This window comes from Helicobacter sp. NHP19-003 (assembly GCF_019703305.1).
Classification (GTDB): Bacteria; Campylobacterota; Campylobacteria; order Campylobacterales; family Helicobacteraceae; genus Helicobacter; species Helicobacter gastrocanis.
In genome coordinates this window covers 620971-736313 of sequence record NZ_AP024814.1, presented here as the reverse complement: position 1 = coordinate 736313, position 115343 = coordinate 620971, and the positions used below count along the sequence as shown (strand labels likewise).

Here is a 115343-nt window from a genome sequence, read left to right as displayed (position 1 = left end):
GTTGTAAAACTTCTCTAGCCTAAAGGCACTCTCTAAAAGCTTTTCATCGCTTTTAAATTCTTCTTTGACTTGCGTTAAATTCTCTTTAATTTCCATTAAACCCCACTGCTCCCAAAGCCCTTTGCCCCCCTTTTTGTGGCTTCTAACTCTGTGGTTAGGGCAAAATCCGCCTGAAAAATACGGCACAGCACCCCTTGTGCGATCCGATCGCCGGCTTTAACGCTAAAGGGCGCGTTGCCCAAATTCATCAAAATCACCTGCAATTCCCCCCGATAGTCGCTGTCAATCGTGCCCGGGGAGTTGAGCACCACAATTTGGTGCTTGAGCGCCAGCCCCGATCTCGAGCGCACCTGCACTTCATAGCCCTTCTCCAGCTCAAGGGCGATTCCTGTGCGCACCAAGCCCACGCTTTTGGGGGCGATCTCTAGGTTTTCAAGGGCACATAAATCAAACCCACTCGCCCCCTCGCTTTGGTAGACGGGGAGTTTGGCTTGTGGGTGGAGTTTTTGCAATTTAACTTTTAGCATAGTCAATGTCTTTGTAATAAATGTCTAAAATTTCAAATTCGTTTTCCCCAGAGGGCAACACCACCGTAACCTCATCGCCCTTGCTCTTGCCCATCAAGCTTTTGGCGATGGGCGAGCCAAAGGAGATGAGCCCCCTTGTAGGGTCGCTCTCCATGCTCCCCACAATGGTGTAACAAAACTCCTTGTCGTTGTCTAAATTCAGGATTTTCACCGTGCTGCCAAAGCTCACCTTTTGGTGGCTCAAAGTGGCGGGGTCGATCACCTGGGCATTGGCTAGAATGCGGCTTAAATCATTGATGCGCGCTTCTATGAACGCTTGTTTTTCTTTGGCGGCGTGGTATTCGGCGTTTTCTTTCAAGTCCCCATGCTCTCTAGCCCGATCGATCTCCTTAACGATCTGTGGCCTTTCCACTTCCTTGAGTTTTTTAAGCTCGGCACAAACCTTTTCATAACCATAGGTACTCATCGGCTCTTTCATTTTAACTCCTAAAATAAAGCCAAAATTATATAAAACACATGGTTAAAACCCCTAAATCTGCCAAATCACCCCCCTATTAATTGAGCCCTAAGTTAAATGTCCTAATAATACGGGTTTGAAGTTTGTTGTTTGGGTTTTACCCATTGGTTGTTGACACTCTCTAAAGGCAAAGCATTAGGATATTAGACAAGGACACAAAAGACACATTCCGTACTGCTTGTAAGTACATTTTATACGCCAAGCGGGGCTTTGACATTAAAGACCACAAAATAAACGCCTTGTTGCAAAAATGGGTGCGCCCCAAAGCGGGGCTGTCGGTGCTGGTCTATTGCCCCCTAGCCCACGAAGCGGACATACGCCCCTTCATCAGGTGGGCAAGAAGGCGTAAAATGCGCTTGTTTGCCCCTTTAATGCACCCGCCTTGTTGCAGCTATGCACCCTACCGCCTGCCTTTAAGCACCAAGCAACACATCAAGCAGCCTAGACCTAGCAACTTCAAAACAAGCTTGGATTTAGCCATTGTCCCCATTTTAGGAGTTGATCGCCACTTTAAGCGGGTGGGTTTTGGGTTAGGGGCTTATGACCGCCTTTTTGCTAGCCTCAAGCACAAACCATTGCTTGTTTTCACCGCCCGCCAAATTTTACAATCAACCCACGATCTAGGTGCATTCCACGACATTGTCGGGGACATTTGCGCCGATCACAGCGGATATTTTATACAAAGGAAAAACTATGGAAGAGGTACTAAGCATTTTGATCCCCTGCTTATTCACCGGTATCGGCGTGTTTTACTTCACCAAGCGCAACCGCCACGCCGCTAGCCAAAACCTCATCGCCCAAGCCAAGACCAAGGCGGACATGCTCATCTACCAAGCCCAAGTGCTTTACAAGAGCAAAGAAGAAGAATCCAAAACCCTAGCCTTGCAATTACAACAAGAACACAAAGAGCGCCAACAAACCCAAGATGCCGCCTACCAACATAAATTAGACGAACTGAAAAACAGAGAAAAACAACAACAACAACACTGGCACCACAAGCATAAACAATTAGAACAACACAAGAGCGAGCTAGAAGGTCTAAGGCGGGAGTTAGAGCAGAGCAAGCACACCCAAGACAAACTCTGCCAAGAGTACCAAGAGCTCAAAGAACAGGCCATGCAAACCTTAATGGAACGCTCGGGCTACACCAAAGAGGAAGCCCAAGAATTGCTCTTGTGTTTGTTAGAAGAAGAGTTGATTTTGCAAAAAGCCGCCCTTGTGCGCCGCTATGAAAGACAGGCCAAAAAAGAAGCCAAAGAGCGGGCGCACTTCATCCTAGCGGAGGCGACCTCCCGTTTTGCCAGCTCTTTTGCCATGGAAAATTTAACCAGCGTGGTCGCTCTGCCTAATTCTGAGTTTATTGGACGGATCATCGGTAAGGACGGCAAGAACATCGACACTTTTAAGCGCATCAGTGGGGTGGAGTTGATGATCGATGAAGAAACCAAAACCATCACCTTGAGCTGTTTTAACTTGTATCGGCGGCAAATCGCCACACAAACGCTAGAGCTCTTGATCCAAGATGGGCGCATACAACCTTCACGCATCGAAACCGTGTACCAGCGGGTGGAGGCGAACATGGAAGAGAGCATCTTAAAAGAAGCCGAAGAAGTCATTTTAGACCTGCAATTAGACTCTATGGACGAGGAATTAAAAAGGCTCTTGGGGCGCATGAAATACCGCACCAGCTATGGGCAAAACGCCCTCGCCCATTCTATAGAGGTGGCGATTTTAGCCGGCACCATTGCCGAGCAACTCGGTGGGGATTCTAAATTAGCTAGGCGAGCGGGGATTTTGCACGACATCGGCAAAGCCCTGACCCAAGAGCATGGGGGCGATCATGTGGAATTGGGGGCTGAGGTGTGCGTGCGTTGCCAAGAACACCCTGTGGTGATCAACGCCATTTATGCCCACCACGATCGCCAAGAGATCAAGAGCATAGAGTGTGCCGCTGTGTGCGCCGCCGATGCCCTGTCTGCCGCAAGACCCGGGGCACGCCGCAAGGAAAATGAAAACTTCTTGGCCCGCATGCACGATTTAGAGCGCATCGCCAGCCAACAAAGCGGGGTGGAAAAGGTCTTTGCTATGGACGCGGGACGGGAGGTACGCGTGATCGTTTGCCCCGATCAGATCAATGACGCAAAAGTCCCTCTACTTGCGCGCGACATCGCCAAAGAAATCCAAACGCACCTACAATACCCGGGCGAGGTCGTGGTGCATGTGATCCGCGAAAACCACGCCAAAGCCATTGCCCGCTAGGGCTTTTCGTGCAAGCGTTTCATGTGCGCGCCTAGGGCGTTCATTTTGTTTTCTAGGGATTCATAACCCCGATCCAAGTGGTAAATGCGGTGTACCCGACTTTTGCCCCTAGCCACAAGGGCGGCGAGCACCAATGCCGAAGAGGCGCGTAAATCTGTCGCCATCACATCTGTGCCGATGAGTTCACTCGCCCCCTGAATCTGCGCCATCGCCCCTTTTAAGCTGATTTGCGCCCCCATGCGCTGCAACTCGCCCACATGCATGAAGCGGTTTTCAAACAACCTTTCTTCAATGAGGCTAGAACCCTCGCACTGTGTCGCCAAAGCCATGAACTGCGCTTGCAAGTCGGTGGGAAAGCCCGGGTATTCTGTAGTGGTGAGGCTAAAGGCTTTTCTTTGGAGTGCGCTGTGGATTTTGAGTGTGTGGGCGGTGGGGGTTTCTTCTATGATGTCGGTATAAAAGCCGATTTCGCCTAGTTTTGTCAAAACGGCCTCTAAATGGTGGGCGTTGGTGTTTGTGAGCGTCAAGGGGGAATTGGTGATCGCCGCCGCGCATAAATAAGTCCCGCACTCAATGCGATCGGGGATGATCTCTATGTCTTGAAAGTCTAGAGCCTCTCGATTTGTGCCCTGCACCAAGAGCTCCCCGCTCCCCACCCCGCTAATTTCCACGCCCCCGCTTGCAAAAAGGCGCACAACTGCACCACTTCGGGCTCTTTGGCGGCGTTGATGATGCGCGTTTGCCCTTTAGCCATGCTCGCAGCCATTAAAATATTCTCCGTGCCTGTCACCGTGATTTTGTCAAAAATCAAGTCGCACCCCCTTAAGCCTTTTTTGGCTTTGGCCACGATATAGCCCTTGTCAATGGCAATTTCAGCCCCCATTTTTTCTAAGGCACTTAAATGCAAATCTACAGGCCTAGCCCCGATCGCACACCCCCCGGGCAAACTCACTTGACACTTGCCAAAACGCCCCAAGAGTGGCCCTAGCACCAAAATAGAGGCGCGCATTTTACGCACAATCTCATAGGGAGCGGTGCAACGCACCGCCGTGCAATGTGTGGGGCTTGTGCTGACCTCAAGGCTGTTTGGTGTGTGCCATGTGGCTTGTGTGCCCAAATGCTCTAAGAGCTCCACCAAGGCACGCACATCGGCGACATGGGGTAGGTTGTTTAGGCGCACGGGATTTTTGGCTAAAATGGTGCTGGCTAAAAGGGGCAGGGCGGCGTTTTTTGCCCCAGAGATCGCCACTTGCCCATTTAAGGTCTGCCCGCCTTTGATTTCTAAATAATCCACATCAATCCTTCTTTTTGTGTTTGAGCGCAAGCCCCACGGTGTTAGCAATCGCCTTGCTCATTTTGGGATTCATGTCCTCTAAATGCTGTCCGAAATTCACGGTCGAATCGATGTCTAAAAACTCGGACTGGGCAAAACTTTTAATGGCATTCAGCCAATCACCCTCTTTAATGTGCTTGGGCAAACTTGTGTAATGGGTGTTGAAAGCTTGTAACAAGCCGTTGTATTCTTCTTGATCTTTTGTCTTGTCTAGTTGCAACATTAAATCACTTAAGGGGGGACATCTGGGGGCGGGGGCGGGGTTTTAAGTAGGTGTAGGCAAAGCCCACCAAGAGCATGGGGAAGGTAAAGAGAAAACCCGCTACCCAATAAATGCCATAAAACCATAAATCATACATGGCTAGCGTTGGAGCTGATAAAAATCGTTTGTAGCTTGGATAAAGCCCTCTACACTCCCGCAGTCATAGCGTTTGCCCTCAAATTTATAGGCCAACACGAGCTTATCTTGCGCTTGTTGCAAGAGCGCGTCCGTGATTTGGATTTCGTTGTTCTTGCCCGGGGGGGTGTGCTTTAAAACTTCAAAAATATCAGGGGTTAAGATATAACGCCCGATGACGGCTAAGTTGCTTGGAGCTTCCTCGAGCTTGGGTTTTTCCACCATGTTTTGCACTTGATACACCCCCTTAGCCATCTCTTGGCCTAAAATCACGCCGTATTTATGCACCTCTTCTAGCGCCACTTCTTCAATCGCCACAATGCAACATTGGTACTTGGCGTAAAGCTCGACCATTTGGGCTAAAACCCCTCTGCCCCCCCGATTGATGCAAAGGTCATCGGCCAAAAGCACACAAAAAGGCTCGTTGCCAATCAAGGTCTGTGCTGTGTAAATGGCATGCCCCAAGCCCTTCATTTCGTGTTGCCTCGTGTAAGAGAAACTGCAATTTTGCATTAAAGCCCGAATGCCCTCTAATTGCTGCTCTTTATGCGTGCCGTTGATTTGGTGTTCTAGCTCGTAGCTGATGTCAAAATGGTCTTCAATGGCGCGCTTGCCCCGCCCTGTAACGATCGCCATCCCCGTGCAACCCGCCTCCATCGCCTCCTCCACGCCGTATTGGATGAGTGGCTTATTGACAATGGGGAGCATCTCCTTTGGCATCGCCTTTGTGGCGGGCAAAAAACGGGTGCCATAGCCCGCGGCCGGAAAAAGGCATTTGTTAATCATGTCTGTCCTTTAAAATTGTGTTGAAAAAACCCTGTAAGTCAAAGCTGACTTTCTTAGAGTGGTGTTTAAAAATGCTCTGGTAGATGATGTAGTTTGCTAAGACTTTTTGCCCATAAAGGCGGGTTTCTTCATAGGGGATGAGCTCCATACTCAGCCATGGCTCGAATTTGCCCCTTGTGAAAAAGTGGCGTTCCTTGAGCAACTTTCTAAAAAAATTTGGCCCCCCATTGTAGCAGTAAGCTACAAACAGGGGGTTTTTAAACTCCTCTTTAAGGGTGTTTAAATAGTAATTGCCAAAGATGAGGGATAAATGCGGATCGAACATGTCGGTCAGCTGGACTTTGTTGAAACCAAGAGCTTTAGCAAAGGGGGCGACATTAAAGGGCATGATTTGCATCAGCCCTAAAGCGTAAGAGGAAGACACCAAAGCGGGGAGCAGTAGACTCTCTTGCCTTGCAATGGCGTAAGCCATCGCCTTTTCTTCTAGGCTTTTAAAATGGGCTTTTTTGGCATAGGGGGTTAAAAAGTAATTCCGCCCATCGTTGTAATAGCGCTCTAAGAAATACGCCAAATGCGCCATGCTCTGCTCGGTTTTTAAGGGCTTTAGAGCTCTTAAAAAGGCGCGCTTGTTACCGATGGATAGGATTTTCTCTTTAAAGATTTGCCACGCAAAAGGGTCCTTAATGTCAAATTTTGGGGGTCTGTGGCTTAAGAAGCCTAGCGAAGTTACTATGTTGTATTTAGGCAAGCTCTTGCGCTTGAAATTGGCGTATAAGCTAAAGAGATTGGGGTTGGTGCTTTGGCTCAAGATGTCTAAATAAGAGTTGTTTTGGCTCAGTAGATACTTCCAAAACACCGCCTTATCATGCATGAAGGGTTTGTCCGCCTGCTTTTCTGTGCGATCAAAGTAGGTGAAAGCGCTGATTTCCTCTTGGTGCAACAAAGCATTGATGCCTAAAAGAAAAAAGGTTTTAGAGTCGGAGTTGGTGACGGAGGTGCGGCTTAGGGCTTTTTTAAACACGGCAAAGTGGCTGTCTAAAATGACTCGTCTTAAAATGTCGTTAAAGCTAGGGTCGTTTGCATTCGCTAATTTCGCCAAAACTTCGGGGTCAAAGGGGCGGTCTAAAAAGTCCTGCTTTTGCTCGTAGCTTAGGGAATTGTAAAGGGTGGCAACGGCGCTAGCCCCCGCGTGCAAAAAGATGGCTTGATCTGTGGGGTTGAGCACAATTTGCAGGGCTTTGTAGAGTTTGGGGTAGCCTTTGAGCTTTGGTTGCAAAGTGCGTAAAATCGCTGCACTCTTGGGATCTTGTGCTTTTGTGAAAATACTAGAAAGGCTTAGAGCTTTGGCGATGCACGCGCTGTCCTTATCGCTTAAAACTTCTAGGGGCAAGCCTTGACAAGGGTGGGGGATTAAATTTAAAGCTCCCCTTGCTTGGGCAAGTTCCTGCAATTTTGGGTTTTTGTGGGCAATGAGATTGTAGGCATCTTTGGCTTGCTCGGCTGTGATGTTGGGATTTTGCAAGTAAAGCCAAATGAAGAAATCTCTAGGGATGCCTTTGGGCTTGCTTTTCAAATAGGCTAGGCTGATGTGCTGGGCGTTTAAAGCAACACAAAAAACCAACAGCCAAAATGCCCGAAACAAAGTTACCCTTGTGCATAGTTAAACATGAGCTGCACGGCGGTCATGTCAAGGAATTTCAACACCAAAATCACCGCTAGAGGCGATAAATCAATGCCATTAAACACCAAAAAGGGGGCAAGTTGCTTGGCTTTGTTGAGGGCAGGTTCGCTCAAGCGGTAAAGGATTTGCACGATGGTGTTGTTTGGGTCTGGGCGCACAAAGCTTAAAAGCGCAGCGATGATGATCACCCAAATATAAGTGTTGATCAAGATGCGCAGGATGGTGGCAGTGGCGCTTAAAAGGGTGCTAGCGACCATGTTCTGTCTTTAACACCAAAATTTGCTCCAAAAAGGGGGCAAGGTGTGGGTAAAGCAGGGCGAGCTCCACGCCATGCGCTCGCCCTGTGAGTAAAATCCTTAAGGGCTTGAAAAAGTCCTTGCCCTTCAGCTGGCTTTTTTGCATGGCCTCTTGTTTAAAAGCGTTGAAATCTGCCACGGTGGGCATGGCTTTTAGGGCGTGATAAAGCGTGGTACATTTATCGTAGAAGTTTTGCCCTTCGTAGTCTTTATTAATGTCTTTAGGGCCAAACATGGCGCTTAGCTTGTCTTGCAACTCATTTAAAGTACTGCACTCCTCTAAGAAAAGTTGGGCTAAAGGGGCTTTAGCCGGCTCAATGCCCAACACCTTAGCAAGGCTTGCTAGGTCTAAAGCTTTGAGGTGTTCGTGGTTTAAATGGCGCAAATAAGGCAAGCTAAAATGTGCGCTAGATGCGCTGACCTTTTCTAGTGCAAACCACTGCAAAGCTTCACTTAGGCTAAAAACCTCTTTGGGGGCTTGGTAGCCCATTGCGGCTAAGTAATTGGCGATGCTGGCGGGTAAAAAGCCTTGTTTTAAGAGCCATTGCACGCTGGACGCTTCATAGCGTTTGCTCATCTTCTTGCCATCGTCTTCGTTTAAAATGATGGGCAAGTGGGCGTAAATCGTGGGCGTTTCGGGCACTCCTAACACACGGCTTAGGGCTTGTTTGATTAAAATTTGTTTGGGGGTGTTGCTGATATGGTCTTCGCCGCGGATGATGTGGGTGATTTTATAGTTAAAGTCGTCTGTGGCGCAAGCAAAATTATAAGTGGGGACCTGGTTTGAGCGCACAATGACAAAGCTGTCTAACTCCGCCGCCTTGAAGTGGATGCTGCCCTTGATGAGGTCGTGAAAGACCACATCCTGTGCGCTCCCCCTTAAGCGCACCACAGGGTTAGGGTTGCTTGTCTTTTCTAGCAATGCCCAAGAGTCGTTGTAGCGGAAAGGCCTTTTAGCTTGCACGGCTTCTTGTTTTTTCTTTTCTAAAAATTCGGGAGTGCAGTGGCAATAAAAAGCCTCACCCTTGTCTAGGAGTTTTTGGGTGTAGTCTAAATGCGTGGCAAAATTTGCGCTTTGGTAGACGAGCTGATCCCAAGTTACACCCATCTGCTCTAAAATCCCAAAAATCTCGGCATCTTTGCCTTCAATGTTGCGCTGGGTGTCGGTGTCTTCAATGCGTAACATGAGGGGGAGTTTGAGGAGCTTGGCCACGATGAAATTCAACAAAGCCACACGCAAATTCCCAATATGCATGCTTCCTGTAGGCGAGGGGGCAAAGCGCAACATAAAAAGCCTTTTTGCCAAATTATAGCACACGCGCTTTAAAATATGCCCTTTTTCTGGGGTGATTTGACACCCCCTACAAGCCAAATCTTGATACCCTCCCCATAACTAAAAGTTAGGGGATTTAACTTTAGCCGGGAATTGTGGCTTCAAACAGAAGCACTCCGCTGGAAGTCTTTTGTTTCTCATGGCCAAGATAGATGCCCAAAGTCCCAAGGGCATTACCCCTTGATCACAGAGCAGATATTTGTACAAGATTGCTAATGCTGGCCAACCATCTGTCTAGCTAAGGCTAGGGGCTTTGGGGCGCGCAAGTGGGGTAAAGTGTTGCGCAAGTGAAATATTCTGTCAACTCACTCAATAAAATTTATAGTGATACTATAAACTTGATTAATACATATCATATATGCTATGATGGCTATCAATTCATCTATAATTTAATATAGCATTAAGTTTTATGGTCTTATAATCAAGCGTTTTTGAAAAATCTAAAGAAGGAGTTTACATGGATAAACAACACGCTATGGATGTTTTGAATAGCAAACAACTACACAATGTGGTGGCGTTGTTTGAGAAGTACGCCCAAACGCCGGGGGCTGTGGATATTTGTGTCAAAGACCTTGATTTTTCAGGGTTACAGATCGGCTATAGCAAAGGGGGGAAGGAGGCAATCTTTAACCTTGCCTTCCCTAACCCCCTTGAGAATTTTGAGGGCATCCGCGATGCGCTCATCGCCCTTTTAGGCGAAGAAGCCCCTAACGGCGCACAGCCCAACCAAAATCTACAAGGAAACTCCAATCCACAACAAGGCTTTGGCCCGCAAGCGCAAGGTTTTAACCCGCACAATCCACAAGGGAGCTTTAATCCGCAAGGTTTTGCTCAACAGGGTGGTTTTAATCCCCAAGCACAACACCCCTTTGGTGGCTATGCCCCCTTTGGCGCGCAAGGTCCACAAGGTGCAAACCCCCAACAAAGCTTTAACCCCCAAGGTTTTCAAGGTTTTGCACAGCAGGGCATGCCTTTTGCCCACCATGGCATGTTCATGTTTGGTTTCGTGCCCTTGTGGGGCTTTGGCCCTATGGGTTTTCACGCCCATAATCCGCAATGGGGCTTTGATCCGCAAGGTTTCGGTCCACAAAATGTCTTTAATCCACAAGGACAGGGGTTTAACCCCCAGCACCAACATCCGCAAGACAGCGCACAGCCAGCGCAAGCACAGCCAGCACAGCCACAGGACTAGTTTTTAGTGGGGCTTTGCCCCACGCACCGCACCACCCCCCACAGCCCCACAAGCAGCAGTGCTTGTAAAAACAGCCCACCCCGAAAATCTAAAAGATTGACTTTCGCAAAGCTGACCCAAAGGGGGCGTAAAAATCCCAGCTAAGGGCCACCAGCCCAGCCCCCGCCACATTGCCCACTCCCACCAAAAAGCCCCCAAATCCCCCTGCATCGATCGATACATCCAGCCACACTCACACCCCCTGCCAGCACAATCCCCACCCCAAAGAGCAGCCCCCTAAAGCAATGCCCGGGCTTGCCCACATAATCTTAGCGGAGTGGCCTGACTGCAAATAGACAAACACCCCCACACTCCCCACCGCCATCGCCCACACAAGAGCAACTACCTGTGCGCTCTGCCTTTGCACAAACAAATGCCTAAAAGCGGTGGTGAAACAAACCTGCCCCTTAGCAATGACAAAGCCAAAGAACGCCCCAAAACATAGGGCGTAAAAAAGCTTGTGGTGCAAGTGCCATGCCAAACCCATAAAACCCGCAAAAGCACAAAGGGCCAAGGCGTGGTTTAAAATTTTGGGAGGCTTTTGTCGCACGACTTGAGAGCAACTAAGGGGCAAATGTTTAAAGGCAAGCCCCATGCCAAGCAAGGTCGCCAAAGTGAAAAACCACGCATGCAAGCTAAATTGTGGGATGCCCGTAAGAAAGCTTGCCAAATTGCACCCCAGTCCCAAGCGTGCCCCAAGCCCAGCTAAGAGCCCCCCAAAGAGTGCCCGCCCCATTTGCGCCTTTGTAGGCAGATTAAAACCGATGCGCCCCGCTAAACCTGCCGCTCCCAACATGCCTAAAAACATGCCCAGCACCATCACCCCATCGATGCGCTCTAAGATACTGCCCTTAAGACCGATGATTTTAAAATAGCCTAAGTGGGCTGTATCCACGCCCAGCCAGCCCAAGAGAGCCCCACTCCAGCGGGTGAATTCCCCCGTAACCGCCCAGTAAGTGCCGACCACTCCAAAGTAAAAGACAGAAGCCACAGACAAAACCCAAACACAGGGCGCGAACGCCCATTTTTGCATGAGAATACGCACGAAAAACCTTAAAATTTAAAAATACGCTAGAAGTCTTAAGCGTGTTAGCCAGACCGGCTAAGGTGAGAGAACATCATCTTATAAATCTTATTTGATTAAAGGGCGTTTAAAGGGCGCATTAAACAATGTTAAACTCTATCCTAAATCCGTCTTCTCTCACTTTGGGATCGATTTTAGAGCATAGAGTGTCTAAGACTTTTGAGCTGGGGTGTGTGAATCGCCCCTCCTTGAAGGAGGCTTCCTAACTAACAGAAACCAGCGTTTTTGAACGCGAAAGGCTTTTGCTCTTTAGAGTCTGCAAGAATAGTTTCCAACCCAAGAGATTTTAATCCCGCTCTTAAGATGTTCTTGGCAACATTGACATCTCTATGCTCTGTGTATCCACATTCACTCCAAGTACAGGGACATTTGCGCCTATGTTGGTGGAGTTTGGGCCACATCAGCGGGTTTGTGCTTTTATCCGATGGGAGCGTAGAGAGTTTTGCCACAAGCAGGACAAATGCTTGGCCAAAGGGCTAGAGGCCATGCGATTGGTGCAAGCTAAAGACCTCGTAATTTTCCAAAAGGGATTGCAAAAGAGCCTAGAGGCGTGCTTTGGCAAAAGACAATGGATGATTGCCGTTTGGCGATTTTGGCTAGAATATTTCTTTTGTTTAACCACCAGAGCAAACAACGCTTTAAAAGATTGGATTTGATGCTCTCTTTTTGCAGACTCCAAGAACACCAAATACTATGGCACGCCATCCTGACAGAAAGACCCATCAAAGGCTGAAAAAACACTTGCAAAGCGTGCTTAGTGCGTTAAAAACCTACACATCTTGTCCATACAAGAGGGGCCTTTATAAAATCTTTTAAACCCCCTAAACTTTAACCCTTTTATGTTAGGATCGCCCTTTATGCCATTTATGCCATTGCGATAAGGAGTCCCTATGCAAACCCTCATTTGCCCACATTGTTCTAAGCCCATTGATGCCAATGATGCCTTGCTAGCTCCCCTAAAGGAGCAGTTTAACAAAGAAGTGGAGGACAAACGCCACGAATATAAACAAGCCTTTAAAAAGCTTGAGGCACAACAAGAAGCCTTTGATCAGAAGTTACAAGAGGGCATAGAGCAAGCCTTGCAAGCACAAAAATCCCAGCTAGAAGCCAAGGCAAGTGCCCAAATGGCACAAGAGAGGGTGCAAATGCAAGCACAGCTTAAAGCCCAAATGCAAGCCGAACAGCAAAACGCCTTAAAAGCGATGGAGCAAGAGTTGCAAGAGAAGTCTAAGCAGTTGCAAGAATTGCACGCCTTGCAAGCCAAAAACGCCCGTTTAGAGCGGGAAAAAGAAGAGATTAAGGCACAAATCGAGGCAGAAAGTGCCTTGAGCCTAAATGCCAAACTAGAGGAAGCGAAGGCGAAAATGCAAGCCACTTTTGAGGTGAAATCTAAGCAACAAGAGGAGGAGATTAAAAAGCTCAAAGAGGGGATCAACCAAGCACAAAAGCGTGCTGAGCTCACCTCCCAGCAACTGCAAGGCGAGGCGCAAGAATTAGCCATTGAGGGGTATTTGAAAGCCCAATTTCCCCAAGACACCATCGCCGAAGTACCTAAGGGGCAAAAGGGGGCAGATTGCTTGCAGAGGGTGCATAATGAGCGGGGTGTGTGCTGTGGGGTGGTGTGCTACGAGAGCAAGCGGGCAAAGAAGTTTGATCGCAAGTGGATTGCTGATCTCAAGGCAAATGTACTGGAGGCGGGGGCTGAGGTGGGGGTTTTGGTGAGTGAGGCGATGCCTAAGGATTTAGAGCGTATGGGCTTGGTCGAGGGGGTGTGGGTGTGTAGTTTTCAAGAGTTTAAGGGGCTGAGTATGGCTTTACGCGAAATGGTGGTACGCTTACACGGGGCGTATAAGAGCCAAGAGAACAAGGCGGATAAAATGCACTACCTTTATGCCTATCTCACCAGCCAAGAGTTTAGCCAGCATGTGCAGGGCTTGGTGGAGAGCTTTGTCGCCTTGCAAAGGGATTTAGAGGATGAGAAGCGGGCGATGGAGCGGCTTTGGAGCAAGCGAGAAAAGCAGATTAAAAAAATCTTATCCCATGTCAATAAAAGCTACGGCTCTTTAGAGGGCATTGCTGGGCTGGACATGCCCGCACTGCCGGCGTTGCAACTACCGGCTGAGGGGTAGGGGTTTAAAGGTCGAGTTCGATGTAGGATAAAAGGACATTGCCGTAGGTGTTGTTGATTTTAACTGCACCGCTTAAGAAATGGTATTTTGGGGGTTTCTTATCCAAGCTGCCACGACCATAGCCTCTTTTATACGAACAGCTGTCTTTATCAACTTCCAATGTCGTTATATTTTCAGTGGTTGCAAGATACCAATAATGCCCGTGAGTTTCCGAGCAAAAGTTTATGCAAACCATTGTGTCAAATGTTAGGGTTTGGCAGTCTTTGTCAATGACAAGCACTTTTGGCTTGACAAAGTGTGCCATGTTTTCAAAGCTGAGTTCAATTACCCACATTTCATCTTGGTTTTCAGCGCAATAGTTGTTCCCATCATCGTAAAGGTCAAACCACACATACTGCCAACTTGTGTGGAGCACAAGGTGCAACCATAAAAGAGCCGGGAGCAAATAATCTTTATTTTCATCCCTATCGCTTTGCCTACTTTCACACTCCATACACTCCCAATAAAGCCCCCTTTGGATATTGTGTTTATCCATTTCCAGCAACTCTTTATAATCGTGGATGAGCTCCCTTAAAGCTGTCTTGCCCTCCTCTAAATTTTGGGCGTTAAAGAATTTGTTTTTAAGGGCGGTGTAGGATTTTAGATAATCTGTAAAGCTAGGGGCGTGCGGTGCAGGGGGGGGTAACTAGGGCATTTTGCGCTGTTAGAGGGACTAGGGCTTGCTCTTGTGTGGCAATGGGGATTAAGGTTTTTTGTTGTGCTTTAATTTCAGCTTGTAGCCTCTCTTGCTCCTTAGCGTACTCGTGGTCTTTTAAAATGGCATTGATCGTTTCTAAATCCGCCTCAATCCCAAAGACCCCACATAACGCATTTAAAATGTCTGCGTCCTCTGTGGCTTTAATCGCCTCCACGCCCTCTAACTCACTCGCATACCCTCTTGACTTGAGCCAGCGGTGCAGAGTACCGCTTTTATAGTGCTCCAAAATATCCAGCAAATTAAAATGCTCTTTAAGCTGGTCTAAACTCGTAACTTTTTCCCCATCGCAAGCTAGGGCAAATTTGGCTAATTTCATGGAACGCTCCTTATAAAAAAGATAAAAGCTCATTATAGTGGATTTTGGCTTGAGGTGGTCGGCTATGTTACAATTAGTGTGTATTTTTTTATGGCTAAATAATGCATAAATGGAGGTTGCCACTATGGATCAAGCTTATAGGATTGGTGGCACATGTTTATATGAGGATTTGCCCTATTTGATATGTGAAGAATTTGATGCAATATGTGAAGAATTTGACCAAGAGCGAGAAGATTTGGTTGCACAGATTATAAAAAAAGTGCGCGGTAAAAATGGCATTAGTGGAGACGGATTACAGAAATTGCTTTTTCCAAAGGTTAGGGGATCACAAATATTTCTTTCCCATGCCTTCAAGGATAAAGATAAAGCCCTCTACATCAGAGAATGCATTGAAACAGAACAACCACAATGTCGAGTCTTTATCGACTCTTTATATTGGCAATCCGTCTATGAGGCACAAGAAGAACTGAAAAAACTTGGGGCGAGCAATGCAGCAAAAAATCTATACCCCATGCTCTGTGTCGCTTTAGCCCAAATGATTCAAACATGCAGGTATTTTATTTTTATAGAAACCAAACACTCTCTTGGTGTGGTACAAGACCTGCAGGATGATTTAAACAATCTACACACGCAATCTTCGTGGATTTACTATGAGCTCCAAATCGCGCGCTTATTCTTAAAGCAAAAGCAACCCCAAATACAAGCAAGTCTAGAGCGGTTAAATGAGAGTGCAGAGATACCCTTTTACTACAATGTAACCAGCATTCTAAAAGCAATGAAACTTATCTCACTCGATTCTCTCGTGCGACAATTAAAATAAAGGGGCAACACATGGATCATCAACCCGAAAACTCTCAAATCGATCGCTCTAAAATCCTCGTAGAAGAGGTTAAAAATTTGGAAGAAATCATTAAAAGGATGGCTTCCAATTCCCTAGAAATTAAAAAATGGACGGTGGCGCTGGTGGCAGGGGTGCTTGCCTTGAAAGTGGGGCGGGGGGCTTCCTCTTTAATCGCCCTGATCCCTCTTTGTGCCTTTTGGTATTTGGACGCTTTTTATTTGAGATTAGAGCGCATTTTTAGAAAAAAATACGAATGGCTCATTCAATACCGCCCAAAGCACGATGACCGCCTCTTTGACATGGATATAGGGGAGTTTAACAACCAAGTGGATTCTTGTTTCCAAATCGCTAAAAGCAAAAGCGTTTTGCTCTTTTATGGGGGGATTGGTGTCCCTCTCATGCTAGTTGCCCTCTATGATTTACAACCCTACCTCGCTGCTTTTGGGGCGGGGGTGCTTGGCGCTTGGCTTGTGTGCTATTTGTGCAAATCTAACTAAACCACCCCGCTATAGTGCTGCAAACAGATTTAAAACCGCTAGCCACAGAGCTCGCCACAGATTTAATGGCACTGCCTACGGCACTGATTGCCGATTTTAGGCCATTTGCCACGCTGGTGGCAAAGGATTTAGACGCTTCAGCGATTTTCTGCCCCACACTTGAGCCAGCTATATAGCCTAAAGTCGCCCCCACAAATCCGCCCACAACTGCGCCCGGTGGTCCAAAGATTGACCCGATAGCCATAAACAGCCCCTCGCCTGCAACGGCACTAACAATACCCGCAAGGGTGGATAAAGAGTTTATGTGGAGTTGTTCGATCGCCTGCTCGCCCGTGATTTCCCCCTTGCCTAATTTGTAGAGCACTTTAACATGGTCTATAGCAAGCGTGCCTAGCGCCACAAAGACATTTTTAGCCCCACATGCTTTAGGCAAAATCCCCTTTTCAGCAGCGACTTTAATGGCGGCAGCGGCGGCGGTTTTAGCGGTTGTATCCGCACCTGTGGTGATCGCTCTTTTAGCCATCTCTTGTGCCTTGCTTTTGTCAAACTTTTCTTTAGACAACATATGCGAAGCGCCATCGATCGCTAAAGAAACCCCGGCACTAAATAGCCCCACCTTGCCCGCCTCTTTGCCGATACTCCAAGCTAAGTCCCTAATTTGGTAATCGTTGTAGGTGTGTTCGGGGATTTTGCCCTCTTTTTGGGCTTTGCTCTGTAAGTCCTTGACTTCTTGCTTGCTTAAGGGGGTGCTGGTCGTGCCATCGGGGGCTTCTAGCTTGTCGGTAACTTTGAGCCCCTGCTCTTGGAGTTGTGCCTTTTGATCGCTGGGGACTAATTTTTGTTGCCCCCGATAGTCGCCCTCTTTAAAAGCTTTTTGTGTGCTTTGTGCGTCTTGTCCGTATTTGGATTGGTAACGGCTCACCACCTTGCCCTCTGCGTCTTTAATCACAATATCCACGCCGTTTTTGCTATAGCCACCTTCAGGGGTCAGCACCTCTGCCCGATACTGCGAGCCCCTAGCCGCAGCGTTGAGATTAAAGCTATTGGCATGCTGTTGTTCGGAGATAAAGCCGTCTAAATTAGGGTTTTGGCTAATGACCTTCTCGTTAGTGAGTAAGACACTTTGCATTTCATGGTTAACTTGCTTGATCGTCTGATCTAGGTTATTAAGATAGGGCATAACCTCTTGCGTGGCTAGGTTTTGGCTGGCTTTATGAAACTCGCTAGCCAGCCATTGCTCCTTAGTGCGTCCATTGGCTAGGGCTTTTTCTAAAGATTCTTGCTTTTGCTCGTAAATCTTCACCTCCGCCTCTATCTCGGCTCTTAGGGCTTTGGTGTCGCATCCGGGTAATTCTTGCGCTAATTGTTTTTCAATGCCCTCTATGCCCTCCTTTTCTTGCGCCTCTAAGAAACGCCCTAGAATTGCGCTAAAAGCGTGGGCTTGCTCTGGGGTGGGCATGGGCATGGGGCTAGGTAGGGGTGAGGGGTTAAAAATTATGGGTTGCATGCTAGTCCTTTTGGTCGTAGCTTAGGTTATTGGGGCGTTTTGCCTCGTATCTCAAGCCTTTTGTTGGCGTGGATTCGTAATCTTTGTTACTTGCCGAAACCACAAGGCTCTCCACAGACTGGTAAAAGCTGTCAATGGATTGCACTAAATTAAGCATGGTGGAGATGTCGCTAAGCTCCCCAGCATCGTATTCACTGCCGGCGTTCTTATCCAAACGCACCAAAGCCCCCACTAATTTATTACGCACATTTAAGCGGATTTTCTCCCTTAATTTTGTGCTGTAATTGCAATCCCTGTCCTCACTGATTAGCTCCTCGCACGCCACAGACTCGCCGGCGTTTTTTAGGTGCAATTTTTGGGCTTGCACCCGAATGGCGTGGATTTTGGCGTGCATGGTCTTGGTGATGGGTATAGTAGATTTGAAAGCCTCTTGAAAATCATATTTATCTATGTTCCCCCCACTAATAAACGCCTCTTGCACCGCTAATTTGACGAGATTTTCTAAATCCGCCCCACTAAAGCCCTCGCACTCTTTGGCAAGGCTTTTTAAGTCTAGGTGCTCTGGGTTTTGCTGGCGTTTTTGTAGGTGGATTTTTAAAATTTGCTCCCTCTCTGCCACACCGGGCAAATCCACAAAAAACAGCTCGTCAAACCGCCCCTTGCGTAAAAACTCAGGGGGAAAGCGGGTGATGTCATTGGCTGTGGCTACGATGAAAACCATGCTGGTTTTCTCCTCCATCCAAGTCAAAAAATGCCCAAATAGCCGCCTGCTGACCTCGTGTGCCCCCTCGTTTGCCCCCATGCCGCTAAACGCCTTTTCGATCTCATCGATCCACAGCACACAGGGGCTGATGGCTTCGGCTAATTGCAAAGCCGCGCGCATGTTCTCCTCGCTCTGGCCTATGAATTTGCCAAACAACCGCCCCACATCTAGGCGGACTAAGGGGAGCTTAAACAACCCCGCACACGCCTTCGCGTTTAAAGACTTCCCACACCCAGGCACGCCCACGACCAAAACCCCCTTTGGCATATCCACGCCCCTTTGGCTGGCTAAGTCCAAATTGGCGATGATGTGCGCTTGCGCTTTTAGCCAGTGTTTGAGCCTTTCTAGCCCGCCCATGTGCGCTAAGTCCTCTCCCTCCTTAGGACGCACCATTTCTAAAAGATTGGTCTTTTTAATGCGTTGTTCTTTCTCTTGGATCACGAAGTCCCGGCTTTGGGCGTTGATACCCCCCCTTTGATAGTAGGCTAGGCGTAAAATCTGCTCGATTTGCACCTCCCTTAAGCCCTTGCAATCTAGGGCTAATTCCTTTGCCACTTGCTCCTCTAGCGGGATTTGGTTGGCTTTGGCAAACTTTGTAATGGTATCTAAGATTTGGGTTTTATCCGGCAGGGGGATGTCAAAAATGCGGGTGTAAATCTCTAGCTCTTTGGGGATGGTGGGCGTGCCTAAATGGGTGGAGAAAATAAAAATCGTGGCGTTGTAAGCGGCGTTGTTTAAAATCAAGCGCGCCATGCGTTGCAAGAGCGCCACCGCACTAGGGCTTTGCTCTAGCTCATTCTCAATGTCTTTAAGCACCAAAAACAGCTCGGTGTCAAAGGGGCGGTCGTAGTGGGCTTTTAAAAAGCTTGTCAAATCTTGGGGGTGCTCTAAATCTAGGGGGCGTTTGCTTTGAAAATCTAATGCCCCTAAGGCGTTGTCAAATTCTAAACACTCCCTACCCTCCCTCACTTGTGCGACAAGCACATCTAAAGCGTCCTTGTCTTGGCATTGCAGATACAAAATGGGGGCGTGGGTGTCTATGAGTTGCTGGAGTTGTTGGGCTAAATTTATGGGGGTCATGGGGGTCTCCTTTAAAGGTCGAGTTCTAGGTAGGATAGGCTGTGTGTGCCACTGGCTTGGCTGTCTTTAACCACTTTTAGAGTGCGGGTGATGTATAACCCTTTACCAATTTTCTTAAGCAGTTTATCGTTGTCATCGAGCACAAAACCAATTTCTCTTGCCACATAGTTTTCATTCGTTAATGCTACATTGAAGCCTCCCCTATCGAAACAAAAACAAACCAATTTGCCGAAGTCATGGGCTTTTGTTGCTAGGGTGTCAAACTTTAAGTTAAGGTGATAGGTGTTTTTGCCAATAAGGCGTGCCAAATCGTTTAGGTCATGGGGTAAGTGGTCGCTCCATTGTTTAGCCTCATGGGTTGCAAAAATGGGGCTAGCTAAGAGATAAAACAACAAGGCGGTAGAAACTTTGGGGTTGCCATGATTACCCATTGCTCCAAGCACACTTGCAAAAATCACATTAGGTAAATTTTCTTCTATGTCTCCTAACACATAGGGCATAGACAGCTCGCTTAAATGGTCTGCGATTTCGTTTTTATCTTTCTCCAAAAAGTCGGCGTAATCCTTTAGCAACTCTTTTAAAGCCGCCTTGCCTGTTACTAAACCTTTGGCGTTGAGAAGTTTTTGCTTGAGTGCCTCATAATTGCTCGACCTTTCCTCAAGCGTTTTGTAATGACTTGTTAATGTTTTGCTAGGCTGCGTTGGGTTTTGTGGGGGGGGGATTGCAGGGTTTTTAGCTGTGCCTTTAGGCTTGCAATCTCCGCTCTTAGGGCTTCTTTTTCTGTCTCTAGGGCTTCTTTTTCTTGCATGTCTTTATGGTTCTCTAGCATGTCTTGGATACTCTCCTTGCTCTCCTCAATCCCAAAGACCCCACATAACGCATTTAAAATGTCTGCGTCCTCTGTGGCTTTAATCGCTTCCACGCCCTCTAACTCACTCGCATACCCTCTTGACTTAAGCCAGCGGTGCAGAGTACCGCTTTTATAGTGCTCCAAAATATCCAGCAAATTAAAATGCTCTTTAAGTTGCTCTAAACTCGTAACTTTTTCCCCATCGCAATGTAGGGCAAACTTGGCTAATTTCATGGAACGCTCCTTATAAAAAAGATAAAAGCTCATTATAGTGGATTTTGGCTTGAGAGTGGAACTTATGCATGGGGGCAATCCTGCATTTCTTGCAACAATTTCTCCAGCCATGGGCAATATTTTTTGTGCGCTTTGGTTTGCGCATAGTCCTCTTTGTGATCTAGGATACACTGCAATTTGTCCTTTATGGCTTTTTTGACATCCTCATCGCCGGATTGGTGAAGGGCTTTGATGAGGGGGAGGAAGGTTTGGTTGTATTGGATGGCTTGGACATCTATCATGGCTTCCAAGCCTTCTGGGAAACTAGATTGTCCATTGTCGACAAAGCGGATATATTTTTGGTGAATCTTGTCTATAAACCCAGTGATTAATTTTTGGTATTTTTCGCCCGTTATTTTTATTTTTTCTACTATCTTTGAGAAGATTTGCTGTGCTTCCATTTCATACCCTCCAGCCTTATCTTCAACGAAAAGATTGAGATAAGACAGCACCAAAGCCAAGCACTTTTGCAAATCAAGGGCGTTATTTTTGGATTGTTCGTCTATAAAATGCCCTATTCTTTCATATTGGACAAGGCTTACCACCTTTTTGTGCTCTTGGATTTTATCATTGACTTTTTTTATCATGCTGTCAAAAGCGTTTTGGGTGAGCGAGCAATACGAGGCTAGGAATAAGAAATTGTCAAACCAACGACTACCCCTAGTGGTGAAAGCTCCATATGTTTTAAATTTGGAACAAATGCCTTTAAACATTTTTTCTAAAAAATCCTCATTGATTTTAATACAAAAAGTGACTCCCGTAAAATATTCTCGAAAAATCTCCTTTAATTCTCTGGTTTGAAAATATTTAACGCTATGGCTAAAAATCTCCTCGTTTACTGGCAATATGGGTATTTCTCTCTTCATATTGTTTGTACTTCGGAGATCAATGCTGGTTTGACACCAATAGCATTCAAGGGCTCTTGTATAAACCATTCTATGCCTTTCAAGCCTTGGAATGATCAAACAATTGCCAATCCTCGTACGATTAAACTCTTGAAGTTTTTCCAATATTTCTTGTTTAAAGTCGTTGGGATCAGAATACCCCCTATTTTCCCAACATGAGCGGATTCTTGCAACCTGTTGCTCAAAATAATTCTCAAGCCGTGAGATGCGCTTTAGCGTGCTTTTTTCATTTAAGGGCAATTCAAGCAAAAAGTCTTCCCACGCGCCACTGTCTAGATTGTTGCATTCACCAGGATAAAATCCCCAACACTTGTTAAATTGACTCGAAAACCATATTTTAGATTCTTTATTTCTGCGAGTTTTCGCGAACACTTCTTGGCATTGTTGATAAATTTCCAGCATGATCTCATCATCAATACGGTTTTCAAAAAGTAAAAAATACTTCAAAAGCTTGTCTTTAAGAGACAATTCTTTGGACATCTCTAAAGCATCTATCTTTTGTTGCAACACATTAAAGTCAAATGATAGGAGAATATCTCCGATATCTTGTACTTCGTGATTCTTTAAAACCAGCCTTTCGCCATGCTTTTCTTTAATTTCCTTAAAGAAATCTTTTAATTCCTCTACATGCTCTTGTGCATTGTCTAATCCCTTGCCAAAAACCTCACTAAGATACAAGACATGGATATTTTTGTTTTGATAAAACCCAAACTCGATCGGTTCAAATTTAGCATTTGTTTTAATAAAGTAAATCGGTTTTACATTCTTTGAGCAAGAATTCACCCAAGAAATGATTTGTTTGACATTGGGATCGCTCAAAGAATACCCCACCAACACAACAAGATCGGTTGAGAAAACCCCCTTGATGTAGTTTTCAATGAGAGGAAAGTTTTGGCTGTATTCTAAATAGTCCTTTTCTCTAAAAACAATATTCCTTCTATCCAAACTTCCGTGTATTTTGATGAGTTTTGAAAAGCCTGCAGAGTCTCCCATATCTGCATCGGCTTTGATGATGTCAAAAAACATGCCCTCTGCACTAATGGCCTTTTCAAATAAATTATCCCAATTTGTTGTGATGAGGTTTCCCAGGTTAAGTTTAACGATTTCTAGATGTAGTGTGTTGGGCTCGGCATCATTGCCATCCGGAGTTTTTAAGACCTCGCTTAATGTGCGGTAATAGACATTGTTTCCAAATTGATTGAAAAACTTCTCGGCCAAGACAAGATGGTCCCTGTCTCTTTTGATCTCATCATAAAGTTTTTCTTTGAGCTGTTCTTCAACTCTCTTTATCAGATCAACCAATTCGTTTTGTGAGAGTGCGCCATGCTGGCTAGAAAATTTCTTGGCAAGGTTAAGATGCGCTTCATCTCTTTTTGCATCACCATAAAGTTTGCTTCTAAGAGCCTCCATCAATCCGTCCCACGATGGCAATTTAGACCCTGCACTGATTCCAGCCCCGGCAAAGATGCTTAAATAGTTTTCATTGTGTGCCTTTTTGATGTTTTCTAGGGATGTCTCAATGAAAATTTGGTGATCACCACCAGCCATTCAGCCCCCCCAACACACCCTATTTTTGTCCCAAACCTTGTGCGTTGTTGGGGCAAGTTGGTGAGTTTCATGGAGGTTACTTAAGGTTTGTGCGGTTTTCATCGCCTCTGCACTCTCTGGAGCACCGACACACCCCCTTTGAGCGTAGCCAGTGGTGTAGAGTTGCGCTTTGACATGCTCTAAAATGTCTAAGAGATTCAAACGCTTTTTGAGCTGGTCTAGGCTAACGATTTTCTCTCCATCGCGATGTAACTTAAACTTGGCTAATTCCATAGACTGCTCCTTTAGAAATAAAAACCATTATAGGATATTTTGGCAACAGATGGGGCTTTTGGGGTGGTTTTAGGGGGGCTTGGAGGGGCGTTGAAAAAATTCACAAAATTTCACAAAGCAACCCCCTATTTTTAACAGGGTTAAAAGGTTTTTTGCAACATAATAGCCCCTCTATTTGACATAAGGACAGCGATGATCACCCCCAAGACCTTGAGTGGCTTTAAGGACAGACTCCCCAAAGAGGCGATGGCAAAGCAAACCGTGCTCGAAAAGCTCGCCCGTGTGTTTAAAAGCTTTGGATTTGTACCCATTGAAACCCCGCATTTAGAATACGCCCACATTTTGACCCAAGAGGAGGGCGACATCCAAAAAGAAATTTATCTTTTTAAAGACCATGGCAAAAGAGAGGTGGGGCTAAGGTTTGATCAAACCATCCCTTTAGCCCGCTTCATCGCCCAACATCACAACGCCCTAGGCTTGCCCTTTAAACGCTACGCCATCGGCAATGTCTTTAGGGGGGAAAGGGCACAAAGGGGGCGTTATCGAGAATTCACGCAATGCGATTTTGACTTCATCGGCAGCCATAGTTTGCTGTGCGACAGCGAGGTGATCCAAGTCATCATCTCCAGCTTAAAAGCCCTAGACTTGGAGGAGTTTTGCGTGTGGATCAACCACCGCAAAATCTTAAACGGGCTGTGCGCCCACTTTGGCTTAAACTCTAGCGAGGAGGTGGTAACTTTCTTACGCATTGTGGATAAACTGGGCAAAATCGGCGAGCAGGGCGTACTTTTAGAGCTTGGGGAGCACTTTAGCCAAGACTTCAAACCCCTTTTACAGATTTTAAACACCAAGCAAGAGGAGGAAAGCACAGAGTTTTTTAAAAGCGTGGCGCATTTAAAAGACTTGCACCCCTTGATCAAAGAGGGCTTGGAGGAGCTAGAGGAGTTGTTTAACTTGCTCTTAAGCCTAGAGATCGACCCCGACCACTTTAAAGTGGATTTTTCCATCGCTAGGGGGCTTGGCTACTACACAGGCATCATTTACGAAACCACGCTAAGCCAGCTCACCAGCTTGGGCAGTGTATGCTCTGGGGGGCGTTACGACAATTTAGCCAGAAGTTTTAGCACCCAGAATTTGCCCGGCGTGGGGGCTTCTATCGGGCTGGATCGCTTGCTAGTGGCTTTGGAGGAGTTAGAATTGGTGGAGAATAAATCCACGAGTGCGAGGGTTTTGGTGGTGTGTATGGAGGCCAAGCACTTTGCGTATGCGAGCCAAATCGCCCAAAAGTTCCGCCAAAGCGAGATCAACACCGAGCTCTACCCCGAGATTGAGAAATTAAAAAAGCCTTTTAGCTACGCCAACCACAAGGGACATGAGTTTGTGGTGGTCTTAGGAGAAGAGGAAGTCAAAAAGGAGAGTTTAACTTTGAAAAACATGACAACCGGCATGCAATTTAACCATTTGAGCTTTTTAAGAGCGTTGGCGATGGTGAGCGAATGAAAACTTATAATGTTGCTTTAGTGGGGGCGAGTGGGGCGGTGGGCGCGGAGCTCATCAGCATTTTAGAGGAGATCAGCTTCCCTGTGGGGCGGTTTTTACCCCTAGTGAGCGCAAGAAGTGCGGGGCAGAAAATCCACGCTTTTAGCCAAGAATACACCTTGCAAGAAACCACGCCTGAAAGCTTTAAGGATATAGACATTGCCTTTTTTAGTGCAGGCTCTAAGGTGAGCGAGCAACTTGCTCCCCTAGCGGCCAAGGCGGGGGCGGTGGTGATCGACAACACGAGCTTTTTCCGCCTTGAGGAGGGTGTACCCCTAGTGGTGCCCGAGGTCAATCCACAAGACTTAACGCATTGCCCTAAGAACATCCTCGCTAATCCTAATTGCTCCACGATCCAAATGGTGCAGGTGTTAAACCCCTTACACCAAGCCTTTGGCATTGTACGGGTAGATGTCAGCACCTACCAAGCCGCCAGCGGTGCGGGCAAAAGGGGCTTAGAGGAATTGAAGGCACAAATGGCGGGCAGTACCTACGCACAAGTGTTCCCCCACCCCCTAGCCTTAAATGTGATCCCACAAATTGATGTTTTTATGGATCATGGCTACACCAAAGAAGAATTAAAAATGGTGCGTGAAACCCATAAAATCATGCACGCCGACTTTGCCATCAGCGCCACTTGTGTCCGGGTACCCGTGCTAAGAAGCCATAGCGAGAGCATCAGCATCCGCTTTAAAACCCCCGTGAGTGCTAAAAAAGCGCACGGAGTGCTAAAAAATGCACCCAATATCGTTTTAGTGGATGACCCTGCAAACAAGCTTTACCCCATGCCCATCACCGCCACAAGCACAGACCAAACTTTTGTAGGCAGGGTAAGGGGCGATCTCTTTGACCCCCACACTTTGCACCTGTGGTGTGTCGCCGATCAGTTAAGGGTGGGTGCAGCCACAAATGCCGTGAGGATTGCTAATGAGTGGATCAAGACCCACTAGGGAGCTGTTTGAGGGTCTGCAAGACCCCAGAGAGGTCAGGCTTTTTAATGCCCTTTTCTTTTAAGTAGTCTTCGCTCACTCTTTTCCAAATAAAGGTCTTGCCAAAGAACCCTCGCCGATCCAAACTTGGCAAAAACCTTAAATCCCCGTTTTTATCTTGGTGGATTTGCACATAATAGGTACGCCCATCGTAGAAGTTGTACGCCTTGCCATTTTTATAGGTGTTGCCACACACACGGGTGAGCCCATACAAAAACACCACGCCCTTATCGCTTCTATCTCTTAGGGCGGGGTCTTTGTTGTAAATGTCCTTTCTAGCCGGCGAGCCGTCCACATTGGCGATCCCATAGGCATAGTAGCGATCCCCGTATTTAAAAAACTCCACATACGAGCTCTTCATGTATAAAAAGGCTTGGGTTTTGTAAATCCCATCTAAACTTTCCGCCAGCAAGGGCAAGCCCATGCTGACCGCTAAAAACACATGCTTCATCAAAACTCTATAACTTAAATTTAACGAGATTTATGGGGACTTTCACCACGACTTTATAGACGAGCCCGGGCTTATGCGCCTCTGTGGTGTGTGCATCATGGGGGAATAAGATCACAAGCATTCCAGCGTGCAAGGGCACAGAGTAGCACAGGCTGTTGTGCTGGTAGGTTTCTTGGTCTTTATCTAGGTTGTAAGGCGTTAGCACGCTTAAATCTGTTTTGTCGGCTAGGTGTAAAATCTCGCCCCCCATCACCACTAATAAGAAATCTATGCATTCTTTATGTGTTTCAAGCGTGCCTAGCTCAGGGCTGTAGACAATCTCAATGGCACACATCCCGGACCCCAATTCTTTGACCATTGAGCTTGCCTGCCTTTGCAACAAGGCTTGGCAGGCGGGGTGCTTGGGGTCACAAATTTGCTTTAAATAGGTGTAAAGGTTTTCCAACTCTTGGGTTTTAGAAAACAAACCCGCCAAAGAGTCTAATTTACCGATGACCGCCATTTTCTCTCCAAAATCTCATCTAAGCCCCCCATTTTAGCAAAAAAGCCTAAACAAAGGGCAAACTAAGCCAGCAAGGCTTCCTTCAACTCGGCGGTATTGGTGATGCTGTAAGTGGGCTTAGAGCTTAGGCGTTTGTTAAGATTCTTCAGCACGCTTGTGCCAAACTCCACATAAAAAGAGTCTTCCTCTCCGCACACGCTCAAGCAATCGCTGTAGCGCACAGGCTGTGTGAGCTGCACGCCCAAACACTCCAAAGCCCCCTCTTTGTCCTTATAGACTCGGGTTGTGGCGTTAGACACCACGCCAAAGTTGTAGCTGTCTTTTAAATGTTGCTCTAGCAAGGCTTTAAAGGGTTGTACCATCGGCTCTAAAAGGGGGCAATGGCTCACCACGCTCATGGGCAGCAACACCAACTTTTTTGCTCCAAAGCTCTTAGGCTCTAGGTTTTTTAAATACGCCTTAGCCCCCGCGAGCACGACTTGCGAGCCATTGAAATTTGCGGCATAGAGTGTGTTTCCTGCCTCTCTGGCCTGCAAGCAAAAGGACTCTAAGAGGGCAATGTCTGCTCCCAAAACCGCTAGCATGCCCATCTCTTGGCCTAATTTAGCGCACACTTCCTCCATTAAACGCCCCCGCTCAAAGACAAGTTTTAGGCCATGCTCTAAATCCAATGCCCCACTTGCCCCATTTGCGCTGATCTCGCCTAGCGAATGCCCTAGGGCCAGCTGTGGCAACTTGCCCCCCTCTTGCTGATAAACTGCGTAAGCCATGAGCGATACTAAAAAAATCGCGCTTTGGGTGTAAGCACTTTGGTTGATGAGGGGGTTTTCGCTCCAAAGTAACTTTGCCATGTCGGTGTGTAAGTGGTCGCTTGCCCTCTCACACATTTGTTTGGCTAGGCTAAAGTTAGCGCATAAATCCTGTCCCATGCCGATATGCTGCGAGCCTTGCCCGCCAAAAAGTGCCACCATCTTACTCTCCTTGTTGCTCTAAGCCCTGCGCCTGTGCGTGGGCGATCAGGGGCTCGATCACGGGGTCTAAATTGCCCGAAAGCATCAATTCCTCAAGGCTGTACAAAGTTAAATTAATGCGGTGATCGCTCAGGCGGTTTTGCGGATAGTTGTAGGTGCGGATCCGCTCACTGCGATCCCCGCTGCCCACTTGCATTTTACGGCTGGCGGAGTTCGCCTCTTGTTGTTCCTCAATTTGCTTTTCATACAAGCGGGCTTTTAAAATTTTTAACGCCTTGTCGCGGTTTTTGTGTTGCGACTTTTCATCCTGCATAGACACGCTGATGCCCGTAGGCACATGCGTGATTCGCACCGCCGAGTCGGTGGTGTTCACACACTGCCCACCATGCCCGCCCGCCCTAAAGACTTCAATGCGTAAATCGCTGGGGTTGATGTTCACCTCCACATCGTCCACTTCGGGCATGATCGCCACGGTTACGGCAGAAGTGTGGATTCTCCCCTGCGACTCGGTTTCGGGGACTCTTTGCACCCTGTGTGTGCCCGCCTCAAATTTCAGCCTTGAATACACCCCCTGCCCCTTGATTAAAGCGATCATCTCTTTATACCCGCCCACGCTGTTTTCACTAGAGCTCACGATCTCCACCTTCCAGCGCTTCAAGTCGGCGTAACGGCAATAGGCCTTAAACAAGTCGCCCACAAAAATCCCGGCCTCATCGCCCCCCGTGCCTGCCCTAAGCTCCAAATAAATGTTCTTATTGTCGTTGGGGTCTTTGGGGATTAAAAGGATTTTTATACGCTCCTCTAGGGTGTTTTTTTCTTCCTCTAGGGCTTTGAGCTCTTCTTTAGCTAACTCGCCCAGCTCTTTATCCTCTAATAGGGCTTTGTTCTCTTGTATGCCCTCTAAGAGCTGTAGGTAGGTTTTAGCGGCCTGGGCGAGCTCTTCGATCCCCGCTTGTTCCTTGCTTAGGGCGGTGAGTTGCTTGATGTCGGCTAAAACTTCGGGCTGGGTGAGGGCGTGGGCGAGCGCATCGTAGCGATCGACGATCGCCTGCAGTTTGTTAGACAGCACAGCTTAGGCAGTGGCTAGGGCGATCTTTTTCACGCTGGCATTTAGACGGGACACTTTTCTAGAAGCGGTGTTTTTCTTTAAAACCCCCTTGCTGACGAATTTATGCAACTCTTTATTGGCCACCTTTAAAGCGTCTTGAGCCTTATGTACATCGTGGCTGGCGACCGCCTCTCTCACGGCTTTGATGATGTTTTTAACGCGCGTCTTATAAAAGCGGTTGCGCTCAGTGCGCTTGATGGTTTGGCGAATCCTTTTTTCAGCGGACTTATGGTTAGCCACGACTTAATCCTTTTATCAAAAATAATATGGCAGGATTCTATCTAAAAAAGCATTAAAGACTGATTAAATAGGACATGGCATGGTTTTTGGCACAGATGGGGTGCGGGGCAAGGCGGGGGTAGAGATCACGCCTATGTTTGTGATGCGTCTTGGCATCGCCGCAGGGCTTTACTTCAAAGAGCAAGCCAGCAGCAATAAAATTTTAGTCGGCAAGGACACCCGCAAGAGCGGGTATATGATCGAAAACGCCCTTGTGAGTGCCTTAACGAGCGTGGGTTATGATGTCATGCAAATTGGGCCCATGCCCACGCCCGCTATTGCCTTTTTGACTGAAAACATGCGTTGCGATGCGGGGGTGATGATCAGCGCGAGCCACAACCCCTTTGAAGACAATGGCATTAAGTTTTTTGACCGCTTTGGGGATAAACTCCAAAGGCAGAGCGAAGAAGAGATCGAAAAAATCTTTAGCGACACCAAGCGTTTAGAGAGCAGTTGCCAATGTGGCGTGGCGATCGGCAGTTCTAAGCGCATTGACGATGTGATCGGGCGTTACATTGTGCATTTAAAAAACTCTTTCCCCAAACATTTAAGCCTACAGGGCATGCGCATTGTCATAGACACGGCAAATGGCGCGGGCTATAAAGTCGCCCCCATTGTCTTTAGCGAGCTGGGTGCAGATGTGATTGTCATCAATGATGAGCCCAGCGGGAGCAACATCAACGCCCAGTGTGGCGCGCTCTACCCCTTGGAACTCAGCCAAGAAGTCAAACGCTACCGCGCCGATTTAGGCATCGCTTTAGATGGGGACGCGGATCGGCTCGTGGTGGTGGATAATTTGGGCGAAGTGGTGCATGGCGACAAACTCATCGGGGTCTTAGCCACCTACCAACAGCAACAAGAAAAACTAGCCCACGACAAAATCGTGGTGACCACCATGAGCAATTTAGCTCTGCAAGCCTATTTAGAAAAACAAGGCATCGCCTTAGTGCGCTGTGGGGTGGGCGATAAGCTTGTGAGAAAAAGCATGCAAGAGCACCAAATCAATTTTGGGGGCGAGCAAAGCGGGCACATCATTTTTGGCGATTATGCCAAAACGGGCGATGGGATCATGAGCGCGTTGCAAGTGGCCGCCTGTGTGCTTGAAAACAACAAGCCCAGCAGCGTGGTGCTCAACCCCTTTGAATTGCACCCCCAAATTTTAGAAAATGTCCGCATCAAGCACAAAAAGCCCCTAGAGCAAATCCCCGGCTTTAGTGAGCTTGTCGCCAGCCTAGAGCAAGAAGGTTTGCGCCATTTGATCCGCTACTCAGGCACAGAAAATATTTTACGCATTTTGCTAGAGGGGGAGCAACAAGCCCATTTAGAAAAACGGGCGCAGGAGTTGCAGGCGTTTTTTAAAGAGCATTTGACTTGACCCCCGCCCTGAAATTTTGGCTTGCCTTTGGGCTTGCCATCGTTGCCGACCAAATCATCAAGCAATGCATCCTGCATGGCGTGCGCTATGAAGGCCCTGTGATCTCTATCGTGCTCGCCTACAATGAGGGTGTGGCGTTCTCTATGCTGCACTTTTTGGGGGTGTGGCTGAAGTATTTGCAAGTGGTGTTGCTGGTGGGGCTTGGGGTGTTTTTGTGGCGGCAAAAGGCGTTGTTTCAAGAAAACGCCTTGCCCTTTGGGTTGGTTTTAGGCGCGGGGGTTTCTAATGTACTTGATCGCTTTGTGCATGGGCATGTGATCGATTATGTCTATTGGCATTATAAATTTGACTTTGCGATCTTCAACCTTGCCGATGTGTTGATCGATGTGGGCGTGGGGCTTTTGATTTTAAAGAGCTTTAAGGCAAAAGACAAGCAAAGTAAGCTATAATGCCCGCTTTTATGAAACAATCCCTATTGCGGTCGCGTAGCTCAGTTGGTAGAGCACTACCTTGACATGGTAGTGGTCGTTGGTTCGAGTCCAATCGTGGCCACCATCAAAGCCCTAAAAATCCATATGTAAAAGATTTGAAACACCGAAACGCCAAAAGCTAAAATCCCAAACCTTGCCCCCACACAAGCACAATAAAACCAACAATGCGCTACAATTCAAGCCTATTTTATCATAAGGACATGCCGATGAAAGCCGCGAAGTTTGCCTTAAACTGCGATGGGCAAAAGATTAGGAATCTCAAGGATTTAAAAGAGCATTTTGACATTTTAGATGTGCTGGAGTTGTTTAAGAACCAAACCTTGCACCGCTGGCTGAAATTCAACAACCATGCCCAAGAATTGCAAGCGATCCAAGCCATCAATGCTCCCCAAGATTTAGAGATCGTCTGCCAGCTTTGCCAAATTTTTGGCGTGTCTGTAAATCGGGGCGTGCTTGAAGAGATGTTTGCCTTTTCTACCCCCACCCAGCAAACCCTTCCCCAAACCCAAATTTTACCCCCCCCACTTTTAGAAAAACCGATCTATTGACTTCCTTAGACAATTTAACCCTACCTGTGCGCTTAAGGGCGAATGAACCGGGCATTCTGTTGATTGAAAACTTTTTAAGCCCTGAGGATTGTGCCGAGCTGATGAACTTAAGCCTGCCCCACTTAAAACCCTCCATGATCTATAACTCCCAAACAGGCAGCTTAGAGCCCTCCACGACTCGCACCAGCCATGGGACTTTCTTTGATTGGGGGGCCAATGCTGTTGTGAGTCGCATTGAAGCAAAAATCACAAATCACTTTGGCTACCACCTAGAGCAGCAAGAGTGCATCCAAATCCAGCGCTATAGGGTGAATCAAGAGTATAAACCCCATTGGGACTACTACCAACCGCACTTAGGCAGCGACAATGCCGAGTCCCTGCGCAATAAAGGGCAACGCATCGCCACATTTTTATTCTATTTGCAACCAGCCAAACAGGGGGGCGGTACGGTGTTTCCTGAAATGGGGTTGCACTTCACCCCAAAAGCGGGCAGTTTGATCTACTTTGAAAACATCAAACAACTGCCCGAAGACTTTGAATTGCAACCCTTGAGTTTGCACGGGGGTGTGCCCGTGCTTGAGGGGGAAAAATGGATCGCCACCAAGTGGATCAGACAGCCCAAGTGTTGACCTTCCATCTTAAGCCCGTGCCTGCGTGTTTAAGACAAGATGGTGCTATTTTTTAAATAAGCGCATTTGGTAGGTCAAGACTCTTTGGCTCTCGGCATCTAGGCTGTAGCGTTTGTCATAAGCATTTTGCACGGCGATTTTTAAAATGTCTTTTTGGTCTTGATACATTTCATCGTCCCAAATGTCTAGCACAATTTGGTAGAGTTGGATGTTTTGCACCAAGAGCTCAAACACCCGCATGCGGTCTTTCAAATATAGGTGTTCGTCTAGAGCGTAATCGGCGACATTGACACAAATGCGATCAAAGACCCAAGAAGCTAGACGGGCGTTTAAAATGCCCTCCAGATAGTTCTTTGCCTTCTCTAGTTGCGCTTGCAAATTGCACCGATCTGAAAAAAGCAACACCGATAAAATCAAGATATAGATGTTGAGCCGTTTGCCCAAAGAGCGGGTTTTCCATTTAATGAGCCATTTTCTCACTTTAGACATTTCGCTTAAGGGGTTTTGCATGTGGTGCCTTTTTGTTTATCTTAACATTTTATCGCTATTCTTGGGGCTATGGTTAAAGTGTGGGTTTCTTGTGTTAGACTACACTTTTTGAGTTCATTTGATCGGGGACATTGTGTTTAGGTTTTTTTGGGTGCTGTGGGCTTGTGTTGGTTTGGCTTTGGCGCAAGAAGGCGCGCAAATCCAACGCCTGCAAGAACAAGCCACGCATTTAGAGCATAAGCTCCAAACGAGCGACAATATCTGGCTTAAAAAATTCAGTAATTTTGAGAGTTACGAGCAAATTTACGAGGAGATTCAAGCCATCCAGCACCAAATCAAAACCCTCAAGCACAAAAAGAACGGCGACACCTTGAAAATCAGTACCTTAAACCACACCTTGCAAGCCCTAAAATACCAAGAGGCGTTGTTAGAGCAATACAAAATGAACCCCTTTAAAGAGTTGGTGGAAAAACCCAACATCGCCAATATCCCAAGCATCACCAACCCGATCGCCATCGTTACAGGGATTTCTTTCATTAAGCAAATCAAAGCCAAGTACACCACCATGAAGCACCATAAAAAGAGCTTGCACGAAGTGCTGGACTTGATTAATCAAGAATTAGAGGTGCTGACACAGCTAGAAAAATTGCAGAAAGAAAGCGATCAAGAACAAGAGGGTTTGGCCAAGAAGATTTACCAAGAACAAGTGAAAAAAATCGAGTTACAGGGGGCGCAAAACCTTTTAAAAACGAGCATGGATGTCTATGCCAAAGACATTGAAGAGGCAGAATCCAACATTAAATCCCAAATCAAAGACCAAATTTTTAAACTCATTTATGTGGTTCTAATCGCCCTTGTCAGCATTGTTTTGGCGTGGGTGCTCAAGGTCATCAGCCATAAATACATCCACAGCAACGAGCGCGCCTACACGATCAACAAGGCGATCAACTTTGTCAACGCCAATGTGGTGGTGTTGATCTTTCTTTTTGCCTACTTAGAAAATGTGTCCTACCTTGTAACGGTGCTAGGCTTTGCCAGCGCCGGGATCGCCATTGCCATGCGCGATTTATTCATGAGTGTGCTGGGGTGGTTTATGATTTTGATTGAGGGCAACATCCATGTGGGCGATCGCATCAAGGTGATGAAAGACGGACACGCCTATGTGGGCGATGTGCTCGACATCTTCGCCCTTTACACCACGATCTTAGAGGATGTTACACTCACTAGTTACAAAAACAACGAATGCCGGGCGGGGCGAATCATTTTTGTTCCCAACAACTACATTTTTAGCAATTTGCTGTGTAATTACAGCCACTTTGGCATGAAGACCGTTTGGGATGGGATTGTCTTTTGCGTTACTTTTGATTCCAACTACAAAAAGGCCATGCAAATTGCCCTAGACATCGCCAACACCCAAGCCAAGCAATACACCGAAATGACCTATAAGCAAATGAACAACATGCGCACCAAATACTCCCTACGCAACACGAGCGCCAACCCAAGGGTGTTTATGGTTTTAGAGCAAGAGGGCATCCACATCAGCGTGTGGTACCAAACAAACTCTTACGCCACTCTTGCGCTCAAGTCTAAGATTTCTAGTGATATTATCGAGGCATTTTTGAAAGAACCCGACATTTTCATCGCCTACAGCACGACTAAGTTCGTGCAAAGCGAGGGCGATGGGTTTGGGAACAAAAACAGCGTTTTTGAGAACAAGGAATTACACCTATGAAACAGAAAGTCTATTTTAAAACCTTCGGTTGCCGCACAAACTTATTTGACACGCAAGTCATGCGCGCCCACCTAAAGGACTTTGAGCACACTGCTGACGAGGATTTGGCCGACATTGTGGTCTTAAACTCTTGCACCGTTACCAACGATGCGGATTATAGCGTGAGGGCTTACGCCAAAAAAATGCACGCTTTGGATAAAAAGGTCTATTTTACAGGCTGTGGGGCGAACAAAGAGGGGCGCAAACTCTTAGAAAACAGGCAAGTGAGCGGAGTTTTTGGGCATGATCATAAAACCCAAATCAACCACCTTTTGCACCAAGAAGGGTTTTTTCACGAAGATAAGCAAGCCAAGCTAGAAAGCACGCTTTTAACGAGCTTTGTGGGCAAAACTAGGGCTTTTGTCAAAATTCAAGAGGGGTGCGACTTTAGGTGCAGCTACTGCATCATCCCCCAAGTTCGGGGCAAATCGCGTAGTTTAGAGAGAACACACATTTTAAAGCAAATTAATTTGCTTGCTGAGAGTGGGGTTTTGGAGGTGGTTTTAACCGGCACGAATGTGGGCAGTTTCGGGCTAGATAAAGGCGATAGCCTAGCCAAGCTCATCAAAGAGATCGCCAAAACCCCCATCAAACGGGTGCGTATCGGCAGCCTAGAGCCCGCCCAAATGGATCGTGAGTTTTTAGAGCTCTTAGACCACCCCATTTTAGAAAAACATTTACACATCGCCCTGCAACACAGCCATGACACCATGTTGCGCTGGATGCGCCGGCGCAACCGCACACACACGGACATAACCCTTTTGCAAAAAGTGGCGAGCAAGGGCTTTGCCATCGGCACGGATTTTATCGTAGGCCACCCCCACGAGGATGAAAATATCTGGCAAGAGGCATTGGCAAACTTTAAGAAACTCCCCCTAACGCACATCCATCCCTTCATCTACAGCGTACGGGATGGCACGCCCTCAAGCAAAATGCCAAACAGAGTGAGGGGAGACATCGCCAAGGCCCGCTTAAAGCAAATCAAAGAGTGCGTGCAAGAAAACAACCTAGCCTTTAGGCAAAACTTAAAGGCGCGGGGCGTGGCGCTAGAGGTGTTGGTGGAGGGGCGTAAGGGGGGGGTTTATTTAGGACACGACCAATTCTTTAACCCTGTGCGTTTAAACGCGCAAGAGGATTTGAGCGGGCAGTGGGTGGTGTTGAATGATTACGAGGTGGAGCTTGATTCAAACTTTGCGGCGGTATAAAAAGGCGATCATCGGTGCTTTTGCGCTCTTGGTGGGTGTGGTCTTTGTGGTGTTTTTGTTTTTTAGAGAGCCAACACAGCTGGTGAGTATCCAAGATTTTAATGCGCTTTTACGCACCGAAAAAATCCAAAGCATTGAGATCGACAGCCGCTATATTTACCTAAAAACCCGCTTCAAAATCTACAAAACCGCCCGTTTAGGCTGGACCGATTCGATGCAATTTCCCACAAACATCCCTATTGAGGTGTTGCAAGAGGACAACACCACGCAACAACTCCTAAATTTAGTGATCATCTTTTTCTTTCTGGTGCTCTTGGCGGTGATCTTGCGCTTTGCGTGGAGCAAAAAGCCGTTGTTGCAACCCTCCCTAGACACTGCCCAACAACGCCAAAATACCCCCATGCCATCTTTGCACGCCACGCTGCCTAGTGTCCGTTTTAAAGATGTGGCGGGTACAAAAGAGGTCAAAGAAGAACTTTATGAGATTGTGGATTACTTAAAAAACCCCAAAAAATACCAAGATTTAAAAATCAAATTGCCTAAAGGAGTTTTGCTCGTGGGTCCCCCCGGGGTGGGTAAAACAATGATCGCCAAAGCCCTAGCCGCTGAGGCGAAAGTGCCTTTTTTCTACCATAGTGGGAGCGCGTTCGTGCAAATTTATGTGGGCGTGGGGGCTAAGAGGGTGCGCGAGCTCTTTGCCAAAGCCAAAGCCTTTAGTCCGTCCATCGTGTTTATCGATGAAATCGATGCGGTGGGCAAGGCCAGAGGGCATCAGCGCAATGATGAAAGAGAGGCCACGCTCAACCAGCTTTTAACCGAGATGGACGGCTTTGAGGAAAGTGCACAGGTGATCGTGATCGGGGCGACGAATAAAATCGATGTGATGGATGAAGCTTTGCTTAGAAGTGGTCGGTTTGATCGGCGCATTTTTATCTCTTTGCCCGACTTAGAGGAGAGGGTGCAGATTTTGGAGTCCTATTTGCAAGACAAGCAACACAATTTAGATTGTTTGGAGGTGGCAAAAATTTGCGTGGGTTTTAGCGGGGCGATGTTAGCGTCTTTGGTCAATGAGAGCGCCTTAAATACTCTAAGACGCAACGCGGCACAGATCAGCATGAAGGACATTTTAGAGGTGAAAGACAAGATTGCCTTTGGTAAAAAGAAAAATGTAACTTTGAGCGAACAAGAAAAGAATTTATACGCCCTTTATCAAAGCGCAAAGGCTTTGAGTGCCTACTGGCTAGAAGTGGAGTTTGACAAGGTACTCTTGGTCGGGGAGTTTTTGGCCGCAAGCGACAGGCGTATTTTAAGCAAGAGCGAGATGAACAACAGCATCAAGGTGCATTTAAGTGGGATGATTGTGTTGGATTTATTTTTTAAAGAAAGCTACACTTTGGCCAAGGACGACTTGAGACACGCCCTAGAAACCGCTAAAAAGATGTGTGAAGAGTATGGCATGGGGCATAAGTTCATCGGGGATCGGGCAGATGTGGAGGCACTTTTGAGCGCGCTTTACACCGAGCAAAGAGAGTTTTTGGGCAATTTCAAGGCGCAGGTGCAAGCGATGGCCCAGGCCCTGTTAGACAAAGAGAAGTTAAGCAAAACCCAAATCCAAGAGATTTTGCGCTCTTTTGTGTGATGCGCTACTTTAGTGGGTTTGGCTTTTGTGGGGAGAGTGTGTTGTTTTCGTGGATTTTAAAGGATTGTGGGGTTTATGACATGGCCGGCTTTAGTTATGGGGCACTCAAAGCCCTGGAGTGCGCTTATGGCGAGGTGCTGGCTGGGCGTAGGGTGCAAAAATTAATCTTAATTTCGCCCTGCATGCTCGCTTTTAAACCTATAGCCTTTAAACGCCTACAAATCTTGAGCTACAAAAAAGACCCCAAAGCTTACATGCAAGCTTTTTTAAAAAATATAGGCTGGGATGTATTATTGCAACAGGACCCGAGTTTAAAAAGGTGTGTGCATTTGGGCAGCTTAGAGGCTTTGGAGGACTTGCTTTTTTCGCCCCTAGCCCCTAAAAAGCTGGCATTTTTGCGATCTAAGGGCGTGGTTATCGAAGTGTTTTTGGGTTTAAAAGACCCGCTCTTAGAACCCCAAACCGCTTTAGAGTTTTTTAAACCCTATGCTTGTGTGTGGCAGTTTAAACACATGGGGCATTTGTTAGCCTAGGCACTCTAAAGAAGGGCTAATTTGCGTTATAATGGAGTTTTGGCTTTTGTAGCACAGCCGTGAGGTGTTTATGGATTTGAATGTGAAGCTAGGGTTTAAAACAAAGATTGTTTTGGCGTTGGCCGTGTTGCTCATTTTGGTGTTTGGCACGACCATCGTGATCATTGGGGTGAAAATCCGCAACAACTTAACCGAGCAAGCACAAATTTCGCTCAAAACCACGGTCAATGTTTTATCTTCCACAATTAAAGAGTGGGATCGCAGCACCCGCTTCGTTTTGAGGCAGACGGCTCTCTCCTTTGAAAAAATTCCCCTCAACGACTTGGAACGCGTGGAACAAATTTTAGAGTTTGTGCATAATAACATGAGCTCGGCCGATGTCTATGCCGCTTTTGAGAACGGGACTATCGTTAAACTACAAGGTAAGGAACCCGCTGGGTACGACCCAAGGGTGCGCAGTTGGTACAAAAATGCTAAAGCCACTCCGGGTATCCATATTTCTAAACCCTATGTAGATGCTTATACAAAAAAGACCGTTGTTACTTATTCTTTGGCTTTGAAACAAAAGGGGGTGTTTAAGGGAGTGTTGGCCCTAGATGTTGATTTGGATAGTCTTTTAGAGTCCGTCATTGCGAATTATTTTAAAAAACAAAGGGTACATCTCTTGGATGCAAATGGGGTTGTGTTGGGATCATCGGTTTACCAAGAGGGCAGCAGGTACCACGCCAACGACCACGAATTGCGCCGCCAAATTTTAACCACTTCTTCTGGTTTCATCGAAAGAGATGGCAAAGAAGGGGTGAAATTCTATGTTTATAGCACCATCGATGGTTTAGGTTGGAAAGTGGTTTCTGTTGTCTTTAAAAAGGATGCACTCAAGAACCTAAATGGTGTCCAAACCATGATGTTTACCATCTCTGTGATTGCGCTCATTGTGGTACCTTTTGTTCTCTTTGGGGTGATCGAGATCTTGTGCCGCCCCCTCATACAACTACGCGATTTAATCGTGCAGTTAGTGTCCGACAATGGAGACTTAACCAAGCGCTTACGGGTTAGGGGTACAGATGAAATTGCCACTATTTCATCTAATATTAACCTTTTGCTTGAAAAAATACAGGGCATGGTGTCTAAGATCAAAGAATTGGGTGCGCAAAATCACCAAATCGCCAACACCCTTCACACAAGTGTGAACACTGTAGAACAGCACACCCAAGAGGGTAAAAACCTCATCCACACCGCCCTAGAAAATGGGGACAACATCATCAATAATATTTTAAGGGGAGTGGAGGATGCAGACAAAAACAACCAAAACCTCTTACAAACCGACAGCACTTTAGAGGAAATCCGCACGCAGATCCAGTCCTTTAACGAGAATTTAGCCAACAAAGCCAAGTTGGGCATGGAATTTTCTAACCGCTTAGACGAAGCCTCCAAGAACACCGAGAACATTAAAGCCGTTTTGACTTTGATTTCAGACATTGCCGGGCAAACAAATTTGCTGGCTTTAAATGCCGCTATTGAGGCTGCACGGGCAGGCGAGCATGGACGGGGTTTTGCGGTGGTGGCCGATGAAGTGCGTAAGTTGGCTGAAAAAACCCAAAGTAGCCTCACGGAGATCGCCAGCGCCATCAACGAAGTGGTGCAAAGCGTGGGCACGATCAGCCACGATTTACACACCAACGCCCAAGAGATTTTAAAAACCTCCGAGCTCACCCACTCCTTGCAAAAAATGGTTGACTCCAATGTGGAGAACATCCAAAGCGTGATCGGCGTTACAAGCCAGGCAGTACAAGAGTTTAAAGGCGTGGCTAATACCGCAAAAATGATTATACAAAGCATCCAAAAAATCAACCGTCTAGCGGTGCTCAACCACCAAAGTGTGCAAGATGTCGGAAAAGCCAGCCAGTCCTTAAACGAAGTTGCCCAGGTGCTCGATCAAGAATTGGCGAAGTTCAAGGTCTAACATGCGTTTTTTGGCATGTGTGGTCGTGTTGTTGGTCTTGTTGGGGTGTTCTGATTCTAAGAGTCAAGAAAAACCTAAGGAGAGCACCCCCTCCATTTGGCACTTTTTGGACCAAAACCACCAAGAATTGCAATTAAAAAGCGTGAATGGGGTTTTAGAGGTTTTGGACAAAACCCCCATGCCCACTTTAATCATGGTCTTGGATTTAAGCCCCAAGAACGCCACATATGTTGCACTTTTTAACCATTTACAAGCTGAGTTTAAAAGCGTGCGCTTTTTAGCCTTGTTAGACAAGGCTTACTCTCAAGAACAACTAGACACCTACGCCAAAGCCCATAAGCCCCATTTCATGCTCTTTAACCCCATGGATAAAGCCCGCTTTGCTGTGGCGTTTAAAAGCACTTCATGGTCTTTGCCCTATTTTTTACTTTACAACCAACAAGGGCAGTTGGTCCAAAATTACCGGGGTGTGATTTTGGAGGAAATGCTCGCCAAAGATTTACAAGATTTAATCGATGCAGAGAAAAAATAATGTTTAACTTCTTTAAAAAAACGATCCAAAATGTAGCCTCGCTTTTAAAGTCCAAAGACGCCACCTTTAGCAAAGAGGCACTAGAGGAAATCTTGATCGGCTTTGATGTGCAATTTGACCTCGTGGAAAAACTTTTAGAACACCTGCCCGAGCAAATCAAACGCAACCATTTAGAAGTCGCCCTGATGCGTTTTTTACGCAAAGAAAGCTACTACGACCAAGTGCGTCTAAAACCCCTAGACACCAAACCCTTAGTTTCTTTAATCTTGGGGGTCAATGGGGCTGGCAAGACCACCACCATCGCCAAACTCGCCAAAAAGCATCTCTTAAACAAGCAAAAAGTCTTATTAGGAGCGGGCGACACTTTTAGAGCCGCAGCCGTGAAACAACTCCAACTTTGGGGGGAGAAGTTGCAATTAGAAGTCATCAGTGCAGGGCAAAACAGCGACCCGAGTGCTTTAGCTTACAACACCATTGAGGCGGGGATCGCCAGAGGGGCAGATCAAATCATCATCGACACCGCTGGCAGACTACATAACCAAACCAACCTCAAAAACGAGCTTTTAAAAATCTCTCGGGTGTGCAGCAAGGCATTAAACAACGCCCCCTACTATAAAATCCTAATACTCGATGGCACTCAGGGCAGCTCCGCCTTAGAGCAAGCCAAAATCTTCCACGAAAGCTTGGAGCTAGACGGGGTGATTGTCACGAAACTAGATGGCACGAGCAAGGGGGGGTGCATTTTGAGCATTCTCTACGAATTGCAACTGCCCATTTTGTATCTAGGCGTGGGGGAGAAGGAAAACGACTTGATCGCTTTTGATGAGATGGAGTATGTCAAAAGCCTTTTAGATGCGATCTTTAAAGATGGCGAAAAAGTCTAGAGTCTTTGAGTGCCAGCATTGCGGATTTGTCAGCCCCAAGTGGCTGGGCAAGTGCAATAATTGCAACCAGTGGGAAAGTTTTGTTGAGGTGAGCCAAAAAGAGCTAGAGAGCCTAAAGCCCCTCAAAAACACCTCCAAACTTTCAGCAATCTCTATCGCTAAGGTCGAGCAAGAGAGTGTCAGCACCTTTAGCTCCACCCAAAAGGAATTAGACATTGTGCTAGGGGGATTGTGCCCGGGGGTTGTATTTGATCGGGGGCTCCTGGCGTGGGTAAAAGCACACTTTTATTAAAAATGGCGGGGGGCTAGCTGGGGCTGGCTTAAGTGTGCTGTATGTGAGCGGGGAGGAGAGTGCAGGGCAAATCCGGCTAAGAGCAGACAGATTGCAATGCGTGCAAGAGAAGTTGTATTTACTCAATGAAATTGACCTAGACACGATCAAGGCGCATTTGCTCGGGCAAGATTACGCCGTGTGTGTGATCGACTCGATACAAACTCTATATTCAAGTGCGGTAAGCTCTGCCCCCGGCTCGATCTCTCAAGTAAGAGAGATCACCTTTGATCTGATGCGCCTAGCCAAGCAAGAGCAGATCGCCATTTTCATCATCGGGCACATCACCAAAGAGGGTTCGATCGCCGGCCCTAGGGTGCTCGAGCACATGGTCGATTCCGTGCTTTACTTTGAGGGCGATCCTAGTCGAGAATTACGCATTTTACGCAGTTTTAAAAACCGCTTTGGGGCAACCAGCGAGGTGGGGATTTTTGAAATGCACCAAGAGGGCTTAATCAGTGCTAAAGAGGCTTCTAAACTCTTTTTCTCCCAAAAGCAAAGCCTAGCCGGCAGTGCCTTAAGTGTGGTGCTGGAGGGCTCAAGGGCACTGATTTTAGAAATCCAAGCCCTAGTGTGTGAAAGCTCTTTAGCCAATCCTAAGAGATTAGCCACGAGTTTTGACACAAACCGCTTGCACATGCTCTTAGCCTTGCTAGAAAAAAAGCTAGAAATCCCCCTAAACCGCTACGATGTGTTCATCAATGTATCTGGGGGGATTAAAATCAGCGAAACGAGTGCAGATTTAGCCGTGATCGCCAGCATCCTCTCGAGTTTTAGAAACCGCCCGATCAGCAATAAAACCGCCTTCATCGGGGAGGTGGGGCTGACTGGCTCAGTGCAAGAAGTGCCGAATTTAAATGTCCGTTTGAAGGAAATGGAGAATTACGGCTTTTTAAAAGCGATTGTGCCTAAAAAACCCAATCTCAAAACCCCCATTGCCTGCTACGAAGCCAAAGATGTGTCGCAGATCATTGAGTGGATGTAGCAGAATTTGGCTTATTCTTTAAGGAGTTGGCATGCACTGTTTGGCAAGAGTGGATTTAGACCTAGTCAATGGAGACACCGATCAAGACAGCCAAACCTTCACGCTTGGCAATGAGGAATACACTTTGATCTTGCAACGTCTTAAAAAGGGTGGCTATGTCAGCGCACAGGTCTTTAGGCGTGAGATCATGGGGATGTATTCTGTCAGCTGTTTAGCCTGGGTGGATTTAGATGGGTACTATGTTTCTACAGAACAGCAAGATTTTAACCCCAATAATTTTAGTGGCGACAAACTCACTTTATTTGTGCAAAGCACAATCGGCAATCAAGTGAGCGCACAGGTTTTAAGCCATAAAGAGGTGTGATCTCGTGGCAAAGCTAGAGTGGAGCGTGGAGCAAAGACAGGCGTTTTTAGGGCTGTTGCAAGAGTTTATAGACTTGGTGGATAAATCGGTGCAAGAGTGGGAAGAAAGGCAAGAGAGCCCAGCCCCCAAAGCCCCCCAAAGTGCATGCCACGCTCTGCAAAACAAGTTCAATGCCTTTTTAGAGGCGTGGGGGTATGTGTGTGTGGTGAGCGTGGGGTTTGGCAATTTAGCTAACACACCGGCGATCGCCTTTTTTAGACAAGATACTTTAAACGAGTGGTTTAGCGATCCTCAAAAGATAACCCCCCAAAAAGGCTTTTATATTTGGTTTGCCTATTTACGCAAGGAGCAACCCAAGCTTTTTGACCTTTATATCGGGCGTGCCGATGAGGGTTTAGAAGAATGCCAAAAGTGCGCCGCGTATCAAAAATTGTTTGGCAACGATCGGCCACTTGGATATGAAAACCGCCATTTAGACACGATCCATAAAATCGCGGATGATTTTTTAAACTTGGCAGAAACATTTAATGCGATCCCCCTAGAGGATTTTAAAGGAAATGGTGTGGAAAAAGTGGAGTGGAGCGCAGAGCAAAGACAGACATTTTTAAAGCTGTTGCAAGAGTTTGTGGAGTTGGTGGATGAATCGGTGCAAGAGTGGGAGGCGCAAGGGGGGCGCAGAAACTCCAAGCCCCCCCTAAAAGACAAGCGGAAGGAACTTTCAAACAAGCTCAATGAGTTTGCAAAAGAGTGGGGGTATCAGTCTTACATCCACATGGGTGGTCGAAACTTTGGAAAAGAGGGGTATGCGGGGATTGCCTTTTTTCGCGAAGACATTTTAAAAGAGGGGTTGATTAACACCGCCACAGCCAACCATCACCGGGGCTTTGACATTTGGATTGGCTACAATTGGCATGGCAAGGTGGAAGGTGTCCCTACAAAAGGGTTTGTTTGTTGTATAGGTTTGGATTGGTGGATAAAGGAGAATTTTGAAAATTGCAAAAAGTGCCCAGCATATAAAAGACTTTTTTTTAATGAAGAAAGGTATAAGATAAAGGCACACCGCTACATTGACACTTATAATAGCTTGGAAATTTTTATGCAAAATATTACTGACTACTTTTTATACTGTGTCAATGAATTCAATGCAATCCCCCAAAAGGATTTTATACTCAACAACAATCCACACACCCCCCAAGAAAACCATAAAGGAGAAGCTATGGCTACTAAAATCCCCCTAAACCAAATCCTCTTTGGACCCCCGGGCACGGGCAAAACCCACAACACGATCAATGAAGCCTTAAAGATTTTAGGTTTTGCCAAAGAGGGTGCGCAAAACAACAACGAGGACAATTTAGATTATAAGCGTATCCAACTTGAAGTTGAAACCTTAAAACTTGAAATCCGCCCCGCTTTATCCGAGAATATCGGGCAAGGGCAAGATGTGGAGGAAAAACACAGGCGCATTTATGCCAAAGCCCTTTTTGACCACTACAAACAAAAGGGGCGCATTGGGTTTGTCACCTTCCACCAAAGCTATGGCTATGAGGAGTTTGTGGAGGGGATTAGGCCTGAGATAGATGAAAAAACTGGACAAGTTACCTACCCCATCAAAAATGGGATTTTTAAGCAAATGTGCCAAAGGGCTCAAGAATCTTCGCAACAACCAAGCCCTAAGAAAAAAGCACAAATTGATTTAGATTATTGGCACGCCTTGCTAAAAGCTTTTATCGATTCTTTAGAGCAAGAGCGCAAGATGGCGGGAAAATGCTGTATCTCGCTCTATCAAGGCGATCAAAAAGAACTCACATGGAGCAAAACAGATAAGGGGCTTAAATTTGAAACAATTTATAACCAAGAAAGACAGCCGGTGTTTGTCTATGAGGACACTCTAAAGGACTTGTACCAACAAGACAAGCTAGAGAGGATTACAAAACCCAAAAACTTAGATGTCCACAACACTTCCTACCACTACGCCCTCCTTAAAAAACTCACCGCATTTGAAGCTGCATATCTTAAGGCGCAAAATTTAACCAAACCACCTTTTAATGTGTTAGAAGAGTCCCCACAAAACCCCGAAAAACTCCCCTATGTTCTCATCATCGATGAGATCAACCGGGGTAATATCTCTAAGATTTTTGGCGAGTTGATCACTTTGATTGAGGCGAGCAAACGCGTAGGGCAAGAGGAGGCATTAAAAGTTACTTTGCCTTACAGCCAAGAGTCTTTTGGCGTGCCGGATAATCTCTACATTCTAGGCACCATGAACACCGCCGATCGCTCCATTGCCCTATTAGACACCGCTTTGCGCCGTAGGTTTAGCTTTGTAGAGATGTTGCCTAGACCTGAACTTCTTAAGGGGTACCACATTAAAGATGGGGGCGAAGAGACAGACATTGATTTACAGAAACTCTTAGAGGCGATGAATGCCCGTATTGAGTTTTTGCTCGATCAGAACCACACCATTTGGGGCTAGATGGCTTAGAGGGCTTGCAAGCGTGTTTTAAGGATAAAATCATCCCCCTTTTGCAAGAGTATTTTTATGACGACCACGCCAAAATCCATGCGGTGTTGAATAAAAATGGCATGTTAAAAGACAAGCCGATGGAGGGCGCATTGCAAAAACTTTTGGGAGATTTTATAGACACCGACAAAAAGATTTACCAAATCACAGAGGCGAGCGCATGGGGTATTGAAACATTTATAAGGATTTATAAAGATTCTAGCCAAGCACAGAGCAACGAAACGACAAAACAAACCTCCAATCCATGAAAACCACGCCCACGCTGTATTTAGCCGAACACCAAGAGTTCAACCAAGCGGACATCGAGGAGCGTCTAGGGGAGAAAAAGGAGAAAACCCCCAAAATATGGGAGGCCCTTTTAGACTTCGCCCACCAAGAGGGCAACCACGCCTTTTTGAGGTTTAAAAATAAGCACACCCTCAAAACCCAAAATTATGTGGGCTTGATCCAAGTTCAGGGCTTTTGCATTGAGATACTGCCCAAGATTTGCGGGCGGGATTTAAAAAGAGAGGATTTCAAGAAGCATTGCGACTGCAAAATGAAAATCCCTAGACTCGATCGCGCAAAATTTCAAGATCAGGTAAAAGAGTTTATCAGGCCACAGACCAACTTAGAACCCCCACAAAAGCCCGATTGCTCCCTCTGCCATGCTAAACAAGTTTTGTATAATTGCCTAGTTACTCTTAAAGACGCGCCCTTTAAACAGAGCCAATTTTCTCAGCTCAGTAGCGCACATTTGCCCCTGCTAGATGTTTTTATTCAGATGTTTTTAGAGGAATGCACCCAGCTTATCAAACGGGGATTGAAGCGGGATTATTTGAGCGTCTCAGAAAATCGCCCCTTTCTTAAGGGCAAGTTGGAGTTTGCTAACCACCTCAAAGCCAACATGATTCACAAAGAACGCTTTTATACAAGTAGCGATGAGTACAGTCTAAATGTTGCACCCAATCGGCTCATTAAAGCCACGCTAACGCTTTTCAAAACCCTAGCCCTAAGCCCCAAAAGCCAAGAGGCGTTAAACTCTACATCCTTTGTCTTTGATGAGGTGTGTCCTAGCCAAAATCTAGAGGCGGATTTCGCCAAGAGCGCGCATGCCAGCCGTTTTAAAGAGTATGAAAATCTTTTGGCATGGTGTGATCTGTTCTTGCGTAAAAAATCTCTGACTCCTTATAGCGGGGCAAGCCATGCCTATGCGTTGCTATTCCCTATGGAAAGACTTTTTGAGTCCTTTGTGGGGTTTTGGCTTAAAAGAAGTTTGGAAAATGAAAACGCGCGGGTGTGCTTGCAAGAACAAAGGAAATTTTTAGCAAAAAATAAGAACTCCCAAAGTTGTTTCCCTATGCGCCCAGACATCGTGCTAAGGCAAGGGAGCACAATCACCATCGTAGACACCAAATGGAAGACAATCCACACGCAACAAGACATCACACATGCCGACCTTTACCAAATGTGGGCGTATGCGAGCAAATACGCCACTTGTGCGCCCACCAAAAAGGTGAGTGTGTGGTTGGTGTATCCCCACCAAGAAACCCAAGAAATCCAAACTTTAAGACTCTCCGGCAGAAATCCCACTCGTCTTTAGCGGGTGGGATGAATGCCCCCTACCCTTGATTTTCTATGTATCTTTTGATGGTTTCTGGGTTAGCTTCTCCTATGGAACAGGCAAAAAATCCATCTGTCCAAAATTTTTGTTCTTTCCAAAAATGCTTGCGTAAGAACGGGATAAATCTTGGTTCTCTCCAAACTCTATAAGTAGTCATCTGCTTGATCCGCAAGATAATGGAACTGATAGACACCCTAGGGATATATTGAATCATCAGGTGTAGATGATCTTTATCTGTCTCCATTGCTATGATGATAAAATCTGAACTTTCCTCTATCTCTTCAAGCACAGACTTTATAAAAATAGCCACATCTCCTACGAGCAACTTTTTTTCTGTATTTACACACTAAAATCAAATGGGCTTTTAGATTATGTTTGCTCCTGTTTGTGGACAAATAGCCTTTGAGTTTGTAATGGTTTTCTTTCATAGCTCTACCTCAAAAATATTTTATAAAATTATGTTATAATGATGTAAAGTTAAGGCGTAAGAAATTGCTTAAAGCAATAAAGTTTAGAATTTATCCCACCATAGAGCAAAAAACCTTGATACACAAGCACTTTGGCTGTGCTAGGGTGGTCTATAACTACTTTTTAGCATACCGCCAAAAGCAATACGCACAAGGCATTAGAGAAAATTACTTTAGCATGCAAAAGGCGCTCACTACTCTCAAAAAACAAGAGGCTTACGCTTACCTAAGTGAATGCAACTCTCAAAGCTTGCAAATGGCACTAAGACAGCTGACAACAGCCTTTGATAGGTTTTTCTCTAAGCTGGCAGATTATCCTAGATTCAAATCTAAAAAGATATGAAGCAGTCTTTCTGTGTCCCGCAACACTTAGAGATGGATTTAGGCAACAACCAAGTCAAGCTACCCAAATTCAAAGAAGCTATTAAAGCCAAGTTTCATAGGCATTTGCCTACAAACTCTATCGTCAAACAGGGGTTTATCTCTTGCGTAGCAGATAAATACTATCTCTCTATAAGCTATGAGGATAATGAGCCTGAACCTAAACCCACAACTATCAAAAAAGCTGTGGGTTTAGATATGGGTTTAGAGTCTTTAGTGATAGCCAGTAGTGGCGTGCTCTATCCCTATAAAAAGTTTTTCCAGAATCTACAAACCAAACTCACTAAAGCGCAAAGGAGATTGTCTAAGAAACTAAAAGGTTCTAGTAATAGAAAAAAACAAGCCAAGAAAGTGGCACAAATCCACGCTTCTATCAGGAATAGCAGAGAGGACTACCTACATAAAATCAGTAATGAGATAACCAATCAATACGATTTGATAGCAGTAGAAACCTTGAAAGTTAGGAATTTGGTCAAAAACCACAAACTAGCTAAGAGCATTGCCAATGCCAGCTGGTCTAGGCTCATTAGTCTATTAGAATATAAGGCTGGTTGGAAGGGTAAAACCCTTATCAAAATTGACCAATACTTCCCTAGCTCTCAAATCTGCTCGACCTGTGGGAGCAACACAGGTAAAAAGCCACTGCCTATTAGAAATTTTATCTGCCCTTGTTGTCAAACATACCACCACAGAGACCTAAACGCTAGCATCAATATCAGAAACTATGCTTTGGGAATGCTAGATGAGCGACACGCTATCAAGGTAGATAAAACTAGGGTAGGGATTACCCGAAGTTACGCTTGTGGAGATTCCGCTAACGGGGCTGTAACCAAGTATGGCTACATACTGGATACTGCTAGTTATGGATCGTTGAAGCAAGAAGCCCACCCGTCTTTAGCGGGTGGGTGATTCACCTTTTAAACCCAAAGTTTTTGAAGACAAAGAGATGGAGCTTTTGGTGAAATTTTTCCCCTTGTCTGTTTGGGCGTTTGCTATGGGGCTTTAAAGCTAGAGGTTAAATAAATATGCTAAAATGGCGCATTGATTCTTGGCTGTGCGCTAAAATAAGGAGCGAGATTGAAGATTTTAATTGTGGATGATAGTTCGACCATGAGAAGAATCATTAGAAACACCTTGCAACGCTTGGGTTATGAGGACATTATGGAGGCCGAGCATGGCGTGGAGGCGTGGGGCAAATTAGACGCCAACGACACCACGGGGGTTTTGATCACTGATTGGAACATGCCCGAAATGAACGGGCTAGATTTGGTGAAAAAGGTGCGCTCAGACGGGCGTTTTAAAGATTTGCCTATCATTATGATCACGACAGAAGGGGGCAAGGCGGAAGTCATCACCGCCCTCAAGGCTGGGGTGAATAACTATATCGTCAAGCCTTTCACGCCGCAAGTGTTGAAGGAAAAATTAGAAGTCGTGCTGGGGACAAATGACTAAATAGGCGCGCTCTTGCAAGAAGTCTATTTCAAAACGATTATTTTACCCACAGATCACCCCGATCTTTTCAGTGCCTTTTTGTTGGACTTTACACAGGAGGCGATCGAGGAAAGTGTAGCCCCGAACTTGCCCTACGAGTGCTTTGGTGCAAATGTGCCCTTGCCAAAAGAGGGCTTTATTGTCTATTCGCAACACGACCCTAAACCCCTTTTAGAGGCTCTTCAAAGTTTTTGCGCCGACCTATCCAAGCGCATGGGCAAAGCGGTCGGTTTTTACCACCACAGCGCACAACACGAAAACAAAGATTGGATCGAGGCTTACAAGGCAGGCGTTTCGCCCATCGTGTGTGGGGATTTTGCCATTAACCCTAGCTGGGCAAAAGAGCCCTTAAATGCCCCCATTTGTTTAAGCCTTGATCCAAGCCTAGCCTTTGGCACGGGACATCACGAAAGCACAAGGCTACTTTTACAAGCTTTTAGCTCCCTTGAGGTAAGCGGAAAAATTGCCCTAGATGTGGGCTGTGGGAGCGGGATTTTAGGCTTGGCTTTAGCCAAAAAAGGGGCGAGGGTGCATTTATGCGACATAGACCCTTTGGCCCTTGAGGAAACTGAGAAGAATTTTTCTAAAAACAACGCCACTTATGAAAAACTTTGGCTGGGCTCTGTGGCTGGGGAGGGCTATGATTTGATCGTGGTGAATATCGTGGCAAGCGTGATCATCGGGCTTTACCCAGAAGTTTCAAAGGCAAGCCACGCCCACACAGAAATTTTTCTATCGGGGATTTTAGATGAACACGCCGAGCGTGTTTTAAAGATGTATTCCAAAGCCTTTAGCCTCAAGAAACGCACTCAAGAGAATGAGTGGGTGTGTTTGCATTTGTCTAAAAGTTAAACATTGTAAGGAATTGTATGGAACACAACAAAGGACCGGGCGATCCCAGCCCCAAAAAGCCCATTTTACAAAACCCCCTAGTCTTGATCGTGGTGTTTATCCTTGTGGCGATCGTGGCGATGCGGGTGATGAACAGCGATGATGGCTTTGGGGAGCGCTTTTTATCCACAAGCACGAAAAATATCAGTTACCACGAGATGAAAGAGTTGATTGAGAAAAAAGAAGTGGACAGCGTGAGCATCGGGCAGACCTTGATCAAAGCCACGAGCAAAGAGGGGGGCTCTAAAACCATCTATGTGGCTAAGAGGGTGCCTGATCTCTCTTTAGTCCCCCTATTGGATGCACAAAAAATCAATTATTCGGGCTTTAGCGAGTCTAATTTTTTCACCGAGATTTTAGGCTGGCTCTTGCCCGTGCTGGTGATTTTGGGCTTATGGATGTTCATGGCAAGCCGCATGCAAAAGAACATGGGCGGGGGGATTTTTGGCATGGGCAGCTCTAAAAAGCTCATAAACGCCGAGAAACCCAAAGTCCGCTTTAACGACATGGCGGGCAATGAAGAGGCCAAAGAGGAAGTCGTGGAGATTGTGGATTTTTTAAAATACCCCGATCGTTATGCTTCATTAGGGGCGAAAATCCCCAAAGGTGTGCTCTTAGTGGGGCCTCCCGGCACAGGCAAGACTTTACTTGCTAAGGCGGTGGCAGGGGAGGCGAGCGTGCCTTTTTTCTCCATGGGGGGCAGCAGCTTCATTGAAATGTTTGTGGGGCTTGGGGCTAGTCGTGTGCGCGATCTCTTTGACATTGCCAAAAAAGAAGCCCCGAGCATCATTTTCATTGATGAGATCGATGCGATCGGCAAGAGCCGGGCAGCAGGGGGCATGATCAGCGGCAATGATGAAAGGGAGCAAACTTTAAACCAGCTTTTAGCCGAGATGGATGGCTTTGGCTCAGAGAACGCCCCTGTGATCGTGCTTGCTGCCACGAACCGCCCCGAGATTTTAGACCCCGCCCTTTTACGCCCCGGGCGTTTTGACAGACAGGTTTTGGTGGATAAACCCGACTTCAATGGCAGGGTGGAGATTTTAAAGGTGCATATCAAGCCCGTCAAGCTGGCAAATGATGTGGATTTGCAAGAGATTGCCAAGCTGACCGCTGGATTAGCCGGGGCGGATTTAGCCAATATCATTAACGAGGCGGCACTGCTGGCCGGACGCAACAACCAAAAAGAAGTCAAGCAACAGCATTTGAAAGAAGCGGTGGAGCGAGGCATTGCCGGCTTAGAGAAAAAAAGTCGGCGTATTTCGCCCAAAGAGAAAAAGATTGTCGCCTACCATGAGAGCGGACATGCCGTGATCTCCGAGATGACAAAGGGCTCGGCACGGGTGAATAAGGTGTCTATCATTCCAAGAGGCATGGCCGCTTTAGGTTATACGCTCAACACCCCCGAAGAGAATAAATACTTGATGCAAAAACACGAGTTGATCGCAGAAATTGATGTGCTTTTAGGCGGTCGGGCAGCTGAAGATGTGTTCTTGCAAGAGATTTCAACGGGGGCGAGCAACGATTTAGAGCGGGCAACCGACATCATCAAGGGCATGGTGAGCTACTATGGCATGAGCGATGTAAGTGGGCTGATGGTGCTAGAAAAACAACGCAATTCCTTTTTAGGCGGGGGCTTTGGCAGCCCACGAGAGTTTAGCGAGAAAACCGCCGAGCAAATGGATCTCTTCATTAAAACCTTGCTGGAGGAGCGCTACACGCATGTCAAGCAGACTTTGAGCGACTATAAAGAGGCGATTGAGGTGATGGTGGGCGAGTTGTTTGAAAAAGAGGTGATCACGGGCGAGAGGGTGCGTGAAATCATCAGCGATTATGAGACAAGCCACAATTTGGAGAGTCGTTTAGTCCCCCTAGAGGAACACGCAAGCTAGTGAAGCCACTCTACCTCTTCCCCAATCTTTTCACGGCGAGCAGCATTTTTTTAGGCGTGATGGCGATGCTTTACGCTTCGCATGGGGAGTTTATCGTGGCGTGCTGGATGGTGGTGGGTAGCCTAGTTTTAGACGGGCTGGATGGACGCATCGCACGCCTGACAAACACCACGAGCAAGTTTGGGCTAGAGTTCGACTCGCTGGCTGATGTGGTTGCCTTTGGGGTTGCGCCAAGCCTCATCGCTTATTTTTATGTGGGGCATTTTTACGGGCGTTTTGGGATGGCGGCTTGTGCCTTGTTTGTGATTTTTGGGGCGATCCGCCTAGCCCGTTTCAATGTTACGACCCAAACCACAGACCCTTATTCGTTTATCGGTATCCCCATCCCTAGTGCGGCGGTGCTGGTGGTGCTGGGGGTGTTGATCGACAATAAATACGGCGTTTTGAGGGAGGGCTGGGGCAAGTTCTTTTTAGCTTACATTGTGTTTTTAGGAGTGCTGATGGTGAGCAATATCCGCTACCCCAATTTTAAAAAAGTGCAGTGGAATTTAAAACTTTTCATTTTGCTCTTGTTATTCTTGCTCTTGCTCTTTGTGCGCCCTTTGGAGGTGCTGGGCTCTTTTATGTTCTGTTATCTCTTTTACGGGTTGCTTCGTTGGGTGTTTCTCATGGCTAGGATTGTCTTCAAACACAAATGATAGGAGGACATAATGACAAAGGCACAATTCTACATTGAGGGCATGACTTGCAGTGCGTGCTCTAGTGGGATTGAGCGCTCTTTGGGGCGTAAGGCGTATGTCAAAGAGGTGGGGGTGGATTTACTCAGCAAAAAAGCCTTTGTGGTCTATGATGAGAGCCAAGCAAGCCTAGAGGACATTTTTAAGCAAATTGGCAAACTCGGCTACACCGCCCAAAAAAAGCCCTTGAAAGACTTACTTGAGCCGTCTTTTTTGACCCCAAATTTAAAGCTGCTTTTCACCCTGCTTTGCACGCTTGGGGTGCTGTGTCTGTCTATGTTTGCGCCCCTTTTGCCCCTGCCCACCTTGTTGAAAAACCCCTTTAATAACGGGCTCACCCAACTCATTTTGACGCTCATTGCCATGCATATGGGGCGCAATTTCTACATCCACGGCTTTAAGGCATTGTGGGCGCGGCAACCCAACATGGATAGTCTAATCGCGCTTGGCACGGGTGCAGCCTTTGTTTATAGCCTTGTCTTGCTCTTTAGAGCGCACAGCCACACAAGCATAGAGGGGTATTACTTTGAGAGTGTGTGCGTGATTTTGCTCTTTGTGATGGGGGGCAAAAGGGTCGAGCAAAGTTCTAAAGATAAAGCCCTACAAGCCATGCAAGATCTCATGCAAGAGCACAACACCCGTGCGCTAAAAGTGGAAAACGGGCAAGATCGTGAGGTGGCGATTGAGAGCCTACAAAAAGGCGACATTTTAAGGGTGTTGCCCGGGGCGTATGTCCCTGTGGATGGCGTTTTGATTGAGGGGGCGAGCGAGATAGACGAGTCGATGCTAAGCGGGGAGAGCGTGCCTGTGTTGAAAAAAGAGGGCTCTCAAGTGTTTGCGGGCACACTCAACACGAACACGCCCTTTTTAATGCAAGCCACCCACAACAAGGCCCAAAGCATGCTGGCACAAATCCTAGATTTGATCGCCAAAGCGCAGGGCTCTAAAGCCCCCATTGCAAGGCTTGCAGACAAAGTGGCAGGGGTGTTTGTCCCCATTGTGATCGCCATAGCGAGCCTTGCCTTTATCGTGTGGGTGTTTAAGGGGGGTTTTAAAGAGGCTTTGGAGGTGTTTATCGCCGTTTTGGTGATCTCTTGCCCTTGCGCTTTGGGGCTAGCCACCCCGATGGCTTTGTTAGTGGCGCAAAAAGAGGCGGGCTTGTTGGGGCTGTTCTTTAAAGATGCCAAGAGTTTAGAGAGGGCGAAGGACATTAGCCATGTTTTGCTGGATAAAACGGGCACCATCACGCTGGGCAAACCCGTAGTCAAAGAAGTGCGTACTGCGCAAGGTGTGGAGGTGCTAGAGCTTTTAAGCCTATGTGCCAGCCTAGAAGCGCAAAGCGAGCATGTGATCGCTAAGGGCATTGTCGCTTATGCCAAAGCTCAAGGGGTGCATTTGCTAGAGGCAAGGGGGATTAAGGCGACCCCGGGGCTGGGTTTAAGCGGGGAAATTGCAGGGCAAGAATATTTAGCCGGAAGCTTAGACTTTTTTAATGCCCCCAATGACTTAGGGGAGTTTGAGGGGATCGGGGTGTTTTTTGGCACACCTGCTAAAATCTTAGGACTTGTTGTGCTTGAGGACCGACTCAAAGAGGGGGCAAAAGAGGCGATAGAGGGCATGCACGCTTGCGGGCTCAAAACCTTGCTTTTGAGCGGGGATCGCAAGGCAAGCGTGGCAAAAATGGCACATGCCTTAAATTTAGACTACAAGGCAGAGGCTAAGCCGGCGGACAAATTAGCGACCTTAGAGGACTTGCAAAAAAGCGGGGCGGTGGTGATGATGGTGGGCGATGGGCTAAACGATGCCCCGGCTCTAGCCAAAAGCGATGTGGGGCTTGTGATGGGGCTAGGCAGTGGGGCTAGCTTAGAAGTCGCCGATGTGCTAAGCCTACACAACCACCCGAGTGCCGCCTTGCACGCCATAAAATTGAGCCAATACACGATCAGAAACATTAAACAAAACCTGTTTTGGGCTTTTTGTTATAATGCGCTGGCGATCCCCCTAGCTTGTGGCGTGGCTGCTCCGTTCATGCTAAATCCCATGCTAGCCAGCCTAGCGATGAGTCTTAGCAGTTTAAGCGTGGTGTTTAATGCCCAGCGCTTGAGGGGTACACATAAAAAAATCAAAGGATGAATATGCAAGAAGTACTGAAAGTGAGTGGCATGACATGCCAGCATTGCGTGGATAAGGTGGAAAAGTTTGTCGGGGAATTGGAGGGCGTGGAACACATCAGCGTTCATTTAGACAAACAAGAAGTGGCCATCACTTTCAACCCCCCGGCCACGCTAGCGGACATTAAAGAGGCGATTTTAGACGCGGGCTATACCCTAGCTTGAGGCTCTTTTTTAGGCGCTTTGCCCCCTTTTTAAAGGGGCATGTTGGCTCATTTGTGTGGATTGTTTTAGCCTCCATTGTGGTTGCCCTAAGCACGGCGTGGGGGACCTACCTCGTCAAGCCCACCCTAGATGACATTTTCATCAAAAAAGACACGCACATGCTGAGTGTCTTGCCTTTTTTGGTGATTGTGGCGTATTTGGGCAAAAGTGGGGGGATTTACATACAAACTTATTTTACGAATTTTATCGGCTTAGACATCATTAAAAACCTACGCCATAAAATGCTAGAAACCATGCTTTGTATGGAGATGGGTTTTTTCAACAGCACCCACAAGGGCGAGTTGATCTCACGGATCACCAACGACATTGCCCTAGTGCGGGCGAGTTTGTCCAACTACCTAGCCGAGAGTGTGCGGGAGCTCTTAAGCGTCATCGGGCTCATTTGCGTGGTGATTTACCAAAGCCCCAAACTCTCCATTGTGGGGCTCATCATCATGCCCCTAGCGGCGATCCCTTTAAGTAAAATCATCAAAAAAGTCAAAAAACTTTCCAAAGCCAACCAAGAAACCAACGCCCGCATGACCGCCAGATTGTCTGAGATTTTCCACAGCGTGGAGGTGATTAAAACCTCCAATGGAGAGAGCCTAGAGCTACAAGCCTTTCAAAAAGAAAACCAGGCCTTTTTTAACTTGAGCCTAAAAAGCATTAAATACGCCGAAATCTCCAGCCCCTTAATGGAATTTTTAGGCTCCATCGCCATCGCCTTAGTGATTTATCTAGGCGGTTTGGAGGTGATTAAGGGGCATATCAGCGTAGGGGCGTTTTTCTCTTTCATCACTGCCCTTTTCATGCTCTACACCCCCATCAAACGCCTTGTGCGAATCGCCTCCAACTTCCAAGAAGCCCTAGTCGCCGGCGAGCGCACTTACGAGATTTTAGAGCGCACACCCGCCATTCGCGATGGTGCACAGACTTTAGAGCAACCCATTAAAGAAATTGCTTTTGATCATGTGGGCCTTTCCTATCGCGACAACTCCTCCCTAGCCTTGCAAGACATTAGCCTAAACCTACAAGCCAACCAAATAGTCGCCTTTGAGGGCAAGAGCGGGAGCGGGAAAAGCTCTTTGGTTAATCTCATTTTACGCCTATACGAGCCTTCAAGCGGGCAAATTCTCATCAACAACACCCCCCTACAAGACTTGCAACAAAAGAGCTTAAGGGCACAAATAGGCATTGTTACACAAAAGGTCTTTATTTTCAGTGGCTCGGTGGCCGAGAATGTCGCCTACGGCTTAGAGATTGACGCGCACAGGGTGCAACAATGCCTAGAACAGGCGCAGGCTTTGGAGTTTGTGAGGGACTTAGGTGGCATTGAGGCGACCTTAGAGGAATTTGGGGCGAATTTGAGCGGAGGGCAACGCCAGCGAATTTCCATCGCACGGGCACTATACAAAGAGGCGAGCGTGTTGATCTTTGATGAAGCCACCTCGGCCCTAGATCGCGACACAGAGGAAAACATTAAACAAACCATTTACAGTCTCAAAGAAAACCGCCTGATCATCATCATCTCCCACAACCCAAATAGCTTAGAAATGGCGGATTGTATTTACCACTTGGAGGGGGGCAAGCTCGTCAGCTAGGCGCACCTCTTGCTCTTTCTTTGAGTGTCATGGCTTTTAGTCAAAAATCTAAAGGATTGGCATGGGATTGCTCGATAGTGTCCTCTTGATTTTTCTCATCGGGGTGTTGGTCGGCGGTGTGGGCTATTATGTTTATATGGTGTTGAAAAAATGATCAACAATGGACAATAAAACCAAAATGAGAAATAAAAAACAGAATGGTATATTAAAGTTTGGGCAAAGCCCTGATTTTTAACAGAACAAGCAAACCTCTTGTCTGTCTTATCAAAGAGCTAACATCGAAACATGTATGTTGAGATATTTTAAGTTTTTTCTATGAGAAAAAAGCATAAGATAAAAAATTGTCTTGTGTAAGGAAGATACATGAAGGTCTTGGCTTTGATTTTTTCCCCGTGGGCATTGTTTGCTTTGAGGGGGCGGTATCTTTTAACCATTTTTATCTTTTTTGCCCAACACGGTTTGGTGGGCTGGGTGGTCAGCATCGTTGGGGTCATCACAAGTCGAGAATATAAAAATTTTAATGAATTGCCCAAGGGTGCTTTCCCCTCTATCTTCTTTCCCTTTGGCATATTTTTTAAACAAGAGCGTTCCGGTCTAGGAGTCTTGTCTCTTTTTTTTGGAAATTTGGTTTCCCCACTTATCATTTTATTTGCTTTGGTATTTCTCGACCGAATAGTTAGAGGCTATATCAGTGAGGATATGGCATATGGTGTTCTAGGTTTGTCTGTATTCTTGTGGGTTGTCATTTGGCCTTGCTGTGCTATTTTTGCCCTTAAGTGTGTGGGCATGTCCTCTGAAACACAGCCAGCATCCAACACCCCTCTCGATTCTGATTCAAAAAGCTTTTTTGTCTCCTTGCTTGCCCTAGAAGAGGCGCAAAGAAGGGCGCTTTTAAAAACTAAAACCCCCTATAAAACCACACAGATTCAAGCCCATTTGGAGAATCTTCTCATAGCCCAAAAAACCCCCCTTAGGAAATCCATTAAACATGTTTTAGAGGAGCTGGAAAATGTTTAAGTGGTTTGCAAAACATCTTGTTGAAGGCTTAATAGGGGGGGAATTTGCGTTGAGCTAGCAAATAAAGCGCACCGACAACACAACCTAAATTGTCAAAACTTGAAAATTGAAATAGAGTTGGAGGATGAATCTAAATCAATCTATATTTTAAAAGAGAAGTACACTATAATGGCGGGGTTATGTGCACAAGATTTTTAAGAGATCAGTTTTTGCTTGTCGTCTTTGGATTTTATCGTGATGGTTAAGAAAGGGGTTGTTGGTGGCTGAGTTTTATTCAAAAATCGTGGAGAATTGTGGCGATATCCGCACCGAGTTGGAAAAAATCGCCCAAAATTATGGGATTGAAGTGCACGACTTGTGGTTTGATCTCATCAAAGTACACACCCTCACAAGATCCGAACCGCACGGGGAGTTCAAGGTCTTAGAAGGCGAGGATTTAAAGCAAATAGACAACGATGCTTTTTGGGCAAACCCTGCTTTAGAAGTGATTCAACGCTACGATATTTGCATTAAAAAGCAGCTTTTTAGATACTTCATTGATGTAGAAATGTCGCCCGATTTTGATCAACTGTATTTGGTGTGTGAGACCCCCTTTATGATTGTCAATGACGAATGGCTCTTTGGAGAGTTGTGCGACTTTGTGGAGGCGCGCATGGCGTATAAAAAAATCATTTTGCGCCAAATGCAAGCCCAGCACACTTTGTTTAAACAAGAATTGGTGCGTTACTCCACCGAGGAAGAACTGCCCGAACGCATTTGCATTAAAAAATCCCGCTACACCCCTAACCAGCCCGGGGTTTTTACCTTTGCGCTCAAAAAGTCTTGGGAATTGAAAAATGGCGAGGAGGCCCCTGTGAACGCCATTTATGGAGCGGGCAAGGGCGATGTCGTTTTGGAGTACATCAAGCCCATTAAAGGCACAGCGGGACGGGATTTAAAAGGGCAAATGTGCGAAGTGCAAGATTTAGAGGATGTGCCTTTTGAGCTGGAGTACAGCGCGGAGGCGTTTGATGTCAAGGAAGATGCAGCTAGGATCGTCTATCTGTCTAAAACCGCCCAATATGTTGCTTTCATCAACAACGCCTTAAAGAGTTTTACCAAAAACCAATATGTGGAGATGAAAAACACCAACATGCCCATGTTTTTAGGGGGTGTGGAAAATGGGCTCACTTTATACATTAGCTCTAAAAACGAAATAGACAACGCCATTGAAACAAATTTGCGCATCGAGGCCAAAGAAATTTATGTCAAGGGCAATGTGGGCAAGAATGTCAAATTGGTGGCGCAAAAGATCATCATTGAGGGGCAATTACACACCGAGAGCAGTGCAGAGGCTGAGGAAGTGCTCATCACCAACAACAAAGGGCTGTGTAAGGGCAAAAAAGTCCAATGCAAATATGTGGATCGGGGGACGATCTTTGCAGAGAGTTGCGAAGTGGAGGCGAGCAGCGGGAGTCAAATTTATGCCGAAGACATCAAGCTAAAACAAGTCAAATCCAACAACGCCTTTTATTTTTCCTCCAAATGCGACTTTGACACCATCGATGGAAGCGAAAACAAATTTTGTTTCTCTGCCTTTGCTGCCCCTAAAAATAAAGAAATCCTAGAGCAAACCAAACAGGCGATGAATATTTATAAAGACAAAGCCCAAAGGGTGATGGCGCAATACCAAAAGCTCAACATTTTTGTGCAGAAAAACCAGCCTACAATCGACAAAATCCGCAACGCCGACATCACCACCCGCAAGACTCTCATTGGACAGGAGGCGATCAAGCGGATTTACTACGATTTCATGGATTGTTTGAAACGGGTGAAAATCTTGCATATGTACATCTCCCGCATTCAAGATTTGAACCGCCAATTTTTAGAACGCTTGATCAGCATTGAATCGAGCATGAAACAAGTGCAAGTACACACCAATGGACCCTGGACAGCTTTTAACACTGTGATTTACGCCCGCGCCTACACTAAGGGCTCTAAGAGCCTCATCACTGAAAAGGGCGAAACGGCAGATTATATCCTAGATGAACAAAGCGGTGAAGTGCGTAAAGTCAGCCGTTACCAGCACATCACCAATTTCTAATGCTGGTGGGTTTAAAGGGTGTGGTGGCGCACACCAGCCCCACTTTTGTAGAAATAGAAGTGCAGGGCGTGGTTTACGGCGTGCATGTGGGCGTGCAAACCAGCCAGCACCTGCAAGTGGGCGCGCGCACACACCTGCACACGACTTTAATCATCAAAGAGGACAGCCACGCCCTCTTTGGCTTCTTAAAGCGCTCGGAAAAGGACTTGTTTGAGCGGCTTTTGAGGGTCAATGGTGTGGGGCCCAAAGCCGCTTTGGCCATTTTATCCGTCTATGATGCCCCCGCTTTTAGTGCGTGTATCCAAAACAAGGACTTAAAAGCCCTGCAAAAAGTGCCGGGCGTGGGGGCGAAAATGGCGGGTAAAATCATGCTCGATTTAGCCGGCTTTGTCGCGAGCGAAGCTGAAATGAGCCAAACTAGCGAGGTGCAGCAAGCCATTTTAGGCTTGCAGAGTTTGGGCTTTAAGGCCGCAGAGGCAATTAAGATTTGTAGCAACCTGCCACAAAATTTAGACGCGGCTAGTCTCATCAAACTCGCCCTACAACAACTCAAATAAGGCTTGATATGCAAACTTGGTCTTCTAGCTCTTGGCGCGCTTGCCCCATCAGCCAACAACCCACCTATCCCGATTTAAAGGCTTTAAAAGAGGCAGAGGCCACGCTTAAAAGCTATCCACCCCTGGTCTTTGCTAAAGAAATGCGTAGCCTCAAAAACGCACTGAGAGAAGCGGCCTTTGGGCGGGCGTTCTTGTTGCAGGGGGGCGATTGTGCCGAGAGTTTCAGCAGTTTTAGCGCCGATGGCATCCGTGATTTATTTAAAGTGCTCTTGCAAATGAGTGTGGTTTTAGCCTTTGGGGGGGGTTGCCCTGTGATTAAGGTCGGGCGCGTGGCCGGGCAGTTTGCTAAACCTAGAAGCGCGGACTTTGAGGAGGTTAACGGGGAGAAAGTGCCCATTTATCGGGGGGATATGGTCAATGGGCTCGACTCTAAAGAGCGCACCCCTAACCCGCAAAGATTGCTACAAGCCTACCACCAAAGCGCAGCGACCTTAAATTTATTGCGCGCCTTTGCTAAGGGCGGTTTAGCCGACTTGGCCGAGGTGCATCGGTGGAACTTGGACTTTGTGAAAAACAACCCCCTGGGGCAACAATACAGCACCCTGGCCATGCAAATCACCCACGCGCTTAAATTCATGCAAGCCTGTGGCGTGGCCAATCTACCCGCCTTGCAAGAAACCGACTTTTACACCAGCCACGAAGCCCTGCTGCTCAACTATGAAGAGCCCTTAGTGCGCCAGGATAGCCTCAGTGGGGAGTGGTTTGCCTGCTCGGCACACATGCTCTGGATTGGCGAGCGCACCAAGGATTTAGATCAAGCGCATGTGGAATTTTTAAGGGGCGTGCATAACCCTATAGGCGTGAAAATCGGACCTAAAACCACTCTGGAACAAATGCTGGGCTTATGCGATGCGCTCAATCCGCAAAACGAACCCGGGCGTTTGAGCTTCATTGTGCGTATGGGAGCGAGCATGCTCAAAGAAAATTTTCCCCCGCTTTTAAAGGGCATGTTGCAGGCGCAAAAAAATGTCGTGTGGGTGTGCGACCCCATGCATGGCAACACCATTAAAACCGCAGATGGCGTAAAAACCCGCTCTTTCACGCACATTTTGCAAGAAGTGCTGGACTTTTTTAAGATACACAAGGACTTAAACAGCTGCGTGGGGGGGATTCATTTAGAGATGACGGGACAGAATGTTACCGAGTGTGTGGGCGGAGCGGTGCGTGAGGACAATTTAAGTCAGCACTACTACACGCAGTGCGACCCCCGCTTGAATGCCACCCAAGCGCTGGAACTAGCCTTTTTGCTCGCCAAACAACTGAAAGAGCGGGTCGTGCACTAACAACCGCTTTTAAGCGCGCTCTTTTGGGTGTGCTTTAAAGCTTCTTTGCGCCGAATCGCCCTCTCGTAGCGTTCTTTCTCTTTGTCGGTTTGGGGGACAAAAGAGGGCATGGCCACGGTTTTGCCGTCTTTAACCGCCACCATCGTGAAGTAACAGCTATTGGTGTGCACAGCGGTTTGGTTTTTAAAGTCTTCACAAATGACCTTGATCCCCACTTCACAACTTTTAGTCCCCACATAATTCACGCTCGCATAACAAGTGACAAGCGTGCCGATGTGGATGGGGTGTTTAAACAAGACCCGATCCACACTCAAGGTTACGGTGCCACATCCACAATAACGCGAAGAACACACATAGGCGACCTTGTCTAGCAAATTCAGCAACTCTCCCCCGTGCATGACATTGTTAAAATTCACCATCGTGGGGGTCACTAAAAAAGACATGCTAAGCTCTCTCATGCGCCCAATGCCGGTTATGGTGTCTGCCGCTAATTCTTCTGTATTGCCCATAACAACTCCTTAATATTAGGTGTAATTCTTAACGAAAGCACAAAAACCAATGAAAAGCCCCATTCTACTACACCTCATCTTAAAAAACACTCCGTGTAAAAAAGTGTAAAATTGCTGTTGCAACGACAATTTATAGGCCTTTTTGTTTCTCTGTTTAGCGAGTTTTTATACAATCTGCCTTGTTTCAACAAAGGAGCAAACATGCAAAATTTAGCACAAAGAAGAGAGGCGGCCACCCCTAGAGGGATTGGCATTGCGTGCGATTGGTTCGTTAAAGAAGCGCAAAACGCCACGATTAAAAGCGTTGATGGGCGCGAGTTCATCGACTTTGCCGGGGGCATTGCGGTTTTAAATGTGGGGCACAGACACCCTAAAGTGATCCAAGCGGTGCAAGCGCAATTAGCCCGCTTCACCCACACGGCTTATCAAGTCACGCCCTATGAAGGTTACATTGAGCTGGCCGAAAAGATCAACGCCCTAGCCCCCATCAGCGGTTTAAAGAAGGCGTGTTTTTTCACCACAGGTGGGGAGGCGACTGAAAACGCCGTTAAAATCGCCAAAGGATACACCAAACGCTATGGCGTGATCGCCTTTGGCGGGGCGTTTCACGGGCGTACTTGCTTGGCGGTGAGCATGACGGGCAAGGTCGCCCCCTATAAGGCAGAAATCGGGGCGGGCATGCCCGGGGTCTACCACGCCTACTACCCCAATGAATTGCACGGGGTCAGCATTAAAGATGCTTTAAAAAGCCTAGAGTTCATTTGCAAGTGTTCAATCGCTCCCACCGATGTCGCTGCTGTGATCTTTGAGCCGGTGCAGGGCGAGGGGGGGTTTAACCCCGCCCCCGCAGAGTTTGTCGAGGGCTTGAGGGCGTTTTGCGACACGCATAAAATCGTGCTGATCGCCGATGAAGTGCAAACGGGCTTTTGCCGCACGGGCAAGACCTTTGCCATGGAGCATTTTAAACCCCAAGCGGATATCATTTGCATGGCTAAGAGCCTAGGCGGGGGGCTACCCATTTCAGGCGTGGTGGGCAGGGCGGATATTATGGATTCTTTAAGTGCCGGCGGGCTTGGGGGCACTTATGCCGGCAACCCTTTAGCCACCGCCGCCGCCCTAGAGGTGTTAAAAATCATTGAAGAAGAAAAGCTGAACGAGCGGGCACAACAACTCGGGCAACAGCTCAAAGACCATCTACACGCCCTAAAAGAAAAAGAAAACTTTAGCCAAATGGCACAAATTAGGGGGCTTGGCTCGATGGTGGCCCTAGAGCTCTTTGATAAGGGCAAACCCAGCAGCACTTTAGCCAAAGCCATCCAAAAAGAAGCGATGACACAAGGGCTCTTGCTCTTAACTTGTGGCTCTTACGCCAATGTGATCCGCTTTCTCTACCCTTTAACCATCCCTGAGGAGCAATTTAAGCAAGCCTTAGCAATCCTTGAAACTTCCATTAAAAAGGCACTCGCATGAACTTTTCTTTACTCAACCACCCCTTTGTAAGCCAAAGCCCCAAAGAGGGCTATATCCCTGTTACTAACCCCGCGACCTTGCAAGAGATCGCCTATGTCAAAAGTGTCAGCCACGCCGAACTAGAGCAAATCATCGCTAACGCCCACAAGGCACAAAAAGAATGGGCGGGCAAACTTGCCCTAGAAAGGGCGGACATCCTCTTAAAATTGCGCGCTTTGCTCTTAGAAAATTTAGAGGATTTGGCCCGTATCCTAACGCAAGAAATGGGCAAGCCCTTAAAAGAAGCCCGCTCAGAGATCGCCTATGGGGCGAGTTATTTGCGTTGGTTTGCCGAGCAGGCGCGGCGTGTCGATGGGGACATTTTGCCAAGCGTGGTGCATAACCAAAAGATTTTGGTCTTAAAGCAGCCCATCGGCCTTTGCGCGGCGATCACCCCGTGGAACTTCCCATCAGGGATGATCGCACGCAAACTTGCCCCAGCTCTGGCCTGTGGTTGTGCGATGGTGATCAAACCCGCCACCCAAACGCCCCTAAGTGCCTACGCTTTAATGGTACTAGCACAAAAAGCAGGCATCCCTGAAGGGGTTTTGAGCGTGGTTACGGGGGAAACTAAAATGCTCGCCAAGCTGTTTTGTGAGAGCGATTTGGTGCGTAAAATCAGCTTCACCGGCTCGACTGAAGTGGGTAAAATCTTGGCGGCACAAAGTGCCGGTACGCTTAAAAAGCTGTCTTTAGAGCTAGGGGGCAACGCACCCTTCATTGTCTTTGAAGACGCAAACTTAGAAAAAGCGGCAGAGGGGATCATGCTCTCTAAATTTAGAAACAGCGGACAAACCTGCGTGTGTGCTAACCGAATCTATGTGCAAAAAAGCGTGTATGAGGAACTGAGCCACATTTTAAAAAGCAAGGTGGAGGGCTTGAAACTGGGCAATGGGCTAGAGGAAAGTACCACACAAGGGCCTTTGATCGACTCTAGAGCGGTGGCTAAGGTACAAGAGCACATCAGCGATGCCACGAGCAAAGGGGCCCAAATTTTAAGCGGGGGCAAGCCCAGCAGTCTTGGGGCAAGTTTTTTTGAGCCCACGATTTTAACGGGAGTCGATCAACAAATGGCGGTGGCTAGAGAGGAAACCTTTGGACCCCTAGCCCCCCTCTTTAGCTTTGACACTGAAGAAGAGGTTTTAGAGTGGGCGAATGCTACACAATACGGGCTAGCGGCTTACTTTTACACCCAAAATTTAGCGCGGGTCTTTCGGGTGAGCGAGGCTCTAGAGTATGGCATGGTGGGGGTGAATGCTGGCCATCTTTCCACAGAAACCGCCCCTTTTGGCGGAGTCAAACAAAGTGGCATGGGCAGAGAGGGCTCAAAATATGGCATCGAAGATTATTTAGAGATCAAATATTTAAATGTGCGTTTAGATTAGGGGTTTAGTGTGTATTGGCCTCGCTCTGCATGAGCGAGCGGCAGTCCCTACGGAAACATTTGGCTGAAAAATATGGGCGGGTTGGTTTGCCTTTAGATTGAGGGTTTTAATTGTTATGGATTTTTGGATAAAATCTTTGGTGCATTTATCTCAAGATAAGGAGAGAGCATGGCTTACAAATCTGCGACCAAGGCTTTTAGCGTAGAGGTTACCCCCTACTCCAAACGGCTTTTGCAAGTAACCTTTATCAAAGAGGTCATTGACAACTTGCTCAAAGAGTTGCAAGATTGCCCCGTGCAGGCGTTGGAATATAAATCCTTCTTGCGTTTTAGGGCCGCGCAAATCTTAGACAAACTCTGCGAGCACAAGCTCAAACCCTTTTTAGAAAAAGCCCTAAGCGATCGCAAAACCGGTGCCTTGTTGCTAAGCCCCGAGGGCATCAACTCTGCAAAGCAGGGCGATGCCATGGTCAAAATCGCCACGGCTGTGGTGCATTTGATCGGCCGTTCCAACTTTGATCAAATGAGCGGGCAGTTTTACGCCCGATGGGCGGTGGTGAACACCGACAATTCAGACAGCTACCTACGCCAGCCCCAAAAGCCTCTAGAACTCCACAATGACGGGACCTATGTCAATGAGGTTACCGACTATGTGCTGATGTATAAGATTGACGAACAGCACATGCAAGGGGGCGACTCGCAACTCTTGCACCTAGATGACTGGGAGGACTTGGCTAAATTCTACAACCACCCCCTCGCCAAAAGGGTCATGCGCTGGTCTGCCCCCCCAAGTAAAAATGTGGCTTACGATGTCTATCACCCCGTGTTTGAGGCAGACAGCCAAGCCAACCCTGTCATGCTCTACATTGACCAATTTGCCCAACCTAAGGACTACGAAGAGGGCGTGTATTTAGCCGATCTGGGCGACTCTTTAGAGAGCTCTAAGGCGAAACTCTCCTTTCCTGTGCCTGTGGGGCAGTTTTTGCTCATCAACAACTTATTTTGGCTACACGGGCGGGATAAATTCCAACCCCACCCCAACCTGCGCCGCGAGCTCATGCGCCAAAGGGGGTATTTCTCTTTTGCCACCAACCCCTTTAGCCGCTACAAAGACTTTAAAAATTTCTAATGCCACCCATTTACGATTGTGCGGTGATCGGAGGGGGGATTTTGGGGCACTCGGTGGCGATGCAGCTTTTAAACAAACACCCCGATTTTAAGGTCTTGCTCTTAGAAAAAGAAGCCCAAAGTGCCATGCACCAAACGGGGCGCAATAGTGGGGTGATCCACGCTGGGGTCTATTACACCCCGGGCAGTTTAAAGGCGCGTTTTTGCTATGAGGGCAACAAAGCCACCAAAGCTTTTTGTTTAGAAAATGGAATTAAATACGAGGAATGCGGAAAACTCTTGGTCGCCAGCGATGCCTTAGAAATGCAGCGCATGCAAGCCCTCTTAGCGCGCACAAAGGCAAACGGGCTAGAGCGCACCTGTTTAGACGCTAAAGAGCTTAAGGAGCTAGAGCCAAATATCACGGGTTTGGGGGGGATACTTTTTCCCACAAGTGCCATTGTGAGCTATCAAGAAGTTACTTTAGCGATGGCTAGGCGTTTTAAAGAAAGGGGCGGAGAGGTCATTTACAACGCCAAAGTGGTGGCGATCACAGAACACGCCCGGGGGGTGCAACTTTGCACCAAGAACGCCACTTATGAGGCAAATTACTTGATCTCTTGTGCCGGGCTACACAGCGACCGGGTGGTTAAAATGCTGGGCCTAAAACCCAACTTCACCATTTGCCCCTTTAGGGGAGAGTATTTTAAGCTGCCTCCTAAGCACAACCAAATCGTTAAACACCTGATCTACCCGATCCCCGATCCGAGCATGCCCTTTTTGGGGGTGCATTTGACACGCATGATCGATGGGAGTATTACTGTGGGGCCTAATGCCGTGCTTGCGCTCAAAAGGGAGGGATATTGTAAAACAGACATCAGCTTGCAAGATTTAAAAGAAATGCTAGCACACAAAGGGGTGAGAAAGGTCATCGCTAAATATTTTAAACCCGGGCTTTTGGAGTTTAAAAACTCTTTATGTAAAAAAAGTTATTTGCGCTTGGTGCAAAAGTATTGCCAGGTCCTACAGCTGGAGGATTTAAGCCCCCACCCAGCGGGCGTGCGCGCCCAAGCGGTGAGTGATGACGGAGAGCTCATTGAGGACTTTTTATTTTGCAACAGCGCTAGAAGTGTCAATGTGTGCAACGCCCCCAGCCCCGCGGCCACTTCCGCCCTGCCCATAGGCCAACACATTTTAGAGCAGTTGGAGGGGGTGATGGGCTAAGATAGGGGTTAGTTGCGTGTCTTCTCAAATAGACTTCCTAGACACCGTTGGCCTAAAACTTGGCATAGTAAAACAGCGTGTATTTTTCGTAAGTTTCGCCCTCTTTTGAAGCTCCCCGCCTTGTTTGCAAAACTCGGGGCGTAATGTTTAGTGCTCTGACTCATATCAGAGCTGATCTCGCACTGTATTTCTGTGGATTCCTTAAGGGTCTTTTCCATTTCAAAGCAATTCACAAACTCCGCTCCATTTTGGATACTGCCCCCATTGCGCTTAAAGGCATCCACCACAGCCCGTACGCCCAAATTGCCTAAAGCGGTGTCTGTAACTTGTTGTTGCCTAAGCCAACTGTCTAACCCCGATGCAGACTCTTTATAGCCATAATTGCCTGATCCACGCGTAAGAGATGTGTTGTTGTGGTTTTCGGCATAATCGCGTGCCTGTGTGCCCACTTTAAAATCGCCAAGACCCACGCCTAGTGATTTTTTGCTTTCACTGTGGGCACTGCTTGTTTTGCTCATGTGGATATAAAATTTTTCTTTCCCCATTTTAGAAAAGAGCATGTCTAAAAAATCCGCCACATCGAGCCAATAGTCTTGCTGATAAGTTTCCAATTTGTAGTAACGCCCCGGGAAAATGTCCGACTCGAGCAACAAAAAACTTTCATCGCTAGAGGGTCTGAGCGTTTCGCCAAATTTGGTGATCAAAGACCCACCGCCAAATATAAGCTTGCCCTGACCAAAGTCAAGAGGTTTAGCGAGTTCCCGATCCTTTTCAAATTCTCTTAGTTTGTTCTCGCCCAACAATAGATACTTTTTCATGTTCATCCTTTATGTGTCAATGTGTGTGTGGCAAAAGCCACCAAAGCCCCAAGTCCTCCCATCAACGCCGCTAAAAGAGAAATCCTTTTAATCTTTAGCCCCTTTTTTGCGTTTTGATCGAGGGTTCTTAGGCGTTCTAAAATATCCCCTCCAAACCCAAGTACTAATGCACTTGCCCCCACAGCCTTCAAACTCTCGTTTTTGTCATAGACAAAGACCGCAAAACAAGCCCGCCCGATATTGTCTTGCTTAGGGTGTTTGAGATAGGCTAGGTGCATGCCCCCTACAACATAAATGCCCTCTTCGTTGAGGTCGCCCTTAAAATCTAAAAGGGTCTTGTTGAGGATTTGCAAAGATTGATCGGCTGACGCACCCTCTAACAAGTGTGTATCTTGCACCACCAAGAGCGTATCGTTGCTAAGGCTTTGCATTTGGGCATAGACGCTCATCAAGTGTACCTACAGCCCTAAGAAGCTACAAATATCGCTATAGGGGGCTTTTGTGAGATCAAAGATATTGACAGAGCATGAAGACTGCAACTCTTTAATCCATCGGTTGTATTCATCACTGCTGATTTTATCCCTATGTGTGCCTAGACAATAAAACTCGTTTGTATGCCTTTTGTGGCTGTCTAAATCAGAGCGATCGCAACTGCTGGGCTTGTTTGCATCAAAGACATACACGCTTTTACAATCCGAGTTGTCTAAATCGTATTGCTTTTTCACTTCGGCGATTTTAGCTTCATTTTGGCTGTGGTTTAGTCCCGTGCAATCCACAACGACAAATTTTAAGCCACCAAAAAATCCTTTTTTCTCACGCACCTTAACTTGCGTCGTCTGTCGGTAACCTCCTTCAAATTTTTCCTCAATCAAGACATTGCCTAATTCCGTTTTGCCCACCCCAGGCGATCCATACAGAAAAACCGCTTTGGCCATTTGTATCCTTTCTTACCTATCCAAAAATGGATCCCCAAAAACCCTTTTTTTGGGGCGATTTCTTTAAGCTTTGTGGCACAGCTCTTGTCCCACTCCTCACAACCCAAGAGGGGTCTTTGGGTCTAGAGGGGTTGTGTCTCTCACACACAGGCACGATATAGTATTTATTGCCGATGCAATCCACCTTAATGTGCGCCCCTATGGTCGCTGGCGTGCCTTTAGGGCAGTCAGCGTTGCAACAAATGGGGTTGGAGTCGCCCGAATACTTGATATAAAACTCAATCCAAGTTCTAGCTTCAGGATTTGGTATATAGTCGCTAGTCCCACTAATGTGCTTTACCTTACAATACTCATCTTCCAATGTTTCATAGATCAGTTCCGTATCGGCCATCTTTCCCTTTCTACAAAAAATTAAAAAAGACAAAAAGCATTTTAGCGAGAGAGAGAGAGAGAGAGTCAAGAGAGATTTAAAATAAAGCGTTGCATTTTAAAGCAAAACACAATACGAAAGCCAAATTTAGATAACATAGCCCAAAATTTTAAAGGTTTGGGCATGTTACTTTTCACGGGGGCTTGTGGGTATATCGGGTCGAGTACCGCCCGTTTGTTTTTAGAGCAGACAGATTATAAGATTTGGATTGTGGATAATTTAAGCACGGGCTTTGAAATCCACGCCAAGACTTTGAAACACCTTTATCCCGATCGGGTGTTTTTTGATCTTTTGGATTTAAGCGACATGGACAAACTAGAGAGTTTATTAAAGACTAAACAAGCACAAGGGCATAGCGTGCAAGGCGTGTTGCACTTTGCGGCAAAACTCTTGGTCGAAGAATCCACACGCATGCCCCTAGACTACTACGCCAACAACACCCTCAACACTCTACAATTAGCAAGGCTTTGTGTGAAACACCAAATTAAGCACTTTGTGTTCTCCTCCACCGCCGCCGTCTATGGGCAAACTAAAACCCTCATTGACGAAAACACCCCTTTAAACCCCATCAACCCCTATGGGGCTTCTAAAATGATGAGCGAGCGTATTTTACTAGACACTGCCAAAGTTGCGCCCTTTGCTTGTGCCCTCTTGCGCTATTTTAATGTCGCCGGGGCGACCCACTTTAACGACTACAACAGCCCCTTTGCTTTGGGGCATCGGGCCAAAAACGCCACGCATTTAATCAAGGTGGCTTGTGAGTGCGCCACACATAAACGCCCCTCTATGGCGATCTTTGGCAACGATTATTCCACACCCGATGGCACTTGTGTGCGCGACTATATCCACATAGATGACCTAGCCCTAGCGCATTTAGAGGCGTTTAAGACCTTGCAAGCTGAAAATGTCAGCCAAATTTACAATGTGGGCTATGGGCGGGGTTATAGCGTGGCTGAGGTGGTGGCTAAGGTCAAAGAAATTTCGGGCGTGGATTTTAAAGTGCAAATGCAGGGCAGGCGCCCGGGCGATCCAGCAAGTTTAATCGCCAACAACACGAAGATTCTCAGTCATACCGCTTTTAAACCACAATATGCCAGCCTAGAGACGATCATTAAAAGCGCGTATGTGTGGGAGCAGTATTTGGCGGTGCAACCATGTTAGCGGTGGTGTTGACGGGGGCGAGCAGCGGGATCGGGCTAGAGTGCGCCAAAATGCTTTTACAAAAGGGTTATAAAGTCTATGCCCTCTCACGCCAAGCGACAAAAATAGAAAGTCTAGAACACCCCCATTGCGTGCGCCTTGATTGTGATTTGCAAGACGAAAACCAGATTGCAAGAGCCACAGACATGATTTTAGCGCAAGAGACCCAGCTTTTTGCCCTCATCAATAATGCCGGTTATGGGATATTCGGCGCGCTTGAGGAACAACCCATTGAAGAAGCGCGGGCGTTGTTTGAAACGAATTTATTTAGCGTGGGGGTGTTGTGCTCTAAACTTTTGCCCTTGTTGCGTGCCAGCGTGGCACTTCAGCCAAAGATCATCAATGTCGCTTCAAGTGCGGGGCGTTCGACCACGCTGTTTTTGGGCTGGTACCACGCCAGCAAATACGCCCTAGAAGCCTACAGCGATTGTTTGCGCACAGAGTTGTTGAATTTAGGTGTGCAGGTGGTTGTCATCGAGCCGGGGGCGATTAAAACCAAGTGGGATGGGGGCTTAAAGTACAGCCCCAACTCTAGTCCCTACGCTTTAGAGTTGCAAAAAACCCACACCTATTTTAAAAAGGTCTATGAAAAGGCTAGCCCAGCGCATCTCGTGGCAGACACCATTTTAAAAGCCCTAGAGAGCAAGCACCCCAAGACTCGCTATTTAGTGGGTAAAAAGGCGCATTTGCTGGTGTGGGCTAAAGCACTGCTACCGGATAAAATTTACGACAGGATTCTGCGCCAAGAGATTTTGAAGTAGTGGTGCGGAAGAGAGGACTTGAACCTCCACGCCTTGCGGCGCCAGATCCTAAGTCTGGTGCGTCTGCCATTTCGCCACTTCCGCATAAACCACGCATTCTAGCTTTTAGAAGTTTAAATTAGGCTTAAACTTAGCCGAAGTCTATTTTATAAGTTAGTTTAGATTATACTAAGCCCCTTTTGAAGGAGTGAAAAATGAAAGCACTGGGTCGTAAAAAAATCTACAACCCCGAGTCCAAAGAGCAAGCGGGGGAGCGCCAAATCTTTGGGGGCAACCCCACGAGCATGTTTGATTTAAACCAAATCAAATACCCATGGGCTAGCAAGCTTTGGAAGACGATGCTGACAAACACATGGTTTCCTGAAGAAGTGGGCATGCACGGGGACAAAACCCACTATTTGAAGTTAAGCCCCCAAGAGAAAATTGGCTACGACCGCGCCCTAGCCCAACTCATCTTCATGGATAGCTTGCAAACAAACAATCTCATCGACAACATCAACCCCTTCATCACAAGCCCTGAAATCAATCTATGTCTGGTGCGCCAAGCCTTTGAAGAGGCGTTGCATAGCCACAGCTACGCCGTGATGGTGGAGAGCATCAGCGCAAACAGCGATGAGATTTACGAAATGTGGCGCACCGACTCCGCCCTCAAAGACAAGAACGATTGTATTGCCCAAATTTACATGGACCTGTCGCAAGAGCCCACCGAGCGCAACTTATTAAAGGCGTTGTTTGCCAACCAAATTTTAGAGGGCATTTACTTTTACAGCGGGTTTAGCTACTTTTACGCGTTGGCTAGAAGTGGGCGCATGCTCGGCACGGCACAAATGATCCGCTTCATCCAAAGGGATGAGGTTACGCACCTAAACCTCTTCCAAAACATGATCAACTCTTTGCGTAAAGAGAGGGCGGACCTTTTCACCCCCGATTTGCTTGAAGAGGTTGTGGACATGTTTAAACAAGCCGTGGATTTGGAGAGCGCATGGGGGGCGTACATCACACAAGAGCAGATTTTAGATTTAAGCCCTAAAATCTTGCGCGCCTACACGGAGTATTTAGCCGACACCCGTTTAGCCATCGTGGGGTTGCCTAGACTCTACCACACCAAAAACCCCATCCGCTGGGTCGAGCAGTTTGCCAACTTCAACAGCCACCGCTCAAACTTCTTTGAGGCCAGGGTCAGCAATTACTCTAAGGGCAGCATCAGCTTTGAGGGGTTTTAGTGTTTAGCTTGAAAAACACGCATATGTGCGCTGAAATCGCGCGGCATTTTCCTCTAGAAAAGTCCGTTGAGGAAGCCATTTGTGCGGTCAATAGAGAGGAGTTTGTATCGCCAAAACACCTCGCTTATAGCTTAAACGCTCTGCCCCTAGATGGCGAGCAGTTTGTCAGCTCTCCGCTCACAGTGGCGAAAATGACGCAATATTTACAGCTGGGCGGAGTGGATAGCGTGCTGGAGATTGGCTGTGGGAGTGGCTATCAAGCAATGGTGCTCTCTAAATTAGTGCGCCGTGTCTTTAGCATTGAGCGCATTGAAAAGCTTTTGGTGCAGGCAAAAGAACGATTTAGGCGTTTGGGGGTTACAAACATCCACACAAAATTGGCAGATGGGCAAGAGGGCTGGCGTGAGTTTGCCCCCTTTGAGCGTATTTTATTCTCGGCGTGCGCCACACACATCCCACAAGCTTTAAACGAGCAGCTAGGCGAGGGGGGGATTTTACTAGCCCCCATGCTAGATGGACACACGCAGATCATCACCCGTTTTGTCAAACAAAACGGGCGGTTGGTGGCACAGAGTTTAGAGAAGTGCCAGTTTGTGCCTATTTTAAAGGGCATTGAGCGGGGGGTTTAAGGGTTCATCGTGGATTTGGCTAAAAAATGCATGTTCAACGCCATTTCACAAATTTTCTTTTCGTTCTTTTTGGTGCTCTTTTTCATCGCATCCATGATTATGCTGATAGGCATTGCCAGCGTTACTCTAGTGGTGAAGCTGAGCTTCTTAGACTTGGTGCAACTCTACACCTACTCTTTGCCCGGCACAATCTTTTTCATCATCCCCATCACCTTTTTTGCCGCCTGCGCCATTGGGCTGGCACGGCTGTCCTATGACCACGAGTTGCTCGTCTTTTTTTCGCTAGGGATTGCACCTAAAAAGATCGTGCAAGCCTTTTTGCCCCTTTGTGCCTTTGCCAGCTGTGTACTTTTGGTCTTCTCTTTGGTCTTAATCCCCGCCTCCAAGAGCGCATACTATTCGTTCATTAGGGATAAAAAGGACCACATTGATGTCAATATCCAAGCTGGGGAGTTCGGGCAGAAGCTGGGCGATTGGCTGGTGTATGTAGGCAAGAAAGAGGGGGGGGTGTTTAGCGATTTGGTGCTCTTCTCGCATAAAGGGCTAGCTTTAGAGAGCTTCATGATCGCCCAAGAAGGGGAGGTGAAAAACACCGATGGGGTTTTTGGTTTGCAATTAGAGCATGGCAATGCCTATTTTGCCGACAAGGGGCAGTTGCGCAAGGTCTCCTTTAATCAATTGAATTTGCGTAACAAACTCAGCATATCCGCCCGCACAAACGCCGCCTATGTGCACGGACACGACTACATCGGCTATTGGAAAAAGGCCTTTGGTGTCCACCCAGACAAAAACCAGCAACGCCGTTTCACCCAAGCCATTTTAGTCGCCCTGTTCCCCTTAGCCAGCCTCTTTTTAATCCCCGTCTTTGGCATTTCTAATCCCCGCTTTTCCAAGAATTTATCCTATGTCTATGTGCTTTTGGCGGTGGGGCTTTACTTCTTAGGCATGCATGTCATCAGCCAAGACGCGCCCATCATCGGCACCATCACCTTGCCGATTGTGTGGTTTTTGGGGGCGTATGCACTTTATCGCCGTATCATTGTGCGCTTTTACTAAATGCGCCGCTTTAAACTCACTCTCGCTTACGATGGCAGTGCCTTTATGGGCTTTGCCAAACAAGAGGGCTTTAACACCATTGAAGGCACTCTAGAAAACGCCCTAGCCAAGCTGCATGTCTTTAGCCAAATCAGCGCCGCCGGGCGTACAGACAAGGGCGTGCATGCCACTTGCCAAGTCGTGGCGCTCAATGCCCCTAAATTTTGGAGCGCGCCTAAACTCTTAGCCCATTTACAGCCCAAACTCGCCCCCCACATTGTGTGCCAAAGTTTAGAGCAAGTGGGGCTAGACTTTCACCCCCGTTTTTGCGCCTACAAAAGGCGCTACCGCTACATTTTCACACAAAACCCCCTAAGCCCCTTTTTGGCCCGCTATGTGGCCCTCCACCCACACGGCACACTTGAAAGCTTGCAAGAAGCCCTAAATTGCCTTGTGGGGACACACGATTTTAAATACTTTTGCAAAACGGGCAGCAGCCCTAAGCACACAAGGCGTACCCTTTACAAAGCCTTTTGCTATCCCTTTTGTATGGGGCGGTTAAATTGCGTGGTTGTCGTGTTTGAGGCTAATGGATTTTTGCGCGCACAAGTGCGTTTGATGCTTGGGGCGGTGTTAAAATATTCTTTGGGGCACTTGAGCCTAGAAGATTTGAGAGCGCAAGTGGCGTTAAAAAGGCGCGTTTGCGTGGATCTAGCCCCTCCTAGTGGGCTGTATTTAAGCCGTGTATTTTATCCACAGCCTTAAGCAAAAATGGGGTATAATGGGGCTTTTTAAGCCTGGACGATGCGTGTTTCATAATGGGGCAAGTTCGTTTATCCATTTTATAAGGCTGTTGTAGCGGTTTCGGTGTGATGGGCATTTGCTCGCATTTGCCCCCTAAAGAAACCCTCTTGCCTTTTTTAGCTTTATTGAACTACAGCACACAAGTAACGGTCGTTTGGGCGGATTAAGATTAGGGATTAAATGAAGAAAAAAATTTTAATCATTGGGGGCGGGGCGCGCGAGTATGCGCTAGGGCGCAAGCTAAGAGAGGACCCTAGAGTGGGCGAGCTGTTTTTCAGCCCCGGCAATGGGGGAACACAAAGCATTGGTGAGAATGTCTTGTTGCAAGATTTCACCCAAATCGCCGCCTTTGCCAAAGAGAAAATGATTAATTTTGTTTTAATAGGGCCTGAAGAGCCTTTAGTGGGGGGGTTGACGGATTTTTTACAAGAAGCGGGCGTGGCGGTCTTTGGGCCAAGCCAAAAAGCGAGCATGCTCGAGGGCTCTAAGAGTTTTACAAAAGAGTTAGCCACAGCGCATAAGATCCCCACTGCCCCCTACGCCATCGCCACAAACCTAGAGCAAGCCCTAAAACTTGTCCCAAACTTTGGCTATCCTGTGGTGCTCAAAGCCGATGGGTTGGCACAGGGCAAGGGTGTGGTTGTGGTACACACAGAAAACGAAGCGAAGATCGCCCTAGAAAACTTGTTTAAAGCGCACTCCAAAGTCGTTTTAGAGAAGTTTTTAGACGGCTTTGAGTTGTCTATGTTCGCCTTTGTGAGTGGACAAAATTTTTTACTCTTGCCGGCGTGCCATGACTATAAAAAACTGCACCCAAATGGGCCGAACACGGGAGGGATGGGGGCATTTGCGCCCTCGCATTTATGCGACCACACCCTAAGAGAAAAGATCGTAGAGCGCATTTTTAAGCCCACACTCAAAGCCATGCGGGAGAAAGACACGCCCTTTGTGGGGGTGCTGTATACAGGGCTTGTCGTTGTGGAGCAAGAAGGGCAGTTTGAGCCGTATTTATTGGAGTTTAATGTACGCTTTGGCGACCCCGAGTGCAGTGTGTTGTTGCCCCTACTTAAAACCCCCTTACTAGATTTACTAGAAGCCACGATGCAGGGTAATTTAGCGCAAGTAGAGCTAGAACTGCACCCACAACATGCGTTGGGCGTGGTGCTGGCGTGCAAGGACTACCCACACCAAATCTCACAGGGGCAGAGTGTCTATATAGACCCCATTGATGAGAAGAACGCCCATTTGGACTTGGGTAGGATCACGCAAGAAAATGGGGTGTTCTTGGTGGCTGGGGGGCGGGTGTGCGTGTGTGTGGGTTGGGGCAAGTCGCTGGCTGAGGCCAAAAGCCACGCCTACCACTTAGTCAAAAAAGTGCAGTTTGATGGCATGCAATTTCGCGAGGACATTGGGGTGCTTTGATTGGAATCCAAGTTAGAAGAAAAAATTTACAAAGAAAGGCTGGTGCTCGCCCCCTTTTTATGGCGGGCTGGGGCTTATTTCGTGGATTTGCTCTTCATTGGTTTTCTGGCGTGGGATTTGCACCCTTACTTGCCCTTGCATTCGGCATTTTTGCGCTTTGTATGCGCCTTTGTGGCGGTGCATGTGGTCTACGAGTCTTTATCCATGCTTGCCTTTGCAAGCAGCTTGGGTAAACTCGTGTTTCACCTGCGAGTCTTGGACTTCAAAAGCCTAGACAAGCCTCTATTTGCCGCCCGTTTGAAGCGGTATTTGCTGAAAGAGCTCCTGCTTTTTTATCCCTTAGGCTTTTTCTTTAGGGATAAATTTGGGCGGACTTTTTATGACCGACACGCACAGACTTTTACCATCGTGTCTAAATGAGTGGTGTGTCGCGGTACTCTTATCATTGCTCTTTTTTTGGGTGTGTTGTTTGGCAAGCAACAGCAAGTCGCCGTGCAAAAGTTTGACAAGAAAAACCATAAAATTTTTGAATTGCTCGCCGACAGAGTGGATGCTAAAAATAATGTCGTTACCGCCACAGGGCATGCCCTCCTTCTCAATTACGATGTCTATATTTTGGCAGATCAAGTGAGGTACGACACCAAGAAAAAAGAAGCCACGATGGATGGACATGTCAAGGTCTATCGGGGCGAGGGATTGTTGGTGCAAAGCGAGCACATGAAAGTGCGTATGGACGATAAATACGCCCTCATGTTTCCCTTTTATGTGCAAGACAGCGTTACGGGGATTTGGATCAGCGCCGACATCGCCCACTCGCAAAAAAACCACTACTACATTAAGAACCTCACCACCTCGGGTTGCGACATTGAAAACCCCATTTGGCATGTCAACGCCTCTTCGGGCAAATACAACGCCGACAAACAACATTTATCGCTCGTCAATTCTAAAATCTATTTGGGCAAAATCCCCGTGTTTTACCTGCCCTATCTTTTCACTTCTACAAGCACCAAACGCTCAAGCGGATTTCTTTACCCTGAGTTTGGAACCTCTAATCTTGCCGGCTTTATCTACCTACAGCCCTTTTACATTGCCCCCAAAGATTCGTGGGACATCACACTGACCCCACAGATCCGCTCTAAAAGGGGTTTGGGCTTAAACTTTGAAGGGCGTTTGATCAACTCCCATCAGGATAAATTTTTATTCAACGCCCGTTACTTCCGCAACTACAACGCCTACACCAAAAAATATGACTTGAGAAACCAAAATGTCTTTGGGTTTGAAGTTTTGCACGCCAGCCGCCAAGCTTTACAAAAATATTTTGGACTAAAAAAACCCTTAGACAACGCCTTTTACTTAGACTTCTTGTATATGAACGACCTAGACTATGTGCGCTTTGAAAAGGTGAATCAGCGCATCACGGATGCTACCCACATGTCTAGGGGCAACTATTATGTGCAAACAAACAACCACTTTTACGGCTTTTACCTCAAATACTTTTTAAACCTCAACAAAATCAACAATAACAACACCTTCCAATCCCTGCCAAATTTGCAATACCACAAATACCTAAACACTTTAGGCTGGAAACACCTGCTCTACTCGCTAGATTACCAATTCCACAATGTGGTACGGGAAGTGGGCTATGGCTACGCCCAAAACACCATCAATGTCCCTCTAGGTTTACAATTCTCGCTCTTTAAAAAATATCTATCCGTGGGGCTGTGGAACACGGTGCAGCTGAGTAACCTTGCCATATTCAACACAAAAACAAGCTACATCCCACAAGTGAGCGGACAATCTAAAGAGTTTGGCAACTACTTTTCAAGCGGTTATGCGCTGTATCTAAACACCGACCTAGCCAGAGAGTACCACAAACTTTTACACACGGTGCAACTCCAAGCGGTGCTGAGTGGCGCATACTACACCTTTGCTGATGGGCTCTTTGACACGCAAATGTATGATTTGAGCGCGCTTGCAAGAAACAATTTCACCTCCCCCACTTTAAGCAACTATGATGTCCAAGGGCGTTTATATAATGCGGTGTGGAATCCCGCGCTGCTTTTTACCCCCAACCCCTCCAACAGCCAGCTTTACTTAAATCTCACACAGTATCTATACGGCTTAGGCGGGCAGGAGTTGCTCTATTGGCGCATTAGTCAGGTGCTGAACTTTGCCGACCCGACCTCCATCGCCAGCTCGCCTATAGAGAGCAAAATCGGGTTTTCGCCCTTAAGGGGGCTAGATGTTTACGGAACTGTATTTTATTCGTGGTATTACAACAGCCTAGAAGAGGTGTCTATCAATGCCAATTACACCCGTAAATTTTTAAGTGCAAATGTGTCCTATTATCTAAAAAAGAACTTTGATGAGAATGCCATTAATAAAATTTCTACGAACAACTCCAACTATTTAAAAGCCGGTCTTAGCAACGACTTTCGGTGGTTTTCTTTAAATGCTTCGGTGGGCTATGACATCCAAAACAATGTGATTTTAAATTGGCGCATCGGCATTTTTAAAAAAATCCGCTGTTTTGGCATCGGGTTACAATTTGTCAACCAACGCCGCCCTGTGCTCACCAGCAACCCCGCCGACCCATTAAGGGTGTATGAGAACAACTATGTCAAATTGACTTTGGACTTCTCGCCTATTACCAAAACAAACATCACTTACCGATCCTTGAGGCGTTAAAATGAGTAATTTAGTGGACGACTTCATGTTTGCTAGTCCTGAAGACGCGTTGCAGTTGCTGATGAATGAGATTTTAATCCGCCATTTAGACACCAAAAACACCCTCATGCTTGTAACAAGCCTAAAAGGGCTGAAATTTGCCCATGTACTCGCTAGAAGGCTCAACACCCCCCTAGATTTTCTTTTCACCGCCCCCATTTACGCCCCCCTAAACAGGGAGTGCGAGATCGCCCTTGTGAGCGAGAGCATGGATATTCTCATGAACGAAAATTTGATCAACTCGTTTGAAATCACTCTGGATTATGTCTATGGCGAAGCCAAAAGGGTGTATGAAGAAGAGATTTTGTCTAAGATTTATAAATACCGCAAGGGCAACACCATTAAATCCCTTGAAAATAAAAATGTCTTCATCGTGGATTGCGGCATTGAAACGGGCATCACGGCGAATTTAGCCATCCAAACTTGCATGGCAAAGTCGTCTAAGAACATCTATGTACTCACCCCCATTTTGCCAAAGAGTGTGGCGGACGCTTTGGCCCTGCTGTGCGATGGGGTGATTAGTGTGTACCGCCCTGAGTATTTTGTCAGCATAGAGCATTACTACAAGACCCCGATACAAATCGAGCCTGCTGAAATCGAAGCCATTTTAAAGAAAATTGAAGAAGTCCAAATGAAAGGAACTGATGCAAAAAATTAATATAGGCACAGAGGAATTTATTTTAGATTACATGGCACGCCAAGCCACGAGTGCCCTGCTTTATCGCCACCAAGACACCACGATTTTAGCCAGTGTGGTGGTGGATTTGCAGACCACAGAAGAGGACTTTTTGCCCCTAAGCGTGCAATACAGCCAAAGAGCTTACGCGGTGGGGCGGCTGCCGGGCAACTTCACCCGCCGCGAGGGCAAAATGGAGGACTTCGAAACTTTGACTTCAAGGCTCATTGACCGCTCTTTGCGCCCCCTTTTTCCTAAAACTTACGCTCACCCCACGCAAATCACGCTCTTGTTGCTGAGCCACGCCTATGAGAGTGATTTGCAAGTGTGCGCTTTAAACGCCGCTTCTTGTGCGCTTTACTTGGCTAATGTGGGCGTGGAGCAAACGATTTATGCCATGCGCTTAAAAGAAAAGGGCGATCTCTTTGTGGCAGGTAGCGTGGATAAAATCTTAATGATAGAAATGCAGGCTAAAGAGGCGGCAGACCCCTTAAGCGAGGCACACCTTTTAGACCTCCTTGCCACCGCCCACAGTAAAATTAAAACCCAATGTGCCCTTTACACAGAGCATTTTGCCCCCCATAGAAACCCCAAACTAGAAACCCCCCAAGAAAAGCCAATAAACCCTTATTTAATGCAAATTTTAAACACCCGTTTTAAGCCACAAATCTTAGAAACCATGTCCTTGATGGCAAAGAGCGAGAGGGGTATGCAACTAGAGCATTTGCTCGAATACATCGCACATGAACTGAATGAGCATTGCCCTACAGAGCTACAACACGCCTTGCAAGCGTGCTTTAAAGAGCAGTTGTATAGAAGTATTTTAGACAAACATGAGAGGCCGGACGGACGGGGCTTAAAGCAAATCCGCCCTATCCATATAGACACGAATTTACTCCCCACTTGCCACTCTAGCGTGTTTTTTGAAAGGGGACACACCCAAGCTTTAGTAACCTGCACTTTGGGGGCAGAGGGCGATGCCAAACAAAATTTTGGCTTGCAAGAGACAAGCCCCACAAAAGAGCGATTCATGCTCCATTATAATTTTTTACCCTTTAGCGTGGGCGAAGCAGCCCCGCTTTGTGCGCCTAGCCGTAGGGAGTTAGGGCATGGGCATTTAGCCCAAAAGGCGTTGGCGTGCTCTTTGCCCGAAAACGCCCCTGTGATCCGCCTAGTGTCCGAGATTTTAGAGTCCAATGGCTCTAGCTCTATGGCGAGCGTGTGCGCCGGCTCTTTAGCCCTCAAGGCAAGTGGGATTGAGCCCACCGCCTTAGTGGCTGGCGTGGCGATGGGGCTGGTGTTTGACGGCACCAAGCACGCCATTTTAAGCGACATCAGTGCCTTAGAGGACATGCAAGGGGACATGGATTTTAAAATCGCCGGCACCAATCGGGGCATTGTCGCCATGCAAATGGATACGAAGTTAGCCGGTTTGCCCTTAGAGTGGTTGGCAGAGATTTTAGAGCAAGCCAAAGAAGCCCGCTTGGTGATCTTAGAGCGCATGCAAGAGGCGGTGGCGTCCATGTCAATCAACACGAATTTACCCACCACAGAAAGTTTTTACATCCCCACGCAAAAAATGAGTGCGCTCATCGGTCCGGGGGGCAAGCACATTAAAGACATTTTGCAACGCTTTGGTGTGCAGATCGATTTAGACAAAACAAGCGGGCTTGTGAGTGTGCGGGGCATGCAGGGCGAAGTGAGCCAAGCTAGGGAGCATATCAACCAAGTCCTGCAGCTGCAAAATTTGAGTGTGGGGCAGAAGGTGCAGGCCTTTGTCAAACGGGTGGTGGATTTTGGCGTGTTTGTGCGCTTGGAGGCTGGGGGGGATGCGCTTCTACACAAGAGCAATGTGGGAGATTTAGATTTGGCAAGCTTAGAAAATGGCGCGCCGCTGTTGTGTGAAATCTCTAAAATTGAGCAGGGCAAGGTGCATGTCATCTTAGCTTAAGCTTAGAGTCGCTATAATGGGGACTTGTGGAAATTTTAATTAACAAAGCGAGGTTGTGGCGGTGATGAAATTTTTTGTGCTTTTCTTTTTAGGAGCGTTGGGGCTGGCTTTTGGCGCAGAGGTGAGTGGTGTGGATATGATTAAATCTTACTCCATCATCGGGGCGGTTGTGGGGCTAGGCGTGGCTGCTTGTGGGGGCGCAATCGGTATGGGCAATGCTGCTGCTGCCGCCATCACAGGCACAGCCCGCAACCCCGGCGTGGGGGGTAAATTGCTCACCACCATGTTCATCGCTATGGCGATGATTGAGGCGCAAGTGATTTACACCCTTGTGTTTGCCATCGTGGCGATTTACAGCAACCCTTTCTTAGCCTAAAATCAAAAGGGAGGGGGACTTAAAGCACTGGTGGTGGAATTGGTAGACACGCCATCTTGAGGGGGTGGTGGGGCAACCCGTGCGAGTTCGAGTCTCGCTCAGTGCACCACACGCAAAACCAAAGGTTTTGCAAAAACAAATGCCTAGCATTTGTGATGCCAAAATGGTGGAATTGGTAGACACGCTAGACTCAAAATCTGGTGGAGGCAACTCCGTGTCGGTTCGAGTCCGACTTTTGGTACCATTTGATAAATCTTTCAACTTTTAGACATTTTGGGTTAGAATAGGGGTTTTTAAAAGGATTGACATGACCCAAGAAACCCCCATTGTCTTGCTCATAGACTTACAAGAACGATTGTTTCAAGCCATGCACCAAAAAGAGGTGTTGCGCCAAAACTGCCTGCGCTTTTTACAAATCGCCACAGAGTTAAATATCCCCACCATTGCCACAGAGCAAAACCCCCAAAAGTTAGGGGCAACTTTAAAAGAGTTAAGCCCCTTTTGCCAAACGATTGAAACCAAAGAGAGCTTCAGTGCCTACCCTGTGCTGGATTTGCCTAAAGTCCCTTTGTTTGTGCTCGGCATTGAGGCGCATGTGTGCGTGTATCAAAGTGTGCTGGACTTTTTAAAGGCGGGCTTTAGTGTGAGCGTGCTGGTAGAGTGTGTCAGCTCGAGAAAGCCCACGGATTGCACCCTTGCCCTAGAGGATTTACGCGCACAGGGAGCGAGGATTGTATCCATTGAAATGTGTGCCTTTGGCTGGCTACAAACCTACACGCACCCGCAGTTTAAAGCCATTTCTAGCTTGATCAAATAGGGCGGTTTGTGCGGATATTTTATGTGATTTTACTCGGGCTACTCTTGGGGGCGTGTGCCCTAAAACACAGCCCCGATGCGAGTTTGGTAACCTTTGATATTGCCCATCAGGGGGGGGTGGTGAAGACTTACTGGCGCAAGTTGGGCGACAAGCCTTCTAAAGAATTTGCGCTTGGGAGCAATAATTGGGTGTTGTTGATTTTTAAAGACCCCTATAAAAAAGCCAAAATCGAACAACGCTACTTAGAGCCTGGGGTGTATTATTTGGCTTCCTTTGAATTGCAAGTGGGTGACCGGCTTTTAAAAAGTCAGGGCACTTTGCCTAGGTGGCGCACGGGCTGGGACAAGGTGCACAACAAACCCTTATTTTTAGCTTTTGAGGTGAAGCCACACACACCGCTAAGACTGCCTTCCATTGAGTTAGCCGTGCGCCATATTTTGCCCAACAAAAAGCAAAAGATCAAAGAGAGCTACAAGGTCAATTTTTTATTCAACGACAAAAATCATGTCTTCATCAAGGGGGCTTATCTCAAGTCGTTTTGAATTTGGCTATAATGGGGGTTTAAATTTTAGGGGAGTTTATGGACAATCTCTTGAGCTTTTTGACAAACATCAATGTGGTTTTTTATATTTTGGGTTATGTTGTGGGGGGCATGCCCTTTGGGTACTGGCTGGTGAAGGTCATGTATAGGGTTGATGTTACAGCGCATGGCAGTGGGGGTATCGGGGCGACCAATGTTGTGCGGGTGCTTAAAAACATTGACCCCGATAAGGCAAAGAAAATCGGTACGCTTGTGCTTGTGCTGGACCTAGTGAAGGGGGTTGTTTGTGTTCTTTTGGCGAAATTAGCGGGGCTCACTTATGCAGCGCAGTGGATGGTCGCCATCGCCACGATTTTAGGGCATTGCTATTCACCATTTTTGAATTTTAAGGGCGGCAAGGGGGTCAGCACCACCATGGGGGCGGTGCTTTTACTCATCCCCGCAGAAAGTTTGATCGGGCTGGCTTTGTGGGCGGTGATCGGCAAGGGGCTTAAAATCTCATCTCTAGCCTCCATTGTAGGAGTCGGCACGGCGACTGTTCTCATCTTTTTCATGCCGAAATTCTTGCCCGCCCCCATCAATATCGTACATGAGGTCGGCACACAAACACCTATGGTGTTGATCTTTGTTTTCACGCTTTACAAGCATTGGTCTAATTTACTCAATCTCTTAAGCGGACAAGAGGGCAAGATTTTATGACCCTAAGCGTGCAAGATTACCAAATCGATGCCATCATCGGGGTGTTGGAGAGCGAACAAAAAACCCCACAACCCCTGATTGTGGATTTAAGCATTGAGTACAATTACACCCCCCAAGATTACCTAGACTACATGGATGTTTTAGAGGTGGTGCAGAACAAGTTAGCCACGACTCAATATGGACTTTTAGAGGAGGCTCTAAGCGAAATCACGGCGTGGCTTAAAACCTGTTTTCCTATCATCACGCAAATCACCATGGTGATCAAAAAACCCCAAGCCTGCCAAAAGGCGTTGGTGGGGGTGAGTTTGTGCGCCCATTTTTCATAAAAGTGCGGTGTTTAGGGGCTTTTTTGGGAGTTTTTAGAGAAAATTTAGCAAAACTCGTGTAAAAATAGCTAAAAATTCTACAAAAGGGGTTTCGTGTCTTTATTAGTCAGTCAGGAGTGTATTGCGTGCGATGCGTGCCGTGAGGAGTGCCCCACAGAAGCCATTGATGAAAGCGACCCGATTTATAACATCGATCCGGATCGGTGCACCGAGTGCGTGGGGTACAGCGATGAACCTAGCTGTGTGGGGGTTTGCCCCGTGGATGCGATTGTACCTGATCCTAACAATGCTGAAAGTCAAGAAGAATTACAATACAAATACGAAAGCTTGCAAGAAGAAATTTAAGTTTTTATGGCAAAAATCACCACAATCATTGACATTGGCTCTAACTCTGTGCGCATGGCGATCTTTAAAAAGACGAGTCAATTTGGGTTTTACTTGCTCTATGAGATCAAATCCAAAGTCCGCATTTCTCAAGGCACTTACGAACATAAAGGGGTCTTGCAAAAAGCCCCGCTAAAGCGGGCTTTGCGGGCACTTAGCGACTTTAAGGACATTGCCGAAAAATATAAAAGCCGTAAGATTTTATGCGTGGCGACTTCTGCCGTGCGCGATGCTCCTAACTCTAAAGAGTTTGTCGCCCTTGTTAAAGAACAATGTGGCTTGCAAGTGAAGGTCATTGATGGCAAGAAAGAGGCGTTTTATGGGGGTGTGGCTTGTGCGAATCTCTTACACCACAGAAATGGGATCACCATCGATATCGGTGGGGGGAGCACCGAGTGTGCGCTCATTGAAAACGGCAAAATCAAGGACTTGGTTTCGGTCAATCTAGGCACAATCCGACTCAAAGAACTCTTTTTTGATAAAAACCTAGATTTGAACTTGGCAAGGGAGTTTATCCAAAAAGAATTGACCAAACTGCCCCCCCACTTCAAAACGAGCTGTGTTTTTGGCGTGGGCGGGACGATCCGCTCCTTGGCCAAAGTGGGGATGTTTCAAAACAACTACCCCATTGATGTGATCCACGGCTATGAAATGGATGTCAAGAGCAATTGGCACTGGATGCAACAAATCATACGCAGCAGCGAGTCTCAACTTGCCGAGTTTGGCATTAGTGAGGATCGTAAGGACAGCATTAGAAGCGGGACATTGATTTTCACCATGTTTTTGGAGCATTTTAAGGCACACACGATTGTAGCGAGCGGGGTGGGGGTGAGAGAGGGCGTGTTTTTAAGCGACATGCTAAGAAGCCACAACCATAGCTTTCCTAAGGGCATCAACCCCTCCATTTTATCGCTCCTTGATCGCTTCTTGCCCCACTCCAAGCACAGCCAAGAGGTCAAAAAAGAATGCGCCAAACTCTTTGAAGCGCTGCAACCCCTGCATCGTATCCACGAAAAGTATCTCTACCATTTAAAAATCGCCGGGCAACTCTCTAGCATAGGCAAGGTGCTAAACTTCTACAATGCCCACAAGCACGGCGCGTATTTGAGTTTGCACTCCTTGAGCTATGGCTTTTCCCATCAAGATCGGGCGATCATTTGCCTCTTGGTGCAATTTAGCCACAAGAAGATCCCCAAAGACAGCAACATCGCCCACATCAGTGCCATCATGCCCCCCATTTTGACCTTGCAGTGGCTCAGTTTCATTTTGGGGCTGGCTGAAACCATGTGCCTAGCCCGCTTGCCTAAAGGCACGCATTACCACTTGAAGCACAAAACCCTGCAAATCCACAGCCCGAGCGACACCTATTTATGCCAAGAGATCACCGCCAAACTCAACAAACCTGCACCCTTTGAAATTGAGTTTGTATGAAAATCGCCATCATTAGGCTCTCAGCCCTAGGCGATGTCATTGTGAGTGCTGTGTTTTTGCCCTTTTTAAAGCAGCACTACAAGGGGGTGAAAATCCACTGGTTTGTGGACGAGAACTTTGCCCCGATTTTAAAAAATGCCCCCCACATTGATGTCTTGCACGCCCTGCCCTATAAAAAAACCCTACGCACCAAGAACCCCCTAAAGATTTGGCGTTTCTTTAGAGGCTTGCACTCGCTGGGAGTCTTTGATTTAATCATCGACATGCAAGGACTCGTGAAATCCGCTCTAATCGGTCTGTTTTTGGCTAAGAAAAGCCCCAAGCGCTTTGTGGGCTTTGACAAGAACTCCATCAGAGAAAAACTAGCGAGCCTATGCTACAGCCATAAGGTGGCGGTTCCCTACAGCGCGCACATTTTAGAGCGCAACGCTTGTGTGCTTAAAGGCGGCTTTGATTTGCTCTTTAGTCCACAAGAGTGGGCCGAGCCCTTGCAAGAGCGCAGTTTAGCGTTTTTTTGCCCCAAAAGCCCCAAATTAGAGCCCATCCTTAGCACCCCCACGCCCAAAGTCTTGTTCGTGCTAGAAACTTCTAGGGTGCATAAAACTTACCCTTTGGAGGGCTTTAAGCGAGTGGGGCTGGCTTTAAAAGATTGTGGCTTAGAAATTTTAATTTTAAGCCACGCCCATTTGGAACAAGCCAAAGAGCTTTACACCTGTTTAAGCCCCCAAGTGCAAGCGGTGCTGTTGCCCCCACTCACCCTAGAAGAGGTTAAAACCCTTGTGGCTGGGGTGGGTGTGGTGGTGGGGGGGGATACGGGCGTGGTGCATTTGGCATGGGCTTTAAAAACCCCCTCCGTTACTCTGTATGGCAACACACCCAAGGAGAGATTTGAGCTTAAAGGCGTAGGGCATGTTGCCTTAGTGGGTAACCCTAGAGCAGACTACGACAAAAACGATTATTCTATTAAAGACATACCGCCCCTTGCCATTAAAGAGGCGGTGTTAAAAGTGTTGGAAGGGACAAACAAATTTGAGTAAAGAAAACGGGATTAAAAGGGAGTGGGGGATTTTTTGGGGCAAGATTTTAGAGTGGGCTTTAGACATTTTGGGCTTTGTTTTGGCACGCATGCCCCATTCTTGGTTTGTGGGCTGTGTGCGGGCTTTGGGCTTTGTCTTTTACAAGCTAGACAAGCGGCGTTACTATGACGCTAAGGCGAATTTAGATTTTGTCTTCCCCGAAATGGATCACGCCCGTAAAGAGGCGATCATTAAAAGGGCTTACCAAAACTTCGCCTTCATTATCCTTGAGAGCGTTCGGGTGGAGTTCTTGCCCAAGGACATTTACGATGCCCGTTTCACACTCATAGACCAAGAAAATGTTTTAAAGTCCCTAGCCAAGAACGGGCAGGCAGTGGTGATGGGCATGCACTTTGGGTATTGGGAGGCGGTGGGGACTTCTTTGGCGCAACATTACGCCCAATACGATCGGGGCTCTTTGGGGCGTTTGACGAAATTTGAGAACATTAACCGCTTGATTGTCAAGCACAGAGAGGCTTTTGGGGTGCGTTTTATCAACAAAGTGGGGGCGTTTAAAGAACTCTTGAAAGTCTATAATGGGGGCAAGGGTTTGGTGGGGATTTTGGTCGATCAAAACATTTCTCCCAAAGAGGGGGTGGAGGTGGATTTTTTCGGGCATAAGGCGACCCACACGACCATAGGCTCTATTTTAGCCCGCCGTTACAACATAGACATTGTGGCGGTGATCATTGATTTTAACGAGGATTACAGCCACTACTTTGTAACTTACTACCCCCCGATACAAATCAACATCACGGACGACAGCCAGGCCGACATACAAGAAGCCACCCAAGCCCAAGCCAGCTTAAGCGAGCAAATCATTAGAGCCCACCCTGAGAGCTGGTTTTGGTTTCATCGGCGTTTCAAAACCACGCACCCGGAGATTTATAAGAGGGTCAAATAAGTCTAATCACTAATTGCTTGTGAGTTTATTTAAAACTTCTAATGCAAAACTTTTTAAAATCCTTTGGCCGGGGGCGTTTGAGATCGAAACAAGTTTATTGAGCATGACAATGGGGATAAAAGATTGTTGGTACAGATCGCATCTGAGGGATTTTAGAATTTCTAAAATGTTTTTGAGCGTTAAAAAGTCTTCAATATGGGGGTTTTCTAAATAGTTGGGGTATTGCTTGTGGAGGCCAAAAGGGATTGCCACATCCAGCACAAAAGCACGATCGGACTTGACAAACATTTTAAGACCAAAATAGGTGGTGTGCACGAAAGTGGAGTTTGTATCACCTGTGATATAGGTTTTGATGTATGTCGAATCGGGCAAAATGAGACTCTCTTCTGGTATTTGGTGCTCCAAGCTTTGTAAGTGCTCCACAAAAGCACCGCTTTTATCTAAGCCAATCCAGTTAGCATAACCCACACCATCTTTTAGTGATTTGTCATAAAGGAATTGTAAAAACACCCGCACCACTTTAAAGACAAAATCATCGAGTCGGCTAAAAAGTGCTAGGGGACCATCTTTCATAAAGAGAATTTTAGGCAACCACTCCCATTTGTCAGCTTCTATCAAAAACCTAAACATGGAGAGCATGAGCACCACCTCAAATGCACTCATTACGAAGGACTCGATGCCTCCAGCCCCTAAGATTTCATCGACCAAAGTATGTAATTCAAAACAATCTGTGATGTAGATTTTTGTGCCACACCCGCAGGTCAAAAAGTTGTTTTGTGGGTCTTTATGGTCTGTGGTCTGTCGCTTAAAGGTGTGCCTTGTGCCACAAGTGATGCACCCAATCTCTACACTTCCCCTTCCACCCAGATACTCTTGAAACACAAGCCATTTGAGGGTGTTTAATAAAGAATCGCCATCCTCATTTAGGCTATTCTCTTTAAAAATCTCATAAATCCTTTCTCGAGTGGTGGTAATAAAATCCTTGTGATCGTGGCAATAACCCTGAATAGACAAGACAAAAGAAAAGCGTTTAAAATCTTTTTCTAGCCGCCCTAAGACTTCGGGGTCAATGCTCTGTTGCCCCTCTAAAGCCTTTAAATCTTGAAGCGAAAAGGTCAAAATCCCCACATTGTAGAAACAAAGCCTCTTGGAGGGAAACTTGCTATCCATGCACACTTCTTCATACCCTCCATCGACCACAACAAGGCGTTCTATGTGAGAATCTACCTTGTTTTGGATTTAGGATAGTTTTGTGGCAATGCTTTTAAAATCTATGTCCAATGGTGTTTTGTCAGTTTCCCCACATCTTGCTAAATATGCCTTGACTTTTTCGTCCTCCACAATGTGTTGGTGGTTGATTTTTGATGCTCTTTCCCCACGATATCCCATGCTAATCCTTTTTGAATCGATCGATTTGCACGGGGATAATGAAATTATTAGAATAGGTTTTGACCTGTGCCAAACCCACATCGTTATTCCTCACAATGCTTTGGGAAAAGTCGCCAAAGTCGTAGTATTTTTCCAAAACTTTAAGTTCGTCCTTATTGTTTAGGTGTGAGATGAACCAATTTTGGGTGTTTTTCAAGATACTAGGAGCAATAGAGCTGACCTCTTGAGTGGAGTAGCTAATGCCTATGTTGAGCTTTACCCCCTCTTTAGCAAGGCGGTTATAAATGTTTTTAAATCCTTGTCATCTTTAGGGAAAATGTTGTGTGCCTCCTCAAAATACATTTGGATAAACTCAGGAGCTCGATCGTTGGTGAATTTTTTCATAGACTTAGCAAAAATATATTCACAAAGTCCTTTGATGTATTTTTCTTGCATTTGCGTGGAAGCAGTAGAGAGATCGATCAATATAACCTTTCCCACACGCAGTGCTTGATCGATGATTTTTTTTGTAATCATCGCCCCCTTGATGGGAGTGTAAATGGTTTAAACCCATCAAAGCCTCGTACCCACTCACATGCGTGGCTTTTAAAACTGTTAGTAAGGCTTGGTAGTCCTTATCTTGTTTGTATTTATCGTGTAAATTGTTAAAGTCTAAGTTCTCAAAATACAAGCATGCCTGTTCAGGAGGGATTCCTTCATGTGGCTTATAGCGTGCTTTGTCTTGTTTGTCTTGCTCTCCATCGGTAAGCTCAAAACGATGGAAATACACCTTATAATAGCCTGCAGACCCAAATTTAGCCCGGTGTAAAATACATTTGTAAATGGCTCGTTTTCTTTGATTGGTGCGTTTTTTGCGATTATATTCCTCTTGATCTTCTCTCTCTCGATATTCCTCACGATCAAACATACTCACCCCCATAAAAGCCTTAAAATAATCCGCCTGCTTTAACAGCGCAATTTCATCGCACAGCAACCCAAAAGACTCTTCTAAAGTTGCATTGTTATAAAAGTCGTATTGGATAACCAAGACATCTTCATGCTCTTCTACTTTGCGTGCCGATGCACTAAAGCGTAAGGCCTTATCTTGGAGTTTGTCGTAAATACAGGTTTGGTCTTGTTGGTTGGCAAAGGTGTATTCTCCATTGACATCAAAGATAATCTGCCCGATTTGTTGATCTTGGGTGCGCTGTTCATTGAGTTTTTCAATCGCCATGATCACAATTTTAATGGTGTTGGATTTGCCCGTGCGTGTCATCCCAAAAAAGGCACTCCTGCGTGCCACCACATCCTCTACACGCAAATAGACATCGGGGGGGCATAATCCCCCTCTTGGTCGTAAGACTGGCTTGAGGCGTATCTTAGTTTGCCTATTTTCTGGTGCAAGCAATCGCTATCTTTTGTGTTCTCATTAACAATCACGCTAAGTGCAGCTTTTGGGGCTTATACACTCTGTAATGGTGTGCTCCTAGAAAGTTTTCTATATCAGTTCCGAAGATTAATTTGTCTTGCTCTAGATAAAAAGTCCCCAAAGCTCGGCACAGCAAACCTGAAAATTCGTAAAATATAGTGTTGTTTGCAACTCGCATAAGGATCGACGCAAAAAGCTCCCATAAACCACACTTTCTAAATAAAATAAGTGGTCATTCTATCAAAGTTAGATAAACTTTTGCATGTCTAAAGCCATAAATCACCATCTACTTAAATCGGCTCGTTAAAAACAGCACGCATAAAATGCCGACACTAAAGCCGGCGATGAGTGCGCCGATGGTGTGGGCGTTTAAGTAAATGCGTGCACCCATCGTTAAGAGGGCTAAGGGCAAGAACCACAGCCACACCCACCCATAACGGCGCACTAAGAAGCCCAAAGCGCAAGCAACCATCGAAGAGTGCCCGCTGGGCATGTTTTTAGAGCTTCCATTAGGCCGCTCGCCTAAACGCCTCCCAAAGACCACAACATCGTTAAGCCCCCACTTAAGCGCATGCGTGGCGATGGTGGTGGCGATGCTGACATTAATGATTTGAATAAGCCCAATAGGATCGCGCTGGAGCAAGGGCAAAGCAAAAGAGGCGATGGTGGGGATGAAGCGGGCGTAATGCTCGGTTACGCTAAAAGCAGCGGGGACTTGGGGTTGTTTGGCAATCTTTGGAAGGGGTATAATCACCCCCACTAAAAAGAGCAGAAAAAACAGCACAATGCTTTTGATCGGCAAACTCTTAGGCAGGCTGCTTAGATAAAGGACTTTAAACTTCATTGGAAAATATCCAAGCTAGGGTTATAGGCGGGGCTTTTTTGTAGCCCAAAGGCGTGCAAGACGCTAGAAAAAATCACATCTTGATGGTAGTTGGGTTTTATAGGTTTGGCTTGCAAACTCGTTTTAATGGCTGGGTTTAAATAGACAATGAAGGGGACTTGTTTTTGGAAATCGGGGGCGATCAAGTAGGGCGTGCCGTGCAAATACAGCCCGTGTTCACCCAAACTCTCGCCGTGATCGCTCATGTAGAGCAACACCGCTTGGCGGGGCGTGTGGTGCAGAGCGTGGATGGCTAAATCCAAGACCCGATCGTTGTAGGCGATGGTGTTGTCGTAGGCATTGATGAGAGCGGCACTTTGGCACGCGTCTAATTCGTTGTGGGTGCAAATGGGTTTAAAGGGGGCGAAGTCTTTGGGGATTTTGTCTACATACAACGGGCCGTGCGAGCCTTTGAGGTGCAAGATGACTAATAAATTGTCTTTAGGGTAGCGTGCCAGCAAATGGGGCAAAGCTAGGGCTAGGGCTTCATCGTAGTCTATGATTTTGGGGTCTAAGCCCACTTGTCTAAACCACCGGTGCAACTCTAGCAGAGGGGGCGACCAGTCCACATCCATAGGTGGTGGCCCATCATTAAGACTCAGCCATACCACCTTGACCCCCTGTCTGTGTAAGAACAAGGGCAAGTTCTCATACCCTCTCTTGGCGTTTAAAATGCAAGAGAGCGCGGCGGTGGTGTAGGTGGCGCAGGAAGTCGCTTTGAGGGCTAGGATTTCGTGATGGTTTAAAAGCTCTTGGAGTTTGGGTGTGGTGGGCTTGTTGTAGCCATAAATGCCATAGTTGGCGCGCCTTGCACTCTCGCCGATGGCCAGCACCACCACCCGCCCTTGCGCTTGCAGGGGCACTAGAGCAAAGCGTTTTAATGGGGTTTTTTTTAAAGAGAGCAGGGCAGCGCGCGCGGTGTTAATGCTGTAGTTGTAGGGCGCGACCAGCCCGCCGATGGTCTTTGCGTGGCGGTCAAAAAAGAGCCATTGTTTTGTGTGGATCGCCCCCCACAGCGCAAAGACAAGCCCAGAGCCCAAGAAAAAATAGGCTTTGTTTCTCAAAGGAGCTGTTTTTAAGGGCAAGACCCAAAAGACAGCCCCCACAACAAGCCCTAGCAAAACATAAGCCCATAAATGCCCGCCTAAAAAGGCGCTCGCTTCATTGAAGTTGGTACGCAAGACATTGCCCATCATCTCTCTTGTCAACAGAGCGTGGTAAGTGCCGACAAAGTAAAGGGCTAGGGCATTGAGCAGGCTAAAGAGAGCAAGCAAAAAACGCAGCACGACCAAGCCCAGCACCGACAGTGCCACGAAGACCATGTTTGTTGCGCAAATGTAGGCGACACACACGCTAAAAGCCATGCCAAAGCCCCCATTTTCTTTGAGTACAAAGCTAAGTAAGGGCAAGTTAAAGAAAACTAAAGAAACAACGCTGTAGAGCAACAAGCCCCAGCTAAGGGGCAGGGGCGCGATACGAGGGGACATTAAAACCTATTTGCCGATGTAAACCTGTCTAGGGCGGGCGATTCTGACTTGGGCGTTTTTAACATGCTCTAAAAGCTGGGCGCACCAGCCCACCGTGCGGCCGATCACAAACACGGGGGTGAAAAAGCGCACGGGGATTTGCAGTGCCCGTAAAATCGTGCCCGAGTAAAAGTCTACATTGGGATAAAGGTTGCGCTCAATGAAGTAGTCGTCTTTGAGGGCGACCTCTTCCACTTTGGCGGCGATCTCATCGAGTTTTGGATTCATTTTAATTCCTTTAGCTTGCAAATCGTCCTTAAGTCGCTTTAGGATTTTTGCCCGTGGGTCGTAGCTCTTATACACCCGATGTCCAAAGCCCATGAGTTTAAACGAATCGTTCTTATCTTTCACCCGCGCGATGTATTGATCTACATTTTTCACATCGCCGATCTCTTCAAGTTGGTTTAAGACTTTTTCATTTGCCCCGCCGTGCAAATGCCCCCAAAGCGCGCTGATGCCCGCACTGATGGCGGCATAGGGGTGCACGCCCGTAGAGGCGACATTGCGCACGGTGGTGGTGGAGGCGTTCTGCCCATGATCGGCGTGTAAAGTGAGGATTTTATCTAAAGCCTCCACCTCTAAGGGGGTGATCTCCACTTCGCCATGCAAACCATGTTTGAGTCGTTCGTGCGGGTAGGCTCTTAGCATGAACAAGATGTTTTCAATGTAGCTGCGGCTGATGTCGGGGTGGATGATGGGCGCGCCGATCTCGTTGCGGTAACAAATGGTTGCTAGGGTCGGTATTTTTGCCACAATGCGTCTTGCCATTGTTTGGCGGTCTTCTTCGCTATCCATTTTGGCATGATCGAAGTAAAAAGTGGAGAGGATAGACACCCCACTGCTGAGTTTTGCCATCGGGTGGGCGTTTGTGGGGAAGGCAGAGAACATGTTCATCAAAGTTCTATGGATAAAGCTGCGGTGGCGCAGTTCCAGCTCAAACTCCAGCGACTCGGTGTCGTTTTGGGGGAGTTGATCGGTGAGTAAAAGCTTACACACATCTACATACTTGTATTTGGCAACCAGCTCTTCAATGGGGTACCCCTTGTAGTAGAGCTCACCCTTTTTGCCATCAATATAGCTAATGGTGGATTTGCATCCAGCCGTAGAAGCATATCCCGGATCGTAAGAGAAAATCCCGGAAGTTTCAAAAAGCTTAGAAAAATCAATTGCATTTGGACCACGCGTACAATTGATGGTTTCAAACTCAAACTTCTCATTCGTTTCATTGTTGATTAGTGTAATAGACATGGGCTTCCTTTCTAAAATACCCTAATTATACACACAAAATGTAAAAGAAACTCCATTTGGGGGCTTTGTAGACTCAAGGGGTGCAATCTACACATAAAAGAGGCAAAACCATCTTGGTCATTCAACATTTGGCTTTTGCAAAAGTGTTTGAAAAGTATCCACCACTTGGGCGATTGCCCCCTCTTCTTGCTCTTTACTCATTTTGACTTGGGGTTCTTTCAAGGTGATGAGTTTGTCTAGCTCCATGTTCTCTCCACGCCAAAGCACCCGATCTCTCTTGCTAAAGAGGCCAAGTAGGGGGATTTTAAGGTTGTTAGCGATGTGGGCGTTGCCCGTGCTCGGCGAGATGAGAAGCCAAAGGCGGGAGATGAGCTCAACCATGTTGAATAAATCGCAATCATTTTTAAAAACCACAATGTTAGGCAGTGTGGGTGTGAAATCAAGAGCGATGGGATTGCCCTGATAAGTGGGCAGAATGAACAGAATGTGTGGGTAGAGGCTAGCAAGTTTTTGTGTGAGCTTTAGCCAGCCCTGAAGACTGAGGTTATACACGCATGTGCGTGAAAAGGGATTTAAGCAGACTAGTTTAGAAAACGCACCATAGGGGGCAAGGAACGAATCGATTCTCTCTTTGTGCTTGGGGAGGGTTTTTAGGCGCGTAGTTGTAAAGTCAATGCTCTTAAAATAGGAGTCAAAATGCTTGGGGTTGATCTCTCTTACTAATCTCAACATCCTTGCATATTGCGCCGTTGGACTGAAATTTCTTGAGATAAAAAGCGTGCGGAATTTGGACTTAAAAATGCTGCCCAAGCTAAGCAACGACAGGACAACTTTGGCATTGGTGGCGTTGATGAGCTTACAACGCCAGCGGTTGGCTTGGGTGAGGATGAAATAATCAAAGTGCCAAGAATTGATGTCCTGTTGGATCGCCTCATTAGAGAGGGTGTCCATGTCCACGAGCGTGTCTATGAAGTCATAGCCGGCGTAAAGCTCTTTGCCAATGGTGTTTGTATAAACCACAAGCTTACAAGAGGGATAAAGGGCCTTAATGGCAGCCATTGCAGGGATACAGACCAGGTTATCACCGATGAGCATACCACGATAAAAACCGATAGATAGATTCGACATTACCCGGGGATTGTGCCACACACCCCCTTAAAAAATCTCATGAAATGTGAAACACCTCCACAACATTAAAAAAGGACAAATTGTACCAACCCTCTCCAAAATTGCGCCAAGCTCTCTAAACCGCCTCAAGACAAGGACTTCACCATGTTAAGGTATTTTTGAAACACCTTAGCGTTAAAGCTCTGGATTGCCCCCTCTGGGTCTTTAATATTGGCATCTAAATACGCTGCATACGCCTTGCCGATCAAAGCCGTTGTACCCCCTGCTGCTGTGGCGTTGATCGCCCCCCCGATCACACTACCCGCCATGGGGACAAACTTTAAGACCCCTCCCACAGCCGCCCGCACCACATAACCCACACCAAGCACGCCCACAAAAACCCCCAAGAGTTTTTCCGCGCTCTCTGTAGAAATCTTTAGCCCGTAAATCTTGCTGATGTGCATGATCATAGCAATTTGTGTGGGGGCAAGCAGGGCAAAATCCGAGAAGGGGATAGGGGTTGCGCCGATGGTGGCCGCCCCTGTTGTGTAGCCCGTGATTGCTTTATGCGCATCCTCTTTACATTGTTTGCGGCGCAATTTGAGGTCGTATTTTTGTTTGCGGTTAAACGCCGCTTTTAACCCTTCGGGTAAAAGGGCTTTGCTTTTCTCCATGAGCTGACCAATCCCCATAATGGGCTTAACCTCCCCCTCATCGTCCTCCACTTCCAAAGCCCGCACCCTTTGTAAATGCGCCTCGTCAAGTTGGAAGCACTCTTGTACCACGCTAGAAAACTTCTCCCCCTTATCGTCCTTGTCTTGCTGGGCCTTGCTGATTGTTACAATCGTGGGTACTTTATGCTCTTTGAGTAAATGGTAAAGCTCCACCTCCCCCTCTTGAATACGCCTTGCGGGCTCTTGGATACACAGCCATGCAATGTGGATTTGTTCTTGGGCTTCTTTGCGGTGCATGTTTTCTAAAAAGTTTGTGATCTCTTGCTTTGTGGCGCTAAAATCTTTCATTTCAAGCCCCTTGGTGTCGTAAATCGTTAGCCCCTCTTGGCTGTAACTTTTAATCTGCTGTGTGATGGGCGCGCCCTGCCCTGTGCGGGCGACTTCTGTGCCAAAAACAACATTGATGAGTGTGCTTTTGCCCGTGCCCGTGCCCCCAGCCACTAAAATATTGAGATTTTCACTACACAATGGATCATTATCCATGTGCTCTCGCATCAGCCCCAAAGCCTTAGACATTAAATCCGATAAATTCAGATTCACTTCGCCAGCCATGACACACTCCCTTACATCAAGATGGCCTCATTCTAGCCAAAGACTTTAAATCCGCTTTATGCTACAATGCCACGCATATTATTTTCAAGGAGTTTTGATGTCGTACAACCCTAAGTATTTGTCAGCACCCACTCAAGGGACAGCAATCACCTATAAAGAGGGCAAATTGCATGTGCCCGACCACCCCATCATCCCCTTCATTGAGGGCGATGGGATCGGCGTGGACATTACCCCCGTGATGCGTAAGGTTGTGGATGCCGCCGTGCATAAGGCCTATAAGGGCGCAAAAAAGATCGCTTGGTATGAGGTCTTTGTGGGCGAAAAATGCTTTAATAAGTTCAAGGATCACCCCGAACTGAGCCTTGAAGAGCAGTGGCTGCTCCCCGACACCATTGAGGCGATCAACCATTTTAAGGTTTCTATCAAAGGCCCTTTAACCACCCCCGTGGGCGAGGGTTTTAGGTCTTTGAATGTCGCCCTGCGCCAAAAAATGGATTTGTATGTGTGCTTGCGCCCCGTGCGCTGGTATGGCAGCCCAAGCCCGGTTAAAGATCCCGCTAAGGTGGATATGGTGATTTTTAGAGAAAACAGCGAGGACATTTACGCCGGCATTGAGTTTAACCAAGACACACCCGAAGCCAAAAAGCTCATTAAGTTTTTGCAAGAGGAATTAAAAGTTACTAAAATCCGCTTCCCCCAAACAAGCAGCGTAGGCATCAAGCCCATCAGTTTAGAGGGGACAGAAAGGCTTGTGCGTAAAGCAATCGAATACACCATCGACAACGATCGCAACAGCCTCACTTTTGTGCATAAGGGCAACATCATGAAATACACTGAGGGGGCTTTTATGAAATGGGGTTACGCTTTGGCGCAAAAAGAGTTTGGCGCAAAAGTGCTCGATAAAGGGCCTTGGTGTGTGCTGAAAAACCCTAAAACGGGCAAGGAGATTGTCATTAAGGACATGATCGCCGATGCCTTTTTGCAACAAATTTTACTCCGCCCTGCTGAATATGATGTGATCGCCACCATGAATTTAAATGGGGATTATATCTCAGACGCTTTGGCGGCGATGGTGGGCGGGATTGGCATCGCCCCTGGGGCAAACATGAACGATAGTGTCGCTATGTTTGAGGCGACACACGGCACCGCCCCCAAATACGCCGGACAAAATAAAGTTAATCCCGGCTCCATCATCTTAAGCGCGGAAATGATGTTGCGCCATATGGGCTGGATTGAAGCGGCGGATTTAATCGTGGTGGGCATGCAAAAGGCGATTGAAAGCAAAAAAGTTACCTACGACTTTGCGCGCTTGATGGAGGGTGCAACCGAAGTGTCCAGCTCAGAGTTTGGAGAGGTGATCATCTCGCATTTATAATATGGGACTTGATTTTGTTTTAGCCCTAGTGGGCTTTGTAACGGGCGTTACGGCGGGTTTTTTTGGCATCGGTGGGGGGGAGATTGTTGTGCCCGCCGCCGTGTTCGCTGGCTTTAGTTACAGCCACGCGGTGGGCATCTCCCTTTTTCAGATGCTCTTTTCTTCGCTGGCAGGCTCGCTCATCAACTATAAAAAAGGCTTGTTGGATGTTAAAGAGGGGCTAGCGGTTGCACTAGGCGGGTTGTTTGGGGCGATTCTGGGCAGCTTTTTACTCAAGCACATTGACGATCGCCTGTTAATGGGGTTATTTGTGGCGGTGGTGTGCTACACTTGCTTGAAATACGCCTTTGAGCGCAATGGCAACTACCAAAGCGCCCACTTCCAAATGCACTCCAAACGCACCCGCTTTAAAATCCCCCTAACCCATTGGCACTTGAGCCAAAAACATGCCATTTTAGTCTTAGCTGGCTTGCTCACGGGTGTTTTCTCGATCCCGCTTGGCATGGGTGGGGGGATTTTGATTGTCCCCTTTTTGGGCTACTTCTTAAAATACGACACGCAAAAAATCGTGCCCTTAGGGCTGTTCTTTGTCATCTTTTCTTCGCTTTCAGGGGTGGTTGCTCTTACCCACACGGGCGTTTTAACCCCCCATGTTTTGTGGATCGGTTTTTTGACGGGCATGGGTGCTTTGGCTGGAGTCGGGCTTGGCATTAAATTAATCATGGTGGCAAATGAGGAAATCCATCGGGTTTTGCTCTTGAGCATTTATACCCTGAGTATTTTAACCACCACTTATAAGCTCGTTACAGAATTATAAATCCTTGCTGAAAAGGACTTGTGTGATGTGCCTTTGCTCTTGGATTTTACACACTTGGATCACAACATCAACCGCGCTTTTGAAGTAGCGTTTGACAATGTTTAAATCAAACTTGGCCTTGTGCCCCATTTCAATGTTTAGGGCGATGGCTTCTAGAACCTGCTCCACGCTATTGGCGTGCAGGGTTGACATCATCCCCTTATGTCCCGTGTTGCCAAAGCGCAAAAACAAAAGCGCGTTTCTCGTGTCTATCTCGCCGACCATGAGTCGATCGGGGCGCATGCGCATCGCCATGTTGAGGGCGTTTTCGTAGGTGAAGGGGGTTTGCTCGATTTTGCCCACCAACAGTCCCACGCTGTTTTCAAATCCGCTCAAATCTAGCTCTTGACTGTCCTCCACGCTCACGACTCGCTCCTCTTTGGGGATAAACTCGAGCAGGGCGTTCAATAGGCTTGTTTTCCCGCTAGCAGTCGCTCCGCTGATCAAAATATTATGCTTCTCTTGTGCCATGCTTTTTAAGTCGGTGTGGCTAAAAGGGCAAGTGGAGGCCAAAGAGAAAGCCTCAAGGGGGAATTTTTGCAAACTAGGTACGCGGATATTCAGGCTGATTTGGTTATTCGTGGTGATGCTGAAGTGGTTTGCACTCACCCGATAACGGGTGAAGGGAATGGAGCAGTTTAAAGTGGGGGCTTGCTCGCTAAAGGGTAAATCTCTGTAATTGGCTAATTGCTCACAAAAGCGTAGCAAAAACTCTTTGCTAAAGGTCGGGTCGTGGACTTTTTGGCGTGTACCATTGAGTTGATACAACCACAGCTCGTTTTCAGTGTTGCTGAGAAGCTCACTCACCCCACTTTGCAAATAGGGGGCAAAAAGGGCGATTTGCGCCTTTAAAACTTTGTGGGTTTTAAGGTTTTCTAGCACCTTTTTAAGGCTTCTTGCAAGTCTTGCAGAGTGTCTATGCCGACACTTTGGGTTTTAACAAGGCTTGTGGTGATCGCCTTGTGGTGGTAGAGCGCGCGCAGTTGCTCGAGTTTTTCGATGTCCTCTAGGGGGCTTTTTTCAAGGGCGCAAAACTCTAAAAGTGTGCCGACTCTAAAGCCATAGATGCCGATATGCCCCAAAAAGGCGCGGTGTTGCTCATCTCTGCCATAGGGGATGGGGGCGCGTGAAAAATAAAGGGCGCGATTGCCTGTGCCGCACACGACTTTAACGACATTGGGGTCTTGGGCTTCTTTGGGGCTGATTTCTTTAATGCAAGTGTGCATAAAAGGCGTTTTTTGGGATTCTTTTAAAAGTGTGGCGATGATTTCGGGTTCTAAAAAGGGTTCATCACCCTGCAAATTCAAAACGGGGGTTTGCTCGGGGAGGTTTAAAAGGGTACAAGCCTGGGCGCATCTGTCAGTTCCGCTTGTGTGCGCTTTGTTGGTCAAAATAGCTTTAATGTTAAAATCCTCACAGGCCCTTAAAAGTAAGGCATCATCGCATGCAACAATGACTTCATCAACCTTTTGGGCGTTGCGGGCAGTGGCGACCACCATAGGTACGCCTTGAATCGGCACCAAAAGCTTACGGGGGAAACGGGTGGATTCTAACCTTGCAGGGATCACTATCATGGGCATCCTTAGACAAAAAATGCCTTATTATAGCCTTTTTATGTACGGTTTTCTTAACCTTAAACTTAGTTGTTTCAGGTTATGCTTTGAACCTAATTTTATAGATAAGGATTTAAATGGAAGTTTTAACAAGCCAAAATTATCAAGAAAAGATAAGTCAGGGAGCGGTGGTGGTCGATGTGGGGGCAAATTGGTGTCCAGATTGCCGCAAAATTTCCCCCATGATGGACGCTTTAGCCAAGGATTACAGCCAAGTGAAAATCTTTAAAGTGGATTTTGACCAAAGCGAAGATTTAAGAGAAAGTCTAGGCATTAAACGCATCCCGACTTTAATTTTCTACAAAGATGGCAAAGAAGTGGGGCAAAGATTGGTCGAGCCCGACACAAAAAACATCATCGAAGCGGAATTTAAAAAGCTCGTGTAGTTGGTTGCGGGAGGTGGATTCGAACCACCGACCTTTGGGTTATGAGCCCAACGAGCTACCGGACTGCTCTATCCCGCGTTGCTTAAAGAAGATGGTTGGAGTAGAAGGATTCGAACCTCCGAATGGCAGGACCAAAACCTGCTGCCTTACCACTTGGCGATACTCCAACGAAAAAGTGCCATTATAGCCTGCTTCTTTGAAAAAGTCAAGCCCCCCCCTAACATTTGGGGATGTGTACATGCGTGGCTAATCCGCCTAGCGAAGTTTCTTTGTATTTAGAGTCTAGTGCCTTGCCGACTTCATACATCGTAGAGATCACATCATCTAGGCTCACTTTAGCTTGGTAGCCATCTTCTAGGGCTAGGCGGGCTGAAGAAATCGCCTTGATCGTCCCCACGACATTGCGCTCAATGCAGGGGATTTGTACCAACCCGCCTACAGGGTCGCAGGTCAAGCCCAAATGGTGCTCCATCGCAATCTCGGCAGCGCTCAAAACTTGGCGCACATTACCACCCAAGACAAAGGCAAAGCCTGCTGCTGCCATTGAAGAGGCGGTACCCACTTCGGCTTGGCAACCCGCCTCCGCTCCGCTCAAAGAGGCGTTCTTTTTGTATAAATACCCCACTGCTGCACAAGTGAGCAAGAAATCCACGATTTGCTCGGTTTCCAAAGGTTTAATGTGGTGGTGGCAATAGAGCAGCACCGCCGGTACCACCCCGCAAGCTCCATTCGTGGGGGCAGTAACGACCTTGTGCCCGCAGGCATTTTCTTCACTCACCGCCCGCGCGTAGAGCGTGGCGTAGTCCACCATGGCAAGTGGGTCGGCTTGGCTAGGGTGCTGGCTCAAGCGGGCGTGGACTTTGGGGGCTAGGCGCGCCATACCGATGTAGCCGGGGAGCTGTTTTTCTTGCGAAGACACGCCACTTTTATAGCACTCTAGCATCGCTTTGTAAATTTCTAGGCAGTAGGTGCGGGCATAATTTTGTCCAAATAGTGTACTCTCGTGTAAATCTACAATACCGGCGATGTGTGTGTGGTGCTTTTCACACAACTCCACTAATTCTTTGGCACTAGAAAAATCAAAAGCGTTGTGTTGGGGTTTGGCCGAGTCGGCTTTCTTATTTTTGAGCTCCTCTTCTGTGTAAATAAACCCGCCCCCTGTGGAATAATAAATTTCCTTGAGCAATAAATCTTGTTTGCTGTTGAAAGCACACACCTCCATGCCATTTTCGTGCAAACTCAAGACCTTGGGTTCAAAGAGAATATCCTCTTCAAGATTAAAAGAAACATTCTTGCTCTTGGCTAAGTACAAGGTGTGTTCTTTAATCGCTTTTTGTAAAATTTCTTGCCTTTGGGACACGCTCACTTCTTTAGCACTCACCCCGCTTAAGCCAACCACGCAGGCTAAATCCGTTAAATGCCCCTTGCCAGTCAAAGCCAACGAGCCATGCAAGATCACCTGCACCCTAGCCACCTCCTCAAGGATTTGTTTTTCTTGCAAGAGTTGACAAAAGCGCACACAAGCATCCATAGGGCCTATGGTGTGCGAAGAACTGGGGCCGATGCCTATTTTAAAAATAGCAGTGATGGACTGGCTGTAAATTTCTTGTTGTGTCATGCTACCTCATTTAACAATATTGATGATGGCGTTTAAGACGGTGAGTACGCCGGTTAAAAAGATGAAACCATCGGCAAGCGGGCTTCTAAATTCCTTCATGGAGGGCAGGGCATACATCGCTACAATGGGCAAGATGAAGGTGATGGTGGCCAAAGCGGGCCCGCCCAAATCCTCAATGAAGCTCAAAATGCTGGGGTTGTAGTAGGCAACCACAATGATGCTGGTCCAAAAAAATATGGTGGTCCACGCATCGATTCGGCGGTGGTGGTGGGTGTTGAGTTTATCCTTGGTGAATATTTGCACAATCAAGCCCTTTAAGCCCTCTTTGGCCCCATAGTAATGCCCGAAAAAAGAAGTGGTGATCGCCAAAAACGCCACAACCGGACCCGCATAACCAATGAAGGGATTGTGCAGGGTGTTGGCAAAGTAGCTCAAAATGGGGATGTTTTGCGCTCTAGCTTTGGCAAAATCTGTAGGGTCTAGGCAGAGAATGCAAGAGAACACAAAGAACATCACAAAGAAAAGCAAGAGCGAGGTGTTTAACAACTCAATTTGGTTGGTCTTGTAGTGTTTGAGCTCTCCATAGTGTTTTTCCACCGCTTGGGCGAAAGTAGATACGATTGCGCTGTGGTTAAACGAAAACACCAGCACGGGCAGAGTGAACCACAACGCCGCAAAAAACCCTTTAAAACTCGGGATTTCTGCAAGCATCGCCGTTTTCCAGTAAGGGATTAAATACAAAGAAAACACCAACAAAATTAAAGCTAAGGGGTAGACAAGAGCGTTGGCGACACGGGTTACAATCTTAGTATTGAAAAGCATCACAAAGATCATGCCCGTGATGAGGTGTTCGGCTAAAAAGAAACGGTTGTTTTCAAAGTAATGTAAACCCAGCTGGTTTGTAAAAAACGACTCCACCGTGTTTGTGATCCCCACACCATAGGCCAAACAGATTGGGTAAAGGGCAAAGAAATACATCAGGGTGATCAAAAACCCGACTTTTTTGCCTAATCGGGTGGCGGCATGTGTGATGTCTTGGTTACCTATGGCATTGACAAAACGCGCTAAAGCCCTGTGGCTAAGCCAAGTCATGGGAAAACTTAAAACCGCCATGAGCACTACAGGCCAAAACCCATGTTCGCCCGCTTGAATCGGTAAAAATAAAATCCCTGCCCCAACAGCCGTACCAAAGAGCGACCACATCCAACGGATGTCAAAGAGATTTAACCTTTTATCCGCTTGTGCCATTGAAACCCTTGTATCTTTAAAGTCAAAGGTTGTATTGTAACAAAATTAAGACAATAGGCCACTAGTTTTAACCACGCGAGGCGATTTTAGGGAGTTTTGTAGCGGATGGTAATTCAGGGAGTTTGCAAAAAGGCATTGTGAATCGCCAAAATGTCTAAATGTTCTTGAGTGTCGTGTACTCTTAAGATACTTGCCCCATTTTCTAGAGCCTTTAAATGCAAGGCGAGCGTACCGGCTAGGCGATCCTCCACCTCTCTAGTGCACACTTCCCCCACACTCTTTTTACGGCTACAGCCCACAAGTAGAGGGTAGCCAAAGTGTAGAAAATGTGCCAAGTGCTTGATGAGGGCTAAATTTTCGGGCATTTGTTTAGAAAAGCCAAACCCGATGTCTAAAATGATGTCTTTGATGCCATGCTCTTTTAGGGTGGTGATTTTGGCGGCAAAAAACGCTTCCATTTCCATCCATAAGTTTTTAGCTGTGAGCTGTTGGTGTGCTTTTAAAGGCACACCCAAAGAGTGCATTAAAACCACTTGCGCCCCAAACTCTTTGGCCACAGAAAACATCTCCAAATCCCTCAAGCCATTGACATCGTTGAGTACGCAAAAACCATGTTCTAGGGCAAAGGCGGCGGTCTTTGGGTTGTAGGTGTCTATGCTGAACTTGGCGTGTTTGTAGAGGTTTTGATTCTTAATTTCGGCACACAATTCTTCTAAGCGGGCAATCTCTGTGTCTGCGTCTGTGTAAAGACTATGCGGTCTAGAGCTAGCTGCCCCAATGTCTATGTAGGCGATTTTCTGCTCCAAGAATTTGTAGATTTGTTCTAGGGCGGTTTTTGCGCTGTGGCGGCTGTTGGGATAAAAGCTGTCTGGAGTTACATTGACAATCCCCATTAAGGCGGGGGTAACTTGGGGAGGGGTGAAGTGGGTTTCTAACTCTTTGGCGAGTTTTTTAAGCCCAAAGTCTTGTTTAGCGCATTTTTGGACTAAGTGCTGGAGCTGGTCTAAAGTGCCGACAAGCAAACAATCATAAGTTTTTTCTTGTGCCAAAATGCAATCTTTGGGCGTGGCCAGCTCCGCGCCCGCACGCAACGCCTCTTGTTTTAAAATCAAAGTGGCGCTTAGGGGCAAGTCGGTGATTTTAAAACTCAAAAGTTTGGCTTTGTTGGCCATGATGGCTTGCCCTGTGGGGTGTACACCCAAATCTTTTAGGGCACAAGAAAAGCTGGCGGGGTGGAGTCTTTGCAAAAACACTAGCCCCTCACTTGCAACACGCTTAAAAGCAGGGGTAAAAGGTTGTAGCTGGGGCGCAAGTAAAGGGCGTTGGCGTGAATGGCGTTGTCAAATTGCGCTAACTGTGTGGGGCCTAGGCGGATGCCCGCTTGCTTGGTCGCCTCTAAAAGGGCGGTGATTTGGATTTTCACCTCTTCTTGGTTGAATTGTTTGTCCGCGTTTTGCAAGTATTGATGCAGAGCGCATAAATCGCAAGTTTTTAAATCGAGCCCAAAGGGTGGGGGCGTAGTTTTGGTGCGCTTGTCGGTGTGGGGCAGTCTTGAGCAGATCGTGGCAAGTAGAGCACTTGGGTGCTTGGTGATGAGGATAAATAGAGTGTTTTTGGGGGGTTCTTCTAGGATTTTAAGCAAGGCATTTTGGGCGAAAATGTTTAGGCTAAGGGCGGCGATGACAAACACCTTTTGCCCTGAGAAACTGAGCACACAGCGGCGTTTGATCTCGTGGGCGTGTTCAATTTTGAGTTCATCTTGGCACACAAGCTCGAGCAAAAAGGGGGTGTTTTGGGCTTTAAAATGCGCCTCTAATTGCGCTTTGTAACTTTGGGCTTCATCGTGGGGGGAGTTTGTATAGACGATTTGGCTAGTCATTTAGGTTCACTTGTCCTAGCAAACTTTCAAGCACCATGCGCACAAACACCCGATACAGCTGCAAGAGTTTGTGATCGAGCAAGGGGTCAAGGGATTCAAAGCAAATCGCCCCCTCTTTAGGGTTGTCTAAAAGCCACCATAAACTTTTCCCCACGCTTAGGGCAAGCCGTGCCATTTGGGAGTTATCCGCCCCTACATACCAAAAGATGTAGTTTTGGTAAACCAAATCTAAAGTGTTGCGTACCAAAGAGATGTCTGGGCTTTGCCGTAAATAAGTTTGGAAGCTTTGCAAGGGGTCAAAGACAGGTATGAGGGGGTGCATGGGGTGGGCGTTTAAATGCGTCAGAGCATAGGTTTTAAGCCACGCCCTTTGGTTGTCTGTGGCGATGAGGACACAGCCTCCCTTTAAAATATGTTCCGTAGCGCGCAGCAAAGGGGCGCAATCTCGGGGTGGCTCAAGACATAAAAACCCCTCCTTTTGCAATGCGGCAAGCCACTCTTTAAGGCGCATTAAAGGTCGAGTTTAAAGGTCGTGTGTAGGGTCTTGAGCGCAAGTTCGGCCACGCTAATGTCCACCACTACAGAGATTTTAATCTCGCTCGTGCCGATCATCATGATGTTGATGTTTTCTTTGGCTAGGGCGTTGAAAACACTGCTGGCGATCCCCGAGTGTGAGCGCATCCCCACGCCCACGATCGACACTTTAGCGATCTTGTCGTCGTGCTCGATCGAACCGATGTTTTGTATGTTTTTCAACACTTGTAAACAAGTGTCTAAATCGCCTTTGGGCACAGTGAAGTTGATTTCGGCTTTGCCATTACGCCCCACGGTCTGTACGATCAAATCAACATTGATGTTTGCCCCAGCCAAAATCCCGAAAATCTTGCCCGCAATGCCCGGACAATCGCAAGCGTCTATAATGCTCACGCGGGCTTGGTCGGTGTCTAGGGCAATGCCACTCACGATGGGTTTTTCCAAAATTTGCTCCTCTGAAGTGATGCGTGTCCCCTCTACATTGTTGAAAGAATTGCGTGTAACAAGGGGGATGTTGTATTTTTTAGCCAGCTCTACAGAGCGGTTAAACAACACTTTCGCTCCCATTGAAGCCAACTCCAACATTTCTTCATAGCTGATCTCATCGATTTTACGGGCGTTTGGCACAATGCGTGGATCTGTCGTGTAAATGCCATCCACATCGGTGTAAATTTCGCACAGCCCCGCGTGCAAAGCTCCGGCTAGAGCCACTGCGCTTAAGTCGCTGCCTCCCCGCCCCAGAGTGGTGATCTCCCCACTCTGGCTAATGCCTTGAAAGCCCGCCACCACCACGATAAAGTTTTGCGCCAAGAGTTCGCGAATTTTGGCCGTGTTGATGTCTAAGATTTGGGCTTTGGTGTAGTGGGCATCGGTTAAAATCCCCGCTTCCCGTCCACTGAGCGAACACGCTTTTTGCCCCATAGACTCTAGAGCAATGGCAAGCAAGGCACTAGAGATTTGCTCCCCACTGCTTAGCAAGCGGTCCAATTCTCTTTGGTTAGAGCGTGCGCCAAAATAGTGGGCAAGGTTTAAAAAATCGTCCGTGGTGTCGCCCATCGCCGAAACCACGACCACCAAATCCTCATAGAGTTTTTTGCTTTCAATCACGCACTTGGCGACCGCCTCAATGCGCGCACAACTACCCACGCTCGTCCCCCCAAACTTCTGCACCACCAACATTTTATAAATACCCTTCTTTGCGGAAATAGCCGATCACTTGGCGGTAAACCTGGCGCTTGAAGTGTACAACTCGGTGGAAAAGATCATGGGTTTTGACAAAACAATAGCGGTTGAACTCGGGCGAAAGGGTTTGGATATTGATCAAAGAATTGTTTTTGAGCCGCACCAAAAAATACTTCTGCTTTTGTCCATCGAAAGGGTAGAGTTTTTTAGGCATCGTGGGAGGGAAGTCGTAAGTGATCCACTTGGGATATTCGGCGATCACCTCGATTGCATCCGTACCGATCTCCTCTAAAAGTTCACGATACAAAGCTTTTAAGGGGGTTTCGCCTTGATCGATCCCCCCTTGGGGGAACTGCCAAGCCCCTTGAATGTCTATCCGTTGTGCGAGAAAAAATTCACAATCCCTAGGATAGTGGGAAGAAAGCACAACAGCGGCCACATTTGGGCGGTAACTTTTTTTGGTGTCCATAGTTGTCCTTTACTTTGGCACTTAAAGCCAAAAACTAGGCGACATTATAACACACACAAAACTGAAAGAAAACCCCATCTCCCCTGTCAGCGTTAAAAGTTATTTTTTAAGAGTGGGGATGAACTTTGCTAGAGCCTCGATATCCGCATCACTCAAAGATTTTGCCTGTCCATGCATCACGCCACCTGCCCCATAGCGGTTAAGTGTACCCGCCTTATAGCCCTTCAAGTCTTCTTTAATGGTCGCGCTGTCAAGTGTATTCACAACATGTCCTTTGCCAAAAGCCTTGTGGTTCATAGTAGGTCCGTGGCAACCGGCACATTTTTTTATCAATTCAGCAGGTTCTGCCGCTCCTAAAAGCCCAAGACCCAACACGGTACCCAAGAATAAAACCTTCTTCAAAACAAGCTCCTTTAAATTTATCAAAAAGTATGCTAAGATGATATTATTTAAAGGATTAAGCCATGCTTAAATCCACGCCCCAAAGAGCCCCTAGTCTTTATATCCATGTGCCTTTTTGTACAAGCAAATGTGGGTATTGCGCTTTCAATTCCTTTAGTGGATTAGACTCTTTAAAAGATGCCTATGTGGAAGCCTTGATTGTAGACCTCAAAGACAGCCTTAAAAACACCTCGGTCTTGAGCTCCATTTTTATCGGCGGTGGCACGCCAAACACACTGGAAACCAAGCACTACGAGCGCATTTGTAGCACCATTGCCATCCACGCAAATCACACTCCAAAGATAGAAATCACTTTAGAAGCCAACCCCGATCTCATCACTAAAGGATGGTGCAAGACTCTAAGGGCACTTGGGGCTAACCGCCTCTCTTTGGGTGTGCAAAGCTTTTTTGCCGATAAATTAAAATTCTTGCAAAGAGAACATGGCAAGCAAGACATTTTTAAAGCCCTTGAGATTGCGTATAAAAGCGGATTTGCACACTTAAGCATCGATTTAATGTACAACACCCCCCTAGACACTCCAGAGCGTCTTCAATTAGAATGCCAACACGCAAGCAATCTTCCCATCGATCACCTCTCTGTCTATAGCCTAACCCTTGAAGATAACACCCGTTTAGCCAAAGACACAGACCCCAACGCACTTTTAAATGCCGACACTTTCTTGCAAAACACCTTAAAGGATTTGGGCTTTATGCCCTATGAAGTGTCTAATTACGCCAAACCCTATCGAGTGCAACACAATTTAGGCTATTGGGCGGGGGTGAATATTTGGGCTGTGGGGCTGGGGCTGTGGGGCGTGTGGGTAAAGAGAGATTTTACAAACAAAAAAATGTGGCAAATTACATTAAAGACCCCCTCAAACGGCGCATAGAGCATTTAAGCGATGAGGATTTAGAGCTCGAGCGGTTATTTTTAGGGTTACGCTGCGATTTGGGAGTGGGGTTAGAAGGGCTAGACTCCAAAAAAGTCCAAACCCTTGTAGAAGAGAAAAAATGCAAAGTTAGCAACCAGCGACTGGTCGCATGCGATTTCTTCCTAGCGGATGAAATCGCCTTGTGGCTCACCTAAAGCCCGAAGGCCCTATGTTAAAAGGCGGAGGATGTTTTGTTGCACAGTGTTGGCTTGGCTCATTGCGTAGCTGCCAGATTGCGCCAAAATGTTGTTTTTGCTGAAGTTTGCGCTTTCTTCGGCAAAGTCCACATCGCGGATTTGAGATTCAGCGGCTTTCACATTCACTTGGGTGATGGTGATGTTGTTGACAGTGCTCACCATTTGGTTTTGCACAGAACCCAAGTCGGAGCGGACTTTATCTAACATTTTTTGGGCAGATTCGGCAATGTCCATCACCACCATTGCACCCTTAAGGGTCGTAACCCCAGAACCTAGTGTGAGATTTTCTCTAGATAGGGTGTTGTTGTAGTTTGCCCCAGAAGCACTACGCACATTTTGGTTAAATTCGCCTAGAACATCTCTTAGGTTGACAGTGGTGCTGGCGGTTTCGCCTTTGCCAAACCCAATGGCTTTATAGCCCGCATTGGCATCGGTTACATTGGCCCCAGAAACAATTAAAATATCTCTGGCATCTTGGCGCACTAAGGACAAACGCCCATAGTTGACAGACCCATTTGTGATTTTTTGGCCACCATTGAGGGTGTCGAGAGCCATTGCGCCCCCGCCCCCACCTTTTTTATCGCCTCCGCCTTCGTTATCTGCTTTTAGGCTAATGCCCCGCCCATCTAGACTGCGTAGGTTTAAGCGCCCCTCAGAGTCCGTGTAGGCCTCGATGCCTGTTTGGGCGGTGATGGCGTTGAAAGCCGCCACCAAACGGCCATCGCTGTCGTTTTTCTTGATCCCCACGACATTCCCAATATGTATGCCATTGAGCACCAAATTGTGCAGACTACCTGAGTGGATAGCGGTGTCTGAAGTGGAAATCACATTCGCGGTCGCTCGAACGCCGGTGGCGTTGGAGTTTTTATTGATCACCTCTACCAAAGCACCCAAACCTGTACCTGCAGAAGTGGAGATTTTCACACTCTCCAAATTCACATCATGAGTGCCATCGACTTGTTTAAAAGTCAAAGCCACATCGCCAGAGGCAGTGATGGTTGCACCCGTAACGATCTTGGTTTGTCCAATTTTGTCAGAAGTGGCCGCCCCAATGCTCGCCTTAATGGTCTCATTAGAGTAAGCCCCCACTTGAAACTCTTTGTTAGAGAAAGAACCGGCCAAAAGAGTCTGTCCATTATAAGCAGTGGTGTTGCCAATGTTGTCCAAACTTTGGATCAAGCGCACAATGTCGGCTTGCAAAGCCTTCCGAGATTGTGTGTTTTGTCCGTCTTGAGCGGCTTGGGTTGCCTTTGTTTTGATGGTGTCTAGGATTTTGATTTGTTCATCCATCGCTTTGTCGGCAATTTGGATGATCCCCATGCCATCGTTGGTGTTGGCGATCGCCTGTCCCAAACTCTTTGCCTGAGAACGCAGTGAATCGGCGATCGTCATCCCTGAGGCATCATCGGCGGCCTTGTTGATGCGTAGTCCAGAACTCAACCGCTCCAACGATTCCTTTAAATCGCGTTGTGTTACCAACCCCACAGCGTGGGCATTCAACGCATTGATATTTGTGTTGACCTGAAATGCCATACTAACTCCTTGTTAATCTCCTAAAGCTTCCTTGCTTTGGCGCACCTATAATCGGCTAAAAATTGTTTTATTCAAATACCAGCAAACACCAGATATAAATTTTAATTTTATTTCCTTTTTGGGTTAAAATGACGCTTATGATTTTCGAAAAAAGCAAGGAGTTTTTATGGTAATCAGCATTGGTCGGTATCTGCTGGACAGATTGAAAGATTGTGGCGTGGAGCATGTTTTTGGTGTACCCGGAGACTATAATCTGGGCTTTTTAGACTTAATTGAAAACGATCCTAATTTGGAGTGGATCGGCAACTGTAACGAGCTCAACGCCTCTTATGCAGCAGATGGGTATGCCCGTATCAAACCGATGGGCGCACTTTTAACCACTTTTGGTGTGGGCGAGCTCAGTGCCATCAATGGTGTAGCGGGCTCTTATGCCGAGAGCGTGCCTGTGGTGAAAATCGTGGGCATGCCCTCCCGCAATGTGTTGGAAAACAGACGCTTTGTGCACCACACCTTAGGTGATGGCGAGTTCATGAAGTTTTATGCGATGTATCAAGGCATCAGTGTGGCACAAACAATCTTGAATAAACAAAATGCCAAGAGCGAGATCGATCGGGTGTTGGCCGAGTGTGTATTGCATAAAAAACCCGTGTATATCGGTATTCCTGCCGATGTACCCCACATGCAAATTGAAGTTTCAAGCCCCATGGTCTACAAACCCAAGAGCGATAAAAAGACCCTCAACGACTTCATTAGAGCGGTAAAAAAGAATTTAAAAATTTATCAGTCCTTCATTGCTTTAGCCGACTACGAAGTGAACCGCTGCCATTTAAACCAAGAATTACAAGACTTCATAGAAGCTACAGATCTACCCATCGCCTCTCTCTCTATGAGCAAGGGGGTGTTTTGCGAGCAACACCCCAACTTTATCGGGGTTTATAACGGGGTTTTGAGCGATGAACGGGTTACTAACGCCATTAAAGAGTCCGATTGCAGCATTTTAATCGGTGTGAAACTCACCGACTCTTTAACTGCTGGGTTTCACTACATTTGTGAAGAACCCACTCCAAAAATAGAAATCCATCCTCTCTACAGCAAAATAGATGAGAAAGTTTATAGCGATATTCTCATGGAAGATGTGCTTAAAAGGCTCTCAAATCTCAAGTTTAAATCCAAAATACCTCCCAAAGAACCCAAAGAAGAACCCCACTTCAGTGGCAAACTCACCCAAAAGCAATTCTTCAAAGTGGTCGAAGAACATTTACAGCCCAACGGGGTTTTGATTGCCGAGCAAGGAACCTCGTTTTTTGGGGCGGTAGATGTAAATTTGCCGAAGGGGACAAGCTTTATCGGGCAACCGCTTTGGGGTTCGATTGGCTACACCTTTGGGGCATTGTTAGGGAGTGCCCTAGCCGATCGCAAACGGCGCAATGTGCTCTTGGTGGGCGATGGCTCTTTTCAACTCACCGCTCAAGAGCTCTCCACCATGCTAAGGGAGGACATCACACCTATCATTGTGTTGGTCAACAACGATGGTTACACGGTTGAGCGTTGCATCCACGGGCCTGAGCGCAAATACAACGATATCAATATGTGGCACTACACCAAACTTTTAGAGGTCTTTGATGTGCATTTGCACAGAAAGCCCCTGTCTTTCAAAGTAGATACGGCTGAGAGTTTGAGCCATGCTTTTGAGCAAGCTTACAAACACCCCGATAAACTCGCTTTCATTGAAGTCAAGATGGCTAGAGACGATGCCCCCACTCTCTTAAAGAAATTGGGCGCGCTTTTTTCAGCGCAAAACAGCTACTAGCTCCACAACATCAGGGCATCGACCCCATAAGAATTTGTGGGGGTGATGGGGGGGGTGCTTAGGTCTTTTAAGATGACCAAACCTTGTGGGACAAGTTGCAAAATCTCTTTGAAGTCTTGCACGATGTAAAGAGCTTTGGCTCTGGCTAAAATGGCGTGCTTTAAATCCGCTGTGCTTGCCACTTGCACGATGGCTAGCAACCCTAAATGCATGGCGTAGGCGACCATGTCCTTTAAATCTTTTTGTAATAAACTAGGGTCTAAAATCAGCGCGTCCACACCATACACCAAAGCTTCTAAAATTTGGTAACGCTCCACAATCAAATCTTTTAAAATCAAAGGTTTAGAGCAGAGGCGGCGCACGAAACCGAGTAAATCTAACATCTCTAAAGATGGCTCTTTGGCATAAAGGGGGGTGAAGTCAAGCGACAAGGCTAGGGCTTGACTCTCTTGGACCTTTTGTAGATTTTCTAAAAAAACTTCTAAATCTTGGCGCACATCTAGGGCTAAAAGGGTGTGGGCTAGAGGAATGTTTTTGGGGCGTTGTAGTTGCTCTAGGCTTAAGCGGGGCAAATAGGGGTTGTAGGCAAGGCTACGCCCTAACAGGTCAAAGGGGCGCATTTCCTGTTTGAGCTTTAAAAGAGCTTTTAAATTTTCTATTGACACTCGGCGATGGCTTGAGAGTGGGCTTTGAGCTCGGGCTGGGTGTTGATGTCTTGCTTAGATATGCCTAAAAAGAGTTTCTTGGCTAGGGCACAATTCCCCAGCTTAAAGTAACCCCACGCCAAAGAATCGATGTAAAAGATAGACTTAGGCTCGATTTGTAACGCCACTTTGACATAGTCGATCCCTTTGCGGACATTTAAATCGTATTCAATGAGCGAATAACCCAAGAAGTTATAGAAAAAAGCGTCTTGGACATCTAATTTACCCTTGTGTAGCCTAAGTTGTGCACGGCGCTCGGCGATCGCCTTTTCAAGTTTGTGGGCAATGGGGAGCATGTCGGTTTTTGTGAGTTTTTTCTTGGAGGTTAGATGCTCGTAGGTGTAGACCGCCTCTAGGGCTAAAAATCTAGGGTCTTTGTGCTCTTTGTAAAGTAAGCCAGCCTGCTTGGATGCGAGAGCGAAGTTTTTTTGGGCAGTGTAAAGGTCTAAGAGCAAGCGGCGGTTGAAGGGGAAGTTTTTAGCGATTTTCTCGGCTTTGTCAAATTCTTTGAGCATCACCAAAACCCCAATGTAAAGTTGTGCGTTTTGCACCACAGGGTCTTTGCGATAAAGTGCGCCAAAGGCTTCTTTAGCTTTATCGAGTCGATTCATTTGGATCAAGGTGTTGAAACTCTTTTGACATAGGTCTGGTGAGCAGCCATACTTTTCCAAATGAGAAGTGATGAGATCGGCAGCCTCTTGCTGGCTGTTTTGGATAAAGTAGAGCGTGATGAGCTTTTCTAAAGTGTCTTCATCGTGCACCTGGTTGTAGAGTTTGCTTAAAATGTCAAAAGCTTTGGTGTATTTTTTTTCGCTGATGTAGAGCGAACCTAGCACATTATCTAACATCAAAGATTTGTCCTCTTTGCGGATTTTCTCTAACAGGGCGATCGCCTTTTGGATTTGCCCCGTCTTGATGTAGCCATCCACCAAGATTTTATTAATGGATAGGTCTTTGTTATTTTTGGTAACTTTTTTATAGAGCATGGCAAGTTCTACAGCGGTGTTAATGTCGCCTAGACTTGCGGCCGAAATGGCGGCCTCTTTGGCGTAAATGATGTTATTCGTTTCTTTGTAAAGCTGTAGATAGCCCTTTTTAGCC

At 47.0% G+C, this 115343-nt stretch carries 115 protein-coding genes, 6 tRNA genes and 4 pseudogenes (2 of these 125 only partly in view); 69 read left to right on the top strand and 56 right to left on the bottom strand.

Annotated elements, in window-relative coordinates; genetic code table 11:
- The 3 genes in view from K6J72_RS03865 to greA are tightly spaced (each overlapping or abutting the next) and all read right to left on the bottom strand, a layout consistent with a single transcriptional unit that may run on beyond the window.
- A protein-coding gene (locus tag K6J72_RS03865) for a hypothetical protein (protein ID WP_221280864.1) crosses the window boundary here: on the bottom strand, window positions 1-96 show its 5' end (the start). It extends 516 nt beyond the left edge of the window; 96 of the gene's 612 nt are visible here — the first part of the coding sequence; its start codon is at window positions 94-96; its stop codon lies beyond the left edge, outside the window.
- Window positions 96-527, bottom strand: coding sequence for a dUTP diphosphatase (gene dut / locus K6J72_RS03860; RefSeq protein ID WP_221280861.1), 432 nt, complete (start codon window positions 525-527; stop codon window positions 96-98). The genes K6J72_RS03865 and dut overlap by 1 nt, the downstream gene beginning before the upstream one ends.
- Complete coding sequence (gene greA / locus K6J72_RS03855; protein ID WP_221280859.1) at window positions 514-1005, bottom strand: transcription elongation factor GreA; 492 nt, start codon at window positions 1003-1005, stop codon at window positions 514-516. The genes dut and greA overlap by 14 nt, the downstream gene beginning before the upstream one ends.
- Before the next feature lie 278 nt (window positions 1006-1283).
- Here greA and K6J72_RS03850 point away from each other — a divergent pair, with 278 nt between their 5' ends.
- Entirely contained in the window at window positions 1284-1826 is a 543-nt protein-coding gene (locus K6J72_RS03850; RefSeq protein ID WP_221280856.1) for a 5-formyltetrahydrofolate cyclo-ligase, read from the top strand.
- Window positions 1738-3303, top strand: a complete 1566-nt coding sequence (gene rny, locus K6J72_RS03845) for a ribonuclease Y (RefSeq protein ID WP_221280854.1) — start codon at window positions 1738-1740, stop codon at window positions 3301-3303. Before K6J72_RS03850 ends, rny begins: the two co-directional genes overlap by 89 nt.
- Here rny and murA read toward each other — a convergent pair.
- From murA to gltX, 7 genes and pseudogenes are all read right to left on the bottom strand, one after another.
- Window positions 3300-4597 (bottom strand): annotated as a pseudogene (gene murA / locus K6J72_RS03840) (UDP-N-acetylglucosamine 1-carboxyvinyltransferase). The gene rny and the pseudogene murA sit on opposite strands and share 4 nt — an antisense overlap.
- Before the next feature lies 1 nt (window position 4598).
- The gene (locus tag K6J72_RS03835; RefSeq protein WP_260320679.1) at window positions 4599-4859 is read right to left on the bottom strand and encodes a hypothetical protein; all 261 of its coding nucleotides are present in this window, start codon (window positions 4857-4859) and stop codon (window positions 4599-4601) included.
- Between the two features lie 4 nt (window positions 4860-4863).
- On the bottom strand, window positions 4864-4995 hold the full coding sequence (locus K6J72_RS08350; protein ID WP_260320678.1) for a hypothetical protein: 132 nt from the start codon (window positions 4993-4995) through the stop codon (window positions 4864-4866).
- Window positions 4996-4997: 2 nt separating this feature from the next.
- Entirely contained in the window at window positions 4998-5819 is an 822-nt protein-coding gene (galU, locus tag K6J72_RS03830; RefSeq protein WP_221280844.1) for a UTP--glucose-1-phosphate uridylyltransferase GalU, read from the bottom strand.
- Complete coding sequence (locus K6J72_RS03825) at window positions 5812-7461, bottom strand: lytic transglycosylase domain-containing protein (protein WP_221280843.1); 1650 nt, start codon at window positions 7459-7461, stop codon at window positions 5812-5814. The genes galU and K6J72_RS03825 overlap by 8 nt, the downstream gene beginning before the upstream one ends.
- Window positions 7462-7463: 2 nt before the next feature.
- On the bottom strand, window positions 7464-7757 hold the full coding sequence (locus tag K6J72_RS03820; RefSeq protein WP_221280832.1) for a YggT family protein: 294 nt from the start codon (window positions 7755-7757) through the stop codon (window positions 7464-7466).
- A complete protein-coding gene (gltX, locus tag K6J72_RS03815) occupies window positions 7747-9084 on the bottom strand; it encodes a glutamate--tRNA ligase (RefSeq protein WP_221280830.1) in 1338 nt (445 codons plus the stop codon). Before gltX ends, K6J72_RS03820 begins: the two co-directional genes overlap by 11 nt.
- Window positions 9085-9586: 502 nt before the next feature.
- On the opposite strand from gltX, the gene K6J72_RS03810 reads away from it, so the two are divergent.
- Window positions 9587-10321, top strand: coding sequence for a hypothetical protein (locus K6J72_RS03810; RefSeq protein WP_221280829.1), 735 nt, complete (start codon window positions 9587-9589; stop codon window positions 10319-10321).
- A gap of 88 nt (window positions 10322-10409) precedes the next feature.
- Here K6J72_RS03810 and K6J72_RS08345 read toward each other — a convergent pair whose 3' ends face one another.
- Both K6J72_RS08345 and K6J72_RS03805 read right to left on the bottom strand, forming a co-directional pair.
- Window positions 10410-10553, bottom strand: coding sequence for a hypothetical protein (locus K6J72_RS08345; protein ID WP_260320677.1), 144 nt, complete (start codon window positions 10551-10553; stop codon window positions 10410-10412).
- Window positions 10554-11405: a YeeE/YedE thiosulfate transporter family protein gene (locus K6J72_RS03805; RefSeq protein WP_260320676.1), complete on the bottom strand. Its 852-nt coding sequence runs from the start codon at window positions 11403-11405 to the stop codon at window positions 10554-10556.
- Window positions 11406-12334: 929 nt separating this feature from the next.
- Between K6J72_RS03805 and K6J72_RS03800 the strand changes: the two genes are divergently transcribed.
- Complete coding sequence (locus K6J72_RS03800) at window positions 12335-13573, top strand: DUF2130 domain-containing protein (RefSeq protein WP_221280827.1); 1239 nt, start codon at window positions 12335-12337, stop codon at window positions 13571-13573.
- A 4-nt stretch (window positions 13574-13577) separates the two neighbouring features.
- Here K6J72_RS03800 and K6J72_RS03795 read toward each other — a convergent pair whose 3' ends face one another.
- Both K6J72_RS03795 and K6J72_RS03790 read right to left on the bottom strand, forming a co-directional pair.
- Entirely contained in the window at window positions 13578-14108 is a 531-nt protein-coding gene (locus K6J72_RS03795; RefSeq protein ID WP_221280825.1) for a hypothetical protein, read from the bottom strand.
- Between the two features lie 121 nt (window positions 14109-14229).
- The gene (locus K6J72_RS03790) at window positions 14230-14646 is read right to left on the bottom strand and encodes a hypothetical protein (RefSeq protein ID WP_221279285.1); all 417 of its coding nucleotides are present in this window, start codon (window positions 14644-14646) and stop codon (window positions 14230-14232) included.
- Between the two features lie 124 nt (window positions 14647-14770).
- On the opposite strand from K6J72_RS03790, the gene K6J72_RS03785 reads away from it, so the two are divergent.
- Window positions 14771-15466, top strand: a complete 696-nt coding sequence (locus tag K6J72_RS03785) for a hypothetical protein (RefSeq protein ID WP_221280823.1) — start codon at window positions 14771-14773, stop codon at window positions 15464-15466.
- Between the two features lie 11 nt (window positions 15467-15477).
- Window positions 15478-15984, top strand: coding sequence for a hypothetical protein (locus K6J72_RS03780; protein WP_221280822.1), 507 nt, complete (start codon window positions 15478-15480; stop codon window positions 15982-15984).
- On the opposite strand, the gene K6J72_RS03775 is transcribed toward K6J72_RS03780, so the two are convergent.
- From K6J72_RS03775 to K6J72_RS03750, 6 genes are all read right to left on the bottom strand, one after another.
- On the bottom strand, window positions 15977-17491 hold the full coding sequence (locus tag K6J72_RS03775; RefSeq protein WP_221280821.1) for a TrbL/VirB6 family protein: 1515 nt from the start codon (window positions 17489-17491) through the stop codon (window positions 15977-15979). The genes K6J72_RS03780 and K6J72_RS03775 overlap by 8 nt on opposite strands.
- 1 nt (window position 17492) lies before the next feature.
- A complete protein-coding gene (locus K6J72_RS03770; protein ID WP_221280820.1) occupies window positions 17493-19334 on the bottom strand; it encodes an AAA family ATPase in 1842 nt (613 codons plus the stop codon).
- Between the two features lie 11 nt (window positions 19335-19345).
- Window positions 19346-19906 carry a hypothetical protein gene (locus K6J72_RS03765; RefSeq protein ID WP_221280819.1) on the bottom strand — a complete coding sequence of 187 codons (561 nt, stop codon included), beginning with the start codon at window positions 19904-19906 and terminating at the stop codon, window positions 19346-19348.
- 107 nt (window positions 19907-20013) lie between these two features.
- The gene (locus K6J72_RS03760) at window positions 20014-20418 is read right to left on the bottom strand and encodes a DUF4349 domain-containing protein (RefSeq protein WP_221280818.1); all 405 of its coding nucleotides are present in this window, start codon (window positions 20416-20418) and stop codon (window positions 20014-20016) included.
- A gap of 62 nt (window positions 20419-20480) precedes the next feature.
- Complete coding sequence (locus tag K6J72_RS03755) at window positions 20481-22910, bottom strand: SIR2 family protein (RefSeq protein WP_221280817.1); 2430 nt, start codon at window positions 22908-22910, stop codon at window positions 20481-20483.
- Complete coding sequence (locus K6J72_RS03750) at window positions 22911-23183, bottom strand: hypothetical protein (RefSeq protein WP_221280815.1); 273 nt, start codon at window positions 23181-23183, stop codon at window positions 22911-22913.
- Between the two features lie 192 nt (window positions 23184-23375).
- On the opposite strand from K6J72_RS03750, the gene hisS reads away from it, so the two are divergent.
- Window positions 23376-24683: a histidine--tRNA ligase gene (gene hisS / locus K6J72_RS03745; protein ID WP_221280813.1), complete on the top strand. Its 1308-nt coding sequence runs from the start codon at window positions 23376-23378 to the stop codon at window positions 24681-24683.
- Window positions 24680-25672: an aspartate-semialdehyde dehydrogenase gene (gene asd, locus K6J72_RS03740; protein WP_221280811.1), complete on the top strand. Its 993-nt coding sequence runs from the start codon at window positions 24680-24682 to the stop codon at window positions 25670-25672. Before hisS ends, asd begins: the two co-directional genes overlap by 4 nt.
- On the opposite strand, the gene K6J72_RS03735 is transcribed toward asd, so the two are convergent.
- The 5 genes from K6J72_RS03735 to rpsT all read right to left on the bottom strand — a co-directional run bounded on the left by K6J72_RS03735 (window position 25659) and on the right by rpsT (window position 28983).
- On the bottom strand, window positions 25659-26162 hold the full coding sequence (locus K6J72_RS03735) for a DUF2147 domain-containing protein (protein WP_221280809.1): 504 nt from the start codon (window positions 26160-26162) through the stop codon (window positions 25659-25661). The genes asd and K6J72_RS03735 overlap by 14 nt on opposite strands.
- 7 nt (window positions 26163-26169) lie before the next feature.
- Window positions 26170-26664 (bottom strand): YhcH/YjgK/YiaL family protein, encoded by a 495-nt coding sequence (locus K6J72_RS03730; protein ID WP_221280807.1) that lies wholly within the window; start codon window positions 26662-26664, stop codon window positions 26170-26172.
- 62 nt (window positions 26665-26726) lie between these two features.
- A complete protein-coding gene (locus tag K6J72_RS03725) occupies window positions 26727-27635 on the bottom strand; it encodes an ACP S-malonyltransferase (protein WP_221280805.1) in 909 nt (302 codons plus the stop codon).
- 1 nt (window position 27636) lies between these two features.
- The gene (prfA, locus tag K6J72_RS03720) at window positions 27637-28704 is read right to left on the bottom strand and encodes a peptide chain release factor 1 (RefSeq protein WP_221280803.1); all 1068 of its coding nucleotides are present in this window, start codon (window positions 28702-28704) and stop codon (window positions 27637-27639) included.
- Between the two features lie 3 nt (window positions 28705-28707).
- The gene (gene rpsT, locus K6J72_RS03715; RefSeq protein WP_221280801.1) at window positions 28708-28983 is read right to left on the bottom strand and encodes a 30S ribosomal protein S20; all 276 of its coding nucleotides are present in this window, start codon (window positions 28981-28983) and stop codon (window positions 28708-28710) included.
- 79 nt (window positions 28984-29062) lie between these two features.
- Here rpsT and glmM point away from each other — a divergent pair, with 79 nt between their 5' ends.
- The 5 genes from glmM (at window position 29063) to K6J72_RS03690 (ending at window position 32065) form a co-directional block, all read left to right on the top strand.
- Window positions 29063-30397, top strand: coding sequence for a phosphoglucosamine mutase (glmM, locus tag K6J72_RS03710; RefSeq protein ID WP_221280799.1), 1335 nt, complete (start codon window positions 29063-29065; stop codon window positions 30395-30397).
- Window positions 30394-30846: a signal peptidase II gene (gene lspA / locus K6J72_RS03705; protein ID WP_221280795.1), complete on the top strand. Its 453-nt coding sequence runs from the start codon at window positions 30394-30396 to the stop codon at window positions 30844-30846. Before glmM ends, lspA begins: the two co-directional genes overlap by 4 nt.
- Before the next feature lie 30 nt (window positions 30847-30876).
- A tRNA-Val gene (locus K6J72_RS03700) sits at window positions 30877-30952 on the top strand.
- A gap of 142 nt (window positions 30953-31094) precedes the next feature.
- The gene (locus K6J72_RS03695; protein ID WP_221280792.1) at window positions 31095-31436 is read left to right on the top strand and encodes a hypothetical protein; all 342 of its coding nucleotides are present in this window, start codon (window positions 31095-31097) and stop codon (window positions 31434-31436) included.
- Window positions 31433-32065 (top strand): prolyl hydroxylase family protein, encoded by a 633-nt coding sequence (locus K6J72_RS03690; RefSeq protein WP_221280791.1) that lies wholly within the window; start codon window positions 31433-31435, stop codon window positions 32063-32065. Before K6J72_RS03695 ends, K6J72_RS03690 begins: the two co-directional genes overlap by 4 nt.
- A 45-nt stretch (window positions 32066-32110) precedes the next feature.
- Here K6J72_RS03690 and K6J72_RS03685 read toward each other — a convergent pair whose 3' ends face one another.
- Window positions 32111-32575, bottom strand: coding sequence for a hypothetical protein (locus tag K6J72_RS03685; protein WP_221280790.1), 465 nt, complete (start codon window positions 32573-32575; stop codon window positions 32111-32113).
- 112 nt (window positions 32576-32687) lie between these two features.
- Between K6J72_RS03685 and K6J72_RS03680 the strand changes: the two genes are divergently transcribed.
- The 12 genes and pseudogenes from K6J72_RS03680 (at window position 32688) to K6J72_RS03630 (ending at window position 46864) form a co-directional block, all read left to right on the top strand.
- On the top strand, window positions 32688-34286 hold the full coding sequence (locus K6J72_RS03680; protein WP_430886741.1) for a mechanosensitive ion channel domain-containing protein: 1599 nt from the start codon (window positions 32688-32690) through the stop codon (window positions 34284-34286).
- Window positions 34283-35530 carry a tRNA (N(6)-L-threonylcarbamoyladenosine(37)-C(2))-methylthiotransferase MtaB gene (gene mtaB, locus K6J72_RS03675; protein WP_221280789.1) on the top strand — a complete coding sequence of 416 codons (1248 nt, stop codon included), beginning with the start codon at window positions 34283-34285 and terminating at the stop codon, window positions 35528-35530. The genes K6J72_RS03680 and mtaB overlap by 4 nt, the downstream gene beginning before the upstream one ends.
- Window positions 35487-37169, top strand: a complete 1683-nt coding sequence (locus tag K6J72_RS03670; protein ID WP_221280788.1) for an AAA family ATPase — start codon at window positions 35487-35489, stop codon at window positions 37167-37169. Before mtaB ends, K6J72_RS03670 begins: the two co-directional genes overlap by 44 nt.
- Window positions 37169-37702, top strand: coding sequence for a pimelyl-ACP methyl ester esterase BioV (bioV, locus tag K6J72_RS03665; RefSeq protein WP_221280787.1), 534 nt, complete (start codon window positions 37169-37171; stop codon window positions 37700-37702). The genes K6J72_RS03670 and bioV overlap by 1 nt, the downstream gene beginning before the upstream one ends.
- 70 nt (window positions 37703-37772) lie before the next feature.
- Complete coding sequence (locus K6J72_RS03660; RefSeq protein WP_221280786.1) at window positions 37773-39665, top strand: methyl-accepting chemotaxis protein; 1893 nt, start codon at window positions 37773-37775, stop codon at window positions 39663-39665.
- A gap of 1 nt (window position 39666) precedes the next feature.
- Window positions 39667-40197, top strand: a complete 531-nt coding sequence (locus tag K6J72_RS03655) for a hypothetical protein (RefSeq protein ID WP_260320675.1) — start codon at window positions 39667-39669, stop codon at window positions 40195-40197.
- Window positions 40197-41081, top strand: a complete 885-nt coding sequence (gene ftsY / locus K6J72_RS03650) for a signal recognition particle-docking protein FtsY (protein WP_221280785.1) — start codon at window positions 40197-40199, stop codon at window positions 41079-41081. The genes K6J72_RS03655 and ftsY overlap by 1 nt, the downstream gene beginning before the upstream one ends.
- Window positions 41065-42397: pseudogene (gene radA / locus K6J72_RS03645) on the top strand (DNA repair protein RadA). Before ftsY ends, radA begins: the two are co-directional and overlap by 17 nt.
- Window positions 42398-42428: 31 nt before the next feature.
- Window positions 42429-42761, top strand: coding sequence for a hypothetical protein (locus K6J72_RS03640; protein ID WP_221280783.1), 333 nt, complete (start codon window positions 42429-42431; stop codon window positions 42759-42761).
- 4 nt (window positions 42762-42765) lie between these two features.
- Window positions 42766-45234, top strand: a complete 2469-nt coding sequence (locus tag K6J72_RS08335; protein WP_260320674.1) for an McrB family protein — start codon at window positions 42766-42768, stop codon at window positions 45232-45234.
- The gene (locus K6J72_RS08330; RefSeq protein WP_260320673.1) at window positions 45225-45530 is read left to right on the top strand and encodes a hypothetical protein; all 306 of its coding nucleotides are present in this window, start codon (window positions 45225-45227) and stop codon (window positions 45528-45530) included. The genes K6J72_RS08335 and K6J72_RS08330 overlap by 10 nt, the downstream gene beginning before the upstream one ends.
- Window positions 45527-46864: an McrC family protein gene (locus K6J72_RS03630; protein ID WP_221280781.1), complete on the top strand. Its 1338-nt coding sequence runs from the start codon at window positions 45527-45529 to the stop codon at window positions 46862-46864. The genes K6J72_RS08330 and K6J72_RS03630 overlap by 4 nt, the downstream gene beginning before the upstream one ends.
- A gap of 19 nt (window positions 46865-46883) precedes the next feature.
- On the opposite strand, the pseudogene tnpA reads toward K6J72_RS03630, so the two are convergent.
- A pseudogene (tnpA, locus tag K6J72_RS03625) lies at window positions 46884-47313 on the bottom strand (IS200/IS605 family transposase).
- A gap of 64 nt (window positions 47314-47377) precedes the next feature.
- Here tnpA and K6J72_RS03620 point away from each other — a divergent pair.
- The 12 genes and pseudogenes from K6J72_RS03620 to K6J72_RS03565 all read left to right on the top strand — a co-directional run bounded on the left by K6J72_RS03620 (window position 47378) and on the right by K6J72_RS03565 (window position 61720).
- Window positions 47378-48642 (top strand): annotated as a pseudogene (locus K6J72_RS03620) (RNA-guided endonuclease InsQ/TnpB family protein).
- A gap of 168 nt (window positions 48643-48810) precedes the next feature.
- Window positions 48811-49185 (top strand): chemotaxis response regulator CheY, encoded by a 375-nt coding sequence (locus tag K6J72_RS03615; protein WP_221280779.1) that lies wholly within the window; start codon window positions 48811-48813, stop codon window positions 49183-49185.
- 12 nt (window positions 49186-49197) lie between these two features.
- On the top strand, window positions 49198-50076 hold the full coding sequence (gene prmA / locus K6J72_RS03610) for a 50S ribosomal protein L11 methyltransferase (protein ID WP_221280776.1): 879 nt from the start codon (window positions 49198-49200) through the stop codon (window positions 50074-50076).
- 17 nt (window positions 50077-50093) lie between these two features.
- The gene (gene ftsH / locus K6J72_RS03605) at window positions 50094-52007 is read left to right on the top strand and encodes an ATP-dependent zinc metalloprotease FtsH (RefSeq protein WP_221280773.1); all 1914 of its coding nucleotides are present in this window, start codon (window positions 50094-50096) and stop codon (window positions 52005-52007) included.
- A 59-nt stretch (window positions 52008-52066) separates the two neighbouring features.
- A complete protein-coding gene (pssA, locus tag K6J72_RS03600) occupies window positions 52067-52705 on the top strand; it encodes a CDP-diacylglycerol--serine O-phosphatidyltransferase (protein WP_260320694.1) in 639 nt (212 codons plus the stop codon).
- Window positions 52706-52717: 12 nt separating this feature from the next.
- A complete protein-coding gene (locus tag K6J72_RS03595) occupies window positions 52718-54877 on the top strand; it encodes a heavy metal translocating P-type ATPase (RefSeq protein ID WP_221280769.1) in 2160 nt (719 codons plus the stop codon).
- A 2-nt stretch (window positions 54878-54879) separates the two neighbouring features.
- The gene (gene copP, locus K6J72_RS03590) at window positions 54880-55080 is read left to right on the top strand and encodes a copper-binding metallochaperone CopP (RefSeq protein WP_221280767.1); all 201 of its coding nucleotides are present in this window, start codon (window positions 54880-54882) and stop codon (window positions 55078-55080) included.
- The gene (locus tag K6J72_RS03585; protein WP_221280765.1) at window positions 55077-56720 is read left to right on the top strand and encodes an ABC transporter ATP-binding protein; all 1644 of its coding nucleotides are present in this window, start codon (window positions 55077-55079) and stop codon (window positions 56718-56720) included. Before copP ends, K6J72_RS03585 begins: the two co-directional genes overlap by 4 nt.
- A gap of 363 nt (window positions 56721-57083) precedes the next feature.
- Window positions 57084-57737 (top strand): hypothetical protein, encoded by a 654-nt coding sequence (locus K6J72_RS03580; protein ID WP_221280764.1) that lies wholly within the window; start codon window positions 57084-57086, stop codon window positions 57735-57737.
- Window positions 57738-57996: 259 nt separating this feature from the next.
- On the top strand, window positions 57997-59820 hold the full coding sequence (locus tag K6J72_RS03575; protein ID WP_260320671.1) for a DUF342 domain-containing protein: 1824 nt from the start codon (window positions 57997-57999) through the stop codon (window positions 59818-59820).
- Window positions 59820-60377 carry a Holliday junction branch migration protein RuvA gene (gene ruvA, locus K6J72_RS03570; RefSeq protein ID WP_221280761.1) on the top strand — a complete coding sequence of 186 codons (558 nt, stop codon included), beginning with the start codon at window positions 59820-59822 and terminating at the stop codon, window positions 60375-60377. The genes K6J72_RS03575 and ruvA overlap by 1 nt, the downstream gene beginning before the upstream one ends.
- An 8-nt stretch (window positions 60378-60385) precedes the next feature.
- Complete coding sequence (locus tag K6J72_RS03565) at window positions 60386-61720, top strand: class II 3-deoxy-7-phosphoheptulonate synthase (protein WP_221280760.1); 1335 nt, start codon at window positions 60386-60388, stop codon at window positions 61718-61720.
- Here K6J72_RS03565 and K6J72_RS03560 read toward each other — a convergent pair.
- On the bottom strand, window positions 61717-62229 hold the full coding sequence (locus K6J72_RS03560) for an acyl-CoA thioesterase (RefSeq protein WP_221280759.1): 513 nt from the start codon (window positions 62227-62229) through the stop codon (window positions 61717-61719). The two genes, K6J72_RS03565 and K6J72_RS03560, sit on opposite strands and share 4 nt — an antisense overlap.
- Before the next feature lie 201 nt (window positions 62230-62430).
- On the opposite strand from K6J72_RS03560, the gene gabT reads away from it, so the two are divergent.
- The 4 genes from gabT to lhgO all read left to right on the top strand — a co-directional run bounded on the left by gabT (window position 62431) and on the right by lhgO (window position 67453).
- Entirely contained in the window at window positions 62431-63699 is a 1269-nt protein-coding gene (gene gabT / locus K6J72_RS03555) for a 4-aminobutyrate--2-oxoglutarate transaminase (protein WP_221280753.1), read from the top strand.
- On the top strand, window positions 63696-65123 hold the full coding sequence (locus K6J72_RS03550; protein ID WP_221280752.1) for an NAD-dependent succinate-semialdehyde dehydrogenase: 1428 nt from the start codon (window positions 63696-63698) through the stop codon (window positions 65121-65123). Before gabT ends, K6J72_RS03550 begins: the two co-directional genes overlap by 4 nt.
- Before the next feature lie 168 nt (window positions 65124-65291).
- Complete coding sequence (gene glaH, locus K6J72_RS03545; protein ID WP_221280750.1) at window positions 65292-66251, top strand: glutarate dioxygenase GlaH; 960 nt, start codon at window positions 65292-65294, stop codon at window positions 66249-66251.
- On the top strand, window positions 66251-67453 hold the full coding sequence (gene lhgO, locus K6J72_RS03540; RefSeq protein ID WP_260320670.1) for an L-2-hydroxyglutarate oxidase: 1203 nt from the start codon (window positions 66251-66253) through the stop codon (window positions 67451-67453). The genes glaH and lhgO overlap by 1 nt, the downstream gene beginning before the upstream one ends.
- Window positions 67454-67461: 8 nt before the next feature.
- Here lhgO and K6J72_RS03535 read toward each other — a convergent pair whose 3' ends face one another.
- The 3 genes from K6J72_RS03535 to K6J72_RS03525 are packed head-to-tail and all read right to left on the bottom strand — an operon-like array spanning window position 67462 to window position 69206.
- Window positions 67462-68271, bottom strand: coding sequence for a hypothetical protein (locus tag K6J72_RS03535; RefSeq protein WP_221280747.1), 810 nt, complete (start codon window positions 68269-68271; stop codon window positions 67462-67464).
- A 2-nt stretch (window positions 68272-68273) separates the two neighbouring features.
- Window positions 68274-68720 (bottom strand): hypothetical protein, encoded by a 447-nt coding sequence (locus K6J72_RS03530; RefSeq protein WP_221280745.1) that lies wholly within the window; start codon window positions 68718-68720, stop codon window positions 68274-68276.
- A 9-nt stretch (window positions 68721-68729) separates the two neighbouring features.
- Entirely contained in the window at window positions 68730-69206 is a 477-nt protein-coding gene (locus K6J72_RS03525; RefSeq protein ID WP_221280743.1) for a GTPase, read from the bottom strand.
- 553 nt (window positions 69207-69759) lie between these two features.
- Between K6J72_RS03525 and galE the strand changes: the two genes are divergently transcribed.
- Both galE and K6J72_RS03515 read left to right on the top strand, forming a co-directional pair.
- The gene (gene galE / locus K6J72_RS03520) at window positions 69760-70797 is read left to right on the top strand and encodes a UDP-glucose 4-epimerase GalE (protein ID WP_221280732.1); all 1038 of its coding nucleotides are present in this window, start codon (window positions 69760-69762) and stop codon (window positions 70795-70797) included.
- A complete protein-coding gene (locus K6J72_RS03515) occupies window positions 70764-71597 on the top strand; it encodes an SDR family NAD(P)-dependent oxidoreductase (RefSeq protein WP_260320669.1) in 834 nt (277 codons plus the stop codon). The genes galE and K6J72_RS03515 overlap by 34 nt, the downstream gene beginning before the upstream one ends.
- Here K6J72_RS03515 and K6J72_RS03510 read toward each other — a convergent pair.
- Window positions 71598-71681 (bottom strand) — tRNA-Leu (locus K6J72_RS03510).
- A 110-nt stretch (window positions 71682-71791) separates the two neighbouring features.
- Here K6J72_RS03510 and K6J72_RS03505 point away from each other — a divergent pair.
- From K6J72_RS03505 to K6J72_RS03410, 20 genes are all read left to right on the top strand, one after another.
- Entirely contained in the window at window positions 71792-72820 is a 1029-nt protein-coding gene (locus tag K6J72_RS03505) for a ribonucleotide-diphosphate reductase subunit beta (protein ID WP_221280730.1), read from the top strand.
- Window positions 72820-73449, top strand: coding sequence for a protein-L-isoaspartate(D-aspartate) O-methyltransferase (locus K6J72_RS03500; RefSeq protein WP_221280728.1), 630 nt, complete (start codon window positions 72820-72822; stop codon window positions 73447-73449). The genes K6J72_RS03505 and K6J72_RS03500 overlap by 1 nt, the downstream gene beginning before the upstream one ends.
- A 15-nt stretch (window positions 73450-73464) precedes the next feature.
- Window positions 73465-74505 carry an LptF/LptG family permease gene (locus K6J72_RS03495; protein ID WP_221281099.1) on the top strand — a complete coding sequence of 347 codons (1041 nt, stop codon included), beginning with the start codon at window positions 73465-73467 and terminating at the stop codon, window positions 74503-74505.
- On the top strand, window positions 74506-75249 hold the full coding sequence (truA, locus tag K6J72_RS03490) for a tRNA pseudouridine(38-40) synthase TruA (RefSeq protein ID WP_221280726.1): 744 nt from the start codon (window positions 74506-74508) through the stop codon (window positions 75247-75249). It abuts the gene before it with no gap.
- 219 nt (window positions 75250-75468) lie between these two features.
- The gene (gene purD, locus K6J72_RS03485) at window positions 75469-76710 is read left to right on the top strand and encodes a phosphoribosylamine--glycine ligase (protein WP_221280724.1); all 1242 of its coding nucleotides are present in this window, start codon (window positions 75469-75471) and stop codon (window positions 76708-76710) included.
- Window positions 76711-77130 carry an RDD family protein gene (locus K6J72_RS03480; protein ID WP_221280723.1) on the top strand — a complete coding sequence of 140 codons (420 nt, stop codon included), beginning with the start codon at window positions 76711-76713 and terminating at the stop codon, window positions 77128-77130. It begins immediately after the preceding gene.
- On the top strand, window positions 77131-79398 hold the full coding sequence (locus K6J72_RS03475) for an LPS-assembly protein LptD (RefSeq protein ID WP_221280722.1): 2268 nt from the start codon (window positions 77131-77133) through the stop codon (window positions 79396-79398).
- A 1-nt stretch (window position 79399) separates the two neighbouring features.
- Window positions 79400-80095: a phosphoribosyltransferase gene (locus K6J72_RS03470; protein WP_221280715.1), complete on the top strand. Its 696-nt coding sequence runs from the start codon at window positions 79400-79402 to the stop codon at window positions 80093-80095.
- Window positions 80082-82064: a polyribonucleotide nucleotidyltransferase gene (locus K6J72_RS03465; protein ID WP_221280713.1), complete on the top strand. Its 1983-nt coding sequence runs from the start codon at window positions 80082-80084 to the stop codon at window positions 82062-82064. Before K6J72_RS03470 ends, K6J72_RS03465 begins: the two co-directional genes overlap by 14 nt.
- Window positions 82065-82128: 64 nt before the next feature.
- Complete coding sequence (locus K6J72_RS03460; protein ID WP_221281097.1) at window positions 82129-82440, top strand: F0F1 ATP synthase subunit C; 312 nt, start codon at window positions 82129-82131, stop codon at window positions 82438-82440.
- A 24-nt stretch (window positions 82441-82464) separates the two neighbouring features.
- Window positions 82465-82549 (top strand) — tRNA-Leu (locus K6J72_RS03455).
- A gap of 48 nt (window positions 82550-82597) precedes the next feature.
- Window positions 82598-82684, top strand: a tRNA-Leu gene (locus K6J72_RS03450).
- A gap of 63 nt (window positions 82685-82747) precedes the next feature.
- A complete protein-coding gene (locus K6J72_RS03445; RefSeq protein ID WP_221280712.1) occupies window positions 82748-83257 on the top strand; it encodes an isochorismatase family protein in 510 nt (169 codons plus the stop codon).
- 8 nt (window positions 83258-83265) lie between these two features.
- Window positions 83266-83799, top strand: a complete 534-nt coding sequence (locus K6J72_RS03440) for a hypothetical protein (RefSeq protein WP_221280711.1) — start codon at window positions 83266-83268, stop codon at window positions 83797-83799.
- A gap of 38 nt (window positions 83800-83837) precedes the next feature.
- The gene (gene plsY / locus K6J72_RS03435; RefSeq protein ID WP_221280710.1) at window positions 83838-84497 is read left to right on the top strand and encodes a glycerol-3-phosphate 1-O-acyltransferase PlsY; all 660 of its coding nucleotides are present in this window, start codon (window positions 83838-83840) and stop codon (window positions 84495-84497) included.
- Complete coding sequence (locus K6J72_RS03430) at window positions 84494-84823, top strand: dihydroneopterin aldolase (protein ID WP_221280709.1); 330 nt, start codon at window positions 84494-84496, stop codon at window positions 84821-84823. The genes plsY and K6J72_RS03430 overlap by 4 nt, the downstream gene beginning before the upstream one ends.
- 93 nt (window positions 84824-84916) lie before the next feature.
- Entirely contained in the window at window positions 84917-85168 is a 252-nt protein-coding gene (locus tag K6J72_RS03425; RefSeq protein ID WP_221280708.1) for a YfhL family 4Fe-4S dicluster ferredoxin, read from the top strand.
- 6 nt (window positions 85169-85174) lie between these two features.
- Window positions 85175-86638, top strand: a complete 1464-nt coding sequence (locus K6J72_RS03420; RefSeq protein ID WP_221280700.1) for a Ppx/GppA phosphatase family protein — start codon at window positions 85175-85177, stop codon at window positions 86636-86638.
- On the top strand, window positions 86635-87675 hold the full coding sequence (waaC, locus tag K6J72_RS03415; protein WP_221280698.1) for a lipopolysaccharide heptosyltransferase I: 1041 nt from the start codon (window positions 86635-86637) through the stop codon (window positions 87673-87675). The genes K6J72_RS03420 and waaC overlap by 4 nt, the downstream gene beginning before the upstream one ends.
- Complete coding sequence (locus tag K6J72_RS03410; RefSeq protein WP_221280696.1) at window positions 87668-88618, top strand: lipid A biosynthesis lauroyl acyltransferase; 951 nt, start codon at window positions 87668-87670, stop codon at window positions 88616-88618. Before waaC ends, K6J72_RS03410 begins: the two co-directional genes overlap by 8 nt.
- 9 nt (window positions 88619-88627) lie before the next feature.
- On the opposite strand, the gene K6J72_RS03405 is transcribed toward K6J72_RS03410, so the two are convergent.
- The 9 genes from K6J72_RS03405 to K6J72_RS03375 form a co-directional block, all read right to left on the bottom strand.
- Complete coding sequence (locus tag K6J72_RS03405) at window positions 88628-89788, bottom strand: DNA double-strand break repair nuclease NurA (RefSeq protein WP_260320667.1); 1161 nt, start codon at window positions 89786-89788, stop codon at window positions 88628-88630.
- Between the two features lie 220 nt (window positions 89789-90008).
- Entirely contained in the window at window positions 90009-90203 is a 195-nt protein-coding gene (locus K6J72_RS08325) for a hypothetical protein (RefSeq protein ID WP_260320666.1), read from the bottom strand.
- A 59-nt stretch (window positions 90204-90262) separates the two neighbouring features.
- Window positions 90263-90391, bottom strand: a complete 129-nt coding sequence (locus tag K6J72_RS08320; RefSeq protein ID WP_260320665.1) for a hypothetical protein — start codon at window positions 90389-90391, stop codon at window positions 90263-90265.
- Between the two features lie 19 nt (window positions 90392-90410).
- On the bottom strand, window positions 90411-91289 hold the full coding sequence (locus tag K6J72_RS08315; RefSeq protein WP_260320664.1) for an ATP-binding protein: 879 nt from the start codon (window positions 91287-91289) through the stop codon (window positions 90411-90413).
- Window positions 91290-91701: 412 nt separating this feature from the next.
- Window positions 91702-92259 (bottom strand): lipid A 1-phosphatase LpxE, encoded by a 558-nt coding sequence (gene lpxE / locus K6J72_RS03395; protein WP_221280694.1) that lies wholly within the window; start codon window positions 92257-92259, stop codon window positions 91702-91704.
- Window positions 92256-93785: a sulfatase-like hydrolase/transferase gene (locus K6J72_RS03390; protein ID WP_221280692.1), complete on the bottom strand. Its 1530-nt coding sequence runs from the start codon at window positions 93783-93785 to the stop codon at window positions 92256-92258. Before K6J72_RS03390 ends, lpxE begins: the two co-directional genes overlap by 4 nt.
- A 6-nt stretch (window positions 93786-93791) precedes the next feature.
- Complete coding sequence (locus K6J72_RS03385) at window positions 93792-95072, bottom strand: citrate synthase (RefSeq protein WP_221280690.1); 1281 nt, start codon at window positions 95070-95072, stop codon at window positions 93792-93794.
- A gap of 117 nt (window positions 95073-95189) precedes the next feature.
- Entirely contained in the window at window positions 95190-96200 is a 1011-nt protein-coding gene (locus K6J72_RS03380) for a glycosyltransferase family 9 protein (protein WP_221280686.1), read from the bottom strand.
- Window positions 96201-96325: 125 nt separating this feature from the next.
- On the bottom strand, window positions 96326-97465 hold the full coding sequence (locus K6J72_RS03375) for a YcjF family protein (RefSeq protein ID WP_221280684.1): 1140 nt from the start codon (window positions 97463-97465) through the stop codon (window positions 96326-96328).
- Window positions 97466-97562: 97 nt separating this feature from the next.
- On the opposite strand from K6J72_RS03375, the gene icd reads away from it, so the two are divergent.
- Entirely contained in the window at window positions 97563-98840 is a 1278-nt protein-coding gene (gene icd, locus K6J72_RS03370; protein ID WP_221280682.1) for an isocitrate dehydrogenase (NADP(+)), read from the top strand.
- 1 nt (window position 98841) lies between these two features.
- A complete protein-coding gene (locus K6J72_RS03365; protein ID WP_221280678.1) occupies window positions 98842-99657 on the top strand; it encodes a sulfite exporter TauE/SafE family protein in 816 nt (271 codons plus the stop codon).
- Here the strand turns inward: K6J72_RS03365 and K6J72_RS03360 are convergent.
- Window positions 99652-100578 carry an ATPase, T2SS/T4P/T4SS family gene (locus tag K6J72_RS03360; RefSeq protein ID WP_221280677.1) on the bottom strand — a complete coding sequence of 309 codons (927 nt, stop codon included), beginning with the start codon at window positions 100576-100578 and terminating at the stop codon, window positions 99652-99654. The two genes, K6J72_RS03365 and K6J72_RS03360, sit on opposite strands and share 6 nt — an antisense overlap.
- A complete protein-coding gene (kdsB, locus tag K6J72_RS03355) occupies window positions 100572-101270 on the bottom strand; it encodes a 3-deoxy-manno-octulosonate cytidylyltransferase (RefSeq protein ID WP_221280675.1) in 699 nt (232 codons plus the stop codon). The genes K6J72_RS03360 and kdsB overlap by 7 nt, the downstream gene beginning before the upstream one ends.
- A gap of 116 nt (window positions 101271-101386) precedes the next feature.
- Here kdsB and K6J72_RS03350 point away from each other — a divergent pair, with 116 nt between their 5' ends.
- The gene (locus tag K6J72_RS03350) at window positions 101387-101695 is read left to right on the top strand and encodes a thioredoxin family protein (protein ID WP_221280673.1); all 309 of its coding nucleotides are present in this window, start codon (window positions 101387-101389) and stop codon (window positions 101693-101695) included.
- 1 nt (window position 101696) lies between these two features.
- On the opposite strand, the gene K6J72_RS03345 is transcribed toward K6J72_RS03350, so the two are convergent.
- The 10 genes from K6J72_RS03345 to K6J72_RS03300 all read right to left on the bottom strand — a co-directional run bounded on the left by K6J72_RS03345 (window position 101697) and on the right by K6J72_RS03300 (window position 108922).
- Window positions 101697-101773: transfer RNA gene (locus K6J72_RS03345), tRNA-Met, on the bottom strand.
- 14 nt (window positions 101774-101787) lie between these two features.
- Window positions 101788-101862, bottom strand: a tRNA-Gln gene (locus K6J72_RS03340).
- Window positions 101863-101912: 50 nt separating this feature from the next.
- Window positions 101913-103298 (bottom strand): L-serine ammonia-lyase, encoded by a 1386-nt coding sequence (locus tag K6J72_RS03335; RefSeq protein WP_221281096.1) that lies wholly within the window; start codon window positions 103296-103298, stop codon window positions 101913-101915.
- A gap of 21 nt (window positions 103299-103319) precedes the next feature.
- Complete coding sequence (locus tag K6J72_RS03330) at window positions 103320-104561, bottom strand: aromatic amino acid transport family protein (protein ID WP_221280671.1); 1242 nt, start codon at window positions 104559-104561, stop codon at window positions 103320-103322.
- 113 nt (window positions 104562-104674) lie between these two features.
- Entirely contained in the window at window positions 104675-105814 is a 1140-nt protein-coding gene (gene folP / locus K6J72_RS03325; protein ID WP_221280668.1) for a dihydropteroate synthase, read from the bottom strand.
- Entirely contained in the window at window positions 105814-106440 is a 627-nt protein-coding gene (locus tag K6J72_RS03320; RefSeq protein WP_221280666.1) for a DNA polymerase III subunit delta', read from the bottom strand. Before K6J72_RS03320 ends, folP begins: the two co-directional genes overlap by 1 nt.
- Window positions 106433-106873: a HobA family DNA replication regulator gene (locus tag K6J72_RS03315; RefSeq protein WP_221280665.1), complete on the bottom strand. Its 441-nt coding sequence runs from the start codon at window positions 106871-106873 to the stop codon at window positions 106433-106435. The genes K6J72_RS03320 and K6J72_RS03315 overlap by 8 nt, the downstream gene beginning before the upstream one ends.
- Window positions 106874-106950: 77 nt before the next feature.
- Entirely contained in the window at window positions 106951-108153 is a 1203-nt protein-coding gene (locus K6J72_RS03310) for an aspartate kinase (protein WP_221280662.1), read from the bottom strand.
- A 1-nt stretch (window position 108154) separates the two neighbouring features.
- Window positions 108155-108625 (bottom strand): RNA pyrophosphohydrolase, encoded by a 471-nt coding sequence (locus K6J72_RS03305; protein ID WP_221280661.1) that lies wholly within the window; start codon window positions 108623-108625, stop codon window positions 108155-108157.
- 99 nt (window positions 108626-108724) lie between these two features.
- Window positions 108725-108922, bottom strand: coding sequence for a c-type cytochrome (locus tag K6J72_RS03300; protein WP_430886749.1), 198 nt, complete (start codon window positions 108920-108922; stop codon window positions 108725-108727).
- 167 nt (window positions 108923-109089) lie between these two features.
- Here K6J72_RS03300 and hemW point away from each other — a divergent pair, with 167 nt between their 5' ends.
- The gene (gene hemW, locus K6J72_RS03295) at window positions 109090-109956 is read left to right on the top strand and encodes a radical SAM family heme chaperone HemW (RefSeq protein ID WP_260320663.1); all 867 of its coding nucleotides are present in this window, start codon (window positions 109090-109092) and stop codon (window positions 109954-109956) included.
- Complete coding sequence (locus K6J72_RS08310; protein WP_260320662.1) at window positions 109917-110153, top strand: hypothetical protein; 237 nt, start codon at window positions 109917-109919, stop codon at window positions 110151-110153. The genes hemW and K6J72_RS08310 overlap by 40 nt, the downstream gene beginning before the upstream one ends.
- Window positions 110154-110165: 12 nt before the next feature.
- Here the strand turns inward: K6J72_RS08310 and K6J72_RS03290 are convergent, their stop codons facing one another.
- Window positions 110166-111728 carry a flagellin A gene (locus K6J72_RS03290; RefSeq protein ID WP_221280659.1) on the bottom strand — a complete coding sequence of 521 codons (1563 nt, stop codon included), beginning with the start codon at window positions 111726-111728 and terminating at the stop codon, window positions 110166-110168.
- A 166-nt stretch (window positions 111729-111894) separates the two neighbouring features.
- On the opposite strand from K6J72_RS03290, the gene K6J72_RS03285 reads away from it, so the two are divergent.
- Entirely contained in the window at window positions 111895-113538 is a 1644-nt protein-coding gene (locus K6J72_RS03285) for an alpha-keto acid decarboxylase family protein (protein WP_221280654.1), read from the top strand.
- On the opposite strand, the gene K6J72_RS03280 is transcribed toward K6J72_RS03285, so the two are convergent.
- On the bottom strand, window positions 113535-114158 hold the full coding sequence (locus K6J72_RS03280) for a beta/alpha barrel domain-containing protein (RefSeq protein WP_260320661.1): 624 nt from the start codon (window positions 114156-114158) through the stop codon (window positions 113535-113537). The two genes, K6J72_RS03285 and K6J72_RS03280, sit on opposite strands and share 4 nt — an antisense overlap.
- A gap of 35 nt (window positions 114159-114193) precedes the next feature.
- Window positions 114194-115343, bottom strand: the 3' portion of a protein-coding gene (locus tag K6J72_RS03275) for a tetratricopeptide repeat protein (RefSeq protein WP_260320693.1). Its footprint extends 125 nt past the window's final position; only the last 1150 of its 1275 coding nucleotides appear in the window; the start codon falls outside the window, past its right edge — the gene reads right to left on this strand; the stop codon is at window positions 114194-114196.

Excerpts from the sequence above, each read along its gene's own strand:
- dut (WP_221280861.1), bottom strand. The coding sequence starts at position 527 with ATGCTAAAAGTTAAATTGCAAAAACTCCACCCACAAGCCAAACTCCCC.
- greA (WP_221280859.1), bottom strand. The coding sequence starts at position 1,005 with ATGAAAGAGCCGATGAGTACCTATGGTTATGAAAAGGTTTGTGCCGAG.
- rny (WP_221280854.1), top strand. The coding sequence starts at position 1,738 with ATGGAAGAGGTACTAAGCATTTTGATCCCCTGCTTATTCACCGGTATC.
- K6J72_RS03835 (WP_260320679.1), bottom strand. The coding sequence starts at position 4,859 with ATGTTGCAACTAGACAAGACAAAAGATCAAGAAGAATACAACGGCTTG.
- K6J72_RS08350 (WP_260320678.1), bottom strand. The coding sequence starts at position 4,995 with ATGTATGATTTATGGTTTTATGGCATTTATTGGGTAGCGGGTTTTCTC.
- galU (WP_221280844.1), bottom strand. The coding sequence starts at position 5,819 with ATGATTAACAAATGCCTTTTTCCGGCCGCGGGCTATGGCACCCGTTTT.
- K6J72_RS03820 (WP_221280832.1), bottom strand. The coding sequence starts at position 7,757 with ATGGTCGCTAGCACCCTTTTAAGCGCCACTGCCACCATCCTGCGCATC.
- gltX (WP_221280830.1), bottom strand. The coding sequence starts at position 9,084 with ATGTTGCGCTTTGCCCCCTCGCCTACAGGAAGCATGCATATTGGGAAT.
- K6J72_RS03810 (WP_221280829.1), top strand. The coding sequence starts at position 9,587 with ATGGATAAACAACACGCTATGGATGTTTTGAATAGCAAACAACTACAC.
- K6J72_RS03800 (WP_221280827.1), top strand. The coding sequence starts at position 12,335 with ATGCAAACCCTCATTTGCCCACATTGTTCTAAGCCCATTGATGCCAAT.
- K6J72_RS03795 (WP_221280825.1), bottom strand. The coding sequence starts at position 14,108 with ATGGATAAACACAATATCCAAAGGGGGCTTTATTGGGAGTGTATGGAG.
- K6J72_RS03790 (WP_221279285.1), bottom strand. The coding sequence starts at position 14,646 with ATGAAATTAGCCAAATTTGCCCTAGCTTGCGATGGGGAAAAAGTTACG.
- K6J72_RS03785 (WP_221280823.1), top strand. The coding sequence starts at position 14,771 with ATGGATCAAGCTTATAGGATTGGTGGCACATGTTTATATGAGGATTTG.
- K6J72_RS03780 (WP_221280822.1), top strand. The coding sequence starts at position 15,478 with ATGGATCATCAACCCGAAAACTCTCAAATCGATCGCTCTAAAATCCTC.
- K6J72_RS03775 (WP_221280821.1), bottom strand. The coding sequence starts at position 17,491 with ATGCAACCCATAATTTTTAACCCCTCACCCCTACCTAGCCCCATGCCC.
- K6J72_RS03770 (WP_221280820.1), bottom strand. The coding sequence starts at position 19,334 with ATGACCCCCATAAATTTAGCCCAACAACTCCAGCAACTCATAGACACC.
- K6J72_RS03760 (WP_221280818.1), bottom strand. The coding sequence starts at position 20,418 with ATGAAATTAGCCAAGTTTGCCCTACATTGCGATGGGGAAAAAGTTACG.
- K6J72_RS03755 (WP_221280817.1), bottom strand. The coding sequence starts at position 22,910 with ATGGCTGGTGGTGATCACCAAATTTTCATTGAGACATCCCTAGAAAAC.
- K6J72_RS03750 (WP_221280815.1), bottom strand. The coding sequence starts at position 23,183 with ATGGAATTAGCCAAGTTTAAGTTACATCGCGATGGAGAGAAAATCGTT.
- hisS (WP_221280813.1), top strand. The coding sequence starts at position 23,376 with ATGATCACCCCCAAGACCTTGAGTGGCTTTAAGGACAGACTCCCCAAA.
- asd (WP_221280811.1), top strand. The coding sequence starts at position 24,680 with ATGAAAACTTATAATGTTGCTTTAGTGGGGGCGAGTGGGGCGGTGGGC.
- K6J72_RS03735 (WP_221280809.1), bottom strand. The coding sequence starts at position 26,162 with ATGAAGCATGTGTTTTTAGCGGTCAGCATGGGCTTGCCCTTGCTGGCG.
- K6J72_RS03730 (WP_221280807.1), bottom strand. The coding sequence starts at position 26,664 with ATGGCGGTCATCGGTAAATTAGACTCTTTGGCGGGTTTGTTTTCTAAA.
- K6J72_RS03725 (WP_221280805.1), bottom strand. The coding sequence starts at position 27,635 with ATGGTGGCACTTTTTGGCGGGCAAGGCTCGCAGCATATCGGCATGGGA.
- glmM (WP_221280799.1), top strand. The coding sequence starts at position 29,063 with ATGGTTTTTGGCACAGATGGGGTGCGGGGCAAGGCGGGGGTAGAGATC.
- K6J72_RS03695 (WP_221280792.1), top strand. The coding sequence starts at position 31,095 with ATGAAAGCCGCGAAGTTTGCCTTAAACTGCGATGGGCAAAAGATTAGG.
- K6J72_RS03685 (WP_221280790.1), bottom strand. The coding sequence starts at position 32,575 with ATGCAAAACCCCTTAAGCGAAATGTCTAAAGTGAGAAAATGGCTCATT.
- mtaB (WP_221280789.1), top strand. The coding sequence starts at position 34,283 with ATGAAACAGAAAGTCTATTTTAAAACCTTCGGTTGCCGCACAAACTTA.
- K6J72_RS03670 (WP_221280788.1), top strand. The coding sequence starts at position 35,487 with ATGATTACGAGGTGGAGCTTGATTCAAACTTTGCGGCGGTATAAAAAG.
- bioV (WP_221280787.1), top strand. The coding sequence starts at position 37,169 with ATGCGCTACTTTAGTGGGTTTGGCTTTTGTGGGGAGAGTGTGTTGTTT.
- K6J72_RS03660 (WP_221280786.1), top strand. The coding sequence starts at position 37,773 with ATGGATTTGAATGTGAAGCTAGGGTTTAAAACAAAGATTGTTTTGGCG.
- K6J72_RS03655 (WP_260320675.1), top strand. The coding sequence starts at position 39,667 with ATGCGTTTTTTGGCATGTGTGGTCGTGTTGTTGGTCTTGTTGGGGTGT.
- ftsY (WP_221280785.1), top strand. The coding sequence starts at position 40,197 with ATGTTTAACTTCTTTAAAAAAACGATCCAAAATGTAGCCTCGCTTTTA.
- K6J72_RS03640 (WP_221280783.1), top strand. The coding sequence starts at position 42,429 with ATGCACTGTTTGGCAAGAGTGGATTTAGACCTAGTCAATGGAGACACC.
- K6J72_RS03630 (WP_221280781.1), top strand. The coding sequence starts at position 45,527 with ATGAAAACCACGCCCACGCTGTATTTAGCCGAACACCAAGAGTTCAAC.
- ftsH (WP_221280773.1), top strand. The coding sequence starts at position 50,094 with ATGGAACACAACAAAGGACCGGGCGATCCCAGCCCCAAAAAGCCCATT.
- pssA (WP_260320694.1), top strand. The coding sequence starts at position 52,067 with ATGGCGATGCTTTACGCTTCGCATGGGGAGTTTATCGTGGCGTGCTGG.
- K6J72_RS03595 (WP_221280769.1), top strand. The coding sequence starts at position 52,718 with ATGACAAAGGCACAATTCTACATTGAGGGCATGACTTGCAGTGCGTGC.
- copP (WP_221280767.1), top strand. The coding sequence starts at position 54,880 with ATGCAAGAAGTACTGAAAGTGAGTGGCATGACATGCCAGCATTGCGTG.
- K6J72_RS03580 (WP_221280764.1), top strand. The coding sequence starts at position 57,084 with ATGAAGGTCTTGGCTTTGATTTTTTCCCCGTGGGCATTGTTTGCTTTG.
- ruvA (WP_221280761.1), top strand. The coding sequence starts at position 59,820 with ATGCTGGTGGGTTTAAAGGGTGTGGTGGCGCACACCAGCCCCACTTTT.
- K6J72_RS03565 (WP_221280760.1), top strand. The coding sequence starts at position 60,386 with ATGCAAACTTGGTCTTCTAGCTCTTGGCGCGCTTGCCCCATCAGCCAA.
- K6J72_RS03560 (WP_221280759.1), bottom strand. The coding sequence starts at position 62,229 with ATGGGCAATACAGAAGAATTAGCGGCAGACACCATAACCGGCATTGGG.
- gabT (WP_221280753.1), top strand. The coding sequence starts at position 62,431 with ATGCAAAATTTAGCACAAAGAAGAGAGGCGGCCACCCCTAGAGGGATT.
- K6J72_RS03550 (WP_221280752.1), top strand. The coding sequence starts at position 63,696 with ATGAACTTTTCTTTACTCAACCACCCCTTTGTAAGCCAAAGCCCCAAA.
- glaH (WP_221280750.1), top strand. The coding sequence starts at position 65,292 with ATGGCTTACAAATCTGCGACCAAGGCTTTTAGCGTAGAGGTTACCCCC.
- lhgO (WP_260320670.1), top strand. The coding sequence starts at position 66,251 with ATGCCACCCATTTACGATTGTGCGGTGATCGGAGGGGGGATTTTGGGG.
- K6J72_RS03535 (WP_221280747.1), bottom strand. The coding sequence starts at position 68,271 with ATGAAAAAGTATCTATTGTTGGGCGAGAACAAACTAAGAGAATTTGAA.
- K6J72_RS03530 (WP_221280745.1), bottom strand. The coding sequence starts at position 68,720 with ATGAGCGTCTATGCCCAAATGCAAAGCCTTAGCAACGATACGCTCTTG.
- K6J72_RS03525 (WP_221280743.1), bottom strand. The coding sequence starts at position 69,206 with ATGGCCAAAGCGGTTTTTCTGTATGGATCGCCTGGGGTGGGCAAAACG.
- galE (WP_221280732.1), top strand. The coding sequence starts at position 69,760 with ATGTTACTTTTCACGGGGGCTTGTGGGTATATCGGGTCGAGTACCGCC.
- K6J72_RS03505 (WP_221280730.1), top strand. The coding sequence starts at position 71,792 with ATGAAAGCACTGGGTCGTAAAAAAATCTACAACCCCGAGTCCAAAGAG.
- truA (WP_221280726.1), top strand. The coding sequence starts at position 74,506 with ATGCGCCGCTTTAAACTCACTCTCGCTTACGATGGCAGTGCCTTTATG.
- purD (WP_221280724.1), top strand. The coding sequence starts at position 75,469 with ATGAAGAAAAAAATTTTAATCATTGGGGGCGGGGCGCGCGAGTATGCG.
- K6J72_RS03470 (WP_221280715.1), top strand. The coding sequence starts at position 79,400 with ATGAGTAATTTAGTGGACGACTTCATGTTTGCTAGTCCTGAAGACGCG.
- K6J72_RS03465 (WP_221280713.1), top strand. The coding sequence starts at position 80,082 with ATGCAAAAAATTAATATAGGCACAGAGGAATTTATTTTAGATTACATG.
- K6J72_RS03460 (WP_221281097.1), top strand. The coding sequence starts at position 82,129 with ATGAAATTTTTTGTGCTTTTCTTTTTAGGAGCGTTGGGGCTGGCTTTT.
- K6J72_RS03445 (WP_221280712.1), top strand. The coding sequence starts at position 82,748 with ATGACCCAAGAAACCCCCATTGTCTTGCTCATAGACTTACAAGAACGA.
- plsY (WP_221280710.1), top strand. The coding sequence starts at position 83,838 with ATGGACAATCTCTTGAGCTTTTTGACAAACATCAATGTGGTTTTTTAT.
- K6J72_RS03430 (WP_221280709.1), top strand. The coding sequence starts at position 84,494 with ATGACCCTAAGCGTGCAAGATTACCAAATCGATGCCATCATCGGGGTG.
- K6J72_RS03420 (WP_221280700.1), top strand. The coding sequence starts at position 85,175 with ATGGCAAAAATCACCACAATCATTGACATTGGCTCTAACTCTGTGCGC.
- waaC (WP_221280698.1), top strand. The coding sequence starts at position 86,635 with ATGAAAATCGCCATCATTAGGCTCTCAGCCCTAGGCGATGTCATTGTG.
- K6J72_RS03405 (WP_260320667.1), bottom strand. The coding sequence starts at position 89,788 with ATGGATAGCAAGTTTCCCTCCAAGAGGCTTTGTTTCTACAATGTGGGG.
- K6J72_RS08320 (WP_260320665.1), bottom strand. The coding sequence starts at position 90,391 with ATGAAAAAATTCACCAACGATCGAGCTCCTGAGTTTATCCAAATGTAT.
- lpxE (WP_221280694.1), bottom strand. The coding sequence starts at position 92,259 with ATGAAGTTTAAAGTCCTTTATCTAAGCAGCCTGCCTAAGAGTTTGCCG.
- K6J72_RS03390 (WP_221280692.1), bottom strand. The coding sequence starts at position 93,785 with ATGTCCCCTCGTATCGCGCCCCTGCCCCTTAGCTGGGGCTTGTTGCTC.
- K6J72_RS03385 (WP_221280690.1), bottom strand. The coding sequence starts at position 95,072 with ATGTCTATTACACTAATCAACAATGAAACGAATGAGAAGTTTGAGTTT.
- K6J72_RS03380 (WP_221280686.1), bottom strand. The coding sequence starts at position 96,200 with ATGTCGAATCTATCTATCGGTTTTTATCGTGGTATGCTCATCGGTGAT.
- K6J72_RS03375 (WP_221280684.1), bottom strand. The coding sequence starts at position 97,465 with ATGGCTGGCGAAGTGAATCTGAATTTATCGGATTTAATGTCTAAGGCT.
- icd (WP_221280682.1), top strand. The coding sequence starts at position 97,563 with ATGTCGTACAACCCTAAGTATTTGTCAGCACCCACTCAAGGGACAGCA.
- K6J72_RS03365 (WP_221280678.1), top strand. The coding sequence starts at position 98,842 with ATGGGACTTGATTTTGTTTTAGCCCTAGTGGGCTTTGTAACGGGCGTT.
- kdsB (WP_221280675.1), bottom strand. The coding sequence starts at position 101,270 with ATGATAGTGATCCCTGCAAGGTTAGAATCCACCCGTTTCCCCCGTAAG.
- K6J72_RS03350 (WP_221280673.1), top strand. The coding sequence starts at position 101,387 with ATGGAAGTTTTAACAAGCCAAAATTATCAAGAAAAGATAAGTCAGGGA.
- K6J72_RS03330 (WP_221280671.1), bottom strand. The coding sequence starts at position 104,561 with ATGGCACAAGCGGATAAAAGGTTAAATCTCTTTGACATCCGTTGGATG.
- K6J72_RS03320 (WP_221280666.1), bottom strand. The coding sequence starts at position 106,440 with ATGACTAGCCAAATCGTCTATACAAACTCCCCCCACGATGAAGCCCAA.
- K6J72_RS03310 (WP_221280662.1), bottom strand. The coding sequence starts at position 108,153 with ATGTTGGTGGTGCAGAAGTTTGGGGGGACGAGCGTGGGTAGTTGTGCG.
- K6J72_RS03305 (WP_221280661.1), bottom strand. The coding sequence starts at position 108,625 with ATGGACACCAAAAAAAGTTACCGCCCAAATGTGGCCGCTGTTGTGCTT.
- K6J72_RS03300 (WP_430886749.1), bottom strand. The coding sequence starts at position 108,922 with ATGAACCACAAGGCTTTTGGCAAAGGACATGTTGTGAATACACTTGAC.
- hemW (WP_260320663.1), top strand. The coding sequence starts at position 109,090 with ATGCTTAAATCCACGCCCCAAAGAGCCCCTAGTCTTTATATCCATGTG.
- K6J72_RS03290 (WP_221280659.1), bottom strand. The coding sequence starts at position 111,728 with ATGGCATTTCAGGTCAACACAAATATCAATGCGTTGAATGCCCACGCT.
- K6J72_RS03285 (WP_221280654.1), top strand. The coding sequence starts at position 111,895 with ATGGTAATCAGCATTGGTCGGTATCTGCTGGACAGATTGAAAGATTGT.
- K6J72_RS03280 (WP_260320661.1), bottom strand. The coding sequence starts at position 114,158 with ATGCGCCCCTTTGACCTGTTAGGGCGTAGCCTTGCCTACAACCCCTAT.